We start from the raw sequence: 115,343 nt of genomic DNA on the forward strand, positions 1-115,343 counted from the left end.
TATCAGTGGTCCAAGGATGACCCCGGTCCCAAGAAGATTATCGTCGGCGTTAAAGCACTGGACGAAAATGAATTTTGGCGGGTGTTGATTGAAGGGGTGCACACGGCTTCCCGTGAATTCGGCGTGGACGTCTCCGTGGTAGGACCGACTCAGGAAATCGAAGTAGACTTGCAGATTCAATTGCTGGAGGAAGCCATCAAGCAGAAGCCGGATGCGATTGTTTTGGCCGCCGGCGATTATAACCGCTTGGTTCCCGTTGCAGAGTCGATTCGTAAGGCTGGCATCCCGCTCATTATGATTGATTCCGCCGTGAATGGTGAATATGCGCAGAGCTTGATCGCTACCGACAATGTGAATGCGGGACAGAAGGCCGGCAGGGAGCTTTCGTCACGGCTGCCGGAACAGGCCAAGGTTGCGATCATCAGTTTCGTGCAGGGCACCTCGACGCAGATCGAAAGGGAACAAGGGGTTCGAAGCATTCTGGAGCAGCGCAGCGGCACAGAAATCGTGGGCACTTACTACAGCGAGGGCAAGGAGGAGCGTGCCTATGACATCACGAAGAAACTGCTGTTGGAAAGGCCTGACCTGAATGGAATCGTGGGGCTGAATGAGCCTTCTACAGTCGGGGCAGGAAGAGCGATCCGAGAACTGGGGCTGGCGGGCAAGGTTAAGCTGGTCGGATTCGACAGCTCGGTGAAGGAAGTCAAGCTGCTCGAAGAGGGGGTTCTTCAATCCACCATTGTTCAGAAGCCCTTCAACATCGGCTATTTGGGCATCAAAACAGCCATATCCATCATCGAAGGAGACAAGGTGTTACGCAACGTGTACACCGATTCCGTTGTCATCAACAAAGACAATATGTATACCGAGGAGAACCAGAAGCTGCTCTTTCCCTTTGTGGAAGAGTAGCTTCTTCCTTTATGGGGGGCCTGTTAACAGATCATAGATTATTCAACACGGATCAGAGAATATTCCATTCCTCCATCGGAGACCGATTTGTACAATGATTCATAAATGGTGCCAGCTAGAGAGGTGAGGGTCTTTGAGCGAAGTATTGATACAAATGGAAGGAATCACGAAGGAATTTCCGGGCGTGCTTGCATTAAATCATTGCCGATTCGAGCTGCTGCGCGGTGAAGTCCATGCGCTAATGGGTGAGAACGGCGCCGGCAAGTCAACGATGATGAAAATATTGACCGGCGTATACCAGAAGGACGAAGGTACGATCAGGTACAAAGGGCAGCCCGTAGAGTTAACGAATCCGAAAGCGGCTCAAGACGCCGGGATCAGCACGATCCATCAGGAACTGAACTTGGCGCCTGATCTGACGGTTGCTCAGAACATATTCATCGGGCGAGAGCCGCGCAGAAAGCTCAGGTTGTTTCTGGACAATCAGGCGCTAAATCGGCAGGTGAAGGAACTGTTCGAGCGGATGGGGCTGGACATGGATCCATCCATCAAGGTTTCCGAACTAACGGTTGCCAAGCAGCAGATGGTGGAGATTGCCAAGGCATTGTCTTATAACGCCGACGTGCTGGTCATGGATGAGCCTACTGCAGCTTTAAGCGAAACCGAGATTGAGGATTTGTTCCGCATCATTCGTCAGCTTCGAGAAGGTGGAGTTGGAATCGTTTACATTTCCCATCGGATGGATGAGATCAAGCGAATTACGGATCGCATTACGGTGATGCGTGACGGACAGTATATCGATACGGTTTCAACGGATGAAGTCACCACACAGGACATTATTACCAAAATGGTTGGCCGTCAGATCTACGAGACCTCGAAACCGGAGAAGAGCGCAGGTGAACGTGAGACGGTATTGGAGGTTAAAGGACTGAATCAAGGCCGAATTTTGAAGGACATTAACTTCACTCTGAAAAAGGGAGAAATCCTTGGCATTGCAGGCCTGGTTGGTGCGGGGCGGACCGAGCTTGCCCGAGCGATCTTCGGTGCCGACCGCATTCAATCCGGCGAGATCCATGTTCATGGCCGCAAGATAACGATCAAGGGCCCCCATGATGCGGTGCGCCAAGGGATCGGTTATTTATCCGAGGATCGCAAGCGCTATGGATGTGTCGTCGATCTGGATGTGAAGAGCAATGTGGCTATCGCCTCATACCGTAACTTCCTGGGGCCAGCCGGCTGGATGAATACGACCAGGATTCGCAAGCAGGCGGAGGATATGGTCGAACGATTGAAGGTCAAAACACCGCATGTGGACCAAGAGGTCAAATTCCTCTCCGGCGGTAATCAGCAGAAAGTCGTTATCGGCAAATGGCTGACCCGAGATTGCGACATTCTGATCTTCGATGAACCGACGCGCGGGATCGATGTAGGGGCCAAGAGCGAAATCTATCGCTTGCTGAACGATCTTACGGCACAGGGTAAATCGATCATCATGATCTCCTCAGAGCTGCCTGAAATTTTACGGATGAGTCATCGGGTTCTCGTGATGTGTGAAGGCCGGATTACGGGCGAGCTGGATCAAGCAGAGGCGACCCAAGAAAGCATTATGCATCTGGCTACAGCAAGGATGTAAGCCGTTATCCATACACGTTAGGAGGAGTAAGCAGATGAACATTCAAATCAAATCGGGCGCACTTCAGCAAGTGCTGGCCTTAGCCAGCTTGGTTGTTCTCATACTATTCTTTACATTCTCATCCAGCAATTTCTTTCAATTCTCCAATATCGTGGGCATTCTTCTCTCGACCGCGGTGATCGGCGTTCTTGCCTTAGGATCTACCTTTGTCATCATTACCGGCGGCATTGATCTGTCTGTCGGAACGGTCATGACACTAAGCGGCGTTATGACCGGCGTCTGCATCACCTTCTGGGGATTGCCGGTTCCGGTCGGCATCTTTGGGGGGATCTTGACGGGCGCGCTGTGCGGGCTGCTATCCGGTACGGCGGTGGCGAAGATGAAGATCCCGCCTTTTATCGCAACGCTGGCGATGATGATGATCGCTAAAGGACTGGCACTGATTATCTCCGGAGCCAAGCCGGTCTATTTCAACGACGCCGAAATCTTTGCCGAGGTGTCCCAAGGCAGCGTGCTGGGCTGGCTGATACCGGGCCTCGATATTCCGAATGCGGTCGTTATTTTCTTCATCGCAGCGGTTGTGGGCTACCTTATCTTATCGAAGACCATCATCGGCCGGTATAACTTTGCGCTAGGCAGCAACGAAGAGGCGACCCGATTGTCGGGTGTTAATGTGGGCTTCTGGAAGATCGTCATTTACACCCTAACCGGCGCCTTTACCGGTTTGGCGGGTGTCATGATGGCATCGAGGCTGAACTCGGCGAACCCGGCGCTGGGGGCCGGTTATGAGCTGGAAGCCATCGCGGCGGTCGTGATCGGGGGTACTTCGCTCAGCGGCGGGAAGGGTACCATCATCGGCACGGTCATCGGCGCATTGATCATGAGCGTGCTGACGAATGGATTACGGATTCTGTCCGTGCCGCAGGAGTGGCAAACCGTTGTCGTAGGATTCGTCATTATACTCGCGGTGTATGCGGATATTTTGCGCAGACGCAAAGCGTAAGTCCTCTGTTAGAACTGCGATCCGCGCTCGGTTAGCCGTGTGCTAGCTTAATCTGGATAGAAGCTTCCTTGGATGGAAGTTCTATAGATGTACTATTTTGATAAACAAGGGGAGATGGAGATTATGAAAAAGCTTTCCGTATTGGCTCTGATTCTCATGCTGACTGCAAGCCTGCTGGCGGCTTGCGGTTCATCGGGCAAGAGCGCTTCAGGAACCGACAGTCCAAGCGAGGGCGGATCCGACTCAGGCTCCGGTTCGGCTGCCGAAGGGGAAATCTATATTCCGATCATTTCCAAAGGCTTTCAGCACCAGTTCTGGCAGGCGGTAAAAACCGGTGCCGAGCAGGCAGGGGAAGAGCTTGGCGTAAAGATTACCTTTGAAGGACCAGAGACGGAATCCCAGGTGGATAAGCAGATCGAAATGCTGCAGGCAGCACTCGATAAGAAACCAAGCGCGATCGGTTTTGCTGCACTGGATAGCCAGGCCTCCATTCCTTATCTGAAAAAAGCCCAGGAAAACAACATTCCGATCATCGCCTTCGATTCGGGCGTGGAAAGCGACATTCCGGTAACGACGGCATCGACGGACAATATGGCTGCATCCGCGCTTGCGGCGGATAAAATGGCGGAGCTCATCGGGAATGAAGGCAAAATCGCCATGGTGGTCCATGACCAGACCAGCGTGACCGGGGTTAGCCGCCGTGACGGCTTCAAGAAGCAGATCGAAGAGAAGTACCCGAATATCGAAATCGTAGACATCCAGTACGGAGGCGGGGATCACTTGAAGTCGACGGACTTGGCCAAAGCGATGATGCAGGCGCATCCGGATTTGAAAGGGATATTCGGGGCGAATGAGGGTTCGGCCGTCGGGGTCATTAATGCGGTAACGGAGATGAAGAAGGAAGGTCATATTATCGTGGTCGGGTTCGATTCCGGAAAAGCGCAGATTGACGCAATCAAGAATGGAACGATGGCGGGAGCCATCACGCAGAATCCGGTCGGCATCGGATATGAGACGGTAAAAGCCGCCGTGGCGGCCATCAAAGGGGAGAAGGTTGAACCGCAGATCGATACGGGATTTTACTGGTATGACAAAAATAATATCGATAGCGACGAGATCAAAGCTGTGATCTATGAGTAAAATGAAATGAAGGGGAGCCCTATAGAGGGCTCCCCTTAACGTGACATCCGCTTACGCAGATGCCACCTCCATATTCTGAATCAATTCGTTCAGCCTCCTTTCCGATCATTTGGTCCAGCCGGACATCTATATTAAACCACGGCCGGCGGCAGGACTGAAGTGAATAAACAGGCTTAATTGTTTTTTACCAGGAATTCTTGTCATGAATGATACCGGGTTTATGTTAACGGATCTGCCCCTCGTTCCATATCCGCTTCCAAATCTCTTGGGCGGTCTCATCCGGAGATAAATCGGAGGTATCCAGCCACATGCCGATTCTCGGCGTTTCGTCGTTCAAACGCCGGTTCAGCTCATGGATGGTCCATACCCCGTAGCCTTTTTTGTTACGAATCTGCTCGCGTGCGCTGATGGCATTCTCAGATGGGTTCAGCACAACGACGTAAACGGGAAGGCCGTTTAGCATTTCGGTTATTTGCAGCAGCGCGGGGCCGAGAATGACGTCCTGGAGGACGACATGAAAACCCGCTTCAGCATAGGTTCTGGCAGTGGAGGCCGATAATCTGTAGCGCAGGGCGAGCTGCCGTTTTGCTTCGTCTGAAGCATCCGGAAGCATTTCTTCCCTGCCCTTAACAATCATTCTCCGATACGCGTCTCCCCGCAAGTGGACTCCGCGTTCAAATTTCTCGGCCAGCAGCTGGGCTACCGTCGATTTACCGGAAGCCATGACACCAGAGACAATAATAACGGCTGGTTCACATGAATGTGACATAATCATATCTCCAATGCTATCGGATTGTAAATGAAAGGGAGCCCTATAACGGGCTCCCTCTAAACGTGACACCCGCTTATGCGGATGCCACCTCCATATTCTGAATCAATTCGTTCAGCCTCCTTTCCGATCATTTTGTCCGGCCTGACAACTATATTAAACCACAGCCGAATGCGAGTCGAAAAGTGAATAAACGGGCTTAATTGTTTTTTACCAGCGTCTTGGAGACAGTATGCATTGCTAATTAAACGGAGCCCATAAACCCTTGTCCCGCCTTATTACTTACTTCCACGTAAGTATCTCACTTCTAAGTACGTACTTCCGGAAAGTAAACTGTCTGCTCTACAATGGGCGTGTAGTTATTAACCAATACGTTCATAAGGAGAGAATAACAATATGGAACTTCAATTGGCATTGGATTTAGTAAATATTCCTGAAGCAAAACAAGTGGTGGCTGAGGTAGCCGAGTTTATCGACATCGTGGAGATCGGAACGCCGGTTGTCATTAACGAAGGACTTCATGCCGTAAAAGCAATCAAAGAGGCTTTCCCGCAGCTGCGTGTGCTGGCCGATCTGAAAATTATGGATGCGGGCGGTTATGAAGTGGCGAAGGCATCCGAAGCCGGCGCGGACATTATTACGGTGTTAGGCGTGTCCGATGATGCTACGATCAAAGGCGCGGTAGCGGAAGCCCTCAAGCAAGGCAAGCAAGTGATGGTCGATATGATCAATGTGAAGGACATTGAGAGTAGAGCAGTGGAGATTGACGCTTTGGGCGTGGATTACATTTGCGTTCATTCCGGCTACGACCACCAAGCGGAAGGCAAGAATTCATTCGAGGAATTGGCTGCGATCAAACGTGTCGTGAAGCACGCCAAGACGGCGGTTGCGGGAGGAATCAAAATGGAGACGCTCCCTGAGGTGATCCAAGCGAATCCTGATCTCGTGATTGTCGGAGGGGGAATCACAGGTCAATCCGATAAAAAAGCGGTTGCGGCCCAGATGAACCAGCTTGTTAAGCAGGTCTAAGTTACGATGAGTCAAAAGATATTTCAACATGCAGCTCTCATTGCCGAGGAGATCTCGGCATCCGTGCAGCAGATCAATGCTGGTCAGATTGAGGAGTTGATTGCACGGATCGTGCAATCCGATGCCATTTTCTTAGCGGGGGGCGGCAGATCCGGTCTGATGATTCGAGCTTTTGCCATGCGATTAATGCAGATGGGGTATAAGGTTCATGTCGTGGGCGATACGGTAACTCCGGCCATCGGCGCGCGGGATTTGCTAATTATCGGTTCAGGCTCCGGCGAAACGCAGAGCTTGGTGTCTATGGCTCAGAAGGCCAAGGGTATAGGCTCTGCCGTAGCGGTGGTAACCGTGAATCTCGAATCACGTATCGGTAAGCTTTCGGATGCGATCGTTCGGCTACCGGGCACAACGAAGGAGCAGAATCAAGGATCTCTTGTCACCGTTCAACCGATGGCCTCTTTATTTGAGCAAACGATGCTGATCGTCTTGGATGCCGTCATCTTGAGATTGATGGAGATGAAGGAACTTCACTCGGAAAATATGTTTGGGCTGCACGCCAATTTGGAATAAGAAGTCAAGGTGTGGGTATAGTTGCCGCTTTGATGATATAACCGCGACCGTTGTATACTGTAGGGAAGAAGGGGTGATGCATTATGGCAAGTGAAGTCAAGCAGCGAATCAATCTGAAGGAAATAAACTGCCATAAGGAGTTAACCCTGGCGGTCATCGGCGGCAAATGGAAGCTGATCATCCTATGGCATCTTGGTTTAGAGGGCGTTAAGCGCTTCGGTGAGCTGAATCGAATGATTCCTCATATCACGCAAAAAATGCTGACCAACCAGCTTCGTGAATTGGAGGAGGATCAGCTCGTTCATCGTGTGGTTTACCCCGAGGTTCCGCCTCGAGTCGAATATTCGCTCACGCCTTACGGGGAGAGCTTAATGCCGATCTTGAAGCTGATGTACGATTGGGGAAAAGATTACGGCGAACAGGTCGTCTGGAAAGACGGCGAGCTGTCTGAGCATAAAGACGATGGACAGGCAGCGGAGCAACCAGTCGCACAGAAGCTGTAATTTCTCGAACATGCATGCGAATGCATTAGCAAGGCGATCGGGCAGGGGTTTTTTCGAGTAAGAAGGTGCTGAGTTCTAAAGCATTAAAAAACGGCGAGCCAATAGGTTCGCCGCCGCTGGTTTGAGCTTCCTTGATCCATGTTATTATTGCTGGCTTTCAAGGTATTGCGCGAGTTGATCAAAAGTTCCGCCAAATCCTTGTTTCACCATCGGAGACATTCCATCAAATGCTGTTTGTTCTTCTGCAGTTGCGTTGACAGGGCCTCCCTGCATGGTATGATTGGTCGACCTTTAACAATCCGCTGCCATGGATGGCTATCGAAGAGCTATCGCTGTAAGGTTTAGGATATGTTCCCCTTTGAGTAAACTGTGCAGAAGAAGACGCTACAGACGATACAGTTTACTTAAAGGGAACTTTTTTATGGGAGAGTTTATAAGATAGAATCCGAAGAAAATAGGGATATATCCATTTAATAAAAAAAGCCAAACTCGTCTGAACGAGTTGGCTTTTTAAACGTGACTGCAGTCTGTTCATTATTTGTTTATCGGTTGGCCTGCATATGCTTGCACATTTAGCGGAGCTGTCAGGTATTTTGGAGCTTTAGCTACAAATGCCTGAAAATGGATGCTCGCATTGTGGAGCCCCACAGCTTCCTGGTCTTTCCACTGTTCAACCATGAGATACGTATTATCCTGCTCCGTATCTTTAAGCAGCTTATAAGATTCATTTCCTTGTTCCGCGCGGGATGCCTCAATAAGATCTTTTACGGATTCCAGAAATTCTGCCTCTAGTTCACGGTTTACTTTCATTTCTGCATGAATAATAATCATCGCTATGACCTCACTTCCACTCTGCAATACGATCAATAGGAAGACGGGTCGTCAAACGCGCTTCTTTGGCAGCTTTACCTACAGAGATGAGCATTACCGGCACATAACGTTCTTTCTCCATACCAAATGCCTCTGCAATTCGGGATTTGTCGTATCCGCCAATGGGGTTCGTGTCATATCCACGGGCACGGGCAGAAAGCATAAGCTGCATGGAAACCAAACCGCTATCGATAAGGATCATTTCACGGAAAGACTGTGCCGGAATACGTGCGAAGAGATCGGTATAGTTTGCCATCATCTGATCTTTAATCTCTTGTGGCAGATAACCGCGTTCCACGGCGCTACCCATAATTTCATCTGCATTGTCGAATGCGTTCATATCCCCAAATACAGCAATGACAGCGGAAGAAGTTGAAACTTGCGTTTTATTCCCTGGTGCAAGCTCTTCAAGCGTCGCTTTACCTTCTGGGCTATCAACGACAAGAAATCTCCAAGGCTGAAGATTAACGGATGACGGAGCCAAAGTCGCTTCTTCCAAAATTTCAGTCATTTCTTCACGGCTGATTTTGACCGATGGGTCGTATACCCGCACAGAGCGACGGGAAGTAATAATTTCTTTATAATTATTGTTTAGGGAAGTTACAGTCATGATATATTCTCTCCTTTAATCTCTATAAGTTAATTGGTCTTACTTGGTTCTTTCATTAGTTGAATCTGGCTGTTCAATTTCTGTAGAGTTTGAACAAACGCAAGTCGTTCTGATTCCGTGAGGTCTGCCTGCAGTTCCTCCATAAAACGATCTTTCTCTGCCTTAAACGCTGCTACTTTACTTTTGCCCACTTCAGTTAGCTGAACCAACGTAATCCGGTTGTCATTCTCACATCTGGTTCGGAGAAGTATTCCTTCAGCTTCCAACTGCTGAACATGACGGGTCACCGCAGCTGGATCAATAGACACGGCCTTCTGCAAATCCGTTTGGCTAATTTGGCCCCCCGTTAATTTGCATAAGAGTTCGAGCCGATTGGGACTAACTCCAGCACATCGTTCAAACCGGGTCGAAATATGCTTGTTTAAATGCATCAGCAAGTACAGCAAGTCTTCCGTATGGCACGTAGCGATTATAAAGACCCCCTTCAATTCATTGACTCATCAATGTTTGATGGGTCAATCATATACCTTTGTTTTCTGAAAATCAAGTCTTTTGCATAAAAAATTGAATCGGATTTCATGTATAATAGGAAGTAGATTCCTAATTCATAGATTTGAGGAAAGATTAGTTTTTCATGGAGAATGTAATGCTAACGCATGAACAACATAAATCAGGAGGACAAGGTTATGGCAAAAGCAAAGGTTCCAAAGAGACCCACTAGAGATGAGTTTGTACTGGAAGAGCTCGGAAATCAGCTTACGGAAGCTTACCAGGAGGAATCGGTCATCGTACTGACGGTCTGGGGATGGGAAGAAGCAGTCCGCGGACAAATCGATCAAATGGACTCCCGCACAGGGAAGGTGCACATGAAAGAAAATGGCGTCATTAGGAAGGTTCCCTTTATGGATATTATGGAAGTGAATTATCCCAGGGACTAATCAGAATTATACTGAAAAAGGAGATCCTGCGAGGATCTCCTTTACTTTATCTCTGTCTAATTATAACCATCCATTCAGCTGTCATTGTACCACGCCACTGAGCAAGCTTTCCCACTCCTGAATAATGCGATTTTTATTCAGACGATGGCCGATCAGCGTAAGATATCCGCGTTGCAGCTGCAGCGTGCTTGGCTTACATTCAAGCTCTGACCCCGCCCACTGAACTAGAGAGGGACCCGTCGAGAGATGGATGTAACCTTTGGTCCGAATCAGGCTGGAGCCCAGTGCACCGAGAAAAGTTTCGATCGCGCTCAACTGAAGCGGGAAGGGGGATGGAGCAGATAAGGTCAAGGTATCCATGCCCGTGAAGGATGTGCTGCTGTGTCCGGACTCTTCTCCGTGCAGATGGCTATGGTGGTCATTGGCAGATCTCTCTGGCTGGTGGTGCGCATGCTTGCTGTGATCATCAGTCAACGGTTTGTCTTGCGAATGATCCGCAAGATCTCCTGGCTTCCATTGCGAAGTTGGAAACGAATGGCTCGGGTCCTTAGAGGCCTCAAGCTGAAGCTGAAGCGTCGAAAACACTTCATTTTCATCCAAACGGCTGTAGTCGGTTACGGACAGGCTTGCCGTCGTGTTTATTTTTCTAATGGAGGTCATGACTTTGTTGATCTGTTTATCGTCGCAGTCCCCGGCCTTGTTAAGGATGATCATATCCGCGAAGCTGATTTGTCCCCGCAGGGTACGCACCAGCTCACGACTGGATGCAAAGAAGCTGTTGTACTCGAGAAATTTGCTGCAGTCGGCCAAGGCAATTTTGTGCTGGATTGAGATTCGATCAGCCAGGGACGGATCCTGCAGATCCTCAAGAATCTGTTCAGGATTCGCCACGCCGGTCGTTTCGATGAATATGAGATCCGGCTTCTGATCTAACAGGGTTTGCAATGCTTGACCCAGCTCGTCTCGCCGGGTGCAGCAGATGCATCCGTCGAGCAGCTTCTCAATCGGAAGATCGGGGATTTGGTTGGAGACCGTATCACCATCCACATCTTGTTCGCCCATCTCATTCATAAGCACGGCGGTTCTCCACTGCCGCTTGGCGGCATATTCCAGCAGTCTGAGCAGCAGCGTGGTTTTGCCGCTTCCCAAAAATCCGCTAATCAATACAACGGGTATCTTGTTCATTAATTGATTTCCTCCTTGGTCTCGTTATCATTCGAATACAGCTCGTCAAACTCCGCGACGGAGTCCGGATTCGTGAAAATGTAAGGGGATGCCGGCTGCTCGATCGGCTGAATCTGCTTCGCTTGAATTTGCAGCGTCTCTTTACCATTCAAGGTGGCGACCTGGATCGTGCCATCAATCTGGACCCACGTATCATTAGCGAACGACGCAGCATTCGTGCCCCGCACAAGAACCCCGAACGGTACGGCGTCTGCCGTGCAGCACATCACGAGGAATCGGCTGACGGCAAAGGTATCCTCATTCATATGTCCGTCGCGGAAGACGAATCCTTGCACCGAGATGGTTTTTCCTTGAAAATGCTCTTTGTACATATCCATGGCCCCGACGGTTTCCGAGAAAATGTCCGGTTCCACCTTAATGACGGGCAGCGTATATAAGCGCTTGGCAAGCTCTGCAAACTCCACACTATAAATGTCCTTGGCAACGAATCGTTCGTTCAAAGCGATATTTTCTTCTGCTCCTTGATCCATGCCGGGTAATCGCTTATCCGTGGCTGAAAAGGCGGACGTGTTGCGGTCATCGGTTTTACGCCGTACATCGGGATTCGGATAGGTGTAGATCATTCCTTTTTTGGCTGCCATATCGCTGCCCAGGGCTTGGTCCGGCAGGAACAGGCCAAACAGCAGCGGCACCGTGAATAACCCGTATACCGTTATGTTTTTGACAAGGCCGGCAGGCAGGGGATGCTCGCAATCACACACCTCTCCGGAATCGCCCGCAAGGGAATGCCACATCATCCCGAATGCAATGAACAACAACGGAACCGGGCAGAGAAGCAGCAGGGTCTGCATATGAGGCGCTAGGTAATATTCAAGCGAATCTGAAGCATTCAGATGCATGATATAAGCGGCGAGAGCCGCAACAAGCAGCGACCGGAGCGTATAGTGAATCCGTATCCTCAAACTGGACTTCATCCTCCCAATCACCTCCAATCTCAAGCGGATACCTGATCAACCTAAACGGTCCCGGTAATCTCGTTTGGTTTTTTCATCAATCTTTCATCCTTAGGCAGCTATCCACCCAGAAGAGCGTTGACGGCTACAGAGCCGATGAAGACAAGCGTCATCACCAGCAGGCTTAAACCGATGACGAATTTAGTCTTGAAGGTAGCCGACAGCATGAGCAAGCTTTTGAAATCCAGCATCGGGCCGAGCACGAGAAAGGATACGAGCGGACCTACGGTGAAGGTGTGCGTGAACGCCGATGCCACAAATGCATCCGAGGTCGAGCAGAGGGACAGAATGAAAGCAAACCCCATCATGAACAGGTAAGAAGCGGTGGGACCGTTCCCCAATGCCAGCAGCTCTTCTCTAGGAATGAAGGATTGGATGCAGGCTGTCAGGAATGCGCCAAGAACCAGGTATTTGCCCATTTCGATCAATTCGTCTCCGGCGTGGACAAACAGGCTTCTCCAAGTTTTGGGATGCTCGTGCAGCTTGCGTTCACCAACGGCGGAATCTTGTTCGGAAAACTCTTGTAAGGAACGCTTGAGCGGGTTGTTCCTTGAAAAAACATAGACAAGCAAACCTACCGTTACCGCGACTGCAAAAGCCAGTCCCATCCGGCCGATCGTCACTTCGGGATGCGAACGGAAGGCCATGATCGTCGCAGCGAACACAATGGGGTTCAGGATAGGTCCGCTGAGAATAAAGGTTACAGCGATGTAGGCAGGCATCCCCTTAAGCATCAGCCTTCGGACGACCGGGATCATCCCGCATTCACAGATGGGAAACACGATCCCCAGCATGGAAGCGAACAGGACGCCGATGACCGGATTTTTGGGCGTGATCCGACGCACCCACTGTTCTTTAACGAACAGCTGAAGAAGGGACGACAGCAGCACTCCAAGCAGTACAAAAGGAAGCGCCTCAAGGAAAATGCCCGTAAAAACCGTTTTTACCTGCTGTATGTCACGGCTAGATATTAGACTTGTATCGTTCTGCAGCCATATCGTCAAGACCGGTATCACGAAGACAAGCGGAATCATGAAGGGCAGCATTTTGAAGATTACCGGATATTTCATTCAGGCCTCCTGGAGCGAATTGTTCTTAAGACATTCTATGCTTGTACCATCGGCAACATACTAGATTCTTGCAAATTAATCAAAAAGATTACGATTTAATACGTGAACTTCAAGACCGGTAGCGCGAAGTCCAAAGTCGTGGTATATTTAAAAAAAGTTATCTGTGTGTTACTGGCGTAGCTTGGGGTACCAAGAGGGAGCACATAGGATCATATGCCGTACGCCTGGGCAAGAGGTAAGGAGACGATCAGTCGCCTTGCCTCTTTATGTTTTTAATACAATGGCGAAGGAGCGGATTAGCATGAGTAAGGAACCCGTAATTTTGGATGGAAAAAAGGTATCCGATGATATTAAGGCAAAGCTGGCGGTGAAGGTACAGGAATTGAAGCAGCACGGGATAACGCCTTGTCTGGCAACGATTCTGGTTGGCGATGATCCTGCTTCTGCGACCTATGTGCGGATGAAGGGAAATGCTTGCGAGCGGCTTGGTATCATATCCAAGAAAGTGGTGCTGGAGACATCGACCTCGACCGAGGAGCTGATCGCCGCGATACAAGAGCTGAACGAGGATCCGAATGTCCACGGTATTCTGCTGCAGCATCCGGTGCCGCATCATATCGATGAACGGGCGGCTTTTGATGCCATTGCCATTGAAAAAGACGTGGATGGAGTAACCACGCTCGGTTTCTCGCAAAATGCGTTTGGTTTTGCCGATTATCCGTCTTGTACGCCTGCCGCGATTATTGCGATTATGGATTATTATGACCTGCCGATCGAAGGGAAGCATGCCGTGGTGGTCGGACGCAGTCCGATTCTGGGTAAGCCGGTATCGATGATGCTGCTCAATCGCAATGCTACCGTTACGATCTGCCACTCGAGAACGAAGAACCTCGGGGAGCTTGTGTCCCAGGCGGATATCGTGGTTGCGGCCGTAGGCAAACCTAATTTCATTCAAGGGAGCTGGATTAAGCCGGGTGCCGTTGTATTGGATGCCGGCTACAATAAAGGGAATATCGGCGACTGCGATTATGAAGCCTGCGCGAAGGTGGCATCTGCGATTACACCGGTACCGGCAGGTGTCGGCCCCGTTACGATTGCTACATTGCTGAAGCATACCGTCGAATCGGCCGAGCGAACCGTGCAAGCCTAAAGGAAAGCCACAGACTATTTGCATATGAATGAAGGTGCGCCCATGAAATGCTCGATGAGGTTCGCTCGGAAGTGAAATAAGCCCATAGAAGAAGTCCGCCTGCACAAGGCGGACTCTTTTGTTGTCGTTAGATATGAAAATGACGGCAAATTGCGCTTATGTAAAATACCACAGAAACCGTGCTCCAGCGCGGTTTTTTATGCACTATCGGGAAGTGTTCGAACGACCTTGCTGAAATAATGGCTTGCTCTGAAATGCTTTTCATCATTTACAATATGGTTACTGGCTAGAATCTACGGAAGAGGGGCGAGTTTCATTGAATAAGAAAATCATATTTTTTGATATCGACGGGACGCTGCTGGATCATGAAAAGAAAGTTCCGGCTACAACGAAAGAGTCCATTCAGGAGTTAAAGGATGCCGGGCACATCGTCGCTATAGCGACAGGGCGCGCTCCCTATCATTTTGAAGAGCTGCGTGAGGAGCTCGGTATCAATTCCTATGTTTGTATGAACGGTCAGTATGTGGTTCATGAAGGCAAACCGATCCATGGAAATCCATTGGCGCAAGATGCCTTGCAGAAGCTGACGGAGCAGGCCGTTGAGTTTGATCATCCGATCATATATGCCGGCAGTGAAGCCATGAAGATGAACGTAACCGAGCATGTTCATATCGATTCCAGCTGGGGGGAACTGAAACTCACGATCCCTGAATATGATCCGGAATATTACTTGGGCAGAGATATTTATCAGGCTATTGTATTCTGCACGGAGGATGAGGAAGCGGCTTACGTGAACAATTTCGCAGGTCGGTTCGATTTCGTTCGATGGGGTCCTTATGGAATCGATGTGCTGCCGTCCGGGGGATCCAAAGCCGAAGGGATTAAACAATTGATTCAGCTGCTGCACATCGATCTGGAAGATACGATTGCCTTTGGCGATTATCTGAATGATCTGGAGATGCTGTCGTACGTGGGCCACGGTGTGGCGATGGGCAATGCGCCGGAAATCGTCAAGAAGGCGGCCAGGCATATAACCAGGGATGTTGATCAAGACGGTATACAGTACGGCCTCCGTCTGTTGGGTCTACTGGGTAAGGAACCGCAGGAAATCGTGTAGTTATTTTACGATAAAAAGTCATGCAGCGTGTCAGTCTTCGTTCCTGAGGGACGATAAGGACTGACATGTTTTCGGTTTGAAGTGCATTTCGAGAAGCGCAGTTTTGACGATGGAATGAGGGAACAACATCGCTGTGAGATGAGAGCATTGAAGAAGGTTATCTTATGACCTGGGACAATCCCGGCCATAGGATAACCTTTTTTAGATGAAAGTGCAGGTCTTCACGCAGCCTGCTTCCTGGTTTAGCAGCCTTACAACAAGTATAATCAAAAAATAATTGTAAATAATTATTAATTGTCTATATACATTAGTGTGCGTCGTACAGTATAATGATTACAGGAGTTGATGATATGTCAGAGGATCAAGATATTCTGAACAGTTTGGTGCAGGAGCTTCGGCGAGGAACGATCATACTTGGTGTCCTCAGCCAATTGTCGGAACCTCAGTATGGATACTCATTGGTGACCATATTGCAGGAGAAGGGTATCAGCGTGGAAGCGGGTACTCTGTATCCCTTGCTGCGGCGGTTGGAGAAACAAGGCTTGCTGGATAGCGAGTGGGACACGAATGAAGCTCGTCCGAGAAAATATTACATCATAAGTCAGACAGGGAAAGAAATATATCGGCAGCTTTACCATGAATGGAAAGTTATGATGACAAGTCTTGAAGGGCTTGTTGATGACAAGGGGGACGTTTAGTAATGGATCTGATTAACAGGTATATTTATGCAGTGACGCAGAAGCTGCCCGAATCACAAAGAGCCGATATTGAAAAGGAACTTCATGGACTCATCGAAGATATGCTGGAAGACAGGGGAGCAGGCGTCGGGATTGCAAGCACTGAAGATATAGAACAGGTGCTGCTCGAGCTCGGGCCACCCGGAGACATGGCAGCTAGATATAGAGGAAGAGAACGGTATCTCATTGGACCCGGTTTGATCGACAGTTATTGGTCTGTCCTGCGGATTGTATTGTACTCGGTCGTCATCGCTCTTGGCATCGCGTACATGGTTGATTTCTTTACAAGCTCGGATCCTACCGCCGAGAAGCTTCTGGAGTACTTTATCTCCTTGCTGAGTGTGGCTATTCACGGGTTCGCATGGGTTACCGTTATTTTTGCCTATATCGAATATCGCGGTGCTCGGCAAGTTTCTAAGGAAGCTTGGAAACCATCGGATTTGCCTGTAATTCCGGAACCAGCTGTACGGATTAAACCGATCGAGCCGGTGCTGGGCATTCTATTTTCCGTGCTGTTCTTCGTCCTGTTCACGTTTTCCCTTAATCTGATCGGTGTTCATCGATTTGATGAAAACTCGATCGCCATTCCGGTGTTTGAACAGGCTGCCTTTGCCAAGTATTTGCCGCTGATATGGCTTCTTACCGCCTTCAGCATATTCAATGAAGCAAGGAAATTAATCACAAGAAAGTGGACGCCGCAGCTTGCCGTCATGCATGTCATATTTAACGTTGCTTCCGTTATCGTTGCGGTGATTCTGTTCTCCGATATGGCGATTTGGAATCCGACTTTCATGGAGCAGCTAGCACAGACGGGTTTCGTAACACCGGGAAGTGAATCGTACGACATCGTAAAATCAGTTTGGGATCGATCCAGAGATGGTCTTATTTACGTCATCGTGATCATTACTCTTATTGATACCGTGTCCGTTCTGATGAAGAGGTTTCGGCGGAAGGAAGGAAATACAGCGTTAACCAAATAAAGACATAAGTGTTGAAGTAAAGGGTGTCCCAAAAGATCTTGGATCTGGCGGGATGCTCTTTTTTTTTTGCTATTAGGAGACAATCCGTATACGAATCGTTCCAGGAACGACACGCAGCTTGTTGGATAAGCATAGGATAAGGAACGAAGCAAATAATTTTTTGACAAAAATGTGAATGATATGTGTCAAAATTATGTACAATGGTGTTATAATAAGGTAAGAGTTAAATGAAAACCCTTACAGAATGAACGGAGCTGATTATGATGAAATACGCAATCCATTACTCTACGAGAATGAAAGACGTTATTTTATTTTCCTTTGTCATTAGCATTATCCTGTTTCAGGTAGCTACCTTGACCCAATATTCCTATCCTGTCCTATTCTATATGCAGATGGCGGTGAATGTCGTTGTTGTTGCGGCACTAGCAATTGAAGGGTATGCCCGATTGGTGAAACGGGAAGTGAATATTCAGGAGAATTCGGATATGATTACCATCAATGGCGTAGAGATTCATGCCGATCAGATTCGTGAGATCAAGGTTTCCGGATGCCATAAAGCCGCATTCCAGATAAACCTCAAGAACAAGAACGTGAATCCGATGTATTGCTGCTTTAAATTTGAAGAGAAAAATTGTGAAGGAATTCGGAGTCTCACGCGTTGGGCCGAGCGGAACCAGATTTCCGTGCGTAAGGTAGGACCGCAAACCCGTTCCGGGTTGGTACTCACATCAAACCACTAGTTAGCCTAAATTATATTATGAATAGAAGCATCTGAACCTTGAAGAATGGGTTCAGGTGCTTTTTTGATGTAGTTGTAGAGGAAAGGGGGGGCCGGGCATTTGTACCTATAGGAACTGAAATTTTAACCCATGTTAAGATCCTGTTTCAATGCAGGTTAATTTCGTCAGAGATCCAGCTAAGAATGAGAGTTACTTCGCGTTTGGAGAGGAGATTCAGGTTTGGCGATATCAAGGTAAGACGAGGCCAAGCTGTATACGGCGGGGTTTGAACGCTGGATAAAACCAAAAGCATGGGCCTGAATTCTCAGTTCCATGCTTTTGTTCGATTCATTATAAACAGGCGTTGTCGTAAAGTTTGTAACTTAGCTGCTGCAGCCGCCGCCACAGCCACTCCCGCAAGAGGATCCGCTGCTGCAGGATGAACCGCTGCTGCAAGAGGATCCAGATCCGTCGCCTGAGGATCCATCACCCGAATCGGATCCGCCGGACCCGCATGCCGAGGCGTAGGTGCATGAGGAGCTGCTGTTATTTTTATGAAGCTCGTGCTCATCAGGGATCATGTGGTCACCAAATTGTTCCGGTGCGTTCCAGGCAAAAAAGACGGCCGCTGCCAGGAGCATATCGCTATTTTGGAAATTGACCGACTTCTCTTGTCGCGCCGGCTTCTCTTGGGCGGTTCGAACCCGATCCTGCAGATCCTGGATGATCGCATCAATCGCCGTGCGGGCTGCAGGAATCTTCTCATAGGTCCAGGCATTAAAGCGCTTCTGGCCATGATTCACGGTGAAGTGGCGGGAAGTTACGGCCTCCAGTTCTTCGCGCGGCAGCGGGACGCGGAAGAAAGCCCCCCATAGCTTGGCGCTGTATTCATGCCAGCCGAATAATTGTACATATACCGTATCAAACCACGCACGTTCATTCGGAATAGGCACATGCTCGCTTCCGGTGTTTGGAGCGTGGTGAAGCATTTTGCCAAGAAAGCGTTCCGAGAATTGCTGGTACTCGTAAGTATACATCAGCATTTCATGCCATACTTCATCCACGTCTTTGCTGAACATCGGGACACGATCCAGCACCGCGCACATGATAAAGAACCGTTTAAGCTCCTGCCATCTCCATTCGTACTCCTGTTCGGACAGATTCGGATGCTCACTCATTACTCGTTGCTTCAGCATGTTTTGATAGGTGTAGGGGAGCGCAGCCTCCAGTCTGCCGACAAGCTCAGTCGCCGGGCTTCCTGCCTTGACGATCGGCGGCAGCTCGGGTAGTTTCCCGCGTCCGTGCTTATTGCCTTTTGGGAGCTGCTGACCGCTGTGTTTACGCAACGAGCGTTTCACTAAATAAGAAATAATCCATACATCCACCGCAACAAATAAAATAATCAGAATCCAGGTTGTTGTGTTCATTACATGTTCCTCCTTCTTTATCGTGTTCGGAGGTCGGCTTATTATTTCTCTCCTGAGTAAATTATGGCAAATGTGATGCGTGTTGGCAATTGAAATTGGAGAAGATCATAACTTGAATTTAGGGGCTTCTTTATGATACATTCCGTGTGTGTCAAGCGAGTGTTTGATCATGGGGCCATGATCTCGATGGATGGCCATTACGTTTACTTTAGGAGCATACATATGTTAACAGGTTGGAAACTATCCGTAATAGGTATTCTTGTTGTAGGCATTACCGGCATCGTTGCGTCTGTTACCGGTCTGATCGAGCCCGGCCGGGCGATAGCGCTTTTCGTTGTATTCGTACTCTTTATTGGGGCGCTGGAGCTGCTGGAACGAATCAAGAGCCGCAGAAAGAAGAAGGGGGAAGTGCGATCTTCCAAATAAAAATGCACAGACAGCAAGGAGGGAGCTTGTGAATTGGGTAGCTGTACAGCCGTACTACAAAATCAACCGAGTGGTGGATGGTATCGAACAACGGACGGAAGAGCAGGGGCGGGAGATGTTCCTGTACGAGGATCGAATCGTAACGAAATACCGGGAGTTCCCGATCAAGCAGGTCTTTGATCTGTCGTATCGGCCTATGGGAGACGGCGGTGGTTTCTTATATTTGCACACCCAGCAAGGCGTGTATTCTTACACGGTGAAGGATGATCCGGGTTCTTTCATATCGGCATTTAAAAATCTCTAATGGCATGATCCATAAATAAAACTGGTCTCAGGTCCAGTTCATCTCCTCGCCTGCAGCACGTTTGCGAAAGCCACGTTGTCATATAAGCTGATACTATATTCTAGGGACGGATTAGGGGGACAGGAGTGGATACGCTATTAGATTTTATTGAACAGATCGGGCACTATGCATTATTCCTCGTATTGTGCCTTGGATTGGTCGGTCTTCCTGTGCCTAATGAAGTTGTGGCAATGACAGGCGGAGCGTTAGCGGCATCCGAGATTTTAACGCCGGTTCCGTCTTTTATCATGACCTTTCTTGGCGTGTGTTCGGGATCGACGGTAGGTTACATGCTTAGCCGCTTTACCGCGAGCAAGCTGTTAAACCGCGCACAGGAAAAGTCGAAGATACGCCAGTTTCTCGATGTATCCGAACGGTTGACCCGTCAATATGGCAATTACGCCATATGCATCAGCGCTTTTTTGCCCATTCTGCGCAACGTCACTCCTTATGCGGTTGGCATGAAGGGGATGCCGTATCGCAGATTTGCGGTGTATTCGTATTCCGCGTCCTTTGTATGGACCATCGGTTATTTCTCTTTGGGCATGTTTGTCGGAGATCAGGTCGTCGATCATATTGGAGCCCTGATTGACCGGTATGGATATTATGCGGCGGGAATTGTCGCGGTGCTGGCCATCATTCTGATCATTTCATGGGTAATTCGAAGAAATAAACGAAGCAAGGAGAATAAAGAAATTCAGTTTCACGGATAAATGCCGTATGCCTGTTTAATTAGGGCTCATCCGGCAGGGGCTCGGGTGACGTTCGAATGATTTTTACGTATTCTCGGGGTAAGAACCATGGGGTTTCTTGAATTTGATAAACTCTGGTTGTCGAGTTGTCTTGTTGATATCCGGGATGCGTACGTATATTCGTTAAGATGGCGGCTGCCAATATTGCAAGAAAGATGAAAGCGCAGACAGCCGCTTTTTTGATCATCATGGGAATCACTCCTTTACATACAGTGATTTCCCAAAGGTCCTCTTTTCATTCCAAGATACCTTTGACAAAGCTTTGATCTCAAGATATACTGATTTTCAGTGTGATTCGAAAAAATACCATATGGTTTTACCTGGAGGAGCCTGCCATCAACGGGCTCTTTTTGTGTTTTTTTGGAGTTATACCTAAATAATGGGGAAATACTACTTATGAAGGAAAAATCGGACTATAGGAGGAGTAGACTTTGTCTTTGCTGCACATCGCCGTCATGGCACCTTTTATTGTAGCGCTTGTGGTTATGTTGACCTACAAGCTCATTGGCCGTGTCCACACCGGATGGGTCATTTTGCCGGTACCGGTTGTCCTGTTCGCCTATTTTTTAGGACTTATCCCAACCATTCAGGGAGGTGAACAGCTTCAAGCGGTCCTGGAATGGATTCCGAGCGTGGGAATAAACTTTACCGTTTATTTGGATGGACTAAGTTTAATTTTTGCACTATTAATATCTGGTATTGGTTCACTCGTTGTACTGTACTCCATCTTCTATATGGATAAGAACAAGGAAGCCGTCCATAAATTCTACATTTATCTGCTTCTGTTCATGGGCGCCATGCTTGGTGTCGTGCTCTCCGATAACCTGATGGTGCTGTACGGTTTTTGGGAACTGACAAGTATCTCGTCTTTCCTGCTAATTGCATTCTGGCATCATCGCGACCGCTCCAGATACGGAGCTTTAAAATCCATGCTGATCACCGTATTCGGCGGACTTGCCATGTTTGCAGGGTTTATTCTCCTTTATGTCATGACTGGCACCTTTAGTGTGCGGGAGATCGTAGCAAATGTGGGGAGCATTTCGGGAGACGCGCTGTTTATTCCGGCCATGATTCTGATCCTGCTGGGAGCATTTACCAAATCCGCTCAGTTCCCGTTTCACATCTGGCTGCCGGATGCGATGGAAGCACCGACTCCGGTTAGTGCTTACCTTCACTCCGCTACGATGGTTAAGGCCGGAATCTATCTGGTGGCCCGTTTTAGTCCGGTGTTTGCGGGTCAAGCTTCCTGGTTCTGGATCGTTGCGATTACGGGCTTGACCACGCTGATCTATGCTTCGATCCGAGCGATCAAGCAGACAGATCTGAAGGCACTGCTGGCATTCTCTACCATCAGCCAATTGGGACTGATTATGAGCTTGCTCGGTCTTGGCTCTGCCGCAGCTTATTATGGAGGCGGCGTGGACACGCTGCTCTATACGAAAGCAACGACAGCGGCCATCTTTCATCTGATGAATCATGCGATATTTAAGGGCGCTTTGTTTATGGTCGTCGGCATCGTGGATCATGAAACGGGCACCCGTGACCTGCGGAAACTCGGAGGTTTAATGTCGCTCATGCCGATTACGTTCACCGTGGCCGTCATTGGCGCATTTTCCATGGCCGGTCTGCCTCCGTTTAACGGATTCCTGAGTAAAGAGATGTTCTTTACGGCGGTCCTTCAAGCGTCTCAGATGAATTTCTGGAATGCCGAGACCTGGGGTGTGCTGATACCGGTCGTTGCCTGGATCGCCAGCGTATTTACGTTCCTGTACAGCATGATCCTGGTTTTCAAAACCTTCACCGGCCGCTACCAGCCTGAAAAGCTGGAGAAGAAGCCGCACGAAGCACCGCTGGGGATGCTGATTCCCCCGGTTATTCTGGCATCGCTGGCCATCGTGTTCGGACTGTTTCCGAACCTGCTGTCTCATGCACTGATTGAACCGGCGATGGCCGCCATTCATCCGGGGCTGCTCGTGGCAGAGGACCGGTTCCACGTGCATATCGAGATGTGGCACGGCTGGACAATGGAAATTTACATGACCATCGGAATCATTGTTCTCGGTACCGTTCTGTACAAGCTTCACGGCAGAGTGCGTATCTTGAACACAACGATTTTCAAGCGATTTACATTGAACAATCTGTATGACGGGGGATTGCGCGTTCTCGAAAAAGGCGGCAAATCGCTGACCTCAACCTACATGACAGGTTCGCTGCGTCACTATGTGATCTATATCTTTGTGTTTTTCATAGCCGTTCTTGGCGGAGGTCTCCTGCTGGTTGATCATATCGGATTCGATATGACGGACTACGCACCGATGTCCTTCTATGAGGCCGTTGCCATACTCGGCCTGGTCATTCCGGTCATTGTGCTCCCGTTCGTACGGACACGATTGATGGCGATCATATTAACCGGGGCTGCGGGTTATATGGTGACCTTATTCTTCGTCCTGTTCCGGGCTCCGGATTTGGCGTTGACCCAGATGGTTGTCGAGACCGTTTCTGTCATGCTGTTCCTGCTCTGTTTCTATCATCTGCCGAAGCTGAAGCGGGAGAAGGTGTCAATGAGCCTGAAGTGGAAAAATCTGCTGATATCTATAGGCGTGGGTGCTGTCGTAACCTTGATCGCGCTGGCCGCAAGCAGCGGCAGAACCTTCGACTCCATTGCGGATTACTTCATTAAAGAGAGCTACCACTCGGCCGGCGGTAAAAATATCGTCAATGTCATTCTGGTGGACTTCCGCGGATTTGATACCTTGCTGGAAATTATGGTTCTCGGCATTGCGTCCCTCGGAATCTATGCCTTGATAAAAGTTGATTTGGGTGAAGGGGTTATCGGTGAACGGGATCGTTATGAAGGTGCGTATTTGCCTAATAGCAATGATGTTATTTTGCGAACCATATCCAAGGTGGTCGTCTTTATCGTCGTAACATTCTCGTGGTTCCTGTTCAACTCGGGACACCATGAGCCGGGCGGAGGATTTATCGGGGGGCTGATGACTTCAGCCGCACTGGTTCTGTTATCAATGGCTTTTGGCATGGACATGACCCGCAAAATCGTGCCTTTCGAATTCCGGAAGGTTACGGCTGCAGGCCTTGCCATCGCCCTGCTTACAGGGATTGGTTCCTTTGCCTTTGACGCACCGTTCTTAAGTCATTCCTTCGATTATTTCAACCTGCCATTGCTCGGGGAAACCGAGCTGGCTACAGCGGTTCTCTTCGACCTCGGCGTCTATTTAGCCGTCGTTGGCGTGACGATGACCATCATCAATTCGATTGGGAGGGATAACTGACCATGGAACTATATATGTCACTTGCCATCGGAATTATATTCGCGGTTGGGATTTACCAGATCCTATCTAAAAGCTTGCTGCGGATCATTCTCGGTACATCACTGTTAACCCATGGTGTCCATCTGCTGCTGCTCACGATGTCTAGGCTGAAGACCGGTGCTGCTCCGCTGCTTGGCGAGAAGGCTTCATCCTATGTTGACCCCGTTCCACAAGCGTTGATCCTGACGTCCATTGTCATTAGTTTTGGCGTCACATCGTTCTTCTTCGTACTGGCGTACAAAGCGTATCAACGCTTGGGCACGGACAACATGGAGGAGCTAAGGGGGATGGATGATGAATAATGTAATTGTTCTGCCTCTCCTTATTCCGTTAGTTACTGCCGTTATTCTTATTTTTTGCTCCAAATACGTTCGTGTTCAGCGCTGGATCAGTGTGGTCAGTGTCATACTGAACCTGCTTGTGGCGTTGTTCATCGTGAATCAGGTAAACAACGAAGGCATCCAAACGCTTCATATGGGCGGATGGCTGCCGCCTTATGGGATCGTGTTTGTAGCCGATATGCTCGCGGCACTGCTGGTGCTCACGACGTTGATTGTGGCTGCTGCCTGTCTGTTCTATTCCTTTCGGAGCATCGGGGAAGAGAGAGAGAAGCATTACTTCTATGCCTTTTTTCAATTTTTGCTGGCTGGTGTGATCGGATCGTTTCTGACAGGGGATCTGTTTAACCTGTTTGTCTGCTTTGAGGTCATGCTGATCGCTTCCTATGCGCTGATTGTGCTGGGGGGCACCAAGCGGCAGCTGAGAGAAACCCTGAAGTACATGCTGATTAATATTATTTCATCCACCTTGTTTGTTGCAGCCGTTGCTTATTTGTACGGCACGGTCGGCACGCTGAATATGGCGCATCTGTCCCTGCGCGTGGCAGAAGTACAGCAGGATGGAATATTATCGGTCATCGGCCTGTTGTTCCTGATTGTATTTGCCTTGAAGGCGGGCTTGTTCCTGTTCTTCTGGCTGCCCGGATCCTACAGTGCACCACCGGCGGCAGTTACAGCTTTGTTCGGCGCGCTGCTTACGAAGGTTGGATTATATGCGATTATCCGTACCTTTACACTGATCTTCCATCACGATACCGGCGGCATCCACGCCGTCATCGGCTGGATGGCCGCGGCCACGATGATTTTGGGAAGTTTGGGCGCAGTTGCGTATAAGGATCTTGGACGAATCCTGAATTATAACATTATTATCAGCGTCGGCTTTATCGCCTTCGGCATAGCGTCAGCATCTTCAGATTCCTTGAACGGGGCTGTATTCTACTTGATGCATGACATGATTGCAAAGGCGCTGCTCTTTATTCTTGGCGGAATCATCATTGCCAGTGCGGGTGCTAACAAGCTGAGTGATATGGGCGGCCTGATGAAGCGCCATCCCTTGGTAGGATGGATGTTCTTTATCGTTGCATTGGCTCTGGTCGGCATCCCGCCCCTTAGCGGATTCCTTGGCAAGGTTCTTATCGTCCGCGGTGGTTTGAGCGAGGGGCATTATTGGTTGACGGGACTGGCACTGGCATCAAGCCTGGCGGTATTGTATTCCCTGATCAAGGTATTTATGGGGGCATTCTGGGGCGAATCACCCGGTCATACGGAATCGCAGCCAGTCAGAATCCATCGGACAGCTTATGTGGCAGCTATTGGACTTACGGTTATGGTGATTGTCCTTGGGGTGGGTTCGGAGTGGATTTATTCCTATACCTCTCAAGCAGGCGCCGTATTATCCGATCCATCACTATACATTAACGCTGTACTAAAGGAGTAGTGGATATGGGCCATCAAATCCTGTTAAATATCATCATTGCCGTTGTCTGGATGTTCCTGAACAATAACTGGTCCCCCCAGCATTTGATAGTCGGCTATCTGATCGGTATGTTGCTGATTTATCTGTTGCGCCGCTTTTGGCCAAACGATTTCTATTTGCGTAAGCTGTGGTCTATTCTGATGCTGCTGCTTTTGTTTTTAAGAGAGCTGTTTAAATCAAGTATCACCGTCATCGGTCAGATTATAAGACCGAAGCTGAATGTCCGCCCCGGCATCTTCGCCTACGATACGGAGCTTAAGTCCGACTGGGAGATTACGGTCTTATCGTGCCTGATCTGCTTGACGCCAGGAACGCTTACCCTGGAAGTCTCTCGCGATGGTCAGACGCTGTATATCCATGCGATGGATATCGAAGATGTCGAAGAGCTGTCGAATCAGATCCGCGGTACCTTTGAACGCGCGATCAAGGAGGTGACCCGCACATGATCCATGGCATGCTGATAGCCTCATTGGTGATTTTGTCGCTTGCTATTCTGGGCTGTCTGTACCGATTAATCAAGGGACCTTCCATGAACGACCGGATCATGTCGCTGGATACGATCGGAATTATCCTGTTGTCCATGATCGCTGTCCTGTGCATGCTGTTCCGGACATCCGTGTATTTTGATATCATTCTGCTGATCGGAATTCTTACGTTCATCGGAACAACCGCGCTTGCCAGATATATTGAGAGGGGTGATGTCATTGAACGCACAAACGATGAGTCAGATCGGTGAGTTTCTGATCGCGCTGATGGTGCTGCTCGGCGCTTTGCTGGGTGCATTGAGTGCATTCGGCCTTATTCGTCTGCCGGATGTTTACATGAGGTCCCATGCAGCTACGAAAAGTGCCACGCTGGGCGTCCTCTTGATCCTTGCCGGCGCATTTCTGTATTTCACCTTCTACCTGGAGCATGTCAGTGCCAAACTGCTGCTGGGAATCGTATTCGTATTTATTACGGGGCCGGTAGCGGGTCACTTGAACGGGAGAGCGGCGTATCGATCAGGCGTGTCTATGTGGGAGAACAGCGTTCACGATGACCTCAAGCCTGAACTGAAGCGCGAACGTGAGCGGATGCGAGCTTCCCGGAAGGGGGAGCATTCCGAGAAGGGATGAGACCGTCAACCGTAAACAAGGTCCCGATTGAATGATCGAGAAGATGAGATGGGCTTTCCAAGCATATGGGAAGCCCATTTCTTGTTTCATGTTTGGCTCACGGGTATCATCTCGTGGTAAAATTGACCAAAACAGGTTCGAGGAGCCTTTGGAAATCACGCTAGGAAAGCTGATTCTGAACAAGGAGAATGTGTACAGATGGTATTGGATACAGATCAAACGAAATTAAGAGAGCTGTCTTCCTTTCTTGCCCGAATGAATGGAGATCGTCATCATCATGTCGGATATTGCGGCGAACAGGAAGGGGAGGTCTACAGCACGCTGCTGGAAGATTTTTCGGAAAATGGCCGGCTGAGCAGCCAGCGATTTACCGTGATCTATGATCAAGATCAGATGGTGGGCGCATTGGGATTCGATGTGGACGAAGAAGAGGGAACTGCTGAAATATGGGGACCTTTTATCGATGCGGAAGGCGAGCTTTGGCATCGATTGGCGAAGGAGCTATGGGTTGATGGAACAATGAAGCTGAATGGCAGCGTAACACGCTATTTCGGATTTTATAATGTAGCTCATCCGTCTGCTGCGAGGTTTATGGAGGACAAAGGGGGAAGAAAGACAGGTGTGCATCATGTACTGAAAATCCAAAAATCCACCTTGTTAGCGAATGCCGCGCCTGGATTGCAGGATATCACGCCCGAATATTGGGATGAGTTCGAGAATCTACATGGCACCGCCTTCCCGAATACCTATCTCAGCTCGGAGTCTATTTTGCAGAAGCTGGATGAGTATCACCGGCTCTTCATATTTACGGAAGAAGGCCGTTTCGTCGGGTATGTTTATGTGGAGGGAGACCCCGATTTCCAGGAAGGAAATATTGAATACATCGCGGTATCCGAACAATTCCGGCGCAAAGGCTATGGCGGGCTCCTGATTGATCAAGCTCTCCATTATTTATTCCAAGTCCTGCAACTGGAAGAAATCTCGTTATGCGTGAACCAAGACAATGCAGGAGCGCTCCAGCTGTATCATCGTGCGGGCTTTGAGACGGTGCATAAACTGGCGGCTTACGTATTGGAGTGAACATAATGGTTTCCATCACGACCCGCCCATGCATAACAAGACCCGCCCATCCCAGCAACCGGGATCGGCGGGTCTTGTTTATACATCTAACGCTTCGTCTTTTTGCTGCTGATCACGACACTTCCCGGCTGATCTTCATGATGGTAACGGTTTTCCATCTTTTTGCCGGCCAGCCACAGCAGCCAGAGGACGATGGCCGCGATAAGAATGCGCCAAGGCTGCTGGATAAAGGCTTGCCAGTCATGTCCAATGAATGCCACCATAAAAATCATCACGGATTTACCTGCCATAACGGCTATCGTGAACGTCGTTGCCGATATCGTGCTGATGCCGGATGCGATATTGATCAGTGAGGAAGGCGTGAAGGGAAAGCAGTACAGGATGAAGATCGGCGTAAAGCCCTTTTCTTCAATCCAATGGAAGAAGCGCTGGGATCCCGGCATTCTTTTTTGGATAAGCAATCCAAGCTTGCCTCCCAGCTTACGAACAATCCAGAACACCGTAACGGATCCAAGGCAAACGCCGATCCACGACAGCAAGAATCCCCACCATAATCCATAGGCTGCGGAGTTCCCCATCACCAGTACGATAAGAGGCAGAAAGGGAAGGAACGCCTCTATAAATGGAAGCAAAATACCCGGGATGGGACCCAGCTGCGAGTACTGCTGAAGCCATTCCTGCACTTGATCCATGTCAATTTCTTTCATATGGGTCCACAAGTTCTGAAGCCATTCCAACATGATGAGTAAATCCTCTCCCTGCCTAGGGTAAAATTATGTATTTTCCGGTCGATCACGGATGAAATATATTATAGCATAACCAGAATCAATATTATAAATTGCAAGTATTGAACCGGGGAGGGATACAGGAAAAACTCAAACTCCCCTAAAGCCATGGTGAGTTTGAGCTATATCCTTTATCGGTTCTTATACAGATTGGGCGGGCAGCGCTTCCTTGGTTTCAGGATTCGAATCCGGCGGGAGATCCGGCTCGATCCCGTTCCAATCGATTCGGTTCTTGCTCCGCAGCGACCAGACGATCAATAGGATGATCCCAATAATGACCGAACCGATCGTTACCATATAATTGCCCCAGACCGAAAGGTATTCGATCTCGATGAATGCATATTGGGAGGGTACCACAACGTACCGGACCATCTCCAGCCAGGCCAGGTGAAAGCCGATGCTCATCCACAGATTGTTGGATACGATGCGGGACAGCTGCAATACCGTACCAAAAGCAACTAAATTGATGGTATACTCCACCGTAATCAAATCCCATGTCCCTATTCCTATGGCCACCATGAATGCCGTTACAGCGATAGGCGCAAGCACGAACATTACGACCTGAAGGACCAAAGCGAGCCAGCGCGGAAAAAGGGTGTTTAAGTTCCGGTACACATAACCGCGGAAGGTGATTTCTTCTGGAAAGGCTTCATAAAAAAATGCAATCGGGACATTGATGAGGATAACGAGCATCGTAACGATTGGGAAATGGAAATCCACGATCCGGAGCCATCCGGCGGCGCTGCCGATCAGCAAGGATGCTGCCGTGACCAGGGCAAGGAAACCGATGCCGAGAAGGAAATAACGAAAACCGGAAGGAACAGAGCTAAGACCAAGTCCCTTCCAGGGCCGCTGATCGACATAACGCCTAAGCAGATAAATCAGCGGCACGGATATACTTGTTGTAACGACGGCAAGGAGGATTTGGAGCCCGAGCGTGGGGATCTCGTATGAACCCGCTACCGTGGCTATCACAACTGCTAGTCCGAGCCCTGCAACAAAAGCCAGCCACCCTAGGACGACACGCCAGAACAGGTTTAAACGGCCCTCCCGATCACGGAATGCCCGAGAGACACCATGCTTAGCCTTCGATTCAGTTAATGTGCGAATGACGAACTCGCTCCTCTCTTAAGAACACGCTGCCTGTGTTCCTATTCTTTTTGACATTAATATATATAGTATTGCTTCAATCAAGGTGTTCCATAGAAAGAACCTATTTTTACGAAGGTAGGCATTAAAGAAACAAATAAAAGATGCTGAAATGTTGATTATGGTACGTTGTATTAAAAAAAACCGGAAGTGTATAATGGGATTATGCCGAAAATCGTAGATCATGATAAACAAAGACAACGGGTCGCTGAGGCTGCCCTGCGGGTGATTCAGAGGGGGGGACTCGAAAAAGCGACGGTTCGCAATATCGCCGAAGAGGCGGAGTTATCCGTAGGTTCGCTGAGACACTATTTTACCAGCCAAGCTGAGTTGTTGGCTTTTTGTATGAACCTGATGATCGAGAGGATTGAAGAACGCTTTTCTACTTTATCCTTGAAGGGACCCGTGTTTGAGGATGTAAAACAAGTATTGATGCAATTTCTGCCGATGGATGAGGATAGGACGATGGAAATGGAGGTGTGGATGTCGTTTGTTGCCAAAGCGCTAGTCTATCCCGAATTAAGAATAATGACCGATCATATGTATGATGGATTAACCAAGGCGTGCCACTATGCGGTGGATACCCTGGTCGCACATAAGCTGGCTAAACCGGAGCTGGATCTTGATTATGAGAAGGAGCGCATATACGCATTGGTAGATGGATTAGCGATTCATCATATCATGAAGCCACAACAACTTGCCAAAGAAAAGATCGAGTGGATTCTCGAGCAGCATCTGCGTTCCTTATGTCTGGATGACAAGGCAATAGACTAAAAGACCCATGTCACTTAGCGTGTCAACATTGACATGCCATTCCTTTTTTTAATACAATGGTTCTTCGACAGGCACTTCGTGTGAAAAAAGATACAAAAGGAGAATGGCATGGTCAAAAAACACAAAAATCTGACAGTCGGCGAAATTCTGAAACGGTTCATCTTTATTACCATCGGTGCAGTTCTGATGGCCGTGGCGCTAGAAATATTCCTGGTGCCCAACGAAATTATCGACGGGGGTATTACCGGTATTTCCATCGTATTATCATCGATTACGCCCATCAAACTGGGTGTGTTCCTCTTCATTATCAACTTGCCGTTTCTGTTCATCGGTTATAAGCAGATCGGCAAAACGTTCGCATTTTCCACACTGTACGGGATCGTGGTATTGTCGGTGGCGACAACCTTCCTGCATCATGTAGACCCGTTTACGAACGAGAAAATTTTGGCGGTGCTGTTTGGTGGTTTGATCCTTGGTCTGGGTGTAGGTCTTGTTATCCGTTACGGCGGAGCTCTTGACGGTACGGAGATCATTGCTATCCTGCTGTCCAAAAAGCTGCGCATGCCGGTCGGGCAGATCATCATGATTATCAACGTGTTTATTTTTATTACGGCAGGGTTTGTATTCGGTGCAGATTCGGCCATGTATTCGATTTTTTCATACTACATAGCGGCAAAAGTGATGGATATTGTGGTAGAGGGCTTGGACGAGTCCAAATCCGTTACGATTATATCCAATGAATATGAAGAAATCTCAAGTGCCATCATGCAGCGTCTGGGCCGCAGCACGACGATGATTTATGCCAAGGGCGGATATTCGAAAGAGGATACGCAGATGATTTATTGCGTCATCACCCGGCTGGAGATTGCGAAGCTGAAGACGGTTGTGCAGGAGATAGATAAGAACGCATTTATTTCGATTCAAAATGTCGCGGATGTGCTGGGTGGGAGTATGGCGAAGTCAGATATTCACTAGGTGCACGTACATGCTTTTGATGTGATAGGTTGATTAACGAATGGCGGTTTTTTGCAGATCCTTTTCTGCAGAAGGCCGCCTGTTTATTTAGAAAAACAAGTAAACCATTAAAGTCTTACCATCCTTGCCTCGCAAGAAACATCTGCTATATGCGGACTGTATGCTGAAAAAGCACTGATCGAGGAGAAGGGATTGCCTGAGTGTCTGATCGAAGCTCCATGAAAGCCGTCAATCTAAAAGCGCTCAGGCCATCCATCTATCATTTCCGTACTTCAAAAAATTCGCATTCATCCCGCTTATGATAGCCGAGCGAACTGACGCTGGATTGCGTAATGACGGTTTCGTCGGTGAATCGGATGACGAGACTGCCGGAGTCAATCAGATGATTATCCTTGAAGATGCGTATACGGATCTGCTGCTCCATAACTTCCTGAAAGTCTTGGTCGGTTAATAGCGGTCTGACTATCGGCATGGGTCATCCTACTCCTTACGTTTTGAATGGTGGATTGTTCGTAAAAGTCCTATGATAAAGGGGGATTGGTATGACATTTGCGGCAAACAGGGAAGTAGGTATCATTCCCTCCGATCAGGATCTGCTCGCCGGCATATACGGGTTTACCGTCAATGACGCGAAGGTTCATGATCGCTTTACGCTCGCAGAACCAGCAGATCGTCTTCATTTCCTCGATTTTATCGGCGTAAATCAGCATCCAGCGGCTGCCTTCAAACAACTCGTTCCGGAAATCATTCTTCAAGCCGAAGCCCATGACAGGCACGTTAAGCTCATCTACGATCCGTACGAGCTGCAGGATGCTGTCCTTGGACAGGAACTGGCATTCGTCAACCAGAACGCAGTATGGCTTAGGCTGATGCTCCTTCACAATCCCGTAGATGTCGGTCGTATCGGATATAGGTATCGCTTCGCGTCGCAGGCCGATTCGCGAGGATACATACCCAACGGCATCCCGGTCATCGATAGCGGATGTAAAAAGGAGCACCGGTTTGTTCTGTTCTTCGTAGTTATGGGCGACTTTCAAAATTTCGATGGATTTACCACTGTTCATGGAGCCATACTTAAAAAATAATTGAGCCATGCTTTCGTTCCCTTCCTATAAGTGCAATGTTGCTTCTTTGAGTGTAGTGGTACAAATTCGTTATTCTTACTATATAAGATATGACATGCAGAGTATATTGTCGCATTATGGGTGTCTTTTGTCCATTGCCTGTATGGACTATATTCTGACATATATGACTTAATCGCGGAATGAAAAAAAAGGGACAGGACTTCGCCGCGCAATCTGGCGAGGTTACTTCGTATCATGGCACCAGGCTTAATCAAAAAAAGGTATAATCTTTTTCAATTACGTTGTCAGAAATGACGAACTTCTCTGGTCATATAAGTAGTCAACGATACGAAAGAGGGTTTGAGCAATTGGATACGACAGCAGACAGAACGGTCCAGTGGGATGAGATGGAAGATCAGGAGTTGGTGAAATATGCGCAGGCAGGGGAGCGGGAAGCATTCGGGGAGCTTGTTCGGCGTCATCGGTCCAAGGTTTATGGCTATGCCAGAGCTATAACCCGGGAGTCCTACCTGGCAGAGGACGTTGTACAGGATGCATTGGTCCGGGCATTTTTGCACTTGGGCAAACTGGTAGATACCCGGCGTTTCCTGCCCTGGGTGCAGCGGATCGTACGGAATCAGGCCTATACCCGGCTTAAGGGAAGCTCCGCGATGAAAGAGCAGACATTCACTGAGCTTGAAGGCAGGGGAAGGTATGATAGTGCCGGGAGTGCAGATCAGTGGAATAATCTGGACAGCATTCTGGGAAGGCTCCATCATTCTTCAGCCAAAGCGGCCGCAGGATTCAACGTACCGGAGGAACGAATCGTCCAGCAAGAGACGCTGCGTGTTATAACGGACATCATTCAACGCCTGAAGCCACGCGAACGGCTTATTTTCGAATCTCATTTTTTCGATCAGCTGTCCCCGCAAGAAATTGCTGACTTGTTCCAGCTCTCTTCGGCCAATGTGTATCAGATTATTTCGAGATCACGGAAGAAAGTGATCCAAGAAAAAATTCGCGTCACCGTTGACTCTTATATTAAGACGAGAAGGGACTTGGGAATTATGAATAAGAAGATTCTACAGTACGAAGGATCGTTGAAAGAAATCAAAACTTGGACAACCGCAGCGGATGCCACGTATAAAATGCTGCAATTTACAGATCGGAAGCTATCCCTGCCGATGGTTATGGGGCTTACAGGTCATGCATTCCGAATTAACATCATTCCGGATCAGGTTCACATTGCAGGTCCGACCGCGTATTTTTTTGGTGAAGTATTATCCCGGGGTCTTCATAATATCGGCTTCCATTCCAAATTCATCGACGGCATGTCGGATGGCATCGGTACCAATGCCAATCTGCTGGATCCATCTGCCTTGGAGAAGAGTGCCATGAGCAAGCGCAGCATTCATCAGGAGCTGCCAAGGGCCCTTGATTTGATTCATAGCTCGCTGGACCGAGGATACCCTGTGCTGGCATGGGATATTTTCTTTCCCGAATTTGGTACGCTGTATGGCTATGACGATGAAACCAGAACCCTCTACGGGGAAGTATGCGGAAAAGCGGATACGCTCCCTTATGAGAATCTCGGAAGGAGTGTGATGGAAGAGCTGTTCGTTCTGGCCATTGAGGGATCGGTCGATTTAACGCTTCAGCAGCAGCTTCGACTTGCGCTTGAAACCGCCATCGATCAATATGAGGGGAAAGAAAGCGTGGTTCCGACGGCAGTGAAGGGGATTGCGGCATATGATGCTTGGATCGAATCGCTGCAGGGGCGGAAGATCGAACCGAACGGCCATGCATACAACATCGAGGTATTAAGAGATGCCCGGTATTACGCTGCTGAGTTCTTCAAGGAACTGATAGCAGCATGGCCGGATGCGAATACCGAAGGACCGGAGCTCACGCAGCAGTTTAAAGAAGCCAGCGTGTTATATACGGGAATGTGCGAGAAATTCAGTGTCCTGCATCAGATGTTCCCATTTCCGGTAGGCGGAGAGCCTAATTCGGAGGATCAAGCAACGACGGCGATAACGCTGGTTGAGGCTATTAAAGCTCTGGAGATCGAAGCCGTTGCTAAATTGAAAGAGATTTTTGCAAAGTTGTCTTCTTAATTAGTGGTTGGTATTTACAATGTTGAGGTTTTGTCTTAAGATAAGACCATAATTCAATATCAAACAGAGTCAACTCCACTTTTTACTGTTTTCTGGATTCCAAAACAGTGAAAGTGGGGTTTTTGTTGCGTAAGGGGGAGTTTCACGTTGTTGCATTTGTTGAAAAATTCATTCTTCGTATTTTTGGGAGCCTGCTGTTTCGGAATTCTGTCAACGGTTGTAAAGCTTGCTTACCAGGAGGGGTTCCTATTTCAGGAGGTAATGATCAGCCAATTCGGGACAGGCTGGCTCATTCTGCTGTTGCTGATGCTGTTTTTTGGACGACAAAAGGTCACGGGCAAGCAATTCCTAAGGCTAGCCGGGGTTGGGTTATGCACATGTCTTACAGGCGTCACATATTACCTTGCCCTTCAGAGCATTCCGGCATCGATCGCCGTCGTTCTGTTATTTCAATTCACCTGGATCGGCGTCATTATCGAAGCTGTTGTGAAACGGCAATGGCCGGATAAGTCCACCGTCATCTCCGTTATCATCCTGTTCGTCGGGACGATGATGGCCGGGGGGATGTTGGGTGCAGGCGAGATTCAATTGAATTGGAAAGGGACATTATTGGGGCTGACCGCGGCTTTGATGATGGCTTTGTTTGTCTTCTTCAGCGGCCGGGTCGAGACGCATATGTCACCCATTACGCGGAGCTTTTATACCTCAACGGGTGGCCTTATTCTGCTGACGATCCTGTTCACGCCGAAAGCGTATACGGAGATATCCCTGTTTGACAACGGGTTATGGCTGTTCGGTTTAATCTTAGGCGTATTCGGCGTTGTTCTTCCAGTTCTGCTATTCGCACTCGGTGCGCCCAAAATCAGTACGGGATTGGCAACCATTCTTGGGGCCGGAGAGCTGCCCGTTGCCGTTATTGCTTCGGTGCTGGTGCTGAGTGAGCAGGTGACTGCGCTGCAATGGATCGGGGTTATCGTGATCCTGCTGGGCATTGCGTATCCGCAGATAGCGGCGCAGAAGCGGGGCGGGGTGCCAGCGGTACAAAGATAGGTGGCACAGCGATATCAAGCAGCACGATGCTGGCATAGGATAAAGGACGTTGCGACCTTCCGGTTGCAGCGTCTTTTTGACGTTACAACACTAAAGTTGCAGTTGCACCTCAATATCAACTACTATTTAAAGAGGGGACAGAACTTCTGGAATGTTAGCAGCGTGTTTTGTTTTTATTTATCACTCGAGTCATCACGGCTCTGAATCACACAATCGAAAGGAAGTATCCCATGAATTCTTTGCAAATCGAACAGCTCAAAATCATTCGGAATGAAATTACCCGATTCATGATGAAATACAAATTCGCGTTAGATGAGATCGAAACCAAAATGGAGATATTAAAAGAGGAGTTCCAGGCTCTTCATGATTATAGCCCGATCGAACATACGAAATCCCGCCTGAAATCGCCGGAGAGCATCATGAAGAAGCTGCTCCGAAAAGGCGGAAACATATCTCTTAGCTCCATAGAAGATAATATCAAAGACATTGCGGGTCTAAGAATCACCTGCTCATTCATAACCGACATTTACAAAATTAGCGACATGCTGCAGAAGCAGAGCGATTTAACGGTGTTAAACGTCAAGGATTATATCAAGAATCCGAAGCCGAACGGATACCAAAGCCTGCATCTCTTAGTCGAAGTGCCTGTGTTTTTCTCCGACCGGGTGGAGAAGGTATGCGTTGAAGTCCAAATTCGAACCATTGCCATGGATTTCTGGGCGAGTCTGGAGCATAAAATATTCTACAAATATAATAAGTCCGTTCCTCAGCATCTGCTGGAAGAGCTTAAGAAGGCTGCGGATACGGCTAATGCACTGGACCGCCAGATGGAGCAATTGCACCACGAGGTGCAGGCCATTAAGGACTCGGAAAGCGATGATTCGCTGCTGGAGGAACTGAAGAGCATTCAGATCAACAACCGCAAGTATGAGCTTCCGGCGGGCTTGCTTGAAGTATTGACCGAGGATAAATAAAGTTCCTGGCGAAGCGAAAAAGATGATAAAACTGTTTCACCATCCATGCACCGGGTATATATATCCTAAGTGGGAAGTGGAAACACACATCAACACCAGACGGATAACAAGACGTTAAGTCGGAATTACCGAAAGGATTTGATACCCATGTACAACATGACGAGGAATAAGGACGACACAATCTGAATTATTCCAAAGTACACCTTAAGCAATGGAACGATTGCGTTAGAATAGATAAGACCGCTTCCCACGAAAAAAAACTCTGCGAGTGATCTCGCGGGGTTTTTTGCTGTCAACAACCATCCAAGCATGCTCCTGGACTCCGTACGTGCACTAAGGGAGCAGTACGCGTGATGTACTGATGGTGGGTTTTCTCGCGGGACGGGAAGTCGGTAGTTAGGTGAACAGTTCTGTTCACAATATTGAGGGAATGGCGTCCCTCGGAAGCACGCGCTCTATGATATACTTAGAAATTGGATACAATGGTAACAATCATGATTAAGAGGTTATGAACCTACATAATAGAGGTGTATGTACAGTGACAACTACCGTAGTCATCGGCGGCGGCATTACCGGACTTTCGACCTTATACTATCTGCAAAAAGAGTTGAATCACCATCAACAGAATATGGAACTGGTGCTTATCGAGGCAAGTGAAACGCTGGGAGGCAAAATCCGCACCGTTCAGAACGGTGAATTTATTATGGAAACCGGAGCGGATTCGATCGTATCCCGGAAAACGAATGTGGCACCACTTCTGGAGGAGCTTCAGTTAACAGACCAGGTTGTGTATAATGCCACGGGAACTTCTTTCATATATACGACTGCAGGTTTGAAAAGAATCCCGGATGAGAGCGTATTCGGCATACCGCTTAGCCTGAAATCCTTGGCCGAAAGCGAGCTGGTGTCTGCCGAGGGGAAGGTGGAGGCGCTCAAGGATTATTACACGCCGAATGAAACGTATACCAAGGATGATTCTTTGGGGGAGTTCCTTGAAGCCTTCCTTGGCAAGGAAATCGTTCAGAATCAGATCGCTCCGGTCATATCGGGCGTCTATTCCGGAGAGCTTCATGACCTGACCATTGCATCCACGTTTCCCTATTTGCTGGAGTACAAAAATACGTACGGCAGCATCATGGGTGGTTTGACCGAGAATAAACAGAAATTCCTTAGCTCGGGTAATAAAAAATTTCTTTCCTTCAAAGACGGAGTCTCGGTTGTGATTGACGCACTGGAACGGACCGTGATTCAAGCAGGCGCGAAGATATACAAAGGCGTTGCCGCAGAGAGACTGGAGAAAACAGCCAGCGGCTACGGGGTGATGCTGGCAAATGGCGAAAAGCTTGAAGCTGATTTTGTTGTTTTAAGCACGCTGGGATCCGCCGCGAAGGATTTGCTGCAAGATCCGCTGCTTAATGAGGACTTTGACCAGATGTATACCAAATCGCTCATCAGCGTGTATCTTGCCTATGACATTCAAGACGAAGAGCTCCCCTATGATGGAACGGGATTCATTACGGCCAAGGGAACCCGGTTGAAGTGTGATGCTTGCACCTGGACGAGCCGGAAATGGGAGCATACCTCCGAGAACAAGCGGTTATTGATGCGACTATTCTACAAGAGCTCCAATCCTCATTATGAGGAGCTGATCCGATTATCCGATGAAGAATTGAAACAGATCGGGATGGGGGATATCAGCCAAAGCCTTGGCATTAAGGCAGAGCCGCTCTCTTGTGAAGTCACCAAATGGCATGACAATATGCCGAATTATCATTTGAAGCACCGGCAAATCGTGGAGTCATTAGAACAGAAAATGGATGATCTGTATCCTAACGTTATTCTCGCGGGATGCTCCTATTATGGAGTGGGCATACCGGATTGCATTGCGAACGGTGAGAAGACGGCAGGTCTGATTCTGGAAAGGATGCCTGGATGACAATCTATATTGCGTTGCTTAGAGGGATTAACGTAGGCGGACACAATAAAATCAAGATGGCCGATTTAAGAAAGATGCTTGAATCTATGGGACTAGCTCGCGTGCAGACCTACATCCAGAGCAGAAACGTGCTCTTTGAATCCGGGGAATCCAAGGAAACGCTGTGCGTTCAAATGGAGCAGGGCATACTTGAAACGTTCGGCTTCCCGATATCGGTGATCCTTAGAACCTCCGAGGAAATCGAGGGGATCGTTCGGAACTGTCCATTTTCGGAAGAAACGCTGCGTCAAGCGGAGGCAGCATCGGAGTTTGAGAGTCTTTATGTTGCCATGCTGACGGAAGCGCCTGCTGCTGAAGATGTGGAGAAATTAAAGCTTTATGTGAACGAAAAGGAAATCTTCGAGGTGATCGGTGAAGAGGTTTACTTGATGTTCAAGGAAAGCGTTCGGAATTCCAAGCTGGCGGTTCAGTTGTCGAAGCTCGGCGTGCCGATGACGATGCGGAATTGGAAAACGATGAACAAGCTGGTACAACTGTCCCAGACGATGAAGAGTGTGTGAGCAGCCGCAATCATTTATACAAATGAAGGGGTACATAGCTGATCTCCATATTCGAAAGAAAGTTCGGGTCAAAAGTGTTTCACTTCCCGAGAACCGGGTAAATATAGAACAAGTGGGAAGTGGTATTGTCAATCGACGGACGGAAGAACATTATGTCATTCCGAAAGGCAGTTGATTCGCCATGAACACTCGTAAAAGGAGAAGGAGAGCGAAGTTTCTTCGATTCTTTTCTGGTAAGGCACCCTAGCAATTGGAAAATTGCTGCATAATGAGCAACAAAATCGCTTCCCACTGATAAGGATCCTGCGATATCATTCGCGGGGTCTTTTCGTATTATTAGGTCAGCCAGAGATGCTGGTTCCGTTTGTGGATCTTGAGATATGGATGCTTACTTAAGATATAGTGATGAAGGTCTGTTCGGATATTATCCTATTTTACTAGAAGGCTAGCTGATTTCCGGGACTTGCGTATCATTTATCAGATTTTACATAAAGTGGTTTAAAAAACGAAGGGAATATGCAATTATTGATCTTAGGAGGTGACGTGCTAAATGGATCTCTCAAGGGAATAGCCTAAATCTGATAGAGTGAGGGATTTGATATTGAAAGCGCTTTAATTAAAATTTGGAGATCCCATGGAGACCTGGAGAATTGGGAAACTGAATTGATTGTTCAAAAAATCATTTCTAGGAGGTTTTCCATTGTCTAAGATCGTCCTGAATCGATGTATATCCTGCTTCTTGATCCTCTGTATCGTGTTGTCGGCCTCGTTTACCGGATTTGCAGGACAGGCTTCAGCCCAGTCATCCACCGCGCGTAACAACATGCCTGAACTCCTGATCACCGAGCTTGTTCCTGATTCCACGAATGTAGGAACCGCCGACGGATATGAATTTATTGAAGTATATAACAATACCGATCAAGACATCGATTTCAGCCATTACAAAATTCGTTATCGTTACTTGGAGAGTGATACCCTTTGGGCTCATGTACCCGATGAGGTGAAGATTCCATCCAGAGGCACGCTGGTGTTCTGGATCATTAATGCTCAGAACAGCAAATCCACGATTGCTGATTTTAATAAAAACTACGGCACCAACCTGATTGAAAACACCGATGTTGTCAAAATATTCTCAGGCGGCATGTCCAATTCACGCATGCGGGAGCTCGTGGTTGTGACAAATACCGGCCGTCCCATCGTGTCCGCATTTTACAATGACGGGGAGGTTCATAACGCCGCCGATCAGGGGATCTTCTATAAGTATCCCGAAGATGGCAGCCTGAAGATGCAGCGGATCTCCCAGCTGGAGCATAAGGCTACGCCGGGTTCGCTGCAGCATTCCGAGGTGCCTGCGGAGCCGGTACATATTGATGTGGCCAAGGAACCGACGGTCACTAACCGGACGACAACAACCAATGTGGAGCCGGGAGAAAATCTGGAGATTACGGCAGAAGCGCACGATGATCGTATGGTTACTTCACTCGCGCTATCTTATCGAGTCGATGGACAGAACGATTACAAGGTTGCACAGCTTCAGGAAGGGAAGCAAGGCCTTCGTCATACGATTTCTTATCTGGAGCTGCTGGGACACACCAAGCTGGAGTACTTTTTCACGGTGTCCAACACCTTTAAGAAAGTAGAGAGTCCTAAATATGAAGTCGACCTCACGGGGGACGGGGCCAGCGCCAGCCTGAATGTTGACGATCAACAGACCGTCACCGGGATAACGTATATTCGGGGTGCGGCTGACGGGGCAGCGCCTGCGGATCTCGAGCTTCATATCGACGGGCAGCCGGTTCAAGGTACAGCCGTTATGGAGCATTCCGCTTATTTTGTTTTTGAAGGCGATGGTATTGACGATGGGATCAACACGGTGACCGTAGGCAAGAACGTTCTGTTCAAGACCGAGCCTAATATTGACGGTTATCAAACCATCGTTGTCCCAATCGAACCGCAATGGCTGATAAGCGGCACAAACGAAATTACCCTGCGGGCCGGCGATAATGAGAAGACCTATTTCGAGGATGACAAGCCGACGGGAAACATGGATGATTTTAATGTCCGCAATGTGCGGCTGTTGTTAGGAGACGGAACAGAAATTCGGGATCCGCAATTTAGCGACCCTGCGCTTATCCACGACCTAGGTGACGATGGACGGTTTCTGCCATTTGTAACGTTTCAATTTGATATTTCTCCCGATAAGGCAAAAGCCCTATCTTACGCATGGGATACCACGACGGTTACAGACGGGCAGCACAAGGTTGATTTGATTGTAAAGGGTAAGTCTGGAGCAATTGCCAACATACAGGTAGATAACAATGGACCCGAAATTAACGTGACTGTTGAAGAAGGCAAGAGCTATAAGGGAAGCATTCCCATTGATGTGACTGCACAGGACAGCATATCCGGCGTTGAACAAGTGGAGGCACTGCTAGATGGTCGAGCCATCCAGGTGCCATACGATACTTCATCGTCCGAGCTTGAACCAGGCGTCCATAAGCTGGACATTCGGGCAGTGGACAAGATTGGCAACATCTCGGAACGTACGGTAACGTTTAACACCGCACCGGAGCATCCGAATGCACCCGAATTGGTCTCACCTGCAGATATGGAGAGCGGAACCGGGTTATCGCCGGAGCTTAAGGTTCAAGTCAGCGATCCATCGGATGACGAGCTTGAGGTCTCCTTCCATCAGGCATATCCGTATCATGCATTAAGTGGCGATCGGGTAAAATTATCCAAGAACGCCTCGGATGAAGAGCCTCCTAAGGATAGATTCCCGACTGGCGAAACCGCGCTGACCGAAGAGGAATTGAAGCTGGTAGCTGAATCCAACGATCAATATGTCACGGTGGATTCCACGTCCCAGTTCCCTTATATCCGGTTTGAAGTAGAGCTGGAGCATGCCGTGGAGCCGGGTGACCGTGTTGAAGTTACTTGGGAAGGACATACGGTGTCGGGCCGCAAGGTCACAATGTATGCGTGGAACCACAACCTGAACAAGTGGACGGAGATCACCAAACATATTGCCCAGTCTGAAGATGATTTTACCCTTCGAGGCGAACTGTCGGCAGCAGACTACGTACAAAACAGCAAAGTGGATGTCATTGTACAGGATGAAATCCCTTCACGTGAGGATTATGATTACACTTTTGTATGGGTATCGGATACCCAATTCTTAACGGAGCTGTACCCGCATATTCAGCAGAAGCAATTCAAATGGATTGTCGATTCCATCGATGATATGAACATCAAATATTTGTTCCATACCGGTGATATCGTGAACGACCCGACAGCTGAGTATCAATGGAAACGTGCCGATGATTACATGAAGATGCTGGAGGATGCAAATCTGCCGCATGGCGTGCTTGCCGGGAATCATGATGTGGGAAGCTACGATTGGGACTACACGACCTACAGTCAATACTTCGGGGAGAACCGTTACAAGAATCAGCCATATTACGGAGGTTCCTACAAGGACAATCGCGGTCATTATGACCTTGTATCCGTTGAAGGCAACGACTTCATTATGATGTATATGGGATGGGGCGTTGAAGACGAGGACATAAAGTGGATGAACGAGGTTCTCGCAGAATATCCGGACCGTATCGCATTTCTGAATTTCCACGATTACATGCTCGCGAACGGAACTCGTTCCGGTATAGGCAATAAATTGTACAAGGAAGTTGTCGTACCGAATCCCAACGTGGTTGCCGTTCTGAGCGGCCATTACACGGGAGCCAGTCTGCTTAAAAATGAATTGGATGATAATGGTGACGGCAATGTGGACAGGACCGTTTATCAGATGCTGGCAGACTATCAAGGACATGCCGATGGCGGCAGTGGTTACTTGAGACTGCTGCATTTTAATAAGGAAAGCAATCAGATTTTCGTGAATACGTACTCTCCTTATCTCGACAAATACAATTATTATACGAATGGCTCGGATGAATTCATGATGAACCTGGATCTTGAACCGAAATTAAAGCGGGTAGCAACGGATTCGATCCAAGTGAATCATCTGAGAGGAGAGTCCATCGGTACACCGCAGAACGTAGCCAGCGGCACTGAGGTTGTTCAGCAATGGGCAGGACTGCAATCCGATGGAACCTATTCGTGGTATGTAGTCGCACAAGACAAATTCGGAGGTAAAACCCTTTCGGATGTGTGGACATTCACGACAGATGGCGGGAATCTCAATGCTCCGACTAACCTGAAAGCACTGAATGTGACATCGTCAACGGTTCAAATCGGTTGGGATCCCGTGAGCAGTCCAGACCAACAAGCGATGAATTATAATGTATATCAGGACGGAGAGCGCGTAGCAACGGTCACGGATAGCGTATATGAAGCGACGGGGCTGACCCCGGACACGCTGTATGAATTCAAAGTAACCGCTGTGGACAAGCAAGGCACGGAATCGGCTCCGAGTGAGATATTAACGGTCGTCACTCAAGCCGTAGACATTCCGGGAGCGCCAGTGTGGACAGCCGGGGAGCTTGAATTTTCGAACATCACATCAGACGCTGTATCCATGAGCTGGCCGGAAGCGACCGCAGATGATGGCGTGGATGGATATCGTGTATATCTGAAAGGGCAGAGTGAACCGGTTGTTACCGTGACAAATGATGTGTATTCGCATACCGCTTCCGGTTTGGTTCCTGACACCAGATATCATTTTACCGTGAAAGCCTATAACGCTGCGGGAGAGAGCGCCGGACTTCATAACTCGGTCACAACACCGGCAGCAGCGGTAGACAAGAGCGAGTTAATTGGATTTATCGCATCGGCACAGCAAAGACTTGACGAAACAAGGGAAGGCACATCGCCGGGGCAGTATCCAGCAGAAGCAAGGTCTGCACTCCGTGCTGCCATTGAAAGAGCCAGCGCCATAGCGCAGCAGGATCAGGCAACAGCCAAGGAAGTACAAGCTGCGATCAGCGCTCTGCAAGCCGCGATCCGTACCTATAACGCTTCGGTGGTACCTTCAACGGAGAACCCGCCATCATCGGGATCAGAGTCGGGATCGGGATCCTCTGGAGGCCATGTATTATCTGGAGACAACCGTTTAAAAGGACTCGAAGTGATCATCGGCGGCAAAGCAGCGGAACTCACCCCTGCATTTAATGAGAATACGACAGAGTACCGACTTGAGACGGAAGCCGAATCCGTGCAGCTCCGTGTGGATGCGGCGCATAACAAGGCAACAGTCCTTCTGGGGGAAGAATCCCTGAAGAAGGATCAGGTTATCGAGCTGAAGGAAGGGGATAACCTGTTGAAGCTGGTGATTCGGGCTGAGAACGGAACGACCCGAACTTACCAGTTAACCATTCATCGTAAGGCGAAGCCGGGGACCGAAGAACCGAAGCCGGAGCCAAAGCCAGTGATGTTAACCGACATCGCGGGACATTGGGCTTCGTCGGCGATAGAGGAAGCCGTTCAGCTCGGTATCGTTGACGGCTATCCGGATCATACCTTTAAGCCGGACCGGCAAGTAACACGCGCTGAATTTATGGTGATGATGTTCAAAGCATTGAATGGACAAGGGGATGCTGGGAAGCTGAATTTCAAAGACAGTTCCCTCATCGGAACCTGGGCGCTTAAAGCGATTCAATGGGCTTTATCCGAAGGTATTGTGAAGGGATATCAAGATGGCACATTCAGACCGAATCAACCTGTCAACCGTTCTGAAATGGCGGTCCTGATCACACGTTATTTGGGCCTTTCCTTACCAGAAGCAGAAACGGAATTCCTTGATCAGAAAGCCATTCCGGCTTGGGCAGAGAAGGAAATCGCTGCCGCCACCGCGGCTGGCATCGTGAATGGGCGCTTAGGTAACCGGTTCGCCCCACGGGAATCCGCGACCCGGGCGGAAGCCGTCATGATGATTCTTCGTATGCTGGATATCATGGAGAAGAAGTAAGAAATAAGAACGGATAAGAGGCTGACACTAGAGCTGGAGCTTTAGTGTCAGCCTTTTTCGGGTGGATGTCTAAGGAAGATTCATATTATGGGTATGGAGCAGTCAATAAGTGGGCCAGCCCTGGGAATCCCAGTTCAAATCATTGATGAGCAGCTTCGGCGTGCCGTTATCGGTTGCGTCATACGCATGTCTAATAATGAGGTTATTATAGACATCCTGATGTCCGGGACCCTTCCACACTGCATTCCCGCTGTCCATAATCGTGCCGCCGCCATTCATCATGCTGGTACCGTTCTTGTCCACGTATGGACCTGTTATGCTGGTGGAACGGCCATAAGCGATTTTGTAGGTGCTGTTGACCCCCTGGCAGCAGGAATCGAAGGAGGCGAACAGATAATAGTAACCGTTTCTATAAACGATGGTAGGCGCTTCAACGGCCCCTCCGTTGTTCGGGCGTGAGGCAATGGAATACAGGTTTCCGGTCGGTTTCATTGTATTTGCATCAAGCCTGGTCAGCTTGAGTCCGCTCCAGAATGAGCCGTAGGCCAGCCACGGATTGCCGTCCTTATCAATGGTCAGCGTCGGATCAATCGCATTGTAATTATTGGTGGAGGTCGTACGCGTGACGAGACCGTCATCTCGCCAATTGCCGGAGGAGATGCTGCTCGTGGAAGCCAGGCCGATAGCGGATGTGTTGGAACCGAAGGAGGAGATCGAATAATAGAGCCAGTAGCGGCCGTTGAAATATTCAATATCGGGCGCCCATAGATCGTTGGTGCTTTGGTTTGGCACATAGGTTTTCCACCAGGACAGCGGGGAAGCAAATACCTGGTTCGATCTGGTCCAGTTCGTGCCGTTGGTCGATTTCAGCAGTTGGATGCCCTGACCGGTAGAGAAAGTGTACCATGTGTTTCCTTCCTTAATGATGGTTGGGTCATGTACAACAATATCGCCGCTCAGGTTCCAGAATGCACCAAAAGCGGACTGCGTGCCTGCTGTGCATAAACTGATGGCAAGCAAAAGCGAGGTAAGCCATTTCCCTTTTTGTTTCATCATTGTTCTCTTCCCTTCATTGTGAAATGGGCATTGCTAATCCGTGCAGCGCCTATCTTTTCCCGGATCACCTCCTGCATCTTGTGATATTGATTCATAATTATGTGAAATGATTTATGTTATATTAAATTATAAAAGCGCTTCCAATATAAGTAAAGTAAAAAATCGACTTCGTTTATTTCTTTTTAAATCAGCACAAAGAGCTACGGATATTAGTAAAGCCCCGCGATTTCCCGCAGGGCTTTGTTTCAAGTATACAGCTGTGTATCTGAACGGGTCTAGAGTGTAGTTAAACCCATCGTCCACCGCGAAATACAGGTTCAATCGTGCCGTCAGCCAGCACGCCATCAATGTCCAGCTCGGCCGATCCGATCATGAAATCAACATGCGTCAGACTGACATTGGCTCCGCGAGCGAGAAGTTCTTCCTTGCTCATTTTGGTACCGCCCTCGATATTGACAGGGTAGGCGCTGCCCAGCGCAAAATGGCACGACGCATTCTCATCGATACCGGTGTTATAGAAGACACGGTTCAGCTGGGAAATTGGCGAATCATGCGGTACGAGTGCCATTTCTCCCAGATAAGACGCGCCTTCGTCCGTTTCCAGCAGTGTTGTGAGATGCTCCCGCCCGGATTCGGATTCATACTCGACAACCTTGCCGTCCTTGAATGTGAGCTTCATGCCCTCCACCAGGCGGCCGTTTAGATTAAGCGGCAGCGTACTTGTTACGGTCCCGTTCACGCCTGTACGGTGGGGCATCGTGTAGATTTCTTCGGTCGGCATGTTTGCCACGAAATATACGCCGGCTTCATTCTCGTCGCCGCCGCCGAGCCAGAGATACCCTTCCGGCATGTCCACGCGCAGATCCGTTCCAGGCGCACGATAGTGGAAGCCTTTATAGCGTTTGGCATTCATGTGGTTCTGGCGCAGCTTCAGCTGAGCTATATGATCCCGCCAAGCGGCAACCGGATCTTCGCTGCCCACCCGGTTCATCTGGAATACCGCATCCCACATGGCTTGAATCCGATCCCCTTCGGGAAGATCCGCGAATACCTTATCGGCCCAGGCACGGGTAGGGGCTTTAATGAGCGACCAGCTGATTTTATTGTTGCGCACGTAAACCTGGTATTTCTCGTTGGCTAGGGCAGCGGCTTTTACGGCTGTAGATACTTTGGCCGAATCAATGCCGCGGAACAGCTCCGGATCCGGGACTTTAATGCGCAGAATGGCTCCTCCGCCTTCGGCTAGCTGCTGCATGGCGTCGGCCTGCCACTGCGGATAATAACCGAAGGAGTCAGCGGGTGCTTTCTCGTAGCGAATGCGGGTGATTCTCTCATCTTCCCAGTCGACTTGCACATATTTGGCACCTGCATCGTATGCCTTGGCCACGATGCGGCGTGTCAACTCTACGGTTTCGATTGGAGCATTGACGATCAGCACTTGGCCTGGCTGAATGTTTACGCCTACCTTAACGACCAGCTCTGCGTATTTCTCCAAATTTTTCTCGAAATTGTCCATATGTCGATTTCCTCCATTTCAGATGTACACCTTTATTTTAACACGTTAAGGAGGTATGCAGATAACGGATCTCATCATCGAAAAGAACGGCCCCGAGCATCATGACGCTCGGGGCCGCGTATGTCGTCAGACGGGGACCTGGTTCTTTTTCTTCATCGTAAGGGAAATTTGCCGCTCAAGCAGCCTTTTCAACTCATGGAGAGCAGCGATCTGACCATCCACATGACTTAACTTCTCTTGGTAAATGGACAGCATTTCCTCGCAGTACTCGTAATCATCTGGAGAAGAGATTTCCCCTTTGAATAAAGCTCTGATTTGATCCGTCGTTAATCCCAGCTTCAAATACAATTGAATCATTTTAACCCGTTCGATGGCAGATCTGTCGAAATGACGGTAATCGTTCTCAAGCCTGTGGGCTTCAAGCAGGCCTTTTTGTTCATAATGCCGGATGGAGCGTGCACTGACCTGACTGATTTGCGATAATTCACTGATCTTCATTCCACATGAACCTCCTTCATGAGTTGGATATCCCGATTATACGCTACCAGGGATGAGTGCATAAAGTCTCTGGGCTGTATTTATATGTATTTTGAAAAAAAGAGGAATCGGGGATAAAAGTGTGACAGTCACCTGTCATACTTTCTGAATTACAATGACGACAGTAAAGAAGAAGGAAACCTACTTAGAAGGAGTGTATGAGAACTTGAAGACACAATCAACCAACAAATTACCCATCGTGCTTGCCGGCCTGCTGCTCGGCATATTAATGGCCTCCATGGACAATACGATCGTAGCGACCGCTATGGGGAATATCGTCGGGGAGCTGGGAGGACTTGATCATTTTGTATGGGTGACCTCCGCTTATATGGTCGCTGAGCTTGCGGGAATGCCGATCTTCGGCAAGCTGTCCGACATGTATGGGCGCAAAAAGTTTTTTGTATTCGGGATGATTGTATTTATGCTGGGTTCCGTGATGTGCGGTACGGCGAACTCCATTACGGAACTGGCGCTATATCGTGCCGTGCAAGGTATTGGTGGCGGTGCGCTCATCCCGATTGCATTCGCGATTATGTTCGATACGGTTCCCCTCGAAAAGCGGGGTAAGCTTACCGGGTTATTCGGAGCCGTGTTCGGATTATCCAGCATATTCGGACCGCTCGCAGGTGCGTATATTACCGATCAGATTACATGGCAGTGGATATTCTATATTAATTTGCCAATCGGCATCGTGGCTTTCATGATGGTAACGCTGTTCTATAAAGAATCGCATGAACGCTCCAAACAGCCGATTGATTGGATGGGCGCCACTACGCTCCTGACAGGCGTGATCTGTTTCATGTTTGCTTTAGAGCTTGGCGGCAAGCAGTTGGCGTGGAATTCCTGGATTATCCTGACGTTGTTTGCTGCGGCGTTTGTCATGCTGGTCCTCTTCGTGCTTGCGGAGAGAAGGGCGGAAGAACCGATCATTTCGTTCCGTTTGTTCAAGAATAAACTCTATACCTCCAGTGTGCTGTGCGGCTTATTCAGCGGAGGATCCTTCATCGTGGCTTCCGTGTATATTCCAATCTTCATTCAAGGCGTACTTGGCGGAAGCGCAACGAACTCGGGGCTCGTCCTGCTGCCAATGATGGTGGGTTCGGTCATCACGGCTACGGTGAGCGGTTTTCTGATGAGTAAAATATCGTATCGTAACATCATGATCCCGACGCTTGTCCTGTTCACGGGAGGGATGGTGCTTGCTTCGACACTAACGGCGGAATCCAGCAGGTTCATCGTAACCCTGTACATGGTGCTGATCGGGCTTGGCATCGGCGGCTCGTTCTCCGTGCTGAGTACTGCCGTGATGCATGGTTTATCCTATAAGCAGCGTGGAATGGCGAGTTCTACCTTTAACTTTACGCGGTCGCTTGGGATGACGATTGGGATTACGGTGTTCGGGTTGATACAGAGCCGATCCTTTGCCGGTTCCTTATCCTCGGGATCGAGCGTGATGAACACCGAGTCGCTGCCTGAAGGATTCGATCTCAAGGACCCTCACATCTTGTTGGCGCCGGAGACGAGGTCGCTGATTCCGGCCGAGCTGCTCAAGCCGATCTCGGACTCGCTTGCTTCCTCCATTGCGGCTACGTTTGCTTGGGCTATCGTTCCTGCAGCGTTAGCGCTTGCGGCAGCAACGGTAATGGGGCGCAAAAAGTTGGATGAAACAGCGGAGTTAAAGCGAGAGACGGTCGTTGGTTCAGAAGAGGAGAGTGAAACTCCGGACCATGAGAAGCTGGCGATGGTGCCGTAATGGTTTCGGTATGGCGGTATGATCTGGGGTAAAATAAAAGAAAAGGCTGCTTTTAACAAATAAGAGGGTATCCCAATAGATCTAAGATCTTTTGGGATACCCTTTTGCCGTTAACTCTTAATGGCACCTGCTGCAATATCGGAAATGAATTGCTTGCTGATGAACAGGAACAAAACGATCAGCGGAATGACGGCGAGCAGCGTACCGGCAATGACCATCGAATAGTCGGTCGTGTATATTCCGTTCAATGAGGAAAGCGCAACCTGCAGGGTGAATTTGTTCTCATCATTTAGAATAATTAGCGGCCACAGGTAGTCATTCCATACGCCGATGAACGTGAAGGCAGCCAGGAACGATAGGGCGGGACGCAGAATCGGCAGCGATATATTCCAGTAGAGGCGGAAGAATCCGCAGCCGTCGATTTTGCCAGCATCCAGCAGCTCCGAGGGCACCGACTCCTGTGCATATTGCCTGATCCAGAAGATCCCGAAGGCGTTTACCATTCCGGGAATGATCAGCGCCTTATAAGTTCCTACCCATCCGAACTCTGCCATAATGACAAAGGAGGGTACCAGGGACAACTGGGCCGGCGCCATCATGGTAGCCAGCAGCAGCACAAACAGCCATTTTTTGCCCGGGAAATGGAATTTGGCAAACGTGAATCCGGCCAGGGAATCAAAGAATAAGACTAACAGCGTACAAGCGGAAGCCACGAACAGAGTATTCCAGAAGGCGCCGAAGAAATCAATGCTGCTCAGCACCCTCGACACGTTATCAAGCAAGTGAGGACCGAACCATAGTTTCGGAGGAAAGCTGTAAATATCCGAAGTGGTTCGGGTTGCCATGACAAGCAGCCAATAGAAGGGGAAAATCGACAGCAGCAGTCCGGCGATTAACCCGATGTGAAGGAATATGGATTTCCATTTGAACATACGATTCACCCCCATTTCAGTCATTGGACGGACTGCCCTGCACCATTTTCCAGTTCACGATGGAAAAGATCGCTATGAGCAGGAACATTCCCCAGCCGACGGCAGCGCCATATCCGAAATAGTTATTCACGAAGGCTTCACGGTACAGGTAGAGGACGATGGTCATACCGCCGCCGCTGACGCCGCCATCATTGCCAACAAGCACCTGCGGTTCGGTGAAGATCTGCATGCCGCCGATGGTCGAGGTAATGACCGTGAAGAGAATGATGGGCCTAAGATTGGGAATGGTGATTTTGAAAAAGGATTGAATGCCGGAGGCTCCGTCGATCTTGGCTGCTTCGTACAGGACGGTCGGGATGCTCTGAAGCCCGGCAAGATAGATAATGGCGTTATACCCTGCCCATCTCCATATGACCATGACCGAAATGGCGAGTTGTATGCCCCATGTCTTATTCAACCACTCGATGGAGTTCAGGCCGAGCAGGGACAGCATATAGTTGAGAAGGCCGTAATTGTTCGAGAATACGGTGCCGAACACGATGGCAACTGCCACGAGTGAGGTGACGTTCGGCAGGAAATAGCCGATCCGGAAGAACGTGCGGAACCGGACAAATGATGCATTAAGCAGGAAGGCAACGACCAGCGCGATAAACAGCATCGGTATCGTGGAGTAAATCCAGATGAGCAGCGTGTTGCCGACGGCTCTCCAGAATTCCGGATCGGTGAGCATGAATTGGTAGTTGCCCAGCCCGTTATAGGTCATCTCCCCGATGCCGTCCCATTTCTGAAAGGACAGGAACATCGAGAAGGCAATCGGGAAAAGGCCGAATATGGCAAATAGAATGTAAAATGGGGAGATCGCCAAATATTCTTTGCGGTGTTTCCATATCTGTGCAGACAGTCGGTCTTGAGATTTCGGATGTTTAGGAACAGGCTTCTGTTCCACGGGCGTGCGATTCAGCATTGGATTATCCATCGTACTGTACCTCCTGTAGCGGTTGGTATTTAAGTACTCTTAACAATCGGAAAGCCATACCTCGCAAAACAAGAACCTTGGTCAGCGCAGCAGTTCTTTTTTGACTCTGGCCAGCGCGTCTTCCCAGGCTTTATCAGGATTTTTGCCCTGGAGCGCAACGGATGACAGCTCTCGATTGACAATGCCGTTTACATTAGCGAATTTACCACCGAAATAAGCAGGTTTGACGTTACGCGCAGATTCCGAGAACACCTCGCCAGTTGCCTGATTCCCGAAAAATTCCTCGGGCTCCTTCATCACGGGGGCATCCAGCGCGTCTTTGGCGGAAGGGAAGAGGTTGATCTTCTTAAAGGATTGAACCTGATTTTCCGGACTCTGAATATATTTCATCACTTCAAATGCTTCTTGCGGATATTTACTCGTCTTCATAATGGCCAGGAAGGAGCCGCCATTGTTGCCGTCCCCGCCAGGGGCGCGTGCTACTCTCCACTTGCCGCTGGTATCCGGCGCCGCCTGCATCAATATTTCCTTCATCCACACCGCACCGACAAAGGAAGCGACCCGTCCATTGTTCATGGCGGCATTCCATTCGGAGGAGGACGTATTGGCGTTGGCGCTTAGCTTCATCTGGGAAGCCTTCACCGCCGTATCCCACGCCGTTTTCATGGAGGACTCGGGAGTTTCGCCGATAAACGTATTGTCCTCGGCAAAATATATGCGTTCAGACTGAGCATTCATTTGCGTGTAAATGTTGGTGATGTTGTCGAGCATTTTCACTTTTTGATCAAAATGCTCCTGCAGCTTCTGCCCGGCTTCGAAGTATTGATCCCACGTGCCAAGCTGCGCGTGGACCTCTTCCGGTTCGGTCGGCAGCCCGGCTTCCCCGAACAAATCGGCCCTGTAATATAGGGCCGTTGGCCCCGTATCGATCGGAAGGGCAATCATGGTGCCTTCCGGGGTAACGCCAAGCTTCCATTTCCAATCAAGGAAATCCGGCTCGATATCCTTGGCGCCCAGCTCATACAGATCGTAGAAACGGTCCGAGCTCGTAAACAGCTCTGCCACCCAGTCGTTAAAAGCGACGATGTCCGGTCCTCCGGAACCGGCCGCCAACGTTGTCTTTAGCTTCGATTTGAAGTCGCCACCGATTTTTTGCGCATCGATTCGAATCCCCGGGAATTCTTTTTCAACAGACTTAATCAGCTCATCGTCCAGGCTTCGGTTCCAGTACCAGAGTGTAAGCGTTTTCGTTTTTTCGGTGGAAGCATTTCCCGTGCAACCACTGATGATCATAACAAGAATCAGTAACCCCAAGCTAACCATCCTGCGTGTATTCACTATCGTCAGCCTCCTAACGTGGTGAAGTCGGTGATGCTTAAATCTTATTCAGTTACCAAGCTCGCGTGAGTAAAATATATGATTACGTAAATAAACATTAGACTAAAAATCGAAACATTCCATATTAAGGAATAATAAATGGACAAACCGGGGGCCTTATAACGGATCGATCAAGTCTTTCCTAATATATCATTGCTTCCTCCTTCCAATAGGTTCGTTATGTCTTGCTCAACGTTGATATCCCGCATCATCTGCACGAATGGGTTTGGTCGATGATGCGTAGAATCGGATGACCTCCTTTCTTTGACTTTCTTGTATAATAGCTTCAAACTATTCTCAGTATAAGTTAATATTGTATGGAAAATGAAGTGCTAGATTGGTAAATTCAAGGAATTGGGTGAGGTGAAACGAGTGAACGACCCGCGTAAGCATCGCTTGATGATCAGCTCCTACCGTGAGCTTGGGGGACACGATCTCACCGGAAATCTTAGGAATGACGTGGTCCGCTTTCTGCAGAAACACCAATGCCCAAAAACAGCAGAGCATGTGCTTAAAGTGGGGGAGGAAGCCCGCAGAATTGCAATTCTCTATGGTGCCGATCCGAACGCTGCTGAATATGCCGGGTATCTGCATGATATTAGTGCCGTTTTTCCGAATCATGTCCGCATTCAAGTATCCCGTGAGATCGGTTTGGAAGTATTGCCCGAAGAAGAGTTATTTCCCATGATCATCCATCAGAAAATATCGGCATATATGGCTGAGGATTTGTTCAAGATTACAGAACCGGAAATATTGAACGCTGTTGGTTGCCATACGACGTTGAGATCCAAGGCTTCTTTGCTAGACAAGGTACTGTTCGTCGCTGACAAATTGGAATGGGATCAAACGGGAATCCCCCCGTATTCAGAGGAGGTTACGGACCAGCTGCAAATCTCGCTGGATCATGCGGCATTCGAATATATTCAATACTTATGGAATCGACGTGAATTGCTGAAGGTAGTCCATCCCTGGCTTCGAGACGCATATGATGAATTAAGGGATTCACTAAGCCATAACCACAGCAATTAAGAAATAAACGAAGCTTGGAGGCGGGTTCATTGACGCAAATTGCATTGATCTCCGACATACATGGAAACATCCCTGCGCTGGAAGCCGTTCTGAAGGATATCAAACAGCGGAGAATCGAAACCATCTACTGCCTGGGCGACTTGATTGGCAAAGGCCCGCACGGAGATATCGCGGTTGATATGGTGAGAACCCATTGCCAGCATGTCATCAAGGGGAATTGGGACGACTTTATAGGTAAGGAAACCGATGATCCGGTCCTCCTATGGCATCAGCATAGACTCGGACGCGAGAGGCTTCAATATCTTGCCGATCTTCCGTATATCCTTGAGTTCATGATGAGCGGTAAATGGATCCGGTTGTTTCATGCATCGCCCCGCAGCGTGTACGAGCGAATACAACCATGGGATGGCCAGGAGAAGCTTGAAACCTTGTTTCACAGTTCCCCGCTGGGCGGGGATCCGAGAATCGCGGACGTTGCTGGTTACGGGGATATTCATAATGCATATCACCAGCATCTGGACGGGAGAACGCTATTTAATACCGGCAGCGTTGGCAATCCCCTTGAAATGCCTGAGGCCTCCTATGTCATTTTGGATGGAATCTATGACAGCGAAGATCCGGCTCCTCTCAACATTCAATTTATTCGCGTGCCTTACCCTATTGAACAAGCCGTACAGGATGCCCTGGAATCCGGCATGCCTTTCCCTGAAGAATATATTCTCGAGGTTAGAACAGGGCGGTATCAAGTAAGGAAAGATTAATGACGATATCGATTTCTGAAGAGCCGGTTATGCCGGCTCTTTTTTTTTAGAGATAAGAAAGTATAAACTTCCAAGGCGTAGCATCCTTATCTCGCAAGAAAAACTTCCGCTTAACGCAGTTTCCTTTATCATCCAATAAAGGATGAGGATGATTGAATAAATAGGAATGAGTGTTCTTAAATAGGTCTTAAGAAGGGTAGGGAGTCAGGCCCAGATTCGATATGATTAAGAGTAATGGATAATTTTGCTGTGCATGACCGGCAGCGACTTGATTTAGGAGGGTATGAGTTTGGTTGAGATTACAGAGTCATGGATCGATTCGCAGGCACCGAATAGCGCGGCCATAAAGAATGGGCAGGGTCTTGTCAAAAAAGGACGGTTTCTGCAGCTCCATCATACGGTGGATCATGCCGTACTTTTCGGCACATGTGCTGGCAGCGGAAGTTCCGATTACCAGCCGTCCGCTGATTTTGCGGTACCGGAGAAGCCGGTTATGCGGTGTACTTGCCCGAGTCGGCAGTTTCCGTGCAAGCATGTGCTTGGTCTGCTCTATGCGTATGCAGGTGGAGCATCGTTTACACCCGCTGAGGTGCCGGAGGATTTGGCCGCCAAACGGGAGAAAGCGGAGAAGCGGGAAGAGCGTAAGCTCAAAGAAACAACCGAAGGGGCAGCGCCCAAACCGAAGAAGGTCAACAAATCGGCATTAAAAAAGAAAATCAATGCGCAGCTGGAAGGTCTGGACGTATTAGAGAGGCTGATCCACTCGTTGATCCGGAACGGATTAGGAACATTGGATAAAAAGGAACAAAAGCTGATCCAGGAACATGTAAAGCAGATGGGCAACTATTATTTATCGGGTGCTCAGTCGGAACTTCGCCGCCTGGCGTTGGTGCTGTCAGACAAAGACCAGGAGAAAGCTTATACATATGCGGTGGGGCAGCTTGCTGTTATGAACGCAATCATTAAAAAAGGCAGACCATACCTGACTTCAAAGCTTGAGGATCCGGATATGGCGCTGGACCATGAGTCGACGATTGAGGAATGGCTGGGGCACGCCTGGCAGCTGACGGAGCTGCAAAGCTTCGGACTCGCAAGTGAAGAGGCGGAGTTGATACAGCTTTCCTTTCTGAGTTATGCCGACGATGCACGGCTGGAGCATGTGGATATCGGATACTGGATTCAGAAGGACAGCGGCGAAATTCACCGAACGATTCAGTACCGTCCCTATAAGGCCGCCAAGCTGATGCGTGAGGAAGACAGCTTTTTCGAAAAAGTTCGAGTCCCTGTACTGTACCGCTATCCCGGGGATATGAACCGTCGCGTCCGCTTTGAAGAGATGTCTTCAACTCCGTTGACAGCGGAGGATTTCGTTTGGATTCACGAATATGCGGCGGACTCTTATGCTGACGCAGTTAAAAAGGTGAAGAACCAGCTGAAAAATCCGCTCGCGGACAACCATCCCGTGATGCTGCTGCATGTTTCCCGGATCAGCCGGAACGACGAAGGTCAGTATGCCATCACGGATGAAGCCGGACAGTCGATTGCCCTTGGCGACGTGTTTTTACAGTCGACGGTCCCGATGCTGCGGTATTTGCCGGAGGAGAAGCTGAGCGGCGTTTCCATACTGGTTATGTTTGAGCACAGCCTGACGACGGGCCGTCTCTTGGCGCAGCCGCTGACCCTTGTTACGAATAACGAAATCATCCGGCTGTTGTACTGAGCAGGGATAACGAAGGAGGAAAGACCATGAGTACGGCATTACTGCAGGAGCTTAACCAGGAGGTTAGGCGTTTATATATTGCCGGCAGTGAACTCGCAGCCGGCGACTTTCGCCTCAAGAGGCTGCTGCCGCAGTTTCAGCAGCTGGGAGAGCGCGCTCCCGTGTTCAAGAGATTGGGTGAAGGGATCAGCGCTTTAATCGAACCGGAATCCAAAAAGGAGACTCCGTCGGCTCAGCTGCTTCAGGATTTGAACCAGCTGCTGAGCTCCGTGCTGCATACACAAGGAACAACAGCCCCTGAAGGAGAGCTCCATCCGGTAGACCATCATCCGGTTTCACTGTCATCCCGTTTATCCTTCCGCAAGCTTTCCGCTGTACAGACAGCGCTGACTACAACGGGCGGCGGCCGTTACGAGATCATAGAAGAAGCATGGAAGGAGGGCTTGTTCCGTGATTTCCGGCTGGTATACCTTGCGATTGAAGCGTTGAATGACCCTTATGTGGAAATTGGCGAGCTAGCGGCCAATGAGATCTTGCCGTCGTATGGATCTGAAATCATTCCATTTCTGATGGAAAGCTTTAATCCCGCGGGCGGAAAGTCGGAGTCGCGCAAGCTGAAGGTGATGGCCCAAACTGGCGGCAAGGAAATAGCGGAGCTGATCCGACAAGCAGCCGAGATCGGCAGCGATGAGGTGAGGTGCATGGCGATCAAATTGCTTGCCCGCTACGAAGAGTATGAAGCTGATCTGATGGAATGGAGTAAGAGTAAGAAGAAAGTTATCCGCGAAGCCGCATACGACGCGCTTGCAGAGAACGGTTCGGAGCAGGCTGTGGAGCGATTGTATGAAGCCGCTCAAGGAAAAGACCAAGAGCTGGTTAACCCTGCCCTTGGCAAATGCCGCTCCGCCTTGTTGACGGATTGGCTTGTACGAGACATGTCCGCCGAGCTTCAAGCGGTTTCCGAATTTCAGGATGACAAGTCAAAGCTGGAGGAGAGCTGGAGCAAGGTGAAGCGCTGCTTGTGGGCACTGCACGATAAACAAAGTTCTGCTCTCGAAGAGCTGTACCGGAACGTGCTTCAGCAGTATTCCTTATATATCAAGTCTTTGGGCTGGGCATACCTTATGAATGAAGCGGTCATTTACATGAATCGTGTAGATTCCGAGGAAGCCAGGGAACTGCTTCGCCAAAACGCGGAGAACGATTTGGAGCAATACAGACATAGCAGCTCATATGTCCGCGAGGTATTCCAAAAAGCCGCGCGCGTGCTGCCGCCGGACCGCGTATTTGAACAATACAAGGACGTTCTGCTGCAAGGTTTCGGCTCTTCGTCGCTTGGCAACGCGGCCAAGGAACGAAAAAGGCTTCTGGACACCCTGTCAGATATGGTTATCCATAGGCAGTATAAACCGTATGAGGAAGTTATGCCGTTTACGGGGAAGGAAAGTTACACGTATTACGTGGAAATGCTTCCGCAGGAGCAGCTGCAAGCAAGCTGGGATGACAGATGGCTTGAGCTGTTTATCGAGCAGGATGAGCTTGCGCTGGTAAGCGCGTTCGCCCGCCGGGGACATCACGGAGCCGAGTCGTATTTACTGGCGAAACTGAAGAACTCGCCGGAATTCCGCAACCGTTTTGCCAACTTGATCATTATGGGGCTTGTTCGCTCCGGCATGAAGGATGAGGCGTTATTTGAAGCGATCGTGGTCGCACTGGAGGATAAGCGCAATCAGGACTGCTACATGATTGAACCTTTTATATTCAAGCAGCTTTGCCGATTACCGGCAATGTATTATGATCGCGTTCTTGCGGTGCAAGGCAACTTTCGGGACAACGCCGAGGATCAGCTTCGTTACATCCTCCGGATGATGAGAGAGCAAGAAATTTAAAGGAGTGAATAAGCCCATGGCAGCAGGAAAAGAGCAATTACAAGATATCATGCGGCAGCCCGCGGAACTACTGTTCCGTCACGAGCTGGAAGCACTGCGTAAGGAGGATTCGGGAAACATTCCAGCCGGATGGCAGATGTCGCCTCAATCCGTACTCAAATTCATCGTCGGCGGCAAGGCAGGCAAAACGGATATCACGCCTAAATATATCGGGAACAAGCGGCTGATCGAGATGGCGGTTGCTACCTTGGTCACCGACCGTGCTCTATTATTGATCGGGGAACCAGGCACGGCCAAATCCTGGCTGTCCGAAAATCTGGCCGCGGCGATCTACGGAAATTCCGGTCTGGTTGTTCAGGGAACGGCGGGAACGAGTGAAGAGCATGTCCGTTATTCCTGGAACTATGCCATGCTGCTCGCTCAAGGCCCGACTCCCGAAGCGTTGGTGCAGAGTCCGATCATGCGGGCGATGGAAGCGGGAGGGATAGCCCGCTTCGAAGAGATTTCCCGCTGCGCCTCCGAGGTACAGGATGCACTGATCTCCATTTTGTCGGAAAAGACGATATCGGTGCCTGAGCTCGGTAAAGAAATGAACGCGCGGAAAGGATTCTCTATTATCGCTACCGCAAATACAAGAGACCGCGGGGTCAATGAGATGTCCACTGCGCTCAAGCGCCGTTTCAATATTATCGTCCTTCCCGCTCCAGCGGATCTGAATACTGAAATCGAAATCGTAAAGAAACGGGTGTCGGAGATTGCCTCCTCTTATGATCTGCAGGCTGCTGCTCCCGCAGATGAAGCACTGCTCAAGGTCGTGACGATCTTTCGTGAGCTGCGCAGCGGCATGACGCTGGATAAAAAGGAAAAGGTGAAGTCCCCGGCCGGAGTGATCTCGACGGCTGAAGCGATATCGCTCTTGACGAACAGCATGGCACTGGCAGCGAGCTTTGGCAGCGGTGAGCTGACGGACGAGGACCTGGCAGCGGGACTTCAAGGGGCGATTGTGAAGGACGATGATAAAGACCGGCTCGTATGGAAGGAATATCTTGATAACATTATGAAAAAACGCGGAGCGGAGTGGAGGGGATTATATAACGCATGCAAGGAGATCAACCAGTGAATGCTGCCGGCATACATGTGTTTGGAGTTCGGCATTTGTCGCCCGCCGGTGCGAAGCATGTACTGGACTTTCTGGATGAGATCAATCCTACGGCCGTGCTCATCGAAGGGCCGTCGGATGCAAGCGGGGAAATACGGCATCTGACTCAGGCAACAACCAAGCCGCCGGTAGCCATATTGGCGTTTACCGAAGAACTGCCCGTACGAACGATTCTGTGGCCTTTTGCTGTATATTCCCCTGAATATCAGGCCATGAGATGGGCGCAGAAGCACGGAGCTTATGCCGCATTTATCGACCTGCCTTCATCTGCTGCCGTCTGCTTGCAGGATCTGCGCCGCAGCTCGGATGACGAAGCGCGCGGGAAAGAACTTGAAGTCGAGGAACTTGGTTCCGACTCGATACCAGCTGGACCGATGGACGAAAGTCGGCCGGACGAAAAATCCCTATATGAGCGGATTGCCGAGCTTGCCGGCGAATACGATTACGATATGTACTGGGAGCGGAGCTACGAGCATAATTTGAGCGAAGGATCTTACCGGCAATCCATATCGGCTTTTTCCATGGAGATGCGAGAGCTGTCGGAGGAGAAAGAGCGGCTGGAGGATACTGTGGAATACGCCTACAATGCCGTCCGGGAGTCGTATATGCGCCGCCAGATTGTTGAAGCGATTGCGGCGGGGCATGAGCCCGAGCGCATCGTAGTCGTGTGCGGGGCTTACCATGCCTCGGCCCTTCGCGATTTGTCCAGCTCGATGAGCGACGAGGAATTGAATCAGCTTCCTTCCCGGATTACCAAGCTGACGCTTATGCCATATTCCTATTATAAGCTGTCGTCCATTTCCGGTTATGGTGCCGGGAATATCGCTCCCCATTATTTTGAGATGATGTGGGAACGAATGCAGGAGGGTTCTCTGGCGGAATTGCCGCATCATTATTTATCCATGGTGGCGGGCTCGATGAGAAAGAACGGCACCCACCGCTCCACGGCGGAGGTGATCGAAGCCGTCCGGCTGGCGGAGTCGCTGGCAGCGCTCCACGGGGGAGGTCTCCCGACCCTTCGGGATTTGCGGGATGCGGCCCAGACGCTGCTTGGGCGCGGCGAACTTGCCGTCGTGGCAGAGGAGCTTGCACGTGTGGAGATCGGCACGGCGATCGGAGAGCTGGCGGAAGGCGTCAGCCAGACTCCGATCCAGGACGACCTGAACCGCCAGCTGAAGAGGCTGAAGCTGGAGAAGTATAAATCGGTTGTAGCCAACGATTTAATATTGGATTTGCGCGAGAACCGGAGGGTAACCTCGAAAGAGTCCGCGTATCTCGATTTGAACCGGTCTTTTTTGTTTCATCGCCTGAAGCTGCTGGGGATTGAATTTGTTAAGGCCAGACCCAGCGGGCAGGAGCAAGGGGCATGGGCGGAGCACTGGGTTGTGCAATGGACGCCGGAGGTTGAAATTCAGGTCGTTGAATCGACGCTTCTGGGGGAGACGGTAGAGGTGGCTGCCGCTTATATGCTCCAGCAAAAGCTGGCGGGCTGCAGCTCGATTGCCGAAGCCTCTATGCTGATCCGGATCGCGTATGAATGCGGGATGATTCATCAGATGGAAGCGGGTCGGCAGACCCTGCAAAAGCTTGCTGTGGACAGCCGCGATGTCGTTCAGATTGCGGCAGCTTCCCGGGAGCTATCCGTGCTGATCCGTTATGGCGGGATCAGGCGGATGGATACGGAGCCGTTAGTACCGCTGCTGCAGCAGCTCTTTATGCGCGCTTGCTTGTTTCTGCTTGATGGCAGCCAGTGCAGCGACGAGGTATCAGGCTCGATGATCACCGCCATGAATGAGCTGAACGGCGTCGCCTTGGAGCATGCGGAGCAGGTGGATGAGGAACTTTGGCTGCAAGAGCTCGGGCATTTGTCCGAAAGAGATGACCTGAACGCCCGCTTGTCGGGATATGCATGTGCGGTATTGATGGAGCGGAATGCGATTTCCGCCCGGCAGTGTGCCGAAGAAGTGTCGCGGAGATTATCCCCCGGCATTCCGGCCGATTTGGGAGCAGGATGGTTTGAAGGCTTATCGATGCGGAACCGGTATGCTCTTCTCTCGCGGTTAAGTCTGTGGGAGCAGCTGAATGAATACATCCAGTCCCTGAAGGACGATGAATTCACTCGTGCGCTTGTTTTTCTGCGCCGGGCGTTCAGCAGCTTTTCGGCGAAGGAGAAGACGATGATTGCCGAGCTGCTTGGCGAGCTATGGGGCGTGAATGCAGAGCAGGCTGCCGAGATTTTGACCGGTGACCTGAAGGAGGAAGAAGCGAAGATGATCGACGATTTGAATGATTTTGACTTTGAGGACTTTTAGGCGATGAGTGGCATACCGGAACCCAACCAAATATCGCGTTGGCGGCTCATTCTGGGCCAGTCGGCTGAACCTCAGCTAGCGGGCTATAGCCCCGGGGGGAGCATACAGCTGTCGGAGGAAGAGATGATTATGGACCGCGCGCTGGCCGCGATTTATGATAATACGGACGGCGGGGCTGAAGCCGGAAGTGCGGCCGCGGGGCAGCGGGCAGCCGGGCAAGGAAAGTCGGCTCCCCGGCTTGCGCAGTGGCTGGGGGATGTCCGCTCCTTTTTCCCCGAAGACGTGGTGTCCATTATCCAGAATGATGCCATGGAACGAAAGGGCTGGAAGCAGCTGCTGTTTGAACCGGAGGTTCTGGCTACGGTCAAGCCGGATATACAGCTGGTTGGCACGCTGCTGTCCCTGAAAGGGAAGATTCCCGAGAAAACCAAGGATACGGCGCGCCTGCTGGTAAAGGCGGTTGTGGATGAGCTTGTCCAGCGTCTGCAGGAGGATATTCGCCGGGCTGTGACAGGGGCCTTGAACCGCAGACAGCATACACCGCTTCCTTCGCTCAGCGGTATTGACTGGAAGCGGACAATACAGCGAAATCTGAAAAATTATGATGCAGACCGCAAGCAGATCGTTCCGGAGCGTTTTTATTATTTTGACAGGGCAAGACGGAGCAAAGAATGGACCGTTATTGTGGATATCGACCAGAGCGGTTCCATGGCGGAATCCGTGATTTGGGCATCCGTTATCGGATCCATATTTGCAAGCATACCCTCGCTAGACACCCGTGTGGTGGTATTCGATACGGAGGTCGTTGACCTGACGGAGCAGTGTGCCAATGATCCGGTGGATATGTTATTTGGCATCCAGCTTGGCGGCGGAACGGATATTCATAAATCGGTCGCTTATTGCGAGCAGTTTATTGAAGAACCGAAAAAAACGCTGTTTATCATCATTTCGGACCTGTATGAAGGCGGCAATCAAGCCGGGCTGATCCGGCGAATGCGTGAACTGCGGGAAGCGGGGGTCAAGACGATGTGTCTCCTCGCACTATCCGACGAGGGAAAACCGTTCTATGATGAGCAGGTAGCCAAGCTGCTGTCCAGGGACGGAACACCTTGCTTTGCATGCACCCCTGCACTTCTCCCGCAGTTGGTCGAAGGCGCCCTCAAAGGGCATGATCTGGCCGAACTAGCGAAGCGGTTAGGCACCAAGGGAATATAAACCGGAAACTCGAATGAAAAGAACATGATTTGCGTAAAAAGACCTCACAGAACGATCCTGCAAACAACGGATCTTCCGTGAGGTCTTCAACTTGTATTATTGTTGGTTCTCGGAGCTATGACCAGCGTTTGGCTGCTGCTGTTTAAATACCTCGGCTGCTTCTTCGGCAGAGATCTCGGTGTCGAATTCACCTGGAATCGGCATTTTGTTCAATTTCGTGGTTTGAACTTCTGCTTTTGTCGGTTCGTTACTGTTCTGGTTTTGTGGGCTCATGTTGGTGGCACCTCCTTATCAAAGTACGTCTTCTGTATTTTGCCAACCATTCCCTGAAATTATACAGATATACAGCATGGACGCTTGGCCTGATCCGTCAGAGTCAGCTGTTCCTGATCCCATCGACAAATAATAAAACTTCATATTCAACGGATGCCTGTTTCTCTGCTATCATAGGAATAATCATTCAATGATTGACGATAATCAGCAGTACATATGGAATGGAGAATGTCCTATATGAGCAAGTCTTATTCATTCTTCCCTTTAGGGGATTCGGCTGTTCACATTCAATTCGAAAATATCGTGAGTGAGAAGGTGCATCGCCAGGTCACGGCTATGACGAGACGAATAGAGCAGAACCCTTTTCCAGGCTGGATCGAATGCATCCCTTCGTATACGAGCGTAGCGGTATACTATGATTATGATAAGATCGGCAAACCGGACGGATTCGATACCGTGTTTGCTTACGTCTGTTCAATGCTCGAGCAGCGGATGGAGGCGGTAACTGTTGAGAAGAACATCACGAAATATGAGGTTGTTGACATTCCGGTTTGTTATGGGGGCGACTATGGGCCGGATCTGGAGGAAGTAGCTCAGCAGAACCACCTTACCCCCAGGGATGTCATTCGTATTCATTCCGGGCAGGATTATTTGGTATACGCCATCGGATTCGCGCCCGGCTTCCCTTATGTTGGAGGTATTCCGGAACAGATTGCGACACCGAGGAAACAGACTCCCCGGCTGCATATTCCGGCTGGATCCGTAGGAATCGCCGGCACGCAAACCGGCATATATCCGATCGAGACGCCGGGCGGGTGGCAGATTATCGGCCGGACGCCGCTCGTTTTATTTCGTCCCGAAGCCGAGCCTCCAACGCTGTTGAAGAGTGGGCAATATATCCGGTTTCGGCCTATTCAAGCGGAGGAATACGAACAGTTAAGGGAAGTGGGCCTATGAGTATAACCGTTATAAAGCCGGGACTTCTTGTGACTCTTCAGGATGCGGGAAGACGGGGTTACGGCAGATACGGGATTATCACGGCTGGAGCAATGGATCATTCCGCTTATCGGATCGCCAATCGACTGGTTGGCAATGAGGATGAAAAGGCCGTTCTGGAAATTACATGGTCAGGATTCGCGGTTGAATTTCTTAGCGATCGGTGGGTTGCCATTACCGGCGGGGATTTATCACCCTCGATAGAAGGCGTGAAGGTTCCGATGTGGCGTCCCGTGCTGATCAAAGCAGGCCGTGTTCTGAGGTTTCAACAGCCGGTAACGGGTTGCCGTGCTTATATGGCGGTGTCGGGCGGATTTGATGTCTACCAGGTAATGGGCAGCAGCAGTACGTATTTAAGGGCCGGAATCGGCGGGTATGAAGGGAGGCCGTTGAAGACGGGGGATACGCTGCATACCCATCCTTCTATGCTTCCTGTGGTCTCGTCTGAACGATACCTTGATGATTATGGCGGTTTCCTTACCGTAAAATGGGCCGTCTTCTCTCCTGAAAGGTATCCTGGTCCAGGACAGGAGACGGTGGTACGTGTGCTGAAAGGGCGTCAATATGATGACTTTGATCACAGCAGCAAGCACGCGCTGTTCGGAGAACGGTTCACCGTAACTCCGCAATCGGACCGTATGGGCTACAGGTTGTCCGGTCCGCTGCTTCAATTAAGCCATGCTAAGGAATATATATCCGAGCCGGTAGCCCTTGGAACGGTACAGGTACCCGCAGATGGCCAGCCTATCATTCTAATGGCAGATCGGCAGACGCTTGGAGGCTATCCCAAAATTGCACAAGTGGCAACCGTCGATATTTCGCTGATCGCTCAGCTGTCGCCTGGAGCAGCGATTCGCTTTGCGGGTATTTCGTTGGCTGAAGCAGAACAGCTCTACTCGGCTCATGTTCGGGAGTTTCGAATGTTGGAGGCCATGATCAAGATTAAATTAAAGGAGTGGTGAGTCAGCATGGTTCGAGTGGACCTGAACTGTGATATGGGAGAGAGCTACGGTGCTTACAAATTAGGCAATGATACTGAGCTTCTTCGCAGTATAACTTCGGCCAACATCGCTTGCGGATTTCATGCAGGCGATCCGGCGGTCATGCGGGCAACGGTCCGTCAAGCGATCGAGAGCGGTGCCGCAATAGGCGCGCACCCGGGCTTGCCTGATCTGGCCGGCTTTGGAAGAAGAAGAATGGAGATTACGCCTGCCGAAGCTTGTAATATGGTAACCTATCAGATTGGAGCCTTGATGGCTTTTGCGATACAGGAAGGGTCCGGGCTGCAGCATGTAAAACCTCACGGTGCCCTGTATAATATGGCTGCGACCTCCAGACCCCTTGCGAATGCGATTGCATCGGCAATCAAGGATATCGATCCGACACTCATTCTGTATGGGTTGGCAGGCAGCGAGTTAATCGCAGCGGGGGAGAAGGCAGGGCTTCGCACAGCAAGTGAAGTGTTTGCGGATCGTACCTACCAGGATGACGGCACACTCACGCCGAGACATCTGCCGGATGCCATCATAACCGATCCCGAGGCTGCGGTCACGCAAGTAGTCCGGATGGTGAAAGACAGAGTGGTAGTTACCCTGAGCGGCAAGGTGATCCCCATTACGGCAGATACCGTCTGCATTCATGGAGATGGACCGCATGCAACGTTATTCGCGAGTGCCTTGCGATCACGGCTTGAGGCTGAAGGCGTAAGCGTTCAAGCACTGCTATAATAAAAGCTGGTATGCGATTTTCGTGACCCGGCAGCTTACATAAAAGAGTACAGGAGATATGATACATGCTAAAAATATTAATTTCAGGCTTTGAACCTTTTGGCGGGAGCTCTGTAAATCCAACGGAGAGACTGGTTGAGGAGATTAAGCACGACTCCTTCCCCGGCGCAGAGATCAGAACGCTGCTTCTTCCCGTACATTATGATGAGTGTGCGGAGATTCTGCTGAAAGAGATGAAGGCATACGAGCCAGATGCAGTCATTGCCTGCGGCGTGGCGGGTGGGCGGACCGCCATTACACCGGAACGAATCGCCATTAATATCAAGGACATACCGCCGGAATCGACGATTTCGGATAATCGGGGAGTTAGACCTCAAGACGAGCCCATAGACGCTGACGCACCGGACGGACTGTTTTCAACCCTTCCCATCCGTTTGATGGTCAACCGGCTGAAGGAAGCGGGAATTCCAGCTGCGGTATCCAATACAGCCGGAACGTATATTTGCAATAATACGATGTATGCGATTTTGAACGATATTCGCCTAAAGCAAAAGTCTGCTATTGGTGGCTTTGTGCATTTTCCGGCATCGACGGAGATGGCCGTGGAGAAGCCATCCTTGCCGACGTTATCCCATGAAACGATGTTGAATGGCCTGCGGATCATCATACAGACAACGATGGATGAATTGAATGGACGAGCTTAAGTCACAGTGGCAATCACATTCTATTTGTGCAAAGAGAATGTAGTTACATCATTGAATAGATGATCCATATCCAGATAAACCATAAATCCCGTAACCCGCCATCCATGAGAACATCATGACAAAGCGAGTAACGGGATTTCTTTTATTATCTAACTTTAGTTATCATGTCATTAATCGACTTCGTCTTCGATCACCGGGACGCAAGGGGAGAGAAACGGATCGCTTTGTTCCTTCAACTGCCCGCGTGCCAGCACCTTGACCCGGAACTCGTTATCATAGCCTTCCAGATTCTCATCATCTCTGGTATACAGAAGACCGTATGAACCGGGAGCGATTTCGCCGATCAATTGGTACAGCGCCTCGATCTCGGCAGCCTCGGCTCCCTTGCGGTTCGTAAAACCTCCGACATGAAGGTAATAGGAGCCGTTAGCCGCATTTAAGGATAACAAGCCGCTTCCCCATGCAAATTCGGTTATCTTAAGCTGTATTTTCTGAATGATCATGTCGAGCTGCCCGGCATCCGCCTCCGCAGGATTCTCCTGAATGGCAGCCCAGCCGTGAAATTCATACATGAATGCTCACTCCTTGTCGTTATAATGGATCGGTATCAATGTGGACTTCTATTCCATATCTTTGGCTGTATTCATGTAATTTGTCAATAACCGATTGGGCGGGCTCCCCTTCAAAATGATAATAGACCTTTCTGCCGGTCTGCTCCGCAGCTTCGAAGGTCGCTTTCATTTGATCGCGGACCTTTTTGTTAACCTGCTGCAGGGCAGGCTTGGTCTGGGCAACATACTCATCGCTAATGGCGTCGAATTCCCTGCCGATCGGGTCTGAATCAAACTTCATTCTCGATTCGCCGCCAAGTCGCTCCGCAAGCGCATCCGCGGCAGCATCCGGCTTGTTAACCTTCTGCAGCTCTCCGGAATATCTCGGTACCTCTTGCGGGGTTCCTTCCGTTTCGTCAGGTTTTTCTTCATCCGGTTTATCATTCGGCTTATTGTCATCGGGCTTTTCGTTGTCAGGCTTATCTTCCTCCGGCTTATGCTCACGGTCATCGTCCGGCTTTCTCGGACCCTCTTCCGGCTGTTCATTCGTAGTGTCCGGTTTCGGATCGCGCGTTCCGCCAGTGGGAGCATCCGGCTCATTGCGCGTTAAACCTAGCTTCTCGGAAAGCGTATCCAGCCACCTTCTCGCAGTGGGACCCAGCTTATTGGACAGCCAAGATACTCCTTTACCTATCGGAATGCGGCTGAGGATGACGGCTAACACGGCAGCTGCCGCATTTTGAGGAGAAAGCAGCTTCTTCGGATCGCGGATGTATCCGGCAATCTCGTGTCCGCCACCCGCAATGCCTGCGCCGGTCAAGGCAATGCCAAGAGCAGGCCAGAAGCTGACAAACAGCAGGGAAAGGGCAAAGGCTCCCAGTATAATACTCGCTTGTTCCCAGCCGCTAAGCCGGTCCCACCAGTTCTGGAGTGAGTCGAACAAGCATGCGAAACAGGAGGAGTCAGCAGCGATCATCGAAGTGCCGATACCGGAGAGAATCCCTGCAGCAAGCATGAGGATGCCGATAGCTCCCAGAACGGCAGTATACTGTCTAACCTTCTCCTGAATCTGATCCCTTTGGCTTGCTGCTTCAAGATTGCCATATAATAACGAATATCCGAGCTCGCGCCGTTCTCGGTAGAATGCCATCAGGTAACCTAGGCGTTTCCGGTCTGTTAAGAGAGCCCGCGCCATCTGCCAACACTCCGTTAATGGATTGATAAGGCCCTCACCCTTCAGAACCGGGAGACGGTCACGGATTCGATGCAAATCGAAGTAGTCGATGAACAAACCTGCAACCAGCAGGAGCAGGAAGAAGCCTTCGGTTCGGTAGCCTTCACCGGTCCAGTCATGAAGAGTCAGTATCCACTCCGGCAGCCGATTCTGCCCATTCCAGGCCGCATGGTTCAGGATCGCCCAGAGGAGAAGGACAGCCGGAAAAGCATAGGTCCAGCGAGAGAGACGCTTGGCGTACCGGAAAGCGATGCCGATTCCAAGGGCGATCATGGCACTATGTACAGGATGCGTAACATTCATCATGGTCGGAATAAAACTTTCCTCGAAGTAGCCTGGAAATAAATCAAAGAACTCCCAATGAAGCGTTTTACCGCCGAGAAACGACACCCCGTAATTGCTTTGGACCAGGCGCCTCGACAGCTCCTCCATAAATTGAAAGCCAATGCCGGGGGCAGCCCCTAACAATAAATAATCGCCCAGGCTTAACGTCGTGGCTCTTCTTGAAAAAAACAAATACAGTCCGAGAGGCAATAGCTTGTAAATTTCCTCAACAATCGGGGTCATGACGGCAAATGACCATGTGTCGGTAGTGCGTCCTCCAAAAATCAAATGAAGTCCCTGCATGGTCCCATTGGTCAAGGGAATGACCAAAAGAACGCCTGAGAGAACAAACAAGCTGACCTGCTTCCAGGCAACGGTTTTGCTCCGGCTTAGCAGCCAAAATTGCAGCAGTACGTAGAAAGACCACAAATATTGAACAAGCATGGTCCGCGATTCTTCGATCAGAACCAGACTTATAACGAGCACCAGCAGGGATAGCCAGGAAAATAAGTGATACACCTTGGCAATGAAAGGGTATCTCCTAATCCATTCCCTCCAAACCCGATATATCCCCTCGATCATGTCCCTGATTTTCGTCCGAATGACCGCGATAGACGATGTAATCGAATCCACCCCCCCGCTGAATGAACCACTAGCTTACGAATCGCTCACAATAGACAGTTTGCTATATATTTACACAAATGGTCCTCATAGTGAAACATTTCTTTGATCAGCATATGCGGTTCGAGACGGAGGTAGTGCTGCTAAAAAAGAAAACTCCCCTGATCAGCCGGTAGAAGAACCGGATTACCAGGGGAGAGGAGGTGTCTATTTATATTTTACGACGATGGCATTGCTGATCTGCCGCCCAGGCGTCGTTAAGTAAGATCCATTATAAAACAATCCGCTGGAAGCCCCGCCATCCAGATTCATCGCTTGGTAGGCACCTGCCTGCTTCATGATTTCCGCCAGTTGGGGAATGGTGGCGCCGCCTGTCGTCAACAAAATCAGCTTGTGGTCCTTTGTGATGCCAAGCGCGCTTCGAGCCCCGCCGCCCGTCAGTATCTTCGGATCCTTGAATCCTTCCTTCTTGACGTCCAGGGTAACCTTGCCGTCAGTCAGCAGACGCGGGCCGGCTTGAAGCGCTCCTTCCATATGTCCGGCATCATATACGGATTTGAAATCAAGTCCTGGAATCATGGCGGCCAGATTGTTGCTGTCATAGGCGAAGATCGTTCGATTATCCCCCGAGGCCTTGTGCAAAATATTGCCTTTGCTGACCAAATAGCCGTAAGGCGCTTTGTATGCACCGGAGGTGTAGGCATCAAAGAATGTGCCGTTAATAGCTACTACGGCTTTGCTGCGCTTGGCTATACTGCGCAAATCCTCGACTTTCCCTGCTTTATTGCCTGCCAGAACAACGTCCAGTTCCACCTTCGGATGGAGAAGTGAAACGGTGACCACCTGTGCGCTGAAGGAACGGGAGCCAACCTTAAAGGTTTTTCTAGTCGACGTCACGGGCTTGGTTTGGCTGGATATGAATGTTCCAGATAGAACAGGAAGCGTGTGTGCTACATTCCCGTCCGTAATTTTCAGGGTGGATCTATTATGGCCCCAGGATAGCTTTAAGCCCAGATGTTGACTGACAAATTGCAGGGGTACATAGGTAGAGCCGTTTTCGGAGAACGGGATTGCTTTAGCCTGAACCCTTTTGCCATTTACGTAGGCATTCCGACTGCCCAGGTATAGGGTGAGAGCTGTATCTTCGCGTGTGATATGGAGTTTTTTTTCAGCAGCTGTATACGCCACTTTTACACCATCGTAGGTCTTGAGTACCCCGACCGAAATATAGGACTGGCCGTTCTTGTCCACATAAGCTAAATTCTTGGCAGCGGATGCGGCATACAGCGGCGTTATTACCGTCAGCATGGATAGTACAACGATTGCAATGATTCTTTTCATGTTCCTCTCAAGCTCCTTCTTCTCTTTATCTGTAGTGGGCAACGCAGGATTTGCGCCTATACTTTATCGGAAGTTAAGGACTATTTGTTTAGGACAAAAGGCCGGTGTTTGCTTGAATTTTGTAAATATATTCCGATAACCCATTGACAAGGGGCTTCATCTCTTATATGGTTAATTACATGAGTAACTAACCAATGATGCAATGAAGGTTATAAACGAAAGTTGGTGAGGTAAATGGCATTTCAGATTGATGACAGCAGACCGATATTCATGCAAATTGCCGACAAAATTGAAGACGACATCATCGAAGCACGACTGCCTGAGGAGACACAGGTTCCGTCAACGAATCAGTTTGCAGCCTTTTACCAGATCAATCCGGCAACGGCTGCCAAAGGCGTAAATCTGCTGGTGGATCAAGGGATATTGTACAAGAAACGGGGGATTGGCATGTTTGTAGCCTCAGGGGCTCGTGAATTGCTGATGGAGAAGCGCAAGACGGAGTTTTATGAGCAGTACGTTGTCGCCATGGTTAAGGAAGCGGCGAAGCTTGGGATTACCAAAGATCAATTATCGGAAATGATCCGCAGAGGGGAGCAAGACTGATGAGCCAAACCGTGATTGAAGTCAAGAATTTGAGTAAGAAATATAAGGATACTATGGCCGTCGATAATGTGAGCTTTAAGGTAGAAGCCAACAAGATCTACGGATTGCTGGGAAGGAACGGAGCCGGCAAAACGACCATCATGCAGATGATCACAGCGCAACTATTCGCAACCCAGGGTGAGATCCGCGTATTTGGTGAGCATCCTTATGAAAATCTAAAGGTCATCCAGCAGGTATGCTTTATTAAGGAAGGCCAGAAGTATCCGGATCTGTTCACGGTCAGGGATGTGATGGAAACCGCAGCGAGCGTATATCCGAACTGGGATGCGGAATATGCCAAGGAACTGATCGAGGTATTTCGATTGCCCATGAAGCGACTCGTGAAAAGATTGTCCCGCGGTATGCTATCGTCGGTTGGCATCATTGTCGGACTCGCCAGCCGCGCACCCATTACGATCTTTGATGAGCCTTATCTGGGTCTGGATGCCGTGGCCAGAGAGCTGTTCTATGATCAATTGATTGAGGATTACACCGATCATCCGCGTACGATAATTCTGTCCACTCATTTGATCGACGAGGTTAGCAGACTGCTGGAGCATATCATTGTCATTGATGGCGGGAAAATATTGCTGGACGACGCCACGGATGATTTGCGGGGACGCGCTTATACGATCGTCGGTCCCTCCGGGATGGTCGAATCGTTCATCCAGGGGCAGGAAGTGATCCATCGGGAGTCTTTCGCTTCCATGTTGTCCGTTACGTTAATGGGAAGCGCATCAACGAAGTTAAAAAAAGAGGCGGAAGAATTGGGTTTGGAAACAGCCCCCGTCTCCCTTCAGCAGTTAATCGTATATCTGACTAAGCGTGAAAAGGTGGGGGGCCAACTATGAACGGAATTCCTGGCGTACTGCGTATTTATACGAAACAGAAGTTATCCTGGATTTACTTGCCTTGGGCAATCACAGCATTCAATTTTCTGACTAACTATTTTATCAGCCTAATGGTTAATGGAGATTTGTTCTATGCCGGTGGCTTGGCTACGATTTTTATCTATTTCTTTGTCGGGGCTTTGGTTTCGGTGCTGCAGCTGTTTCCATTCGCCCTAGGGTTCAGTATTCGAAGAACGGACTTCTTTGCAGGATCTGTTCTTATGTTGGTTTCGTACAGCATCTTTACGTCAATCATTTTATTGGTATTAGCTGAAGTTGAACGGTCAACGGGTTCTTGGGGAAATCGGGTATCTTTCTTTAAACTGCCGTATTTAAATGACGGCACGTTGCTAGAACAATTTATGATCTATTTCATAGTACTGATTTCATTTGCCTTTATCGGGATAGGAATCGGCGTGTTCTATCTTCGTCATCGCGGCATGAAGACCTTTGTTATGTTTGCGGCCTATTTCATTCTATTGTCGGGGGCCAGCGTTCTGGTCACCCAATACGGCTGGTGGGGGCATGTGTTTGACTGGCTTGTCAAACATACTGCCTTTGAATTATCCCTGTGGTTCATTCCGATCACGCTCATCCTTGCTCTCTTTAGTTACCGTTCGATTCGCAAAAGCTCGGTGTAAAGGCAAAAGACGTCCGATTACTTGGGCGTCTTTTGTTTGTGCTTCTGTTTATTTAACGTCTTCGCACCCGCAAGCGTTGTGCCCAGCGGAAACGAGAGGAGCGGGTGTTTGGATATGCCGATTTGTTGGGAGGTATAGATGCCGGAGTGCCCGGAGAACAGGTAGCTGATAACGCAGGCCATCAACATATACACGGCGCCTTCCCCGCCGAACAGTTCGATTCCCATAATAAAGCAAGCAATCGGGGTGTTCGTCGCTCCGCAGAAGACGGCAATAAATCCTAATGCAGCCAGGAACGGAGCGTATAATCCGATCCATTCGGATAACGCGTTGCCCAGCGTTGCACCGATGGCAAACAGCGGGGTTACTTCCCCTCCTTGGAACCCCGCTCCGAGCGTCAGCGAGGTAAAGAGGATTTTGCCGAGAAAGGCGAGAGGCGATACCTCGTCTGTGAAGGAGGCTTCAATCAGGGGGAGTCCTAGCCCCAAATATTCGCGTGTCCCAAGCAGATAAACCAGCGCAATGATGATGATGCCCCCGACAGCGCTTTTGATCATCGGATTGCGGAAGAAATAACCGTACCACTGCTTCAAGGATTGGGTTAGCTCACTGAACAGCCGGCTTGTCAGACCAAAGAGAATCGAGGCGAAAATCACCTTTAGGATTACGAGGAAACTCAAAGCCGGAATTTCTCCGATCGGATAATGCAGATGGCTGACGCCCCATAGGGAGGTGGCGATCAGATTCCCGACCAAGCTGGCTACGAATGCAGGGAATAGGGCTTGATGCGAGATCAGTCCGATGGCAAGCACTTCAAGTCCAAATAGGGTTCCCGCTAGCGGCGTGCCGAAGATGGATCCGAAGCCGCCGCTAATTCCGCAGATTAGCAGTATTTTTCGATCCGCCGGCGTTACGCGGATAAGCTTACCGAACCCCTCCGATAAACTTCCTCCCATCTGAACGGCAGTGCCCTCACGTCCTGCAGATCCCCCAAACAGATGCGTGATCAATGTCCCGATTAGCACTAATGGCGCCATGCGCAATGGTACGGATTCTGTACCGCCATGGATTTGTTCAAGGATGAGATTATTCCCTTTGGTGCTGCTCTTGCCAAACTTGTAATATAGGAAGCTGACCCCGGCCCCTCCCAAGGGAAGGAAGAACAGCAGCCAAGGATTCTCCATGCGAAGGGAGGTAACATAGTCCAGACTATAAAGAAAGAAGGCGGAGGCGCTGCCCGTCATCAATCCTATAAAACCTCCCAGAACGATCCATTTGATGAAGTAACCGGACAACAAGGCGTATGGCCATTTTTCGGCAGCGTTAAACCATTTTTTAATCATGAAATTTCACCCGTTTCTATATATTCGCCGCTAACCCTTCATTACACAAACAGACTCCTACCAGGAAAGCGACCTCTGGTAGGAGTCATTAGCTGTCGAAGCGGTTACGGCGAACTCCATCGCCTCATTCAATTAGCATTAATTGTAATGGAATAGAGGTTTCTGTGTCAATGGCACAATCCGTTAGGCGCAAGGCATTTAGTTAAGCCCAAAGAGTATCGCTTATATTTGGAAAAAAACGCTTGACTTGGGCATGGACTTTTTTCAGGTGAGAAATTCAAGATGTCCATGGACGCAGGAAAGACCTATATTTTATAGTTACAGATGATAATGAGAATCAATATCATAGTATTGAGGGGAAAATGATGTCATCAAACACGTCCAATCCAAGTCTCACAGATTCCAAGACTCACGTTACACTCAAGGGGCGACCATGGGCTGCGACCCTGATTCTTACGGGCGGCGTTGCAGCGCTGGTGCTTGGCATAGCTTTATCGATATCGCTCGGAGCGGCCGAGATTGATCTGCGAAATGTATGGGAAGCGGTGTTCTTCTTTAATCCCGATGTGACGGAGCATCAGATCATACAGGAACTGCGCTTGCCGAGAGTCCTCGGCGGGGCGATGGTGGGCGCCTGCTTTGCCGTATCCGGCGCGATCATGCAGGGGATGACCCGCAATCCGCTCGCTGATTCCGGTTTGCTTGGATTAAATGCGGGAGCGGGTTTTGCCATTGCCCTCTGTTTTTCCTTTTTTCCGGGGCTGCCTTATATGTACCTGATTCTGTTCTCATTCCTCGGAGCAGGATTAGGTGCGGTTCTCGTGTACGGGGTCAGTTCCATGGCAAAAGGGGGGCTAACGCCGGTACGTCTCGTTCTTGCGGGTGCTGCCCTTAGTGCTTTGTTAAGTGCGCTTAGCGAAGGCATCGCATTGTATTTTCAGGTCGGACAGGACATGGCGTTCTGGTATGCCGGCGGAACCGCGGGGATTAAGTGGGTCCATCTGAAGATTATGCTGCCGTGGATCGTCGCTGCTATATTGGGAGCTATTGCATTGTCACGCTCTATTACCATGCTCAGCCTCGGCGATGAGATCGCCCGCGGGCTCGGGCAGCGAACGGGTCTCGTCAAGCTGGCCGGAACGGTGATCGTGCTGGTGCTGGCAGGGGCTGCCGTCTCGGTTGTCGGTGCGGTAGGCTTTGTCGGTCTCATGATTCCGCACGTCACCCGCAAGCTGGTCGGTGTGGATTACCGCCTCATCATTCCTTGCTCGGCCGTTCTTGGGAGCTTGCTGGTCGTCATTGCCGACTTAGCAGCAAGAATGGTGAACCCTCCTTACGAGACACCGGTGGGCGCGATCATCGCATTGATCGGGGTGCCCTTCTTCCTCTACTTGGCACGCAAAGAAAGGAGGGAGCTGTAATGGAGACCATCACGAATACCATGCATGGGCGAAAAGACAAGAAGCGCAAAATCATCACCCTGTCTGTGCTGGCTGCCCTGATCGTTCTAGTATTTCTAATCAGTATGAACACGGGGGTCATTCGTTTGTCGCCGCTTGAGGTCATAAAAACACTGTTAGGCGGCGGGACGGATAAGCAGGAGCTGGTGCTGTTCGAATTCCGCTTGCCGCGTATCGTCATCTCGCTGCTGATTGGGGCAGGCTTAGCAATATCGGGATGTGTGATGCAGGGAATATCCCGTAATGAGCTGGCGGATCCGGGTATCTTGGGGATTAATGCAGGTGCAGGCTTGATGGTGATGCTGTTCATTTCATTTTTTCCAAGTACGACTGCGGCTCCTGTCTATCTATTGCCGGTGCTTGCATTGATTGGGGCGAGTTTAACCGCTGCATTAATATGCGTGCTTGCCTATAAGAAGAATCAGGGCTTTAAGCCGACGGGGCTGCTCTTAACAGGGATTGCCATTGCGGCTGGCATTAGTGCGGCAATGATTGTGCTAACGCTGCGCTTGAGTCCTGAAAAATATCAGTTTGTTGCCACTTGGCTGGCGGGCAGCATTTGGGGTTCGAGCTGGAAGTTTGTATTGGCATTGCTCCCATGGATCCTTGTGCTTTTGCCCTTCGTCATGTATAAAGCGCAGGTGATGAACGTTCTCAATCTTGGAGAACCGATGGCGACCGGACTCGGTGCTTCCGTCACGAAGGAGCAGCTGAAGCTGTTGGCAGCGGCGGTTGGCTTGGCAGCCTCGTGCGTGGCGGTAAGCGGCGGAATTGGATTTGTCGGACTTATCGCACCCCACCTGTCCAGACGCTTGGTCGGTGCGAAGCATCAGCTGCTGCTGCCGGTAACGGCACTGGTTGGTGCACTGCTGGTTATCACAGCCGATACCCTTGGACGTTGGATCATCCAACCATCTGAGATTCCGGCGGGGATCGTGGTTGCGGTGATCGGTGCTCCTTATTTCCTGTACCTGTTATCCAGATCGAGAGCATAAAAGGATAAGTTCGTCACGGATCTAAATGGGGCAATTGTTAAAAAGAAAGGACTTGCTCATTTCTATAGCGGAATATCGGATTAAGGAGGTCCTTATGCTGCGTCGATTTTTTTCCTATTACAAGCCTTATAAAGGGCTGTTTATCCTGGATTTTTGCTGCGCTATCTTTGCGGCTTTACTTGAATTGATATTCCCGGTTGCCGTCAACCGCGTGATTGACGACTTGCTGCCAAGCGGCAACTGGAAGTGGATCTTATACGCTTGTCTGGGTCTTCTCGGCATTTATGTTGTCAGTTCCTTCTTGCATTACGTTGTCACCTATTGGGGGCATAAACTCGGCATCAACATTGAGACGGATATGCGCAAAAAACTGTTTGATCGGGTTCAGAAGCAATCCTTCCGTTTTTTTGACAACAACAAGACGGGACATCTAGTCTCGCGGATGACAAACGATTTGATGGATATCGGAGAAATTGCCCACCACGGTCCGGAAGATCTGTTCATCGCCGTCATGACGCTTGCCGGAGCTTTGGGCATCATGCTCGGACTTAACTGGGAGCTTGCGGTGATGACGTTTGTGATTGTTCCATTGATGGTCTATTTATCGCTGTATTTCAGCGGGAAAATGTCAGCTGCGTTCAAGCGCATGTTCTCCGATATTGCGGATTACAACGCACGGGTGGAGAACAACGTCAGCGGTATCCGAGTGGTACAAGCCTTCTCGAATGAGGAGCATGAAATGGCTCGTTTCGCCGAGAACAACAACCGCTTCCGCTTAACGAAGCTGGTTGCTTACCGCATCATGGCTTGGAACTCTTCGATCAGCTTTATCCTGATGAAATTCATCTCCCTGTTCGTTTTGGTGTGCGGTACTTGGTTCGTGATCGAAGGGCGGATGACCAACGGGGAATTTATCGCTTTTGTCATGCTGTCCAACGTGTTCCTCGGGCCGATTAAACAGATCAATGCGGTGATTGAGATGTATCCGAAGGGAATCGCCGGTTTTAAGCGGTATTTGGAGCTGCTTGAGAGCGAACCGGACGTTGCGGATTCGCCGGGTGCCAAGCCAGTTAACCATTTGCGGGGAGACATTGCCTTTCACGGGATATCCTTCGGTTACGAGAACAAGGATCAAGTGCTGCAGGATGTTAATTTATCGATTCGAGCCGGTGAAACTGTTGCGCTTGTGGGTCCGTCCGGAGCGGGCAAGACCACCCTGTGCTCTCTGCTGCCGCGTTTCTATGATACAGCTGCTGGCCGGATTACGATTGACGGAATCGATATCCGGGACATGACGCTGCAATCCCTACGTTCCCATATTGGCATCGTGCAGCAGGATGTATTCCTGTTTGATGGCAGCATTCGCGAAAACATTGCTTATGGCCGACTGGATGCTGCAGATAGCGACATTATGAAAGCTGTGAGCCGTGCCCAGCTTGAGGATCTGGTCGCTTCGCTTCCGGATGGGCTGGACACCTTAATTGGAGAGAGAGGCGTTAAGCTGTCCGGCGGACAGAAGCAGCGCCTGTCGATCGCCCGGATGTTCCTCAAGAATCCGCCGATTCTTATTCTGGACGAAGCAACGTCTGCATTGGATGCGGAGACCGAAGCGGCGATTCAGCAGGCGCTGGCCGAACTGTCGGAGGGACGTACGACCCTGGTGATTGCACACCGACTAGCAACGATCAAAAATGCAGACCGCATTGTGGTTGTTGCAGACAAAGGTATCGCCGAACAAGGTGTCCATGAAGATCTGCTCGCAGCGCATGGCATATACAGCCGATTGCATCGGGCTCAATTCGGTGCTTGATCCAAACATAAACTTTATGAGGAGGATGAAACTATGTTCACTTCTAAATTTCGGGTAACTCTCTCCATGCTCATCTTATGTTCGTTCTTGATTTCCGCATGTGGCGGGAATGGAAATACCACCAACAGCGCGGGTTCTTCAGGCGAAACAGCTGCAGGGACGGACAAGCCCCAGACTGAAGCCGCAGCTCCTACGACTAGAAAGGTGGATACGATTCATGGTCCCATCGAGTATCCCGCCGACCCTCAACGGATTGTCGTCGATGCCTATTTGCCTACCTTATTGCTGCTTGGAAAGAAGCCGATAGGCGCAACAGCGAAAGATCTTGAGAATGTCCACATCCAGGACAGGATTGCAGGAATAGAGAGCACAGGGGAAAACTCGACGGAAAAGATATTGGAACTTAACCCCGACCTGATTATTAGCGCTAACTCCGATCCGGAAGTTTTCGAGAAGCTGTCTAAAATCGCCCCGACGATCATTTTGCCTTATGAAACCTATCGAAGCGTGCACGAAGAAGTAGAGGGATTGGGTGCTATTCTTGGCAAAGAAGTAGAAGCGAAGGAATGGCTCGCTGATTTTGATAAGAAAATAGAGGGACTGCGCGCGAAAGTGAATGGAGTTATTGAAGAGGGTGAAACCTTTTCCATCTTTGGCGCTTTCGGCAAAACCTTCTACCTGTACGGTGACGGCATTTACCGGGGAGGATTGGCGATATACAAGGAGCTTCAGTTAACGCCTCCGGCAACGATTCAAAAAGAATTGATTGATGCCAACGTGACTTACAAAGAGGTTTCCCTGGAAGTTCTGAATGATTACGCAGGCGATTATATCTTCTTTGATGAGTCAAACGGTGCCGAGATGGATAAGAAGGATAAGGTGTGGACTTCGATTGAGGCCGTCAAACAGGATCGCGTGTTTTATCTCGATGCCAAACGGTTCTGGCCGTTCGATCCCATTGCTGTCCTGGCCCAGGCGGAGGAAGTGACGGATATGATCGTCAGTCAAAAAGAGAAAGAGAACGCGAAATAATCACCAGTCTCGGCGCTTACGCATGGAATGTGCCGGAGGGCATTACAATTCTTTCATTCCCTGAATTGATCTTATGATTTGATAAATTAGAGAGAATATGAAAAGGGCAAGGTCCGTGATCACGGACCTTGCCCTTGCTGTTGTATCAGGAGTGCTTATAAATCGGGTCTCGCGTGCATCTGAGGTTGAGGCTCGTCCGAGACTTTCAATTTATCATTCAGGATACTGTCCTCAAGCACGCTGAATTTGTCCCCGTATACCTTCGTGATATGTTTTTCGCCCCATGCACAGAGCATATCCAGAATTCCGCTCAAACTCATGCCGTACTCGCTCAGCTCATATTCCACTTTAGGCGGTACTTGATTATGAATTATCCGATTGATCACGCCGTCGTCCTCCAGCTCCCGCAGCTGTTGCGTCAACATTTTTTGGGTGATGTGCGGCATGAGACGCTTCAGCTCGTTCGTTCTTTTACGGCCATGGGTCAGATGGCAGAGGATCACGCATTTCCATTTGCCCCCGATCACTTCCAATGTCGCTTCGACGGCGATGTTGTATTTCTTCGTTTGCATATTCATCCTCCTATTCTTCATAGGCACTAAAAAGTACCTATGGTACTGTCAGGTACCTACATTACAAAAAAGTACGTTCTTCACACAAGAAATGATATAGATCATAATAGCATTTGCCAGCTGGATTACACCATACTCAATATTTTTACAATATACAAGCAAGAGAATAGGAAAGGGGAAATATTAACATCATGATGATAGATAAAAAAAGAAGTATGCTGGCTCTTATTGCGCTTGCCGTCAGTGCCTTCGCCATCGGAACTACGGAATTTATCAGTGTAGGGCTGCTGCCGTTGATTGCGGAGGATATGAATATATCCGTCACGACCGCCGGATTAACCGTCTCGATGTATGCGCTTGGTGTTACCTTCGGTGCGCCGATCCTTACGTCGCTGACATCAAGGATGTCCAGGAAGACTTTGCTGCTCTGGATTATGATCATTTTTATAATTGGTAACAGCTTGGCAGCGGGCGCATCTTCTATTGGTATCCTGCTTGCAGCACGTGTGTTTTCGGCCTTTTCGCATGGCGTATTTATGTCGATCGGCTCGATCATTGCCGCAAGCGTGGTGCCTGAGAACCGCAGGGCATCCGCGATCTCCATCATGTTTACGGGGCTGACGGTAGCGACGGTTACCGGCGTTCCGCTTGGTACGTTTATTGGTCAACAGTGGGGCTGGAGACTTGCTTTTGTCGCCATTGTCGTGGTCGGTATTGTTGCATTGATCGCAAACAGTATCCTGGTCCCTTCCGACTTGCCTAAGGGAGAACGCACTTCATTCCGTGACCAGGCTAAATTGCTGACGAATGTAAGACTGCTGCTTATGCTCCTGATTACGGCCCTTGGTTATGGGGGGACCTTCGTCGTCTTCACTTATTTATCCCCATTGCTGCAGGATATAACAGGCTTCAAGGAAAATACGGTGGCCATCATCCTGCTAGTATACGGGATCGCCATTGCAGTCGGTAATGTGATCGGCGGGAAGGCAGCCAATCGCAACCCGCTTCGTGCACTCTTCTATATGTTCATCGCCCAAGCGCTGGTGCTGATCACACTTACGTTTACCGCACCGTTTCAAGTGACGGGACTAATCACGATTATTCTCATGGGATTTCTGGCTTTCATGAATGTGCCGGGACTACAGGTTTATGTCGTCATGCTGGCTGAGCGGTTTGCACCGGGGGCTGAGAATATGGCTTCCGCTCTGAACATTTCCGCATTTAATGCCGGCATCGCCATCGGTGCTTTTCTGGGCGGCTTGATTACGAATTCCATGGGCCTGATTCATACGGCATGGATCGGGGCACTGATGGTGCTCGGCGCGGTCGCTCTTACCGGATGGAGCTTGAAGCTGGAACGGAAAGAGACGGAGATACCGAGTAAACAAGCAGCCTAAATGATCATTTTATGAAGGGAGGTGATGTCTAAGCGTATTATCGGGGATACTGCAGTATAGGCTAACTTTTTTACAACAAAAACAAAAAATGTTCGGAGGTTTATCAACATGACGGCACAACACTTACAAGATACAACCACTTTATATAATGGAGTTAACATGCCTTGGTTTGGACTTGGCGTATTTAAAGTAGAAGAAGGGCCGGAGCTGGTGAATGCCGTTCGCACGGCCATCCAGCATGGATATCGGAGCATAGACACTGCCGCCATATACGGCAATGAAGAAGGCGTTGGACAAGGCATTCGCGAGGGCTTGGAAGCTGCCGGAATCAAACGGGAAGATCTGTTTGTCACATCTAAAGTATGGAATGCCGATCTCGGTTATGAATCGACATTGAAGGCATACGATGAAAGTCTGCGAAAGCTGGGTCTGGAATATTTGGATTTGTACCTTATACACTGGCCGGTTGAAGGGAAATATATAGATGCGTGGAAGGCGTTAGAAACGTTGTACAAGGAAGGACGCGTCAAAGCCATTGGCGTGAGCAATTTTCAGATCCATCATCTGGAGCATTTAATGAAAGAAACGGAAATTAAACCGATGGTGAACCAGGTGGAATATCATCCAAGACTAACGCAAAAAGAACTGCAGGCGTACTGCCAGGCGAATGGCATTCAGCTTGAAGCATGGTCTCCATTAATGCAAGGACAGCTGCTGGATCAAGAGGATCTTCAGCACATTGCAGAGAAGCATCATAAATCGATCGCGCAGATTATTCTTCGTTGGGATTTACAAAACGGCGTTGTCACGATTCCGAAATCGACCAAAGAACATCGGATCGCCGAGAATGCGGATATCTTTGATTTTGAATTGTCCGCTGAGGATATGCAGCGCATCGATAGCTTGAATCAAAATCACAGGGTGGGACCGGATCCGGACAATTTTGATTTCTAAGAAATCTGCGTTTATGTAAGGACAGAAGTTTAATGAATATTGTGGCTCTCCTGAACCTCGGGCGGTAACGACGGGAATCGGGAGAGTCATTCCTACATAACGGAAGGAGAGATGTTTAATGAATTTGGATCTAAAGGGAAAAGTCGCATTGGTAACAGGTTCGACGTCCGGCATTGGCAAAGCGATTGCCATGTCGCTTGCAGCCGAGGGAGCGTCCGTCATTATAAATGGAAGACATGAGGACAAAGTAAAACAGACGATCCATGATATTCACGCTGTGCATCCGGATGCCGAACTGCGTATTGCCGTGGCGGATCTTGGAACGGAGGAGGGTTGTCATCAGGTCAGGGAAGCTGCTCCAGTCGTTGATATTCTGATCAATAATTTGGGGATATTTGAGCCTGCCGAATTTTTCGAGATCCCTGATGCGGATTGGTTCAGATTCTTCGAGACCAATATCATGAGCGGAGTTCGGTTAACCCGGCACTATTTGAAGAATATGATCAATCGCAATGAAGGTCGAATTATATTTATCGCGAGTGAAGCAGCGATCATGCCGTCCCAGGAGATGGCGCATTACAGCGCAACCAAGACGATGCAGCTGTCCCTTTCCAGAAGCTTGGCTGAGCTGACGACAGGGACCCGCGTCACGGTGAATACCGTCATGCCTGGCTCCACGCTTACGGAAGGCGTTGAAACGATGCTGAATACGCTGTATCCGGATGAGGATCTTTCGATCGAAGAAGCAGAGCAGCGGTTTATGAAGGAGAATCGGCCGACTTCCATCATTCAGCGATTGATTCGACCGGAGGAGATTGCGGATTTTGTTACGTATCTCAGCAGTCCCAAATCCTCGGCGATTAACGGTTCAGCGCTTCGAATCGACGGGGGCTTGGTACGAAGCGTATTCTAAGCAATCGTTGTGTCGTGAACGCTTTGTTAGGAACGGTATTTCTGCCTAAAGGATTTGGGTTTAAAGCCTGTATACCGAATAAAGCAGCGAATGAAATACGGAAAAGAACCGAATCCGGATTCTTCGGCAATGCGTCCGATCGGATCGTTGGTGTGGATCAATAATCGCTTGGCTTGTTCGATCCGATGCCGCGTTAGAAATTCCAGGGGCGTGCAGCCGAACGTTTTTTTCATGCAGATCGACAGATAGTTCTGATGGAAGTGCATGGCATCGGATAATCTCTGATAGCTAACCGGTTCTTTGTAATGTTGTCTTAAATAGTTGGCGGTTCGTTCGGCTATAGCATACTGAGGATTCTGATGCTGGATCCCGTCCTCTTCGGCTTGAAGCAGCAGGAGCAGCTCATGCAGCAGCTGCTGCTGTTTCCAGCGTGCCGCGGAAGAAGACGATGGCTGAAGGTTCTGGATTTGCTCTAACAGGAGTTTCGCCTGCTCTATCGACGGCAGCTCTCCGTACTTGGGTATATAAAAAGAGAAACGCTCGATCTGCACATAAGGCAGATCGGTTTGCGATAAGGCAAAAAGGGTCAGCTCCTCTGTTTCAATCCAAGACCCTAGCGTCTGAAAATGCAGCCAATAAAAGTGCGTTTCCTCCTGACAGGGCTCAAATGTCCGGTGGGCTGCATCCGGTCTTAGAATCAAGTAGCAGCCGGCCTTCACCCTGTAAGCAGCACCGTTCTCCTCCAGGAAAAGCGCCCCTTTTGTCACCAGAATCAGATCAAAGACCCCGATGTTATAGCGATCCGGATGTTTGTCTCCTACCTGATAGGTATCTTCTCCACAAATGATATAGTGGGGCAACGGCGGCGCCGTGAACTGGAAGATCATCTGCGACCAGGCCTCCTCCTCAAAACGGACTTTTCTCTATGATAATTGCTTTGCCGGTCCGGATTCAATACGCCAGCATGTTGCAATCGGATAAAAAGATGTTGTTTCTGTGTATAGGGCACCGCCCGGGTAAGATGGTATATTTCTACCAGAGTGCACCTACAAAAACAGAAACAAGGAGTGTGGAAGTTGATGCTGCATGAGACTGCGTTTAACAGTTTACCGCTTCGAGCGATTAAACCGTCCGGATGGCTTAAGAGTCAGTTGGAGATTCAAGCAAGCGGTTTTACCGGACATTTGGAAGAACAGTGGAAAGACGTAGGGGATGAGAACGGGTGGCTGGGCGGCCAGGGAGAGAGCTGGGAACGGGGACCTTATTATGTTGACGGTTTGCTTCCGCTAGCTCATTTGCTCGAAGACGAGACTTTGATTGCCAAAGCGAATCGCTGGATTGAGTGGTCGCTTGCGAGCCAGCAGGAGAATGGCATGTTCGGTCCGGCTCGCATAACCTCCGTCAATCAGGATATCGACAAGGAGCAGGACTGGTGGCATTACATGATCATGCTGAAAGTGATGATGCAGCATGAAGAAGCAACGGGCGATGAACGGATCATTCCTTTTCTGACGAAGTTTTTTACTTATGTCCATTCGGTTATCGAGGAACAGCCGCTGCGGGGCTGGGCGCAAACCAGGGGTGCTGAGATGCTGCTGTGCATCGTGTGGTTATATCGACGTACGAAGCAACCTTTTCTGTTAGAGCTTGCCGATATCGTTGCTGCACAAACAACGGACTGGAGCGATATCTTTCATGATTTTCCGTTCTGGCGAAAGGTCGAAGAGTGGGATTGGACAACCCATGTCGTGAATGTAGCGATGGGAATTAAAACGCCGGGCGTATTGTTTGAATTGAGTGGCAATCCTGTGGAGCGGGACAGCGTGCATCGGGGCATCGATTCCCTGATGACGTATCACGGTCAAGCGCATGGCATGTTCTCCGGAGACGAATGGTTATCCGGCACCCATCCGAGTCAAGGCGTAGAATTATGTGCCGTCGTGGAATATATGTTCTCGATGGAGCAGCTGACGCGTATTTTCGGGGATGGACGTTTCGGGGATATTTTGGAGAAGGTCGCATTTAATGCGCTGCCCGCCGCCATCTCCCCGGATTGGACCTCGCATCAGTATGATCAGCAAGTCAACCAGATGATCTGCAATGTCGCTCCGCGGGCATGGAGCAACAGTCCGGATGCCAACGTCTTCGGCCTGGAGCCGAACTTCGGATGCTGCACGGCCAACATGCATCAGGGCTGGCCCAAGCTGACGTCGCACCTGTGGATGAAGGACCGGGAGGACGGGCTTGTTGCCGTTTCCTATGCCCCATGCACGGTGAGAACGACGGTCGGTCTTCAAGGTGTTCCGGCTGTCGTCGAGGTAACCGGGGAATATCCGTTCAAGGATCGCGTTCAAATTCATTTGTCGCTGGAATACGAGGCATCGTTTCCTCTATCGCTGCGCATCCCGGCCTGGTGCGACGATCCCGTCATTACTCTGAATGGGCGCGAATTGCCATTCCAGGTGCAGTCCGGTTATGCACGAATCGTACAGAACTGGCAGAACGGCGACCGATTGGATATTCATTTGCCGATGGAAGTGAAGACTGTTACGCGCAGCATGTACGCTACCAGCATTGAAAGAGGGCCGCTGGTGTATGTGCTGCCCGTGAAAGAGAACTGGCAGATGATCCGGCAGCGCGACATGTTCCACGATTGGGAGATTTACCCTGCATCTCCATGGAAATACGGTTTGGTCGCCGATACGTCATTCGAGGTGCTTGAGCAGGATATGGTCCGCCAGCCGTTCCTGGCGAAGGATGCACCTGTCAGGGTGAAGGTGAAAGGCCAGCTGATTCGGGATTGGAAGATGGAAGGCAACAACGCCGGAAACCCTCCGCTTCATCCGAATACGGACGGACAGCCCATTACGGAATTGGAATTGGTACCATACGGAAGCGCCAGGCTTCGGATCGGTGAATTCCCTCTGATTGGAGAGCGGAAAAGAGCCGCTAAGAAATAAGTGAAAGTAAGCATGTTTTAATTGGTTATAATGAAGAATCCCCCTGTTGAGGGGGATTCTTGTTTTATCCATCCTTCATCTTATCAAGCTGTTGGCTGATCGATGGGTTTATCCACTTGTTCCGACGGCTTACTGAGCAATAATCCCATGACGACCCCAAGAGCGGCCACAGCCATCACAACAAGGAATGTAAACGAGAACGCATCAGCCCAAGCATCGATTTTCGGTACGGAATGAGAAGAAGCCGAAATACGGGTTGTCAACAATGTTGAGAAGACAGCCACGGCAAAGGAGCCCACCACTTGCTGTGAGGCATTGTTTAGGGATGTAACACGGTTGATTAATCCTTGCGGTGCAGCGTTCATAACGAAGGCGTTCAAAGACATAGCATATAATGCATGGCCGGATCCGGCTAAGGTCATTGCGACAATTATGATTCCCTTTCCTCTGCCAAATGAATCCGTAAAGAGCAAGAATGCTCCCAGACCTAGAAGTGCAGTACCGATAATAACAAGCAGCTTTACACTACGAAACCGATCATACATACGTCCACCAATCTGCATGAGTACGATACTGGCAATGGCAGGTGATATCATGAGAAGCCCAGTATCAAAAGCATTAAGTCCTTTCACCTGCTGGAGATAAACGGGAACCAGAAAGAAGTTTCCATAGAATGCGGCAGCAGTTATCCATAGAATTAACATAGCACTTGTAAAAGACTTGGAGCGGAACACTCGCAGCTCAAGGAGCGGCTCGCTCTTGCCAAGTTCAATCAGGATGAATAGTAGAAGCGCCGCAACACCAACCGCAAGGCCGATAACGGTCTGTATGGAGCCCCATCCGGCATCGCCCGCTTGATTCACGCCATATACGAGGGCGGCAAAAGCGATTGGACCAAAAATCATTCCGAGTTTATCCAGCTTAGCTTGAGTCTGACTCTTCAGTTTAGGAAGATAGCGTAGTCCAAACCAGATTCCTAATAAGCCTACAGGTACATTCACCCAGAATAAAAAGGGCCAGCTAACGCTATCCACCAACCACCCGGCAAACACGGGTCCGATGGCTGGTGCAATAAGAATGGGAACGCCCAAGTACGATCCCATTACGGTCCCTACCTTGTCCGGAGGACTGATCTGAAAGACAATGGCATAACCAATCGGCATGACTATGCCTCCTCCTAAGCCTTGAAGTACACGAAATAGTATAAATTGCTCTGCGTTGACCGAGAGTGCGCACAGAATCGAGCAGATTGTAAAAATGAAGATTGCCAGGATAAACATGCGCCTGCTGCCAAAACGGTCAGCCAGCCAGCCGGCTACAGGAATGATGGCCGCTTCAGCAAGAATATAACCCGTGGTCGCCCATTGCATAAATGATAATGAGCTTTGAAAGGAATTCATTAGATTAGGAATGGCCACATTCATGGCTGTCATATTAAGCAGGACCATAAACATGCCAATGATGATAGCGAATAAGGGTGCGCGAATTTCTTTTATGGTAGTAATGGTGGTCGACATGTATTGTCTCCTCCTGTTATATTTTTTTGTTCGAAGTCACATCTCCGGATATGTGACCCCATTCAGAAAGAGAATCGCGCGATTCCAGGTGATACGTGATGCAGTATTCAAGTTTGCACCTTGATCACAGCTATGTGCCAAATTATAATGACTCTAAATCAACAATAACAGTAGGCAATATTTATTGATTAGATCATTTAATATAGACCAACTTACTTTACGTTAGGGTGGCGATGACTTGAGCGATCGTTCAGAGCATAGCGAAGATTATGAAGAATGTACGGAGGTTATTGGCGAGGTTTTAAAAATAGTCGCAGTGAAACGCGCAGTTCACGTAATTGGTGAACTGCATGATGGTCCTCAGCGTTTTAACCGCTTGCGTCGGAGTTTGGGCAATATCAGCACGCAATCATTGACAGTGATCCTGAGGCATCTGGAGCAAAACGGCATCATTAACCGTCAGGTATTGCCGACTATGCCGGTTACCGTGGAATATTCATTGACAGACCAAGGTAGAGAATTTGAAGAGGTCCTAAATGTGATACATGATTGGGGAGCATCTAGGAGAATGCATCGGACTTCATTAGGAAAAGCAAGCTTCTCAGCAGAGAAATAGTAAACGGAAGTTCAAAAAAATCGCGAAACGCGTTTTTTTTGATGTGGAGATTTGCATTCAAGGTGAGATAAGTGTTTACGAAGCTTAAAAATACACATAATATGGAGTTATTGGAAAGGTGATTAATGGGATAAGAGACATGGAATGCGCTGGTGAGTAAGGGAAATTTGCCAAAGGAGATTTTCATGAAGAGAAGAATGATAGTGGTCCTATTACTCGTATTGGTTATTCTGATCAATGGCAATGCTCAACGAGATTCGATGGATACGCCCCTATATGATGGTAGAAGCCTCGTCATTGGTGTGATCGGAGAAACACCGCAAGTCAGGGAGAAGGGGCATGTGGGTTTTAAAGAAGTTACGTTTCAGCAGCTAGAGGATCCAGACCTTTCCGCGGAGCTTGACGCCATATTCATAACAAAAGAACATCTGGTGGAAGCTTCTGCGCCCAAGTATACAGAAGTATATAATAAGGCTGAAGTTCCCTTTTTCTATATTGAGTCTAAAAAATCTCATGTCCCCTTCACGATCGAAGAATTGTCTTACGATGAGGTTCCGGATCTTTCATCGGATATGTATGCAACCGGATATTACGGCAAGGATGCGGAGCATTGGGGTTACGGTTTATACAACGGTGTAATGAATGAGACCAATGTCCAGGCTGTTTATTCCCATATTTTCGCAACGATCGAGTCGTTGCATCATGACGGAGGTACGTAATTTGCGGGAAATCATTTGGTTGGAGAAAAGCCAGACGCTTGAGCTATTGTTGGAACATGAACCTGCAATGCAAGTCATCCTGTTAGATTCCGGTCTGGAAGCAGAGGTGGCGAAGATCGTCACGCCATCGGCAGACTACGTACTGAAGGTTTGGAATAAAGCGTCCAAGCCCGATGTTCTAATCCAGTATCAAATATTGAATGCATTGTATTCGCATGGTAGAGATGTATCGAAGCCCTTGGGCTGGGGGACAGACCGGTATAGCAATCCAGTCATGCTGACCAGTTACGACGGCACGCCCGTACTAAAAGTCAATCAGTCCAGACTAGTAAAGCTTGCGAAGATGCTAATGGATATACATAAGCTGCCCCTGGATAGTCTGAACGGCTCCAGGCTGCCGAGTTATGACTTCGTCTCTTATTTTTATCCTCGAATTGATGAGTTCCCGGATATCCAACATCCATTGATGGAGCTTGTTCAGCGTGCGAACATGAAACAAGAATGTATCATCCATGGCGATTATCACCTTGGCAATATTCTTGAGCATGAAAACGAACTGACCGTGATCGATTGGACGAATGTCCAAATGGGCGATCCCCGATATGATATCGCATGGTCGACTATCTTAATGTGGATATATGTAAGCGAGAAGCAAGCGTCTTTTTACCGAGCTGCCTTTTGTGACGAGAACCGTTACGAAGCCGTTGAGCTTGAGTTGTTTGAAGCCATTGCGTGTCTGCGCTGGGTTTTGCTTAGCAGAGTGGACCACCCCCCCATTAGAAAGGATACGATCGCTAGGGTAAGGTCGATATTGAAGAACAACACGTATTTAAATATCAGGTTTCCTAACAAGAGGGAGATAGATTCGTGAAATATTACAGCAGTACACGGAGCCCCCTGAAGCCACCTTGCATAATGGTAAGGGGCTTTTTTCTATATTAGAAGCAGCGTGATAAGGCATCCAATCGCCCAAGAATGAGATCAGTTAGAGCTATGCAAAAAGTCGAGTACAATTCTCTTCTGAAGTTTTAAAAAATAGGGTTGACATAAGCATGTCCCTTCTTGTAATCTGTGATTGTAATCGTTTACGTAATCGATTACATAGCGGAATCATGACGTTTTGAGGTGAACAATGTTTGGCAAAAGCAACGATTAAACAAGTAGCAGCGGCAGCAGAAGTATCCACGGCAACCGTTTCAAGAGTGCTGAACGACAGCGATTATGTAAGCGATGAAATTAAAGAGCGAGTGATGGCGGCGGTGAACCAATTGAATTATCGTCCAAGCGCCATCGCCCGCAGTCTGAAGCAGGACCGGACCTATATGATCGGGGTCATCGTTCCCGATATTTCCAACCCTTATTTTATGGGGATCTCCAGAGGTATTGAGGACATTGTAGGCAAAGAAGGCTTTCAGCTTATATTCTGCAGCTCGGATGAGAATCCGGACAAGGAAAGACGACTGCTTAAGCTTATGCAGGAAAAGCGCGTGGACGCCGTCGTACTGGCGACGTCAGGCGGCAATGATCCGGCGATCAAGCAGCTGGCGGATTCCAAAATGCCGATTGTTCTCGTAGACCGGAAGCCGGACTCGCCGGAAGCGGGTTTGACTCTCGATCTGGTAGCCGAGGACAATACCGAGGGCGCATCCCGCCTGACCCGGAAGCTGCTTGAGGATGGTCATACTGCAATTGGTGTAGTAAATGGACCGACGAGATCCAGCACAGGCAGGGAACGTCTTGACGGTGTCCGGAAAGCGATGAAGGAATACGGTCTGAACGAGGAACCCATGGTGTATAATGGAGACTTTTCTACGGAGGACGGAATCCGTGCGATACAGCATTTTCTGGCAGCGGAAAGAAGGCCGACTGCGGTTATATCCCTGAATAACCGCATGAGTCTCGGTGTTTTGCTTGAGATTGTGCGCAGCGGTCTAAAGATTCCGGCCGATATGGCCGTAGCTTCTTTCGGTGAAGTAGAGGCCGGTCCATTACTCAAGGAATCGGGACTCTATTATATGGAGCAGCATCCCTATGACATGGGGATCAAAGCCGGCGAGATTCTTCTGCGTCGAATTCGCGATGAGGCCCCGCTGTCTGAACCTGAAATAGCGATTTACAGCAATGAAGTGAAACAGCTGGATTGATTCTATATGCTGCCGCTCTAAAAACAGAGAGGATGATGACGATGCAATATCAAACTCACAACTGCAATCGATTGCAGATGGAGCTGCCGAGGATTGGTATTCGACCTGTTGTAGATGGTCGGAGGGGAGGCATTCGGGAATCGCTGGAGGACGTAACGATGGATATGGCGAAGCGAACGGCGCGTCTGCTTACCGAACGGCTAAGGCACAGCAACGGGCTGCCGGTAGAATGCGTGATGGCTGACACCTGCATTGGAGGCGTAGCCGAAGCTGCTCGTACGGAGGAGAAATTTGCCAGGGAGAATGTCGGTCTTACCATTTCGGTGACTCCCTCCTGGTGTTATCCAACGGAAACGATGGATACGCATCCGACAAGGCCGAAAGCCATTTGGGGATTTAACGGAACGGAGCGCCCCGGTGCCGTGTATCTGGCAGCAGCTCTTGGCGCGCATAATCAGAAGGGACTTCCGGCTTTCTCTATCTATGGTCGGGATGTGCAGGATATCGGGGATACCGAAATTACGGCTGACGTAGAGGAGAAACTTCTACAATTTGCAAAGGCTGGCCTTGCCGTAGCGACCATGAAGGGTACTTCGTATCTGTCGATGGGCACGGTATCTATGGGAATCGCGGGCTGTATCGTCGACGAGGGTTTTTTCCAGAAGTATCTTGGGATGCGAAATGAATATGTGGATATGACGGAATTCGTAAGACGAATCGAGCTGGAAATTTACGATCATGACGAATATGAGCGGGCGCTTTCCTGGATTAAAGAAAATTGCAAACCTGGGGCGGACGTCAATCCAAAGCATTTGAAGCGAACCGATGAGCAGAAGCAGCAGGATTGGGAGACCGTCGCGAAGATGGCGTTGATTGCCCGCGATTTGATGGTGGGGAATCCGAAGCTGGCGGAAATGGGATACGGAGAGGAAGCGCTCGGGCGAAATGCGCTGGCTGCAGGTTTTCAAGGACAACGTGCCTGGACGGATTATTTTCCGACCGGGGATTTCATGGAGGCAATACTGAACTCCTCCTTTGATTGGAATGGTCTGAGAGAACCCTACATGGTCGCAACGGAGAACGACAATCTGAATGGGATCACGATGCTGTTCGGACATCTTCTCACGGATGCAGCCCAGGTATTTGCGGATGTTCGTACATACTGGAGCCCGGAAGCCGTAAAGCGTGTAACCGGGTATCAGCTTGAGGGGAATGCGGCGCAGGGCGTGATCCACCTGATCAATTCCGGGCCTGCTGCCCTTGACGGAACGGGAAGGCAGACGAAGGACGGCAGACCGGCGATGAAGCCGTTCTGGGAAATCACGCAGGAGGAAGTTCAGGACTGCCTCGATGCGGTCAAATGGTGTCCGGCTATTGATTTCTTTCGCGGGGGAGGCTTCTCGACCGACTTTACGACCCGGGAAGGTATGCCGGTTACGATCGCGAGAATCAATAGGGTTGCGGGTGTTGGACCGGTCCTTCATATCGCCGAGGGGATGACCGTTGAGCTGCCGGACGCGGTACACGATATATTGGATCAGCGAAGCGATCCTACATGGCCGACGACCTGGTTCGTGCCGAATCTGACTGGTCAAGGCCTGTTTAGGGATGTATATACCGTGATGAGCAATTGGGGATCCAACCATGCCGCTATGAGTTATGGTCATATCGGCGGGGAACTGATCACCTTGGCATCAATGCTCCGCATTCCGGTATGCATGCACAACGTTCCGGAGGAACGGATATTCCGGCCAAGCGCCTGGACCGCCTTTGGCGGACTGGAGCCGGTCTCGGCCGATTACCGGGCATGCGCGGCTTACGGTCCTTTGTACAAATAGGAGGCAGATAACATGAAGCAGTTATACACCATTGGCGTGGATTTTGGTACGGAATCGGGCAGAGCTCTGTTGGTTGATATCGCGACCGGGCAAGAAGTTGCTACCCATGTGACGCCATACACGCATGGAGTCATGGACGAGGTGCTGGTCCACTCGGGTTTGAAGCTGGAGCAGGATTGGGCGCTGCAGCATCCAGATGATTACATAGAGGTGCTTCGGCAATCCATCCCGCGCGTGCTCTCGGAGGCTAACGTATCTCCGGATCAAGTCATCGGGATCGGCATCGACTTCACGGCATGCACGATGATGCCGCTGGATGCCGGGGGGACTCCGCTGTGCATGCTCGAGGAATGGAGGGACAATCCGCATAGCTGGGTAAAGCTGTGGAAGCATCACGCGGCTCAGGATGAAGCGAACCTGATTAATGAGGCCGCTAAGCGGCGTGGGGAGAAATTTCTTGCACGCTACGGAGGGAAGCTGTCCTCGGAGTGGATGCTTGCGAAGTCTTTACAGATTCTGAATGAAGCTCCCGAGCTGTATGAGCACGCTGTACTGTTTATGGAGGCTGCCGATTGGGTGGTCATGCAATTGACCGGTCAGCTCGCACGGAGCAGCTGCACCGCAGGCTATAAAGCCAATTGGCATAAACGGGATGGATATCCGTCCAAGGAGTTCCTCCAGTCGCTTGACCCGAGGTTCGGGACCCTTGTGGAGGCGAAGCTGAGAGGCCCGATCAAGCCACTGGGTTCAAAAGCTGGCGGATTAACCGACTCGATGGCAGCCTTAACCGGGCTTCTGCCAGGAACCGCGGTAGCTGTAGCCATCATCGATGCCCATGCCATGGTGCCGGCCGTCAGTGTCGTAACCCCCGGTAAACTGGTGCTCGCCATGGGAACCTCTACCTGTCATTTGATATTAAGCAACAAGGAAGTGACGGGAGAAGGGATTTGCGGTGTCGTTGAGGACGGGATCATTCCCGGTTATTACGGGTATGAGGCAGGACAATCGGCCGTTGGCGATATATTTGCCTGGTATGTGGATGAGGCAGTGCCGGAATATGTAAGACGCAAGGCTGCCGAAGAGCGCCTCGGCATACATGAGTGGCTTGAGAGGGGAGCGTCGCAATATGAGCCTGGCCAAACCGGCCTGCTGGCTCTCGACTGGTGGAATGGAAGCCGTTCCGTACTGATGGATGCCGATCTGAGCGGTGTCATCCTTGGATTGACCCTGCAGACCAAGCCAGAGGAAATATACCGGGCGCTTCTGGAGGCCACCGCCTTCGGAACGCGAGCGATCATCGAAGCCTTTACCGAAAGCGGCGTTGAAGTCCAGGAACTCTATGCTTGCGGTGGATTGCCGCAGCGAAACCGGCTGCTGATGCAAATCTATGCCGACGTTACCGGCAAGGAAATCAAAGTAGCGGATACCGTCCAGACGGCTGCCTTTGGTGCAGCTATGTTCGGCGCCGTAGCGGCAGGCAAAGAGCGGGGAGGCTATGGGAGCATCGTAGAGGCAGCAGAAGCCATAGCTCGTGTTCGTGAAGAGACCTTTAAGCCGATTGAGGCCAACGTGCGTGTATATGATCAATTATACAAGGAATATAAAGGACTTCATGATTATTTGGGAAGAGGCGAAAACGGGGTGTTGAAACGCTTGAAGACATTAAAGAGCGGAAAATTACCGGAATGAATGAAAGATTTAACGCCTAAAATAAACGCCTATATGAACGTCTGGCCACGACGTAATATCGCCGGGTAGCATTGGACTCATAAACTGGGAATGCAGGTTCTGGAAAGACCTGCATTCCGTATTAACTAATTCTGCAATCGATGTCACAATTTGTGAAACGGCATTACGAAGTACGTTCAACCATCATCCGTAACCCATAAAGGAGCGAATCATTCATGAACAATCATGCAGCATTATCTTCACTAAGCCTTACCCGAACCGGAAAAAGAAAACGGGAATCCAGCTACGACCGTTCTGGAGGCAATAAAGACTACTTCTCCATCAACCCAGGCGATCTGACCGAAATTTGCAGTATTCCGGGCGCTGGCGCCATCACTCACATCTGGATGACAATGGCCAGCGACGTCCCTGCGGAGGAATTGTATTTGCCGCGTAAAATCGTTCTCCGCATGTACTGGGACCAAGAGACGGAGCCCAGCGTGGAAGCTCCGATTGGCGATTTTTTCGGAATGGGGCACGGGCTCACCAAAAATTATACGTCAGCGGCATTGATGATGAGTCCCGAGGACGGAAAGGCATTCAACAGCTTCTTCCGTATGCCGTATGCGGATGGAGCCCGCATTACGATTGAGAGCGAGGCGGAGCATCCAATCAAATTTTATTTCTATGTGGATTACGAATCCTACGATAAGCTGCCTGAGGAGGAGCTGAGATTCCATGCCCAGTGGCACCGGGAAAATCCGACCGACGGGATACCGGACAACGGGGTGGATAACGCCTACTACGAATTCGGCGGCAAGAATACGACCGGCAGCGGCAACTATGTCATTTTGGACGCGGTCGGAAAGGGCCATTACATCGGCTGCAACTTCAATGTCCACAACCTGCGCGATACGCGGGAATGGAACTGGTACGGCGAAGGCGACGACATGATCTTCATCGATGGGGAACCGTGGCCTCCGACCTTGCACGGAACGGGCATGGAGGATTATTTCAACACGGCCTGGTGTCCGCAGCAGGAGGTGTGCACCCCGTATCATGGCATTATTTTGGGAGGGGGACCGAACTGGAGCGGCAAAATCTCCACGTACCGTTATCATATCCTGGACCCGATCATGTTTGAGAGCAGCATCAAGGTCACGATTGAGCACGGCCATAACAATCATCGCAGCGACGATGTTTCCTCAACAGCGTATTGGTATCAGGCAGAACCGCATCGCCCTTTCCCTGAACTGCCAAAGGTTGATAAACGATTGCCTCTGCCGGATATCAAGCCGCTTAACCCTGCCAGCATGAAACAGATCTTCGGCCATTCTAACCCTTGATATCAAGGGTGGGATATCGAATCGAAAGGGGAGATGAGCTTGAGGGTGAAAACGGCTTTGCTTGCCGGCCTATTCTTGCTGCTTTGTGGCTGCGCGAACGGCAGCAAGGCGAATCCCCAGCTTGATGGAGCAGATAAGGAGTTTTTATTAAAAGGCATAACCGGCCTGGAACAAATTACGCAATTGACCGGCGAGCCATCGCCTAATCACACGGATCGTTACGTGGTGTACGGGACCGACCTCGGTTCCATGATGAACGACGGGGAACGAACTTACTTCGTGTTCGGGGATACGTTCGGCGAGAGGGAGCCGGGACAGACTGGCGGAGGAGGCAGCTACTGGCGCTCTAACACGATGGCCTATACAACGGATGCGGAGGCGGCTGACGGCATCACATTTGAAGGCATGGTGACGGATGAATTCGGAACGGCCAAGGAACTGCTGCCCTCCGCCAAAATCGACTACGAAGAAATGACAAAAATCCCGACCCACGGCATTGCGGCAGGAGATGCATTGTATTTGTACTACATGTCGGTCAAACATTGGGGAGATCCGGGGAAGTGGGAAGCCAATTACAGCAGCGTCGCCAAATCGGTTGATAACGGAGAAACCTGGGAGCTGCAGGACCAGCTCCGTTGGCCGGGGGATGGCAATTTCATTCAGGTAAGCCCCTATAAGGTGGAGAATGACGCAGGCGGCTCGAACATTTATTTCTGGTGCATTCCAGCCGGGCGCTTTGGCGGCGTTCAGCTTATGAAGGTGGGGGAGGAGCACATCGAGAAGCAGTCCAAGTACGAGTATTTTAGCGGCGTGGATGCTGACGGCAATCCCCAGTGGAGCACCGATATGAAGGATGCAATAGATGTGGTGGATGACACGGCAGGCGAGCTTTCGGTTGTATGGAATGCTTATCTGGAACGCTGGCTGATGACATATCTGAAGGAAGGTAGGGGTGTTGTCATACGTGAAGGCATAACGCCATGGGGACCATGGGGCAAGCCTCTGGATTTGGTCCGAGCCGAGGATTATCCGGGACTGTACGGTCCCTATATGAATGACCGGTATACCGAAAATGACGGGCAAACGATCTACTTTACCTTGTCTTTATGGGATCCATACAACGTCTTCTGGTTTAAAGCCTCGCTGGAAAAATGAAAACGGATTCAATTCATGTTCGGTTTAAATGCGAATCGCATTTAGATAGTTTGATCCATTATAAGGAGGGTTCATGATGCAGAAAACAACCATCAGCTTCAAATCCTGGCGTGTTCTGTTCTCCGCAATTCTGGTTCTCGTATTGTTCATTACAGGCTGCGGCGGACGATCCGGCGGTCCCGGAGGGGGAGCCTTAAGCAATCCGCCGGAAAATGAAAGCGTAAACAACGGAAGCGGCGCCGGCGACAAAATAGTGATCGATTTCTGGGCGCAAAAATTTGAGGATACCACCGATGCCTGGTTCAAAAAATGGGTTGGCGAGTTCAACAAATCCCAAAGCGAAGTCGAAGTGAAACTGACGATTGTTCCGGCTGACGCTTGGGACCAGAAGATGAAGGCAGCGCAAGCCGCGGGGAAAGCGCCGGATGTCCGAACGATCAACTACGGCAATGTGGCCAACGCGGCAAAGACGGGTCAGCTTATGGCGCTGAACGATTTGATGGATTCTGCGGCATTCGATGATTTGTACGACAACATGAAGGATTTTGTAGCCGTCGACGGTCAGTACTATGCTTACCCGAAGCTCGTTGAACCGTCAGCCGTGATGTTCTATCGGAAAGACATGTTCGAGGCAGCCGGGCTTGACCCGAATCAGCCGCCGACCACGTGGACGGAGCTTCTGGAGACGGCTCAGAAGCTGACCAAGAAAGGCGTGTTCGGATTATCGATCGCGCAAACGGCTCCGGATCTGGGCTGGTCGAGCTGGGGGCTGCAGTACAACGCGGCTGGACATCTTGCGGTGACGGAGGACTGGTCCAAAGCGGACGTGAACAATGACGGATACAAGGCGCTCCTGGATTTTTACCAGAAAGCCTACCAGTCCGGCGTTATGCCGAAGCAGGCTCTGGCCGGATATGCGGATATCAAGCCTTTCGGCGAGGGCAAGATTGCCATCCAGATTTGCGGTTCCTGGGCAATTGGACAGCTTCGCAACACTTATAAAGATATGGTTGGTAAAGTGGGGATCGCACCAATGGCATCGATGGACGGCGATTTGACGAAACCGACGGCAACGCTCGGCGGCTGGTCGCTGGCAGTTGACGGGAAATCCAAGCATCCGCAGGAATCGGCCGATTTCATCTCATACCTCCTGGCGGGTGATCCGAGCATCATGATCGACTTTTTCAAGACGTCCCAATTCTCCAAGTTCTCCCCGCGCAAATCGGTGGACGAAGCGATGAAGTCCGATCCGGATGCATCGAAGGATGCATGGCGTTCGCTGGTCTCCGAACAGATCATACCTTACTCCCAAGCGGAGCCAATCTATCCATGGGACATCAGCTTCGCGCTCGCCACCTCCATTGAGTCCGCAATGAAAGGAACGTCAGTGGACAAAGCGCTGGAGAAAGCGGAGAAGGATATTAACGATTTCATTACCAAAAACAAGCTTGCCGGCACAAATCCGAAAAATTAGCGCTCAGGCGGCCATCGGGGATCAACCCTTCAAATACGGATATCCGATTTCGGATGGCTGCCTCATCCTTAGGTCATGGTGGTGACTCTATATGTTTAAGAAAAATTTCCGGCAGGATAACGGAGTGGCTTATTTGCTTCTCGCACCCATCGTCATTCTGCTAACGATCTTTGTCATCATACCTTTCTTCTATGCCCTGCGAGTGAGCTTCTATAATTGGAGCTTCTACCAGGATTCCACCTTTGTGGGCTTACAGAATTTCTATATGGTGCTGACGGATGACCTCTTTCTCCAGTCCATCTGGGTAGGGCTCAAGTTTGCCCTTATGGTCGTTCCGACGATGCTGATTCTCTCGTTTCTGTTCGCCAACATCATTAAGAACCTGGGCTCCGGCTTCGCAAGCGTCGTGAAGACCTCCGTGTACATCCCAACCATCATTTCCGGGATCGTGGCATCGGTCATCTTCGTTTTTATCTTCGATTATGCCGGCGGCTTAGCCAATTATATCATCGGACTGTTCGGATATGAGCCGAAAGCTTGGCTTGCGGATGTGGCTACGGCGCTGCCCAGTATCGCCGCTCCTGCCGTATGGCTGGGCTTCGGTCTCACAACGCTGATCATGCTGGCAGGTCTTCACGATATTCCGAAGAGCTACTATGAGGCTGCGGAACTGGAGGGAGCGGGCACCTTTGTCCGCATGTGGTACATCACGATTCCGCTCATGCGCAATGTGGTTCTGTATCTGCTCGTAACCGGATTTACGGCGCAAATCTCACAGTTCGAGCTGTCCCTCGTCATGACGGGCGGCGGACCGCTCAGCGAGACCACAACGCCGAACCTGTATATCTTGAACCATTTCCGCAACGACGTCATGGTCGGCAATTCCATCGCGGCATCGCTGCTGTTGTTCGTGGTTCTGGGCAGCATCTCGGCCATCATCTTCAGAGTATTGAATTCGGAAAAAGCGATCGACGGTTAGGGAAGACAGGAGGATAACTTGATGAAAACGTTCAACGGAGTTCAGAAAACATTGATGACACTTTTGACCGGTCTGGTGACAATTATGGCTCTGTTCCCGCTGCTGTGGGTCATCATCGCCGGGTTCAAAGACAAGGCGGAGGTGCTTGCCACGCCGTTCCGATTCTTCCCCAAGAAGTGGATGGTTCAGAATTATACGGACATTCTCGGCGATTCGGCCTTCATTCAGTCGGTGCTCGTCACATTCGGGGGCGCGGTATTATTTGCAGCGCTGAGCTTGGCCGTCAACGCTACGGCGGCATACGTCTTCGCCAGGCTCGAATTTCGGTTCAAGACGTTTCTGTGGGTCTACGTCATCATCACCATGTTCATTCCCGGCATGGCGATCCTGCTGACCTCTTTTATCGTGGTGAATGAGATGGGCATGCTCGATACGCTTGCTGTGCTCGTATTGCCCGGGATCGCTTCTGCGGGACATATGTTCTTCATCCGCCAATTCTATCTGAATATCCCTATGGCGCTCGAAGAGGCGGCGCTGATCGACGGAGCGGGCAGGATCAAGATCTTTACCCATATTTTCATTCCCATGTCGTTCCCGGTCTTTGTCATTGTAGGCATCGGCTCCTATTTGGCCTATTGGAATTCCTTCGTATGGCCGACGATGACGGTTACCAACCCGGAGCTGTTTCAGATTATGCAATATTTGTACACCTTCCGTTCCGAGCGTGCAACGGAAATGGGCATGCTGATGGCCGGTTCGGCGCTTTCCTGTTTGCCGACCATTGTCCTGTTCCTCTTCTTCCAGAAGCACATCATTTCAGGAATCAAAATCTCCGGATTGAAATAGCGTTTCAATGCGAAAAAGTGGAGGTGGCGCATGATTATCATTGAGAACAGACGCATTCGGGTTGAGATCAGCGAGCATAACGGAACGATCCAAGCTGTTCGCGATCGCTTAAAGGGGATCGATTATATCGCGGACTCCGGCCGTGGCCATACGGATCCGTTTCGACTTGAGACAGACGCGGGGGTTAGCAGTTCTTTTCAAAAATTTGAATGGAGCTGGGAACGTGCGGCATCCGGGCAAAATCAAGTTCGATTATGCTGGCACACGCAGGAAGGCATGGTCGTAACGTCGTCCGTAACACTCATGGCGGAAGAGAACGGTATTGAATTCAAATGCGGGGTTGATAACCACTCGGAAGACAGGGTGTTAAGCCTGGAATATCCGGTTGTCCCGAACATGGCCACGATTACGGAGGATGGCGAGGAGGATTATATTGCCCATCCCTTCGCGACCGGATTTGAGGTTAACGATCCGATGAAGGTTTTTGAAACGAACGGGATCGGGTTTCGTTTTATGCCTTACCCCGAAAGCTTCTCGGGGGCGACGATGCAGTTCTTTACCTATTACGGCAAGGGCAGGGGCGGGCTGTATTTCGCGGCGCTGGACGGCGAAGGCCATCCGAAATGGCTGAATTTCTACAAGAACGGGAATGGCATGCTGGAAGCCTCCGTGATCCATGGCTGCAGCGATATGGGACCCGGCAAAGGGATACGGCCTCATTACCCGGTACAGGTGTCGCTTCTGTCAGGAAGCGGGTGGTACGAAGCTGCTGACCGATACAAGAGCTGGGCCGTAAGGCAGAAGTGGTGTTCACGCGGCAAGCTTTCGGGCAGGGCAGCGAAGGAGGGCAGCCAATGGCTGCATGAGGACATGGGAGCAGCGACCTTCGGAGTCAATGCGGGATCGGACCGCACGGCCTGGATTCAGAAGTATCATGACAGCATCGGAACGCCGATGTTTCACATTCTGGGCCCCGACTGGACGCATCGGCCGCAGACGTTCGGCAGCGGCGTGCCGGGAGGATATGGCGATTGGTTCCCGACCCGGTTCAACCCGGAGAACATCGCCCTGATTCGAAAGCTGGGCCATCGCTTCGCCCCGTTCGAGTTCGATTACCTGTACCATTTTGACGGAGCCGACGGAGAGCTTGGCAAGGAAGCAGAACAGAAATTTCCCGAGTTGAAAAAAAGCGTGGATGCATACCGCTTCCCGTTCCTCTGTCCGGCCCATCCGTATACCCATGATTTTCATGTGAAACGGGATGCGGCGCTGCAGCGAAGCGACGATATCGATGCGATTTACTATGATATCTCCGCCAACAACATTCTAAAGGTCTGCATGGATGAAAACCATGGTCATCCGGTGGGAGCAGGCAGCATCATCGAGGAGGCCTACCGGAGGAACTATGCGGATACGAAGGCGGCCATGTGCGAAATTGCGGAACGTTACATCCCCATGGGCACCGAGATGATCAATGAGACGATGCTCGATCTGATCGACTATTATCAGGCGCGGGCCGGAGGACAGCCCGCAGCGCCGCTTGAAGGGTGGCCGATCCGGGAGCTGTTAAAGTCAGGCGATGCCCGCCTGATCCCGATGTTCACATACGTGTATCATGAGTACGGCGCGCTGAGATTGGACGGCTGGGGCAAGCTGGCAGAGGAAATCGGGGAGCTTTACTATTTTACGGTGGCACGCACGTATATCTGGGGCGGTTTATACGAATTGAATTACGAATACAGTCCGATGGAGGCGCTGGACGGGATCGAAAATACGGCGGCGGAGCATTACTACCCGTTTGATCCTCGCGGGTATGCCTTTTCGACGAAGCGGGCCGAGTATTTGGCGCTGTATGCACGGCTTCGGACCGGAGCGGCGAAGGCGTACTGGTCGTATGGGACCATGCTTCGGCCCCTCTCCTTCGACAGCCCGCAGACTTCTATGAAATGGTTTCACTATAACCATGGCAAGGAAACGCCGGAATATAACAATGCAGGAGAATTGTTGACCGATTCCGTTATCCATGCGGCATGGCAGAATGAGCAAGGCGATGTTGGCTTGTTCTTTGCGAATGTGACCGAAGCGGAGCAAACGATACGTATAGATCTTCGACCGGAAGACTACGGGAAAACGGCAGTGAGCGGGCGGCTGTTCACGCTTACGGGTGAGCAGGCCGTTGATTGCGATCCGCAGCAAGATGATCGGCGCTTGCTCTCGCTTCCAGCCCGAAGCATCGCGATGCTGGAGTTGATCTAGCCTTGAACTCGAGAACATAGATATTACACGGCTGCTTGAGAGCGATAATGTGAAGGAGGGTATCTATAATGTTTATGAAGAAGATGACGACAGGTGTTCTCGCCTTTTCCATGATATTCGCTTCCACTTGGGCGGGCAGCGCCGAAGCGCTGACGCCAGAAGGCACGAAGATGATCGCCCGGGTTACAGGTGCAACGCCTGCCGGAGAGACCATGCCGAATCCGAATCAAACCCACATAAACTACGATGTCGGCGGGACGGATTTAGGCATCGTGTGGGATAAGGGCGGCGGCGAATATTTCATTGCTTTCGGCGATACCAACGATACGGCAGGCAACTGGAACCGAAGCAATGTGCTGGCCATTTCATCGGATACGAATCTGGAGGATGGTCTTGCATTCTCAACAATGATTCAGAGCAAGCCAGGCCACGCCAAGGAAATTCTTCCCTCCAAAAAAATCAACAATGATGAAATGACGGTCATCCCGACGGCAGGCGTAACCGTTGGCAACAGGCATTATATCCATTACATGTCCGTCAACCACTGGGGCCCAGCCGGCCGATGGTATACGAATTACTCCGGCATCGCTTACTCGGATGACAACGGACAGAACTGGACCAAGAGTCCCTCCGCCCGCTGGTATAACAACACGTCAACCTGGAACAATCCTTTTCAAATGGCAGCGTTCCTTAAGGACAGCGGATTCGTGTATATGTATGCTACGCCGAACGGCCGCTTTGGGGACGTATATCTTGCACGGGTACCGGAGAATGGGCTGCTGAATATCGGGGATTATCGTTATTGGGACGGGAGCGGCTGGTCGGCGGCCCAGTCTGCAGCCCGGCCGGTGGCGATCGGTGTGGCAGGCGAGATGTCCGTAGCTTACAACACCCACTTCAAACGGTATATCATGACCTATCTGAACGAAGATCGGCAGGCGATCGTCATGCGGGATGCGGCAACGCCGATCGGTCCATGGAGCGGAGAGAAAATTTTGGTGCCTGGAGATTTCACGGGCCTTGGTCAGTACAATGCGTATATGCATCCGCTGTCCAATAACGGGCCTGAGCTGTATTTTATCATGTCCACCTGGTACCCGGATTACAATACCCATCTAATGAAAACTACGCTGACCCCTGACATGCTCGGCGATAATATCATCTCGGACCCGGGCTTCGAAACGCAGAGAGAAACGCCGGTCATGGCCCCATGGTATGTTACGGGCGAAGGCGGCTTGGACCGCCAGCTCGGAAATGCCCGAACCGGTGAGAATAATGGATATGTACGCAACGGCAGCGGCTGGAACGCGATCAAGCAGCGGGTGGTTGTGCAGCCGTATACCAACTATACCTTGAAGGGCTGGGTTCGTACGTCCAGCAACAATACGAAAGGCCACTTCGGGGTTAGGGAGCCAGTTGATGGGGCCGTTATTAAGGAAACCTCCTTTGCTCAATTGAGCGATTATACGGAACTGACCGTGACCTTTAATTCCGGGAACCGTTCCGTCGTGGAATTGTATACGGGATTGTGGGCAAACGGAGACACCTGGCTTCAGGTTGACGATATGTCCCTGGTGAAGGATTTGAATCTCGTGGGTCATGCCGGATTTGAATCCCAATCCTCTTCAAGTCTGTCGTCGCCTTGGTATTCGAACGGAACAGCCGGGGTAGACCGTAACCTTGGATTTGCACGCACCGGGGCAAACAACGGATATGCAAGGGCAAGCAGCGGTTGGAATGCGATCAAGCAAGAGATTTTTGTCGAGCCGGATACCGAATACACTTTATCGGCATGGATCCGTACTTCAGACAACAATAACGACGGATATTTTGGCGTAAGGCAGCTTGGCGATGGTCCGGTATTAAGTGAAATTTCATTTCAGAACATCCCTGGATACGCCCTGAAGACAGTTCGCTTCAACTCGGGCCAGTATCATAGTCTGGAGATTTACGCCGGGATGTGGGCCACATCGGATATGTGGATTCAGGTTGACGATTTCAGCGTGGTTAAGAATTGACGAAAGTGGCTGAGAGACCGGAAAGAAGGGAGACATCCATGAAACGATTACCGGATTCTTTTGTGAAGCAGTGGGTTTACGACGATATCGGGCAAACGGCGCCAGAGGTAAGTCTGCATCAGCTGGATAAAGAGACGATCCACTGCGTGCTGACATTCGAGCTGGAGCAGACGATTCAACAGGATGACTGGCAGATGCGTTTGGAGCCGGCATTCCTGCCACATTTTCACTGGGCGCCTCATTTAACGCCGACTTCCCGTCATGTGATGGATCAGCATTGCTTTCGTTCGCCCGCGCTCATTGTTCATGACGATACAAAGACGCTCATGCTCATACCGGATCTGGATCTGATCACGAAGGATGCAGACGCTCGTTGGTACATGGACCTGGATGCCCCTAATAACCAACTTGTCTTGGGAATGAGCCGAACTCGGGTGAGCGAGCATGTGCTGTTTGAGAAAGTGAATGGCGCTTCATATCCTTCCGGAACGATACGGTTCGGTTTCTATTTGAAAATGGCGGATCATGATCAGGCCGGATTGAACCCCTGGCGATCGTTGCTGCAGTTTTTATGGGATCGATGGGGCCATGCCCAATTCGGTCAATCGATCCGTGAGGAGGTCCGCCTAGACAGCTATGTAAGGCATGCTTATGATTGGGCTTTTCGCCATTGGAAAGAAACGGTATGGCAGGAATTCGAATGGGACGGACGGAACGTAGGCGCACCGGTATTTATTGCCGATGTGAGTCAAAGTCCAAATTATCCGGGCGTGGCGAACGAAAGGGAGAGTCGATCGATCTGGAATCAGGCTTGGTTCAGCTCCCTTCGCTCTGCTCAAGGCATCTACCGACACGGTAAGGAACAGAACGATCCGGAGCTGGTTCGCAAGGCAATGCTTATGAAGGAGCTTGCGCTGGCGGCCCCGCAGCGAGGCGGGTTCTTTCCCGCCGTCATCGCGACGGAGATGAAGCGGGTGATGGTAGATGGACAGCAGGTCAATCGGTCCGGGAGCTGGGCGTTAGCCTTCTGGGGAAATTCCAATCGCAGCCCGGTCGATCCTTGGGGGGCGATCGCTGCAGCGCCTTATCATGTGCTGGATATGAGCTGGACGGCGCTGCTCATGCTTCGATGGCATGATGAGCTCGAGCCGGATCCAAGGCTGTTGGCATATGCCGTGCGCTATGCGGATGCGCTCGTGGCCCTCCAGGACGAGAAAGGATATTTTCCAGCCTGGCTGGATCAGGATACGTTAGCACCGCTGGATATCCTTCGGGAGTCCCCGGAAACGTCGCTCTCCGTCACATTTTTGATTAAGCTGCACCAATTGCGCCCGGATTCCAAATACATGGAAGCGGCAGAGCAGGCGCTTAAGGTTGTTATCCAGGAGATCGTGCCGACCGGCAGGTGGGAGGATTTCGAGACGTATTGGTCCTGCTGCGGTTGTGGGCGCGATGAGCTACCAGGCAACAAAGTGGCTAGGAATAACATGTTCAAGCAGTGCAATTTCTCCATGTTTTGGACGGCGGAAGCGTTATACCATATGTATAAAACAAACGGTGACAAACGATATATGATCGTTGGCCAACGTGTGCTGGATGAAATGCTGATGACGCAGGCTTCCTGGCAGCCGCCCTATCTGTACGTCGACGTAGTAGGCGGATTCGGCGTCATGAACTGCGACGGGGAATGGAATGATGCCCGGCAAAGCCTGTTTGCTGAGCTGATTCTGCAATATGGCGTGGAGTTGGACCAAAAAGAATATATTGAGCGCGGGTTAGCCGCTTTGCAGGCCTCGTTCGTCATGATGTATTGTCCCGAAAACGAAAAAACAAAAGGGCAGTGGGAGCGGGCGTATCCTTTCTTTAACGAGAAGGATTACGGCTTCATGATGGAGAATTACGGTCATGATGGTGTTGTGGATGAGGAGGGGCGAGGCATGGGGACATTCACCATCTTCGATTGGGGGAACGGTGCGGCAGCTGAGGCTTACCTGCGGATTAAGGGCCGTCTGGGTCAAACGTTGAAAGAGCGGTACGGATACGATATCACATACTAAAAGGAGCGATAACAGATGATGAACTTTAATGGACTTAATATGCACCTCGGAAATTTATCCCGGCTGTCCAATGCGCAGACGAGATCCATCAGCGCGGAGAATTTTACCGGCGAAAAAGGAAAGGGCGGAATGGCCACCGACGGCACGGGCGCAGCGGCTTCCAGGGACTTGGGCGTGGGCTGGAAGGTCTCTCCTTCCGTAGAGATTTTACCGGGCGAAACGTTTACGATGGGTGACATTCAGGGTCCCGGGGCGATTCAACATATCTGGCTTACGTGCCATCCGACGCTGTGGCGCAATCTGATTATCCGCATGTATTGGGACGACGAGCAGGAACCTTCGGTTGAGGTGCCCGTCGGTGATTTGTTCTGTAACGGATGGGGTGAGCGCAGCGATGTCAATTCAATTCCGGTTGCCGTGAATCCGGCCGGCGGCATGAACAGCTACTGGCAGATGCCCTTCCGCAAGCAAGCCCGATTAACGATGGAGAACCGTGCGCCGGAAAAGGCAGTCCTTTACTATCAAATTGACTATACGCTGACGGACATCCCGGAAGATGAGGCATATTTTCACGCGCAGTGGCGGAGAACGAATCCCGTTCCTTATAAAGAGGTTTATACCATTCTGGATGGGGTGACTGGACACGGGCACTATGTAGGGACTTACCTCGCCTGGCAGGTGAACAATAACGGCTGGTGGGGTGAAGGCGAGATCAAGTTCTATATGGACGGGGATCAGGATTATCCGACCATATGCGGTACGGGAACGGAAGATTATTTTGGCGGGGCCTGGAATTGGGAGCAGCCGATTGGTACCTACCGAACCTACTCGACGCCATATTTGGGGATGCACCAAGTGCTGAAGCCGGACGGATTGTATCGAAGTCAGCAGCGTTTTGGCATGTATCGATGGCATGTCATGGATCCAATCCGCTTTCAAAGCGATCTTCGCGTGACCATTCAGGATCTTGGCTGGAGGTCCGGAGGAAGGTATCTTCCGCAGCAGAGCGATATTGCATCGACGGCGTTCTGGTATCAGGCCGAGCCCCATGCACCATTTCCAGAGCTTCCGGGTAATGATGAGCGGGAGGTTATATAAAGGAGGAGTTATTGCTTACCTGCCGGTAAGGTGATAGTGTGAATCCATGGACCCTTTTGCGGGAGCATATGGCGTTTCCATGGTTGTTAATGGAGGATAGGATGGACAAACATACGATTTATACGATTGCTGAACGGGTAGGCGTATCCCCTTCTACGGTGTCCAGAGCCTTGTCGGGAAGAGGTTACTGCAGTCCAAAGACGAAGAGCAAAATTCTGGCGGCTGCGAAGGAAATGAACTATGCGCCCGATCATGCAGCGAAGATGCTGAAAATGAGACAAACCAACAAAATTATTTTTGCCGTGCCCGATATATGCAACCCTTTTTATTTCGATATGATCAACGGAATCAATCAGGTGCTGGAAGAGCATGATTACCTGATGATTCTGTTTTACACCAAGCATAGGCTCCAGGAGGAGATGAAGGCGATCCAAACCCTGCGGGAAAATGTGGCCGACGGCATGATCATGGTGTCCTTTCATTTCGGTGAAGAGAATATCGGGGCCATCAATGCGCTGCAAGCACCTGTCGTGCTCACGAATAAATATGTCTCGCCGGAAGGGAATGACCGCTTCGATTATGTGTATGTGGACACGTATGACGGGATCAAGCAAAGCACGGAGCATCTGATCCGTCAAGGCCTGCGCAGCATCGCCTATATGGGCGGTAATCTGAGCGAGCAGACCGGCCATGAGCGGTTCTGCGGGTATCGGGATGCCATGCTGCAAGCGGGGCTCCCCTTGCTGCCTCGTTTTATCGCCGAATCCGATTATACTGAAAGCGGCGGTTATGCGATGGCAAAAGCGTGGCTTCAAGGGCCCGACCATCCGGAGGGCATTGTCGCCGCGAACGATTTAATGGCAATCGGGGTCATGAAGGCCTGCGAAGAAGCCGGTCTTCGCATTCCCCATGACGTTGCCGTTGTGGGCATGGATAATCTGGACCTTGCCTCTCGCGTATATCCCAAGCTGACGTCCGTTGCCTTGCAGCAGGAGGAAATCGGCCGCAAGGCAGCCCAAATCCTGATGGATCGCATGTTGGGAATACCGAGGGAAGAGCGGGCCGTGAAATTGATGCCGCAGATCGTCGTACGGGATTCCAGTGTAAGGATTTGAAGAGAGAATCGTGTGTAGTGAGAATGGCTGTGCACATAGTAACAGTTACCATCCCATGAACGCTCATCGTTAGCTGATATAAAATTGAATTGACATGGAGATGAACCGTCCCTCGCAGTGAATCTGCGCAGTGGACGGTTTTTTGTGTTTCGACGACCAACCATGGTACAACCGGAAATGGGTAATGGTTTGTGTTTGGAGTAATTATTATTACGTTTAGGAGTAATTTTATATTGACTCAAAGAGTAATTTGAAATACCTTATAAAGTAACAGAGTGAATATGAGACATGGAATGGCCACTCTGATTACAGCTGTGAAGGGAGAAAGTTGGATGTCACAGGTTCATATGTTACAACCGGATATTCATACGCTTCATGGATTTTTCAGCAGGGAATTGGAGCCCGCCCTATACATACAATCTGGGGATACTGTCGTGTATCAAACCTTAGATGCGGGTTGGGGACTGGAGAAACGTGCTGCCCCAGGCGCGGCGAGAATGAAGTTTACGAAGCGCAAGCCGGAGCGGCAGGAGAAGCAGTTCGGGCATGCGTTATTGGGTCCCGTCCATATTCAAGGGGCTAAACCCGGGCTTACATTGGAGATTCAGATCAACGAGATCGTTCCCGGATCATGGGGATGGACCTCTGCCGGAGGTTATCCGAGCTATTGGAACGAGAAGCTGGGCATGGCCCACGCCAAGGAAGTGACGCTGGACTTTGAATTGGATCTCAAGACCATGACAGGCAGAAGCCAGTTCGGAAATTTCAAGTATAGCGTCGGCCTGAAGCCGATTATGGGGATCATGGGCATGCCGCCGAATGAAAAAGGTCAGCATACGACTTTTGCACCGCGCCCTTGTGGAGGAAATCTTGATTGCAAAGAATTAACGGCCGGCAGCACCTTGTATCTGCCGATCCCGGTGGATGGCGGGCTGTTCTCAACAGGGGATGGACATGCGGCTCAGGGAGACGGCGAAGTTAGCGGTCCCGCCCTGGAATGCCCCATGGAGAAGGCGAGTCTAACCTTTCATGTCCGAGACGACATGCCCATAACGATGCCCAGGGCCAAGACAAGTACCGGCTGGCTTACGATGGGGTTTCACGAGGACCTGGACGAAGCCATGTGGATGGCATTAAGCGGGATGCTTGATCTCATGACCGAGCTTTACTCTATTTCAAGAACGGAGGCATATGCCTATGCCACCTTGACGGTCGATATAAGGGTAACCCAGATCGTGAACACATGTAAGGGCGTGCACGCATTTTTACCTTTTGGGGCATTGAGGTAATACTTCATAGATAAATGTAAATTTTTAAGGAGGTCTAATGCATGCAGTTATACGAGACCATGGTCAATAACCAAGGGGTACATATTCATGTGACGGAGGTACATCGGGATCTTAGGAACGAACAAACCTCACTGGTCGTCATCCCGGGACTGTCCGAGTCGGCCGAGGATTATATCGCCATTATGGAAAAGCTGTCGCCCAGGCATATTGTTATCATCACGCTTCGCGGCCGGGGCCGAAGTGACTCGCCTGCTTCGGGTTATACGCTCGAAGACCATATCAGCGACATTGATGCGGCGATTCGTCATCTTGAACTTGAGCATTTCGTACTCATGGGATATTCTCGAGGGGTGTCCTATCAATTAGGCTACGCCGTTCGGAATCCGGAACGCATTCAAGGTTTGATCATCGGGGACTATCCTGCGGTTCATACCGAGCTGCCTGCGGGGTGCGTGGAGTTCTTTGCGTCGCTGCCCCCTTGGAGAGGAAAGAAGCTGTCTGAACGTATGAAAACATCGGCTTTACAGGCACTGCAGCAGGAATCGGCTAATGTAGAAATGTGGAACGACCTAACTAGACTGACTTGCCCAGTCCTTATTATCCGTGGCGTAAAACCACATCCCGGGTTATCATTAGAAGCAGTGGAACAATATAAGCTTGCGCTGCCTCAGGCAATCATCGTGGCGTTCGAGGAACACGATCACAATATTTTTGAACCGGATGTGGATGTGTTTGTCCGCACCGCAGACTCTTTTCTAAAAAGAGATTAGGAAGAACCATCAATCAATCACTTAAAAAAGGGTGTACGCACTTGGACAATCTGAAGCTGAATGTATCACTTTTACGACAAAGAGTTCCGAACCTGACCAGCGCAGCCAAATCCGTGGGATTACGGCCGGCCACGGTCTCCAACCTATGTACAGGAAAAATTCCCGTTGGTCGGGCGGAAGTCCGCACCATTGCCGCATTGGCATCTCTGGCAAAATGCAGTCTGGATGAACTGATTCTGCGTGGAGAAAGTGTGGAGATGATTGAAACCGGCATCAAACCGCTTGATCTATTTGCTCCTTTGGCAAAAGGGGGTACCGTAGGTCTGGTCGCCCGTCCCGGAATGGGCCAACTGGTGCTGCTTGGTGAGTTGTTTCATCACTTCAAGAAGGAAGGGTATATGACGATTTTGCTAAAGCCGGAAGGCGAATATCCAGAGCTGCAGGACATGCTGAATGACGTAGAACGGGTAGCTTATTCTATAGAAGAAACCTATTCCATTGTGGCGAATGCGAATACCGATCATGAGATTGTGTTTGCAGCGGACAGGGAGCACGTCTTGACCGGCAAAATCTATGATCTTCAGGAACGTTTTCAACAAGAGGGCATACAGCACATCACGACGTTTCTTGTGGACCTCAAAGGTGCGGCTGTGGATGAAGACATGCCTTACGGCCCGCTGGAGACACTGTGGTATTTCGATGCCGATCTGGCGGCAAGACATATGTTTCCTGCCGTAAACCCGTTATACTCTACCTCTTCCGTATCGGAAGGCGTGCACCTGGATCAGGTTCATTTAGCGGTCCAACAGCGGGCCCAGAAGCTGCTGCGCCGTTATCGCGAGCTGCGTTCACTGGTTCAAGTACGAGGATTGCAGGCCATTCCGGCATCCGAGACAGAGGTTTATGAGCGGGGAGCACGGCTTGAGGCGTATCTGACGCAGCCTTTTTACGTTGCGGAGGCTTATACCGGTTTACCGGGCGAGCGGGTGCATTTGCAGGATACGCTGCATGATGTTCAAGCTATTTTGAATGGCAGCATGGATCATCGATCAGTGGAGAGTTTATCCTGGATCGGGACGCTAAAATAGCGATGTATTCATTAAAAGTCGAATTCTCGTAGTTTGTTTATCGGGAATATCGGCTTTTTTGCATGATTCCGCATAATATAATCCGTATGTCCCATAGCTGATAAGAAAAGGCCAGTATATAATATGTGCTAGTCTGTATCGTGCGGATGGCAGGAAGGTTGCACTGGACAACAGAAATGCCATGCTTGTACGGGACACGAGACCATACATAAAGGAGAAATGGGCATGAAGAGAAAAGGTTGGCTTATCGCATTCGCAGCGGCATTATTGTTAACACTTATCGTAGTACCGGTTCAGCAGTCTTTCAGCGCAGAGGGCAATCCAGCGGCAACCGCCATTACACAGAGTGCTCTGAACGATCAGTTCCACTTGGATCATGTCGTTAAGATTTACGTGCCTTCAACGGTAAAGGGTGACATTCCGATTACGGATGCAGCTCATCAGAAGTTTGTCGACCAAACGCTGACGAAGCTGTCCGGCTGGTTTGGCGGGGCAACTGCGATTCCGGGCGAAGGGGCATGGGTGGATAATAACAAAACCCTGATCAAGGAAAAAGTAACGATTGTGTACGCGTTTGCCGAGAAGCTTGATAAGGACTCGCTTAATCAAGTGGTGGACTATGCGAAGAAGCTTAAGGACGATTTGTCGCAATCCGCTATCTCACTCGAGGTTGACGGCAAATTGTATTTCATCGAGTAGTTGATTCTCGAATCAGCGATGTGCTAATCAGAGGAGGTCTTCCTGCTGTCTGTCATGGCAGAAGTGGGAGACCTCCTCTTTATTGCGTTTGGACTATTAATAAAGAAATCTCCACAGATAAAAGGTGGCGTAGGATTCCCAGTTCGCCCATGCTGCCGATAGCTGCAGTATTTCCTTCTTCGTCGGTTTCGCCTCCAAGCCGAGCAGATGTTTGATGGCATTGTGCAGACCGACATCATCGATAGGAAATGCCGCCGGCATTCGCAAACAGCGCATCAGCACATAGTTGGCCGTCCATGGTCCGATCCCGCGGATGCTGACTAATTGTTTCTCCGCTTGTTTTAAGCTGCCTGCTTCAAGCAGCTGCTCCTTCGTCAATTTCCCTTCGACCATAAGCTGAGCGACTCCAATAAGATACTCGCCTTTTTTTACGGTCATACGAAGCCCGTCCAGGTCTTCAACAAGCAGATGTGCTATGTCCTCAGGTCTTGGGAAGATCCAATAAACCTCTCCTTCACACTCCACGCGGCGGCCGAAGGCTTCAACGAAACGTCTTTTTAACGTATAGGCATAGGCCAGGTTAATCTGCTGCCCCAGGATGCCCCAGCACAAAGCCTCGAACAGATCGGGAATGCCCATGTTGCGAAGTCCATAGAAGGATTGAACGGCTTGACTGAGCAATGGATCTGCTTCCGCCATGTTATAGAACGGTACGAGATTGGTATTCAGATCGAACCAGTCCCGGACATAACCCGCTACTTCCGCCCGCTTGAAGGGATCGGAGGGGGCCGTATTCCCCAAAAACCGAACAAGGATGGCTTGCTCCTGAGGCTCCGCGCTGACTTCAATCACAGCGATGTCATCCTCAAGTGGGATAGCCCGGTAGATGCTGTCATTCCGGATATGATAAAGACATTCGTTCGGCGATCTTTGCAAATAACTGAGGTTCTCCGTAAAACTGAACTCCTTAGGTACGAACAGCCTGATGGCTTCCGCATGATCTTCCCAGCTGTCACGGGGGAGATGATTCTCCATTGTATATGGCTTATCGTCATGGTTGTGGTTTGGCACCTGCATCTTCATCGTTTCCTTTCGCATTCGAACTCGAACTCTTCTATACTAGTTGTACCATAAACGCAGACCGTATAATTTTGTTATCTTGCTCTTCTATTCCAAAAAGCGTACAACAGGATTATCCTGTGGTTATAATGTTAGCGGAGGTGAGGAAACGTGGCAAACCGAATACAACCGACCGAAGCCCAGTGGAAGGCCATTATCAACAACGACAAGGATAGTGACGGCAAGTTTTTCTATGCAGTGCAGACAACGAAAATTTTCTGCAGGCCATCCTGTAAATCCAGACCCCCGAAGTTTGAAAATGTGCGCGTGTTTCAATCGGCGGATGAAGCGAAAGCCGAGCGCTTCCGGCCATGCAAAAGATGCAAGCCGACGGGCGAGCGTTTACCGGACCATGAATGGATTGAACTTGTCACCGAGTAT

The 115,343-nt window shown here is 50.1% G+C and carries 103 protein-coding genes and 2 riboswitches (2 of these 105 only partly in view); of the genes, 75 read left to right on the forward strand and 28 right to left on the reverse strand.

Annotation, left to right across the window (positions count from 1 at the left end; all coding sequences use genetic code 11):
• The 4 genes from M4D81_RS07760 to M4D81_RS07775 form a co-directional block, all read left to right on the forward strand.
• Positions 1–909 carry the 3' portion of a substrate-binding domain-containing protein gene (locus M4D81_RS07760; RefSeq protein ID WP_071220344.1) on the forward strand. 72 nt of this gene lie to the left of the window's left edge, so only the last 909 of its 981 coding nucleotides appear in the window; its start codon lies beyond the left edge, outside the window; it ends in the stop codon at positions 907–909.
• Between the two features lie 133 nt (positions 910–1,042).
• On the forward strand, positions 1,043–2,542 hold the full coding sequence (locus M4D81_RS07765; protein ID WP_260065430.1) for a sugar ABC transporter ATP-binding protein: 1,500 nt from the start codon (positions 1,043–1,045) through the stop codon (positions 2,540–2,542).
• A gap of 34 nt (positions 2,543–2,576) precedes the next feature.
• Positions 2,577–3,545 carry an ABC transporter permease gene (locus M4D81_RS07770; RefSeq protein ID WP_260065431.1) on the forward strand — a complete coding sequence of 323 codons (969 nt, stop codon included), beginning with the start codon at positions 2,577–2,579 and terminating at the stop codon, positions 3,543–3,545.
• Between the two features lie 114 nt (positions 3,546–3,659).
• On the forward strand, positions 3,660–4,685 hold the full coding sequence (locus tag M4D81_RS07775; protein ID WP_260065729.1) for an ABC transporter substrate-binding protein: 1,026 nt from the start codon (positions 3,660–3,662) through the stop codon (positions 4,683–4,685).
• A 223-nt stretch (positions 4,686–4,908) separates the two neighbouring features.
• Here the strand turns inward: M4D81_RS07775 and M4D81_RS07780 are convergent, their stop codons facing one another.
• The gene (locus M4D81_RS07780; protein WP_071220347.1) at positions 4,909–5,454 is read right to left on the reverse strand and encodes an AAA family ATPase; all 546 of its coding nucleotides are present in this window, start codon (positions 5,452–5,454) and stop codon (positions 4,909–4,911) included.
• 396 nt (positions 5,455–5,850) lie between these two features.
• Between M4D81_RS07780 and hxlA the strand changes: the two genes are divergently transcribed.
• From hxlA to M4D81_RS07795, 3 genes are all read left to right on the forward strand, one after another.
• Positions 5,851–6,483, forward strand: coding sequence for a 3-hexulose-6-phosphate synthase (gene hxlA, locus M4D81_RS07785; protein ID WP_071220348.1), 633 nt, complete (start codon positions 5,851–5,853; stop codon positions 6,481–6,483).
• Positions 6,484–6,489: 6 nt separating this feature from the next.
• The gene (gene hxlB, locus M4D81_RS07790; RefSeq protein WP_071220349.1) at positions 6,490–7,053 is read left to right on the forward strand and encodes a 6-phospho-3-hexuloisomerase; all 564 of its coding nucleotides are present in this window, start codon (positions 6,490–6,492) and stop codon (positions 7,051–7,053) included.
• Positions 7,054–7,136: 83 nt separating this feature from the next.
• A complete protein-coding gene (locus M4D81_RS07795) occupies positions 7,137–7,556 on the forward strand; it encodes a winged helix-turn-helix transcriptional regulator (protein ID WP_071220350.1) in 420 nt (139 codons plus the stop codon).
• A gap of 534 nt (positions 7,557–8,090) precedes the next feature.
• Here M4D81_RS07795 and M4D81_RS07800 read toward each other — a convergent pair.
• Genes M4D81_RS07800 through M4D81_RS07810 form a run of 3 tightly spaced genes read right to left on the reverse strand, consistent with a single transcriptional unit; the run spans position 8,091 to position 9,467 of the window.
• Positions 8,091–8,387, reverse strand: coding sequence for a putative quinol monooxygenase (locus M4D81_RS07800; protein WP_260065435.1), 297 nt, complete (start codon positions 8,385–8,387; stop codon positions 8,091–8,093).
• A gap of 10 nt (positions 8,388–8,397) precedes the next feature.
• The gene (locus M4D81_RS07805; RefSeq protein ID WP_071220352.1) at positions 8,398–9,036 is read right to left on the reverse strand and encodes a nitroreductase family protein; all 639 of its coding nucleotides are present in this window, start codon (positions 9,034–9,036) and stop codon (positions 8,398–8,400) included.
• Between the two features lie 29 nt (positions 9,037–9,065).
• Positions 9,066–9,467, reverse strand: coding sequence for a MarR family winged helix-turn-helix transcriptional regulator (locus M4D81_RS07810; RefSeq protein ID WP_260065730.1), 402 nt, complete (start codon positions 9,465–9,467; stop codon positions 9,066–9,068).
• Between the two features lie 255 nt (positions 9,468–9,722).
• Here M4D81_RS07810 and M4D81_RS07815 point away from each other — a divergent pair, with 255 nt between their 5' ends.
• Positions 9,723–9,974: a YolD-like family protein gene (locus M4D81_RS07815; protein ID WP_260065438.1), complete on the forward strand. Its 252-nt coding sequence runs from the start codon at positions 9,723–9,725 to the stop codon at positions 9,972–9,974.
• 81 nt (positions 9,975–10,055) lie between these two features.
• Here the strand turns inward: M4D81_RS07815 and M4D81_RS07820 are convergent, their stop codons facing one another.
• The 3 genes from M4D81_RS07820 to M4D81_RS07830 all read right to left on the reverse strand — a co-directional run bounded on the left by M4D81_RS07820 (position 10,056) and on the right by M4D81_RS07830 (position 13,242).
• Positions 10,056–11,159: a CobW family GTP-binding protein gene (locus M4D81_RS07820; RefSeq protein ID WP_260065440.1), complete on the reverse strand. Its 1,104-nt coding sequence runs from the start codon at positions 11,157–11,159 to the stop codon at positions 10,056–10,058.
• Positions 11,159–12,133 (reverse strand): TIGR03943 family putative permease subunit, encoded by a 975-nt coding sequence (locus M4D81_RS07825; protein ID WP_260065442.1) that lies wholly within the window; start codon positions 12,131–12,133, stop codon positions 11,159–11,161. The genes M4D81_RS07820 and M4D81_RS07825 overlap by 1 nt, the downstream gene beginning before the upstream one ends.
• Before the next feature lie 98 nt (positions 12,134–12,231).
• On the reverse strand, positions 12,232–13,242 hold the full coding sequence (locus M4D81_RS07830) for a permease (protein WP_260065444.1): 1,011 nt from the start codon (positions 13,240–13,242) through the stop codon (positions 12,232–12,234).
• Positions 13,243–13,399: 157 nt separating this feature from the next.
• A riboswitch (ZMP/ZTP riboswitch) is annotated at positions 13,400–13,479 on the forward strand.
• Positions 13,480–13,543: 64 nt separating this feature from the next.
• On the opposite strand from M4D81_RS07830, the gene M4D81_RS07835 reads away from it, so the two are divergent.
• From M4D81_RS07835 to M4D81_RS07855, 5 genes are all read left to right on the forward strand, one after another.
• A complete protein-coding gene (locus M4D81_RS07835; RefSeq protein ID WP_216532061.1) occupies positions 13,544–14,392 on the forward strand; it encodes a bifunctional 5,10-methylenetetrahydrofolate dehydrogenase/5,10-methenyltetrahydrofolate cyclohydrolase in 849 nt (282 codons plus the stop codon).
• A 316-nt stretch (positions 14,393–14,708) separates the two neighbouring features.
• Complete coding sequence (locus M4D81_RS07840) at positions 14,709–15,509, forward strand: Cof-type HAD-IIB family hydrolase (RefSeq protein ID WP_260065447.1); 801 nt, start codon at positions 14,709–14,711, stop codon at positions 15,507–15,509.
• Positions 15,510–15,859: 350 nt separating this feature from the next.
• Positions 15,860–16,207, forward strand: a complete 348-nt coding sequence (locus M4D81_RS07845; protein WP_071220360.1) for a PadR family transcriptional regulator — start codon at positions 15,860–15,862, stop codon at positions 16,205–16,207.
• 2 nt (positions 16,208–16,209) lie between these two features.
• Positions 16,210–17,226 (forward strand): HAAS signaling domain-containing protein, encoded by a 1,017-nt coding sequence (locus tag M4D81_RS07850; protein ID WP_260065450.1) that lies wholly within the window; start codon positions 16,210–16,212, stop codon positions 17,224–17,226.
• A gap of 260 nt (positions 17,227–17,486) precedes the next feature.
• Entirely contained in the window at positions 17,487–17,966 is a 480-nt protein-coding gene (locus M4D81_RS07855; protein WP_235613090.1) for a hypothetical protein, read from the forward strand.
• Positions 17,967–18,328: 362 nt separating this feature from the next.
• Here the strand turns inward: M4D81_RS07855 and M4D81_RS07860 are convergent, their stop codons facing one another.
• Entirely contained in the window at positions 18,329–19,372 is a 1,044-nt protein-coding gene (locus tag M4D81_RS07860; RefSeq protein ID WP_260065452.1) for a glycine-rich domain-containing protein, read from the reverse strand.
• Positions 19,373–19,594: 222 nt separating this feature from the next.
• Here M4D81_RS07860 and M4D81_RS07865 point away from each other — a divergent pair, with 222 nt between their 5' ends.
• From M4D81_RS07865 to M4D81_RS07875, 3 genes are all read left to right on the forward strand, one after another.
• A complete protein-coding gene (locus tag M4D81_RS07865) occupies positions 19,595–19,798 on the forward strand; it encodes a hypothetical protein (RefSeq protein ID WP_260065454.1) in 204 nt (67 codons plus the stop codon).
• Positions 19,799–19,826: 28 nt separating this feature from the next.
• Positions 19,827–20,102 (forward strand): hypothetical protein, encoded by a 276-nt coding sequence (locus M4D81_RS07870; RefSeq protein WP_071220365.1) that lies wholly within the window; start codon positions 19,827–19,829, stop codon positions 20,100–20,102.
• 125 nt (positions 20,103–20,227) lie between these two features.
• A complete protein-coding gene (locus M4D81_RS07875; RefSeq protein ID WP_260065456.1) occupies positions 20,228–20,854 on the forward strand; it encodes a DedA family protein in 627 nt (208 codons plus the stop codon).
• A gap of 19 nt (positions 20,855–20,873) precedes the next feature.
• Here the strand turns inward: M4D81_RS07875 and M4D81_RS07880 are convergent, their stop codons facing one another.
• Positions 20,874–21,083 (reverse strand): hypothetical protein, encoded by a 210-nt coding sequence (locus M4D81_RS07880; RefSeq protein WP_260065457.1) that lies wholly within the window; start codon positions 21,081–21,083, stop codon positions 20,874–20,876.
• A 241-nt stretch (positions 21,084–21,324) separates the two neighbouring features.
• Between M4D81_RS07880 and M4D81_RS07885 the strand changes: the two genes are divergently transcribed.
• The 7 genes from M4D81_RS07885 to M4D81_RS07915 all read left to right on the forward strand — a co-directional run bounded on the left by M4D81_RS07885 (position 21,325) and on the right by M4D81_RS07915 (position 28,232).
• Positions 21,325–24,183: a Na+/H+ antiporter subunit A gene (locus tag M4D81_RS07885; protein WP_260065459.1), complete on the forward strand. Its 2,859-nt coding sequence runs from the start codon at positions 21,325–21,327 to the stop codon at positions 24,181–24,183.
• A gap of 2 nt (positions 24,184–24,185) precedes the next feature.
• On the forward strand, positions 24,186–24,524 hold the full coding sequence (locus M4D81_RS07890) for a Na(+)/H(+) antiporter subunit C (protein WP_071220369.1): 339 nt from the start codon (positions 24,186–24,188) through the stop codon (positions 24,522–24,524).
• Positions 24,517–25,998, forward strand: a complete 1,482-nt coding sequence (locus M4D81_RS07895; protein ID WP_260065731.1) for a Na+/H+ antiporter subunit D — start codon at positions 24,517–24,519, stop codon at positions 25,996–25,998. Before M4D81_RS07890 ends, M4D81_RS07895 begins: the two co-directional genes overlap by 8 nt.
• Before the next feature lie 5 nt (positions 25,999–26,003).
• A complete protein-coding gene (locus tag M4D81_RS07900) occupies positions 26,004–26,483 on the forward strand; it encodes a Na+/H+ antiporter subunit E (RefSeq protein ID WP_071220371.1) in 480 nt (159 codons plus the stop codon).
• Positions 26,480–26,773, forward strand: a complete 294-nt coding sequence (locus M4D81_RS07905) for a Na(+)/H(+) antiporter subunit F1 (protein WP_071220372.1) — start codon at positions 26,480–26,482, stop codon at positions 26,771–26,773. The genes M4D81_RS07900 and M4D81_RS07905 overlap by 4 nt, the downstream gene beginning before the upstream one ends.
• The gene (mnhG, locus tag M4D81_RS07910; protein WP_071220373.1) at positions 26,757–27,152 is read left to right on the forward strand and encodes a monovalent cation/H(+) antiporter subunit G; all 396 of its coding nucleotides are present in this window, start codon (positions 26,757–26,759) and stop codon (positions 27,150–27,152) included. Before M4D81_RS07905 ends, mnhG begins: the two co-directional genes overlap by 17 nt.
• A gap of 198 nt (positions 27,153–27,350) precedes the next feature.
• Positions 27,351–28,232 (forward strand): GNAT family N-acetyltransferase, encoded by an 882-nt coding sequence (locus tag M4D81_RS07915; protein WP_260065460.1) that lies wholly within the window; start codon positions 27,351–27,353, stop codon positions 28,230–28,232.
• 86 nt (positions 28,233–28,318) lie between these two features.
• On the opposite strand, the gene M4D81_RS07920 is transcribed toward M4D81_RS07915, so the two are convergent.
• A complete protein-coding gene (locus tag M4D81_RS07920; RefSeq protein ID WP_071220376.1) occupies positions 28,319–28,972 on the reverse strand; it encodes a TVP38/TMEM64 family protein in 654 nt (217 codons plus the stop codon).
• A 186-nt stretch (positions 28,973–29,158) separates the two neighbouring features.
• A complete protein-coding gene (locus tag M4D81_RS07925) occupies positions 29,159–29,992 on the reverse strand; it encodes a CPBP family intramembrane glutamic endopeptidase (RefSeq protein WP_311200617.1) in 834 nt (277 codons plus the stop codon).
• A 339-nt stretch (positions 29,993–30,331) separates the two neighbouring features.
• Here M4D81_RS07925 and M4D81_RS07930 point away from each other — a divergent pair, with 339 nt between their 5' ends.
• Together M4D81_RS07930 and M4D81_RS07935 are read left to right on the forward strand one after the other, a co-directional pair.
• Entirely contained in the window at positions 30,332–30,940 is a 609-nt protein-coding gene (locus tag M4D81_RS07930; RefSeq protein ID WP_071220378.1) for a TetR/AcrR family transcriptional regulator, read from the forward strand.
• Positions 30,941–31,048: 108 nt separating this feature from the next.
• Positions 31,049–31,915, forward strand: a complete 867-nt coding sequence (locus tag M4D81_RS07935) for a YitT family protein (RefSeq protein WP_071220379.1) — start codon at positions 31,049–31,051, stop codon at positions 31,913–31,915.
• A gap of 259 nt (positions 31,916–32,174) precedes the next feature.
• Here M4D81_RS07935 and M4D81_RS07940 read toward each other — a convergent pair whose 3' ends face one another.
• Together M4D81_RS07940 and M4D81_RS07945 are read right to left on the reverse strand one after the other, a co-directional pair.
• The gene (locus M4D81_RS07940) at positions 32,175–32,387 is read right to left on the reverse strand and encodes a hypothetical protein (RefSeq protein ID WP_071220380.1); all 213 of its coding nucleotides are present in this window, start codon (positions 32,385–32,387) and stop codon (positions 32,175–32,177) included.
• Between the two features lie 49 nt (positions 32,388–32,436).
• Positions 32,437–33,009, reverse strand: coding sequence for a thymidine kinase (locus tag M4D81_RS07945; RefSeq protein ID WP_260065463.1), 573 nt, complete (start codon positions 33,007–33,009; stop codon positions 32,437–32,439).
• A gap of 338 nt (positions 33,010–33,347) precedes the next feature.
• On the opposite strand from M4D81_RS07945, the gene M4D81_RS07950 reads away from it, so the two are divergent.
• The 6 genes from M4D81_RS07950 (at position 33,348) to M4D81_RS07975 (ending at position 45,539) form a co-directional block, all read left to right on the forward strand.
• Positions 33,348–35,096 (forward strand): RNA polymerase sigma factor, encoded by a 1,749-nt coding sequence (locus M4D81_RS07950; RefSeq protein WP_260065465.1) that lies wholly within the window; start codon positions 33,348–33,350, stop codon positions 35,094–35,096.
• Positions 35,097–35,243: 147 nt separating this feature from the next.
• Positions 35,244–36,146, forward strand: a complete 903-nt coding sequence (locus tag M4D81_RS07955; protein WP_260065466.1) for an EamA family transporter — start codon at positions 35,244–35,246, stop codon at positions 36,144–36,146.
• A 230-nt stretch (positions 36,147–36,376) separates the two neighbouring features.
• Positions 36,377–37,120, forward strand: coding sequence for a GTP pyrophosphokinase (locus M4D81_RS07960; protein WP_100537787.1), 744 nt, complete (start codon positions 36,377–36,379; stop codon positions 37,118–37,120).
• A 538-nt stretch (positions 37,121–37,658) separates the two neighbouring features.
• A complete protein-coding gene (locus M4D81_RS07965) occupies positions 37,659–39,056 on the forward strand; it encodes a protoporphyrinogen oxidase (RefSeq protein ID WP_260065467.1) in 1,398 nt (465 codons plus the stop codon).
• Positions 39,053–39,616: a DUF1697 domain-containing protein gene (locus M4D81_RS07970; protein ID WP_260065469.1), complete on the forward strand. Its 564-nt coding sequence runs from the start codon at positions 39,053–39,055 to the stop codon at positions 39,614–39,616. The genes M4D81_RS07965 and M4D81_RS07970 overlap by 4 nt, the downstream gene beginning before the upstream one ends.
• 700 nt (positions 39,617–40,316) lie before the next feature.
• Entirely contained in the window at positions 40,317–45,539 is a 5,223-nt protein-coding gene (locus tag M4D81_RS07975) for an S-layer homology domain-containing protein (protein WP_260065471.1), read from the forward strand.
• A gap of 102 nt (positions 45,540–45,641) precedes the next feature.
• Here the strand turns inward: M4D81_RS07975 and abnA are convergent, their stop codons facing one another.
• The 3 genes from abnA to M4D81_RS07990 all read right to left on the reverse strand — a co-directional run bounded on the left by abnA (position 45,642) and on the right by M4D81_RS07990 (position 48,609).
• Positions 45,642–46,592: an arabinan endo-1,5-alpha-L-arabinosidase AbnA gene (abnA, locus tag M4D81_RS07980; protein WP_201259386.1), complete on the reverse strand. Its 951-nt coding sequence runs from the start codon at positions 46,590–46,592 to the stop codon at positions 45,642–45,644.
• A gap of 289 nt (positions 46,593–46,881) precedes the next feature.
• Positions 46,882–48,111: an aminopeptidase gene (locus M4D81_RS07985; protein ID WP_260065474.1), complete on the reverse strand. Its 1,230-nt coding sequence runs from the start codon at positions 48,109–48,111 to the stop codon at positions 46,882–46,884.
• A gap of 126 nt (positions 48,112–48,237) precedes the next feature.
• Positions 48,238–48,609, reverse strand: coding sequence for a MerR family transcriptional regulator (locus tag M4D81_RS07990; protein ID WP_194543336.1), 372 nt, complete (start codon positions 48,607–48,609; stop codon positions 48,238–48,240).
• A gap of 205 nt (positions 48,610–48,814) precedes the next feature.
• Between M4D81_RS07990 and M4D81_RS07995 the strand changes: the two genes are divergently transcribed.
• Positions 48,815–50,401 (forward strand): MDR family MFS transporter, encoded by a 1,587-nt coding sequence (locus M4D81_RS07995; RefSeq protein ID WP_220684761.1) that lies wholly within the window; start codon positions 48,815–48,817, stop codon positions 50,399–50,401.
• A 110-nt stretch (positions 50,402–50,511) separates the two neighbouring features.
• On the opposite strand, the gene M4D81_RS08000 is transcribed toward M4D81_RS07995, so the two are convergent.
• The 3 genes from M4D81_RS08000 to M4D81_RS08010 all read right to left on the reverse strand — a co-directional run bounded on the left by M4D81_RS08000 (position 50,512) and on the right by M4D81_RS08010 (position 53,647).
• Entirely contained in the window at positions 50,512–51,333 is an 822-nt protein-coding gene (locus M4D81_RS08000; RefSeq protein WP_113061135.1) for a carbohydrate ABC transporter permease, read from the reverse strand.
• A 16-nt stretch (positions 51,334–51,349) separates the two neighbouring features.
• On the reverse strand, positions 51,350–52,309 hold the full coding sequence (locus tag M4D81_RS08005; RefSeq protein ID WP_071220399.1) for a carbohydrate ABC transporter permease: 960 nt from the start codon (positions 52,307–52,309) through the stop codon (positions 51,350–51,352).
• A gap of 81 nt (positions 52,310–52,390) precedes the next feature.
• Complete coding sequence (locus tag M4D81_RS08010) at positions 52,391–53,647, reverse strand: ABC transporter substrate-binding protein (protein WP_194543333.1); 1,257 nt, start codon at positions 53,645–53,647, stop codon at positions 52,391–52,393.
• A 438-nt stretch (positions 53,648–54,085) separates the two neighbouring features.
• Here M4D81_RS08010 and yqeK point away from each other — a divergent pair, with 438 nt between their 5' ends.
• The 7 genes from yqeK (at position 54,086) to M4D81_RS08045 (ending at position 63,771) form a co-directional block, all read left to right on the forward strand.
• Positions 54,086–54,715 carry a bis(5'-nucleosyl)-tetraphosphatase (symmetrical) YqeK gene (gene yqeK / locus M4D81_RS08015; RefSeq protein WP_260065733.1) on the forward strand — a complete coding sequence of 210 codons (630 nt, stop codon included), beginning with the start codon at positions 54,086–54,088 and terminating at the stop codon, positions 54,713–54,715.
• A 29-nt stretch (positions 54,716–54,744) separates the two neighbouring features.
• Complete coding sequence (locus M4D81_RS08020; protein WP_260065476.1) at positions 54,745–55,476, forward strand: metallophosphoesterase family protein; 732 nt, start codon at positions 54,745–54,747, stop codon at positions 55,474–55,476.
• Between the two features lie 289 nt (positions 55,477–55,765).
• A complete protein-coding gene (locus M4D81_RS08025; protein ID WP_260065477.1) occupies positions 55,766–57,196 on the forward strand; it encodes an SWIM zinc finger family protein in 1,431 nt (476 codons plus the stop codon).
• 26 nt (positions 57,197–57,222) lie between these two features.
• Complete coding sequence (locus M4D81_RS08030; protein WP_260065478.1) at positions 57,223–59,085, forward strand: HEAT repeat domain-containing protein; 1,863 nt, start codon at positions 57,223–57,225, stop codon at positions 59,083–59,085.
• 16 nt (positions 59,086–59,101) lie between these two features.
• Positions 59,102–60,205 (forward strand): ATP-binding protein, encoded by a 1,104-nt coding sequence (locus M4D81_RS08035; protein ID WP_260065479.1) that lies wholly within the window; start codon positions 59,102–59,104, stop codon positions 60,203–60,205.
• Positions 60,184–62,556, forward strand: coding sequence for a DUF5682 family protein (locus M4D81_RS08040; protein WP_260065480.1), 2,373 nt, complete (start codon positions 60,184–60,186; stop codon positions 62,554–62,556). The genes M4D81_RS08035 and M4D81_RS08040 overlap by 22 nt, the downstream gene beginning before the upstream one ends.
• Positions 62,557–62,559: 3 nt before the next feature.
• Complete coding sequence (locus tag M4D81_RS08045; protein ID WP_260065481.1) at positions 62,560–63,771, forward strand: VWA domain-containing protein; 1,212 nt, start codon at positions 62,560–62,562, stop codon at positions 63,769–63,771.
• Between the two features lie 96 nt (positions 63,772–63,867).
• On the opposite strand, the gene M4D81_RS08050 is transcribed toward M4D81_RS08045, so the two are convergent.
• Positions 63,868–64,044 (reverse strand): hypothetical protein, encoded by a 177-nt coding sequence (locus tag M4D81_RS08050; protein WP_201259381.1) that lies wholly within the window; start codon positions 64,042–64,044, stop codon positions 63,868–63,870.
• 237 nt (positions 64,045–64,281) lie between these two features.
• Between M4D81_RS08050 and pxpB the strand changes: the two genes are divergently transcribed.
• From pxpB to M4D81_RS08070, 4 genes are all read left to right on the forward strand, one after another.
• Positions 64,282–65,001 carry a 5-oxoprolinase subunit PxpB gene (gene pxpB / locus M4D81_RS08055; protein WP_260065484.1) on the forward strand — a complete coding sequence of 240 codons (720 nt, stop codon included), beginning with the start codon at positions 64,282–64,284 and terminating at the stop codon, positions 64,999–65,001.
• Complete coding sequence (locus M4D81_RS08060; protein WP_260065486.1) at positions 64,998–66,002, forward strand: 5-oxoprolinase subunit C family protein; 1,005 nt, start codon at positions 64,998–65,000, stop codon at positions 66,000–66,002. The genes pxpB and M4D81_RS08060 overlap by 4 nt, the downstream gene beginning before the upstream one ends.
• Positions 66,003–66,008: 6 nt before the next feature.
• Positions 66,009–66,767, forward strand: coding sequence for a LamB/YcsF family protein (locus tag M4D81_RS08065; protein ID WP_260065488.1), 759 nt, complete (start codon positions 66,009–66,011; stop codon positions 66,765–66,767).
• A 65-nt stretch (positions 66,768–66,832) separates the two neighbouring features.
• Positions 66,833–67,471 (forward strand): pyroglutamyl-peptidase I, encoded by a 639-nt coding sequence (locus M4D81_RS08070; RefSeq protein ID WP_260065489.1) that lies wholly within the window; start codon positions 66,833–66,835, stop codon positions 67,469–67,471.
• A gap of 170 nt (positions 67,472–67,641) precedes the next feature.
• On the opposite strand, the gene M4D81_RS08075 is transcribed toward M4D81_RS08070, so the two are convergent.
• The 3 genes from M4D81_RS08075 to M4D81_RS08085 all read right to left on the reverse strand — a co-directional run bounded on the left by M4D81_RS08075 (position 67,642) and on the right by M4D81_RS08085 (position 71,542).
• Entirely contained in the window at positions 67,642–68,043 is a 402-nt protein-coding gene (locus M4D81_RS08075) for an immunity 7 family protein (RefSeq protein WP_260065490.1), read from the reverse strand.
• A 19-nt stretch (positions 68,044–68,062) separates the two neighbouring features.
• The gene (locus M4D81_RS08080; protein ID WP_311200618.1) at positions 68,063–70,213 is read right to left on the reverse strand and encodes a restriction endonuclease fold toxin; all 2,151 of its coding nucleotides are present in this window, start codon (positions 70,211–70,213) and stop codon (positions 68,063–68,065) included.
• A gap of 195 nt (positions 70,214–70,408) precedes the next feature.
• A complete protein-coding gene (locus tag M4D81_RS08085; protein WP_260065491.1) occupies positions 70,409–71,542 on the reverse strand; it encodes a phosphodiester glycosidase family protein in 1,134 nt (377 codons plus the stop codon).
• A gap of 234 nt (positions 71,543–71,776) precedes the next feature.
• Here M4D81_RS08085 and M4D81_RS08090 point away from each other — a divergent pair, with 234 nt between their 5' ends.
• From M4D81_RS08090 to M4D81_RS08100, 3 genes are read left to right on the forward strand one after another with little or no spacing between them, the layout of a single operon-like run.
• Positions 71,777–72,145, forward strand: coding sequence for a GntR family transcriptional regulator (locus tag M4D81_RS08090; RefSeq protein ID WP_009591066.1), 369 nt, complete (start codon positions 71,777–71,779; stop codon positions 72,143–72,145).
• A complete protein-coding gene (locus M4D81_RS08095) occupies positions 72,145–73,035 on the forward strand; it encodes an ABC transporter ATP-binding protein (RefSeq protein ID WP_260065492.1) in 891 nt (296 codons plus the stop codon). The genes M4D81_RS08090 and M4D81_RS08095 overlap by 1 nt, the downstream gene beginning before the upstream one ends.
• Entirely contained in the window at positions 73,032–73,715 is a 684-nt protein-coding gene (locus M4D81_RS08100; RefSeq protein ID WP_260065494.1) for a hypothetical protein, read from the forward strand. Before M4D81_RS08095 ends, M4D81_RS08100 begins: the two co-directional genes overlap by 4 nt.
• 17 nt (positions 73,716–73,732) lie before the next feature.
• Here the strand turns inward: M4D81_RS08100 and M4D81_RS08105 are convergent, their stop codons facing one another.
• Complete coding sequence (locus M4D81_RS08105; protein ID WP_260065496.1) at positions 73,733–75,058, reverse strand: voltage-gated chloride channel family protein; 1,326 nt, start codon at positions 75,056–75,058, stop codon at positions 73,733–73,735.
• A 72-nt stretch (positions 75,059–75,130) separates the two neighbouring features.
• Positions 75,131–75,191, reverse strand: a riboswitch (Fluoride riboswitch).
• Between the two features lie 232 nt (positions 75,192–75,423).
• Here M4D81_RS08105 and M4D81_RS08110 point away from each other — a divergent pair.
• The 4 genes from M4D81_RS08110 (at position 75,424) to M4D81_RS08125 (ending at position 80,355) form a co-directional block, all read left to right on the forward strand.
• The gene (locus M4D81_RS08110; RefSeq protein ID WP_260065735.1) at positions 75,424–76,479 is read left to right on the forward strand and encodes a FecCD family ABC transporter permease; all 1,056 of its coding nucleotides are present in this window, start codon (positions 75,424–75,426) and stop codon (positions 76,477–76,479) included.
• 20 nt (positions 76,480–76,499) lie between these two features.
• A complete protein-coding gene (locus tag M4D81_RS08115) occupies positions 76,500–77,513 on the forward strand; it encodes a FecCD family ABC transporter permease (RefSeq protein WP_397376668.1) in 1,014 nt (337 codons plus the stop codon).
• Positions 77,514–77,607: 94 nt separating this feature from the next.
• On the forward strand, positions 77,608–79,323 hold the full coding sequence (locus M4D81_RS08120; RefSeq protein WP_260065500.1) for an ABC transporter ATP-binding protein: 1,716 nt from the start codon (positions 77,608–77,610) through the stop codon (positions 79,321–79,323).
• A gap of 33 nt (positions 79,324–79,356) precedes the next feature.
• Positions 79,357–80,355 (forward strand): ABC transporter substrate-binding protein, encoded by a 999-nt coding sequence (locus M4D81_RS08125; protein ID WP_260065501.1) that lies wholly within the window; start codon positions 79,357–79,359, stop codon positions 80,353–80,355.
• A gap of 155 nt (positions 80,356–80,510) precedes the next feature.
• Here M4D81_RS08125 and M4D81_RS08130 read toward each other — a convergent pair whose 3' ends face one another.
• Positions 80,511–80,927, reverse strand: a complete 417-nt coding sequence (locus M4D81_RS08130) for a winged helix-turn-helix transcriptional regulator (RefSeq protein WP_260065503.1) — start codon at positions 80,925–80,927, stop codon at positions 80,511–80,513.
• Between the two features lie 191 nt (positions 80,928–81,118).
• Between M4D81_RS08130 and M4D81_RS08135 the strand changes: the two genes are divergently transcribed.
• The 3 genes from M4D81_RS08135 to M4D81_RS08145 all read left to right on the forward strand — a co-directional run bounded on the left by M4D81_RS08135 (position 81,119) and on the right by M4D81_RS08145 (position 84,191).
• The gene (locus tag M4D81_RS08135) at positions 81,119–82,324 is read left to right on the forward strand and encodes an MFS transporter (protein ID WP_260065505.1); all 1,206 of its coding nucleotides are present in this window, start codon (positions 81,119–81,121) and stop codon (positions 82,322–82,324) included.
• A gap of 108 nt (positions 82,325–82,432) precedes the next feature.
• The gene (locus M4D81_RS08140; RefSeq protein WP_260065507.1) at positions 82,433–83,278 is read left to right on the forward strand and encodes an aldo/keto reductase; all 846 of its coding nucleotides are present in this window, start codon (positions 82,433–82,435) and stop codon (positions 83,276–83,278) included.
• 118 nt (positions 83,279–83,396) lie between these two features.
• Positions 83,397–84,191, forward strand: a complete 795-nt coding sequence (locus tag M4D81_RS08145) for an SDR family NAD(P)-dependent oxidoreductase (RefSeq protein ID WP_260065509.1) — start codon at positions 83,397–83,399, stop codon at positions 84,189–84,191.
• A 26-nt stretch (positions 84,192–84,217) separates the two neighbouring features.
• Here M4D81_RS08145 and M4D81_RS08150 read toward each other — a convergent pair whose 3' ends face one another.
• On the reverse strand, positions 84,218–85,078 hold the full coding sequence (locus M4D81_RS08150; protein WP_260065511.1) for an AraC family transcriptional regulator: 861 nt from the start codon (positions 85,076–85,078) through the stop codon (positions 84,218–84,220).
• Positions 85,079–85,270: 192 nt separating this feature from the next.
• Between M4D81_RS08150 and M4D81_RS08155 the strand changes: the two genes are divergently transcribed.
• A complete protein-coding gene (locus M4D81_RS08155) occupies positions 85,271–87,151 on the forward strand; it encodes a glycoside hydrolase family 127 protein (protein ID WP_260065513.1) in 1,881 nt (626 codons plus the stop codon).
• Between the two features lie 83 nt (positions 87,152–87,234).
• Here M4D81_RS08155 and M4D81_RS08160 read toward each other — a convergent pair whose 3' ends face one another.
• Complete coding sequence (locus M4D81_RS08160) at positions 87,235–88,668, reverse strand: DHA2 family efflux MFS transporter permease subunit (protein ID WP_260065514.1); 1,434 nt, start codon at positions 88,666–88,668, stop codon at positions 87,235–87,237.
• A gap of 238 nt (positions 88,669–88,906) precedes the next feature.
• On the opposite strand from M4D81_RS08160, the gene M4D81_RS08165 reads away from it, so the two are divergent.
• From M4D81_RS08165 to M4D81_RS08260, 20 genes are all read left to right on the forward strand, one after another.
• Positions 88,907–89,284: a winged helix-turn-helix transcriptional regulator gene (locus tag M4D81_RS08165; RefSeq protein ID WP_071220426.1), complete on the forward strand. Its 378-nt coding sequence runs from the start codon at positions 88,907–88,909 to the stop codon at positions 89,282–89,284.
• A gap of 185 nt (positions 89,285–89,469) precedes the next feature.
• The gene (locus tag M4D81_RS08170; protein ID WP_260065516.1) at positions 89,470–90,003 is read left to right on the forward strand and encodes a hypothetical protein; all 534 of its coding nucleotides are present in this window, start codon (positions 89,470–89,472) and stop codon (positions 90,001–90,003) included.
• A 1-nt stretch (position 90,004) separates the two neighbouring features.
• Complete coding sequence (locus tag M4D81_RS08175; protein WP_260065518.1) at positions 90,005–90,874, forward strand: aminoglycoside phosphotransferase family protein; 870 nt, start codon at positions 90,005–90,007, stop codon at positions 90,872–90,874.
• Positions 90,875–91,139: 265 nt separating this feature from the next.
• Positions 91,140–92,147, forward strand: coding sequence for a LacI family DNA-binding transcriptional regulator (locus M4D81_RS08180; protein WP_260065520.1), 1,008 nt, complete (start codon positions 91,140–91,142; stop codon positions 92,145–92,147).
• A gap of 41 nt (positions 92,148–92,188) precedes the next feature.
• Positions 92,189–93,985 (forward strand): L-fucose isomerase, encoded by a 1,797-nt coding sequence (locus M4D81_RS08185; RefSeq protein WP_260065522.1) that lies wholly within the window; start codon positions 92,189–92,191, stop codon positions 93,983–93,985.
• A 12-nt stretch (positions 93,986–93,997) separates the two neighbouring features.
• Positions 93,998–95,674: a ribulokinase gene (locus M4D81_RS08190; protein ID WP_260065524.1), complete on the forward strand. Its 1,677-nt coding sequence runs from the start codon at positions 93,998–94,000 to the stop codon at positions 95,672–95,674.
• 215 nt (positions 95,675–95,889) lie between these two features.
• Positions 95,890–96,999 carry a glycoside hydrolase family 172 protein gene (locus tag M4D81_RS08195; protein WP_260065525.1) on the forward strand — a complete coding sequence of 370 codons (1,110 nt, stop codon included), beginning with the start codon at positions 95,890–95,892 and terminating at the stop codon, positions 96,997–96,999.
• Positions 97,000–97,032: 33 nt separating this feature from the next.
• The gene (locus tag M4D81_RS08200) at positions 97,033–98,154 is read left to right on the forward strand and encodes a glycoside hydrolase family 183 protein (RefSeq protein ID WP_260065527.1); all 1,122 of its coding nucleotides are present in this window, start codon (positions 97,033–97,035) and stop codon (positions 98,152–98,154) included.
• 73 nt (positions 98,155–98,227) lie between these two features.
• Positions 98,228–99,628: an ABC transporter substrate-binding protein gene (locus tag M4D81_RS08205; RefSeq protein WP_260065528.1), complete on the forward strand. Its 1,401-nt coding sequence runs from the start codon at positions 98,228–98,230 to the stop codon at positions 99,626–99,628.
• A 91-nt stretch (positions 99,629–99,719) separates the two neighbouring features.
• On the forward strand, positions 99,720–100,607 hold the full coding sequence (locus M4D81_RS08210; RefSeq protein WP_260065530.1) for a carbohydrate ABC transporter permease: 888 nt from the start codon (positions 99,720–99,722) through the stop codon (positions 100,605–100,607).
• 21 nt (positions 100,608–100,628) lie between these two features.
• Complete coding sequence (locus M4D81_RS08215; protein ID WP_260065532.1) at positions 100,629–101,453, forward strand: carbohydrate ABC transporter permease; 825 nt, start codon at positions 100,629–100,631, stop codon at positions 101,451–101,453.
• Positions 101,454–101,483: 30 nt separating this feature from the next.
• The gene (locus M4D81_RS08220) at positions 101,484–103,709 is read left to right on the forward strand and encodes a DUF6259 domain-containing protein (protein WP_260065533.1); all 2,226 of its coding nucleotides are present in this window, start codon (positions 101,484–101,486) and stop codon (positions 103,707–103,709) included.
• A 68-nt stretch (positions 103,710–103,777) separates the two neighbouring features.
• Positions 103,778–105,727, forward strand: a complete 1,950-nt coding sequence (locus tag M4D81_RS08225; RefSeq protein WP_260065535.1) for a glycoside hydrolase family 183 protein — start codon at positions 103,778–103,780, stop codon at positions 105,725–105,727.
• 38 nt (positions 105,728–105,765) lie between these two features.
• Complete coding sequence (locus tag M4D81_RS08230; RefSeq protein ID WP_260065536.1) at positions 105,766–107,784, forward strand: glycoside hydrolase family 88 protein; 2,019 nt, start codon at positions 105,766–105,768, stop codon at positions 107,782–107,784.
• A 15-nt stretch (positions 107,785–107,799) separates the two neighbouring features.
• A complete protein-coding gene (locus M4D81_RS08235; protein ID WP_071220440.1) occupies positions 107,800–108,882 on the forward strand; it encodes a glycoside hydrolase family 172 protein in 1,083 nt (360 codons plus the stop codon).
• Between the two features lie 101 nt (positions 108,883–108,983).
• Positions 108,984–109,997, forward strand: coding sequence for a LacI family DNA-binding transcriptional regulator (locus M4D81_RS08240; protein ID WP_260065539.1), 1,014 nt, complete (start codon positions 108,984–108,986; stop codon positions 109,995–109,997).
• Positions 109,998–110,329: 332 nt separating this feature from the next.
• Complete coding sequence (locus M4D81_RS08245; protein WP_260065540.1) at positions 110,330–111,286, forward strand: acetamidase/formamidase family protein; 957 nt, start codon at positions 110,330–110,332, stop codon at positions 111,284–111,286.
• A gap of 41 nt (positions 111,287–111,327) precedes the next feature.
• The gene (locus M4D81_RS08250) at positions 111,328–112,056 is read left to right on the forward strand and encodes an alpha/beta fold hydrolase (RefSeq protein WP_260065542.1); all 729 of its coding nucleotides are present in this window, start codon (positions 111,328–111,330) and stop codon (positions 112,054–112,056) included.
• A gap of 41 nt (positions 112,057–112,097) precedes the next feature.
• The gene (locus M4D81_RS08255; RefSeq protein WP_260065543.1) at positions 112,098–113,144 is read left to right on the forward strand and encodes an ATP synthase beta subunit C-terminal domain-containing protein; all 1,047 of its coding nucleotides are present in this window, start codon (positions 112,098–112,100) and stop codon (positions 113,142–113,144) included.
• 225 nt (positions 113,145–113,369) lie between these two features.
• Complete coding sequence (locus M4D81_RS08260; RefSeq protein ID WP_260065545.1) at positions 113,370–113,843, forward strand: DUF3574 domain-containing protein; 474 nt, start codon at positions 113,370–113,372, stop codon at positions 113,841–113,843.
• Positions 113,844–113,939: 96 nt separating this feature from the next.
• On the opposite strand, the gene M4D81_RS08265 is transcribed toward M4D81_RS08260, so the two are convergent.
• Complete coding sequence (locus M4D81_RS08265) at positions 113,940–114,878, reverse strand: DNA-3-methyladenine glycosylase family protein (RefSeq protein WP_260065736.1); 939 nt, start codon at positions 114,876–114,878, stop codon at positions 113,940–113,942.
• A gap of 195 nt (positions 114,879–115,073) precedes the next feature.
• On the opposite strand from M4D81_RS08265, the gene M4D81_RS08270 reads away from it, so the two are divergent.
• On the forward strand, positions 115,074–115,343 hold the beginning of the coding sequence (locus M4D81_RS08270; protein ID WP_260065547.1) for a bifunctional transcriptional activator/DNA repair enzyme AdaA. The gene runs 342 nt beyond the window's last position; only the first 270 of its 612 coding nucleotides appear in the window; its start codon is at positions 115,074–115,076; the stop codon falls past the right edge of the window.

This window comes from Paenibacillus sp. p3-SID867, assembly GCF_025142895.1.
Classification (GTDB): domain Bacteria; phylum Bacillota; class Bacilli; order Paenibacillales; family Paenibacillaceae; genus Paenibacillus_AQ.

What these genes read in the sequence shown, in the direction of transcription:
- M4D81_RS07770 (WP_260065431.1), top strand. Translation starts at nt 2,577, where the DNA reads ATGAACATTCAAATCAAATCGGGCGCACTTCAGCAAGTGCTGGCCTTA.
- M4D81_RS07775 (WP_260065729.1), top strand. Translation starts at nt 3,660, where the DNA reads ATGGAGATTATGAAAAAGCTTTCCGTATTGGCTCTGATTCTCATGCTG.
- M4D81_RS07780 (WP_071220347.1), bottom strand. Translation starts at nt 5,454, where the DNA reads ATGTCACATTCATGTGAACCAGCCGTTATTATTGTCTCTGGTGTCATG.
- hxlA (WP_071220348.1), top strand. Translation starts at nt 5,851, where the DNA reads ATGGAACTTCAATTGGCATTGGATTTAGTAAATATTCCTGAAGCAAAA.
- hxlB (WP_071220349.1), top strand. Translation starts at nt 6,490, where the DNA reads ATGAGTCAAAAGATATTTCAACATGCAGCTCTCATTGCCGAGGAGATC.
- M4D81_RS07795 (WP_071220350.1), top strand. Translation starts at nt 7,137, where the DNA reads ATGGCAAGTGAAGTCAAGCAGCGAATCAATCTGAAGGAAATAAACTGC.
- M4D81_RS07800 (WP_260065435.1), bottom strand. Translation starts at nt 8,387, where the DNA reads ATGATTATTATTCATGCAGAAATGAAAGTAAACCGTGAACTAGAGGCA.
- M4D81_RS07805 (WP_071220352.1), bottom strand. Translation starts at nt 9,036, where the DNA reads ATGACTGTAACTTCCCTAAACAATAATTATAAAGAAATTATTACTTCC.
- M4D81_RS07810 (WP_260065730.1), bottom strand. Translation starts at nt 9,467, where the DNA reads ATGCATTTAAACAAGCATATTTCGACCCGGTTTGAACGATGTGCTGGA.
- M4D81_RS07815 (WP_260065438.1), top strand. Translation starts at nt 9,723, where the DNA reads ATGGCAAAAGCAAAGGTTCCAAAGAGACCCACTAGAGATGAGTTTGTA.
- M4D81_RS07820 (WP_260065440.1), bottom strand. Translation starts at nt 11,159, where the DNA reads ATGAACAAGATACCCGTTGTATTGATTAGCGGATTTTTGGGAAGCGGC.
- M4D81_RS07825 (WP_260065442.1), bottom strand. Translation starts at nt 12,133, where the DNA reads ATGAAGTCCAGTTTGAGGATACGGATTCACTATACGCTCCGGTCGCTG.
- M4D81_RS07830 (WP_260065444.1), bottom strand. Translation starts at nt 13,242, where the DNA reads ATGAAATATCCGGTAATCTTCAAAATGCTGCCCTTCATGATTCCGCTT.
- M4D81_RS07835 (WP_216532061.1), top strand. Translation starts at nt 13,544, where the DNA reads ATGAGTAAGGAACCCGTAATTTTGGATGGAAAAAAGGTATCCGATGAT.
- M4D81_RS07845 (WP_071220360.1), top strand. Translation starts at nt 15,860, where the DNA reads ATGTCAGAGGATCAAGATATTCTGAACAGTTTGGTGCAGGAGCTTCGG.
- M4D81_RS07850 (WP_260065450.1), top strand. Translation starts at nt 16,210, where the DNA reads ATGGATCTGATTAACAGGTATATTTATGCAGTGACGCAGAAGCTGCCC.
- M4D81_RS07855 (WP_235613090.1), top strand. Translation starts at nt 17,487, where the DNA reads ATGATGAAATACGCAATCCATTACTCTACGAGAATGAAAGACGTTATT.
- M4D81_RS07860 (WP_260065452.1), bottom strand. Translation starts at nt 19,372, where the DNA reads ATGAACACAACAACCTGGATTCTGATTATTTTATTTGTTGCGGTGGAT.
- M4D81_RS07865 (WP_260065454.1), top strand. Translation starts at nt 19,595, where the DNA reads ATGTTAACAGGTTGGAAACTATCCGTAATAGGTATTCTTGTTGTAGGC.
- M4D81_RS07880 (WP_260065457.1), bottom strand. Translation starts at nt 21,083, where the DNA reads ATGATGATCAAAAAAGCGGCTGTCTGCGCTTTCATCTTTCTTGCAATA.
- M4D81_RS07890 (WP_071220369.1), top strand. Translation starts at nt 24,186, where the DNA reads ATGGAACTATATATGTCACTTGCCATCGGAATTATATTCGCGGTTGGG.
- M4D81_RS07895 (WP_260065731.1), top strand. Translation starts at nt 24,517, where the DNA reads ATGAATAATGTAATTGTTCTGCCTCTCCTTATTCCGTTAGTTACTGCC.
- M4D81_RS07900 (WP_071220371.1), top strand. Translation starts at nt 26,004, where the DNA reads ATGGGCCATCAAATCCTGTTAAATATCATCATTGCCGTTGTCTGGATG.
- M4D81_RS07905 (WP_071220372.1), top strand. Translation starts at nt 26,480, where the DNA reads ATGATCCATGGCATGCTGATAGCCTCATTGGTGATTTTGTCGCTTGCT.
- mnhG (WP_071220373.1), top strand. Translation starts at nt 26,757, where the DNA reads ATGAGTCAGATCGGTGAGTTTCTGATCGCGCTGATGGTGCTGCTCGGC.
- M4D81_RS07915 (WP_260065460.1), top strand. Translation starts at nt 27,351, where the DNA reads ATGGTATTGGATACAGATCAAACGAAATTAAGAGAGCTGTCTTCCTTT.
- M4D81_RS07920 (WP_071220376.1), bottom strand. Translation starts at nt 28,972, where the DNA reads ATGTTGGAATGGCTTCAGAACTTGTGGACCCATATGAAAGAAATTGAC.
- M4D81_RS07930 (WP_071220378.1), top strand. Translation starts at nt 30,332, where the DNA reads ATGCCGAAAATCGTAGATCATGATAAACAAAGACAACGGGTCGCTGAG.
- M4D81_RS07935 (WP_071220379.1), top strand. Translation starts at nt 31,049, where the DNA reads ATGGTCAAAAAACACAAAAATCTGACAGTCGGCGAAATTCTGAAACGG.
- M4D81_RS07940 (WP_071220380.1), bottom strand. Translation starts at nt 32,387, where the DNA reads ATGCCGATAGTCAGACCGCTATTAACCGACCAAGACTTTCAGGAAGTT.
- M4D81_RS07945 (WP_260065463.1), bottom strand. Translation starts at nt 33,009, where the DNA reads ATGGCTCAATTATTTTTTAAGTATGGCTCCATGAACAGTGGTAAATCC.
- M4D81_RS07960 (WP_100537787.1), top strand. Translation starts at nt 36,377, where the DNA reads ATGAATTCTTTGCAAATCGAACAGCTCAAAATCATTCGGAATGAAATT.
- M4D81_RS07970 (WP_260065469.1), top strand. Translation starts at nt 39,053, where the DNA reads ATGACAATCTATATTGCGTTGCTTAGAGGGATTAACGTAGGCGGACAC.
- abnA (WP_201259386.1), bottom strand. Translation starts at nt 46,592, where the DNA reads ATGAAACAAAAAGGGAAATGGCTTACCTCGCTTTTGCTTGCCATCAGT.
- M4D81_RS07985 (WP_260065474.1), bottom strand. Translation starts at nt 48,111, where the DNA reads ATGGACAATTTCGAGAAAAATTTGGAGAAATACGCAGAGCTGGTCGTT.
- M4D81_RS07990 (WP_194543336.1), bottom strand. Translation starts at nt 48,609, where the DNA reads ATGAAGATCAGTGAATTATCGCAAATCAGTCAGGTCAGTGCACGCTCC.
- M4D81_RS08000 (WP_113061135.1), bottom strand. Translation starts at nt 51,333, where the DNA reads ATGTTCAAATGGAAATCCATATTCCTTCACATCGGGTTAATCGCCGGA.
- M4D81_RS08005 (WP_071220399.1), bottom strand. Translation starts at nt 52,309, where the DNA reads ATGGATAATCCAATGCTGAATCGCACGCCCGTGGAACAGAAGCCTGTT.
- yqeK (WP_260065733.1), top strand. Translation starts at nt 54,086, where the DNA reads ATGATCAGCTCCTACCGTGAGCTTGGGGGACACGATCTCACCGGAAAT.
- M4D81_RS08030 (WP_260065478.1), top strand. Translation starts at nt 57,223, where the DNA reads ATGAGTACGGCATTACTGCAGGAGCTTAACCAGGAGGTTAGGCGTTTA.
- M4D81_RS08035 (WP_260065479.1), top strand. Translation starts at nt 59,102, where the DNA reads ATGGCAGCAGGAAAAGAGCAATTACAAGATATCATGCGGCAGCCCGCG.
- M4D81_RS08040 (WP_260065480.1), top strand. Translation starts at nt 60,184, where the DNA reads ATGCAAGGAGATCAACCAGTGAATGCTGCCGGCATACATGTGTTTGGA.
- M4D81_RS08045 (WP_260065481.1), top strand. Translation starts at nt 62,560, where the DNA reads ATGAGTGGCATACCGGAACCCAACCAAATATCGCGTTGGCGGCTCATT.
- M4D81_RS08050 (WP_201259381.1), bottom strand. Translation starts at nt 64,044, where the DNA reads ATGAGCCCACAAAACCAGAACAGTAACGAACCGACAAAAGCAGAAGTT.
- pxpB (WP_260065484.1), top strand. Translation starts at nt 64,282, where the DNA reads ATGAGCAAGTCTTATTCATTCTTCCCTTTAGGGGATTCGGCTGTTCAC.
- M4D81_RS08060 (WP_260065486.1), top strand. Translation starts at nt 64,998, where the DNA reads ATGAGTATAACCGTTATAAAGCCGGGACTTCTTGTGACTCTTCAGGAT.
- M4D81_RS08065 (WP_260065488.1), top strand. Translation starts at nt 66,009, where the DNA reads ATGGTTCGAGTGGACCTGAACTGTGATATGGGAGAGAGCTACGGTGCT.
- M4D81_RS08070 (WP_260065489.1), top strand. Translation starts at nt 66,833, where the DNA reads ATGCTAAAAATATTAATTTCAGGCTTTGAACCTTTTGGCGGGAGCTCT.
- M4D81_RS08075 (WP_260065490.1), bottom strand. Translation starts at nt 68,043, where the DNA reads ATGTATGAATTTCACGGCTGGGCTGCCATTCAGGAGAATCCTGCGGAG.
- M4D81_RS08085 (WP_260065491.1), bottom strand. Translation starts at nt 71,542, where the DNA reads ATGAAAAGAATCATTGCAATCGTTGTACTATCCATGCTGACGGTAATA.
- M4D81_RS08090 (WP_009591066.1), top strand. Translation starts at nt 71,777, where the DNA reads ATGGCATTTCAGATTGATGACAGCAGACCGATATTCATGCAAATTGCC.
- M4D81_RS08095 (WP_260065492.1), top strand. Translation starts at nt 72,145, where the DNA reads ATGAGCCAAACCGTGATTGAAGTCAAGAATTTGAGTAAGAAATATAAG.
- M4D81_RS08100 (WP_260065494.1), top strand. Translation starts at nt 73,032, where the DNA reads ATGAACGGAATTCCTGGCGTACTGCGTATTTATACGAAACAGAAGTTA.
- M4D81_RS08105 (WP_260065496.1), bottom strand. Translation starts at nt 75,058, where the DNA reads ATGATTAAAAAATGGTTTAACGCTGCCGAAAAATGGCCATACGCCTTG.
- M4D81_RS08110 (WP_260065735.1), top strand. Translation starts at nt 75,424, where the DNA reads ATGTCATCAAACACGTCCAATCCAAGTCTCACAGATTCCAAGACTCAC.
- M4D81_RS08115 (WP_397376668.1), top strand. Translation starts at nt 76,500, where the DNA reads ATGCATGGGCGAAAAGACAAGAAGCGCAAAATCATCACCCTGTCTGTG.
- M4D81_RS08120 (WP_260065500.1), top strand. Translation starts at nt 77,608, where the DNA reads ATGCTGCGTCGATTTTTTTCCTATTACAAGCCTTATAAAGGGCTGTTT.
- M4D81_RS08125 (WP_260065501.1), top strand. Translation starts at nt 79,357, where the DNA reads ATGTTCACTTCTAAATTTCGGGTAACTCTCTCCATGCTCATCTTATGT.
- M4D81_RS08130 (WP_260065503.1), bottom strand. Translation starts at nt 80,927, where the DNA reads ATGCAAACGAAGAAATACAACATCGCCGTCGAAGCGACATTGGAAGTG.
- M4D81_RS08135 (WP_260065505.1), top strand. Translation starts at nt 81,119, where the DNA reads ATGATGATAGATAAAAAAAGAAGTATGCTGGCTCTTATTGCGCTTGCC.
- M4D81_RS08140 (WP_260065507.1), top strand. Translation starts at nt 82,433, where the DNA reads ATGACGGCACAACACTTACAAGATACAACCACTTTATATAATGGAGTT.
- M4D81_RS08145 (WP_260065509.1), top strand. Translation starts at nt 83,397, where the DNA reads ATGAATTTGGATCTAAAGGGAAAAGTCGCATTGGTAACAGGTTCGACG.
- M4D81_RS08150 (WP_260065511.1), bottom strand. Translation starts at nt 85,078, where the DNA reads ATGATCTTCCAGTTCACGGCGCCGCCGTTGCCCCACTATATCATTTGT.
- M4D81_RS08155 (WP_260065513.1), top strand. Translation starts at nt 85,271, where the DNA reads ATGCTGCATGAGACTGCGTTTAACAGTTTACCGCTTCGAGCGATTAAA.
- M4D81_RS08160 (WP_260065514.1), bottom strand. Translation starts at nt 88,668, where the DNA reads ATGTCGACCACCATTACTACCATAAAAGAAATTCGCGCACCCTTATTC.
- M4D81_RS08170 (WP_260065516.1), top strand. Translation starts at nt 89,470, where the DNA reads ATGAAGAGAAGAATGATAGTGGTCCTATTACTCGTATTGGTTATTCTG.
- M4D81_RS08185 (WP_260065522.1), top strand. Translation starts at nt 92,189, where the DNA reads ATGCAATATCAAACTCACAACTGCAATCGATTGCAGATGGAGCTGCCG.
- M4D81_RS08190 (WP_260065524.1), top strand. Translation starts at nt 93,998, where the DNA reads ATGAAGCAGTTATACACCATTGGCGTGGATTTTGGTACGGAATCGGGC.
- M4D81_RS08195 (WP_260065525.1), top strand. Translation starts at nt 95,890, where the DNA reads ATGAACAATCATGCAGCATTATCTTCACTAAGCCTTACCCGAACCGGA.
- M4D81_RS08200 (WP_260065527.1), top strand. Translation starts at nt 97,033, where the DNA reads ATGAGCTTGAGGGTGAAAACGGCTTTGCTTGCCGGCCTATTCTTGCTG.
- M4D81_RS08205 (WP_260065528.1), top strand. Translation starts at nt 98,228, where the DNA reads ATGATGCAGAAAACAACCATCAGCTTCAAATCCTGGCGTGTTCTGTTC.
- M4D81_RS08210 (WP_260065530.1), top strand. Translation starts at nt 99,720, where the DNA reads ATGTTTAAGAAAAATTTCCGGCAGGATAACGGAGTGGCTTATTTGCTT.
- M4D81_RS08215 (WP_260065532.1), top strand. Translation starts at nt 100,629, where the DNA reads ATGAAAACGTTCAACGGAGTTCAGAAAACATTGATGACACTTTTGACC.
- M4D81_RS08220 (WP_260065533.1), top strand. Translation starts at nt 101,484, where the DNA reads ATGATTATCATTGAGAACAGACGCATTCGGGTTGAGATCAGCGAGCAT.
- M4D81_RS08225 (WP_260065535.1), top strand. Translation starts at nt 103,778, where the DNA reads ATGTTTATGAAGAAGATGACGACAGGTGTTCTCGCCTTTTCCATGATA.
- M4D81_RS08230 (WP_260065536.1), top strand. Translation starts at nt 105,766, where the DNA reads ATGAAACGATTACCGGATTCTTTTGTGAAGCAGTGGGTTTACGACGAT.
- M4D81_RS08235 (WP_071220440.1), top strand. Translation starts at nt 107,800, where the DNA reads ATGATGAACTTTAATGGACTTAATATGCACCTCGGAAATTTATCCCGG.
- M4D81_RS08240 (WP_260065539.1), top strand. Translation starts at nt 108,984, where the DNA reads ATGGACAAACATACGATTTATACGATTGCTGAACGGGTAGGCGTATCC.
- M4D81_RS08245 (WP_260065540.1), top strand. Translation starts at nt 110,330, where the DNA reads ATGTCACAGGTTCATATGTTACAACCGGATATTCATACGCTTCATGGA.
- M4D81_RS08250 (WP_260065542.1), top strand. Translation starts at nt 111,328, where the DNA reads ATGCAGTTATACGAGACCATGGTCAATAACCAAGGGGTACATATTCAT.
- M4D81_RS08260 (WP_260065545.1), top strand. Translation starts at nt 113,370, where the DNA reads ATGAAGAGAAAAGGTTGGCTTATCGCATTCGCAGCGGCATTATTGTTA.
- M4D81_RS08265 (WP_260065736.1), bottom strand. Translation starts at nt 114,878, where the DNA reads ATGGAGAATCATCTCCCCCGTGACAGCTGGGAAGATCATGCGGAAGCC.